The following is a 115,343-nucleotide window of genomic DNA, read 5'->3' as shown; positions in this document are numbered from 1 at the left end:
GGTCGACTACGAGGAGGTCCGCGACCTGTTCCTGTCCATGGCCGACGAGCTCGCCGGCGGCGGCGAGGAGCCCGACGTGGTGCTGCTGGAGATCGCCGACGGGGTCTACCAGGGCGAGACCGCCCGCCTGCTGGCCGACGACGAGTTCGGGGCGGTCGTCGACGCCGTCGCCTTCGCCGCGGGTGACGCCCTGGGCGCCGTCGGCGGGGTCGGGGCCCTCGGTGCACTCGGTCGCACCCCGGCGTTCGTCTCCGGGGTCGTCACCAGCTCCCCGCTGGCCACCGACGAGGCGCGCCGCGCCCTCGAGGTGCCGGTCGTGCCGACCTTCGACCTGGGCACCGCCACGGTGGCCGGGAAGCTGCTCGCCGGGCTGATCACGGAGCGCACCGCCGATGCCGCGTGAGCGTGAACCGGTGCAGCTGGCCAACGGCCTGCTGAAGAACGCGCCGCCGCTGCCCCCGCTGCTGCGGGGCGCGAGGAGGCGCTGGATCGGCATCCTGGTCGCCCTGGGCCTGGGCCAGGCCGCACTGGCCGCGCTGTCCGCCTGGGCGCTGGTGATGCTGCAGGATGCCCCGACGGGGCACTCCGCCCTGCTGCTGCGTGCACTGGTGCTGCTGGTGCTGACCGCGCTCGCCGTCGGTGCGCTGAAGGTCCACGAACGGGTGGTGGCCGAGAAGCTCGGACAGGACTACGTCCACCAGCTGCGGCTGACCCTGCTGGGCGACGCACTGACGCCGGGGCACGCCACCTCCCTCGGCGTGACCGTCGCCCGCACCACGAACGACCTCTCCGGGGTGCGCAACTGGGTCTCGCAGGGCATCGCCCCGCTGGTGGTCGCCGTTCCGCTGATCGGCGGCAGCCTCATCACCCTCGCCGTGCTCCACCCGTACCTGGCCGTGGTGATGGTCGCCCCGCTCGTGGTCCTCGCCCTCTGCCTGGCGTTCTGGGCGCGCGCGGCCCTGATCAAGACCCGCCGCATGCGTCGCACGCGCGGGAAGCTCGCCTCGCGCATCGCCGACACCGTCACCGCCTCGGACGGCATCCTCGCCTCGGGCGGGACCACGCGCGAGCTGCGGAACATCCGCCGGGACTCCGACAGCCTCGTCGAGATCGCAGTGGACCGGGCCGAGACCGTCGGCACCATCCGGGCCGGTGGCATCGTCGCCTCGACGCTGACCACCCTGCTGGTCGCCGCGGCCGGCACCTACCTGGGGCTCGCGCCAGGGGTCACGATGGCCGCGATGGCGGTCGCCGGGATCGCCGCGACCCCCGTGCTGGAGATCGGCCGGATCGTCGAGTACCGGCAGACGTACTCCTCGGCGCGCATGGTGCTGGGGCCCGCGCTCGCGGGCGCCGAGGACCGTCGTGCCCGCGCGAGGTCGCGTCGCGAGGCGGCCGCCGCCGTCCCCGCCCCTGGCGCCGGGACCGAGGGCGAGGCCCTCGTGCACCTCGACCTGCCGGGGCCGGACGGCGGTGACGGACCGCTGCAGGGCCGGCCGCGGGAGCTGGTGCGTCTGGTCTCGGAGGACCCGGCCGCGCCGCGCGAGTTCGTCCGTCGCCTGCTCGAGCTCTCCCCCGGCCCCGGGACCGGGCAGCCGGACTCGGTGTGGGTGGCCGGGGAGAACCTGCGCGCGGTCTCGGCCTCCCGCGGTCGGGTCCTGGTCGGGTACGCCGCCGCGGGCACCGTCTTCGAGCGCGGCACCGTCGCCCGGGCCCTGCACTACCGGCGACCGGACCTGGACGCCGCCGATGATCAGGAGATCCTCGATCTCGTCGGGCTGGACCTCTCGAGCCTCCCCCGGGGCGCACGGACCACCCTGCGCCGCGTCGGCGACGGGCTGGACCGCTCGGACCGGGCGCGCCTGGCCCTGGCCCGCGCGCTCTACGGGGCCCCTCCCCTGCTGCTCCTGGACGGTCTCGAGGGCGACCTCGACGATGCGGGCCGCGCGATGCTCGAGCGCGTGCTGTCCGACTACCGCGGGGTGGTGGTGATGATCAGCTCCGACGCCCTCGCCGCCCGCCTCGGGGCCCGCGAGCACCGACTGGCGCGGCTGGGCGTTCCCGGGCACGACCGTCCCGTGACGATCGGGGGCCGGCACGATGCCGACGAGGGCGGCGGGGACGAATGACGGGCGAGGGATGACGCGCGGCGGGGCGACCGGCGAGGGGTGACGGGCGAGCTGACGCTCAGTCGTCCTCGTCGTCCTCGTTGCTGTCGTCGTCTCCGTCGTCATCGTCGTCGCAGTCCCAGTCGCCGTCGTCCCATTCACAGGTGCTCGAGGGGGCCTCCGGCGCGGCGGGCTTCTGTGGGGCCGCGGGCTTCTCCGGGGCGGCGGGCTTCTTCGCAGCCGAGCTGCCCCCTCCGGAGGAGGGCCCCGCCGTGGCCGTCGGCTCGGGCGCCTTCGAGGTCTCGTACTCCACGGCACCCGCACCGTCGTCGGCCGGCTGCTCGGTGACGTCGGACCGCGGCAGATCGACCGGTCCACTCGCGGCACCGGACGGCTCGGGCACGTCCCCGGGCAGCGCGGAGGACTCCCCGCCGGCATCCGAGGCGCGGTCCTCCTCGCCCACCACGATCCCCGGCTGCTTCCCCGGCGTCTCCTCGAGCGAAGGCAGCAGGGCGAGACCCGTGGCGGACAGGGCGACGGCGAGCAGGATCCCGGCGGTGCGCAGAGTCTTCATGTCCGGCATCCTCACCGGCAGCGATGAGACCCCCGTGAGTCCGTCATGAGAGACCTCTCATGGTCACCTCTGACCAGGGCGGATCATGAGCGCGACGGGTCGCGGTCAGGCCGTCGGGTCGACCGCCTTGTAGCCGGCGCCGCGAACGGTCACCAGGCGCTTCGCGCCGAGCTTGCCACGCAGGTACCCCACGTACACGTCCACGACGTTCGAGGCACCGTCGTAGTCGTACCCCCACACCTTCGACAGCAGCAGGTCGCGGGTGAGCACCTGGTTCGGGTTCTCGAGGAAGACCCGCGCCATGGTGAACTCCCGGGAGGACAGCTCCACCGAGCGCTCCGGGGACTCGACCTCCTCGGGCGCGAAGGTCGCGATCCGGGTGCGCAGATCGAGCCGGAGGTCGCCGAGCTCGAGGACGTCGCTGCTCACGGAGCCCGACCCGGCGGTCGTCTCCCGGGCGCGCAGCTTCACCCGGGCCAGCAGCTCCTCGAAGCGGAAAGGCTTGGCGATGTAGTCGTTGGCCCCGCCCTCGAGGCCCTGCACGGTGTCGTCGACACCGGTGCGTGCGGTGACCATGAGGATCGGGATGTCCACGTCCATCTCGCGCAGCGCCTTGAGGACCTGGAAGCCGTCCATGCGCGGCAGACCCACGTCGAGGATGAGCAGGTCGAAGTCGCCGCTGGAGGCGAGGTCGAGAGCGCTGATGCCGTTCTCGACCACGGTGGAGGCGAAGCCGTTGGCCTTCAGCCCCCGCTCCACGAACCGGGCGATGCGCGCCTCGTCCTCGGCGATCAGGATCCTCATGAACTTCTCCTCGTCCTCGTGCGCGGGGCGTCGGCGGGGCCCCGTCGGTTCTCGGCCCCGCCTGCGTCGTCGGGCTCGTCGTCCTCGCCCTCACCGGCTTCGTCGGCGCCGTCGTTCGTGCTCCCCGCGAACTGGGGGAACACGAGGGTGAAGGTGGAGCCGCGCCCGGGCGTCGACAGCAGCCGCACCACCCCGCCGTGCCCCGCGGCGATCGCCCGCACGATCGGCAGCCCGAGGCCGGATCCGGAACCGCGGGCGCCGTCGACGCGGGTGAAGCGTTCGAAGATGCGGCGCTGGTCGTCCTCGGCGATGCCGTCGCCCTCGTCCTGCACGCCGAGATGGATCTCGGGGCCGTCGGGGCCGAGCACCTGGTCCACCGCGAAGCGGATCCGGCTTCCCTCGTCGCTGTAGCGCACGGCATTGGCGGCCAGCTGCACCACCGCCTGGGTCAGCCTCTGCTCATCGGCGTCGGCGACGACGTCGGCCGTCCGCGCCAGCTCCCACTCGCGCTCGGCGATGCGCTCGATCCGGGCGAAGGTGGAGCGGGCGAAGGACTGCATCCGAAGCGGTTTGGGCCGCACGTAGTCGGGGCGCGCCGAGGCGGCCAGCTCGGAGAGGTCGCCGACGACGCGGCCCATCCGGTCCAGCTCGTCGGTCGCGATCTCGTGGGCCTCGCGCACATCGGCGGGATCCCCGACGTCGGTCATCTCCAGGGTCCCGCGCACGATCGTCAGCGGGGTGCGCAGCTCGTGGCCGACATCGCTCATGAAGCGCCGCTGCTCGGCGAAGCCCACCTGGATCCGCTCCAGCATCCGGTTGAAGTTGGTGGCCAGTGCGGCGATGTCGTCGTTGCCCGAGGGCACGGGGATGCGGTGCTCGAGGTCGTCGACGGTGATCTGCTCGGTGGCCGAGCGCAGTGCTCCCAGCGGTTTCAGCAGCCGCCCCGTGACCACGTAGCCGACCCAGCCGGCGACCAGCAGGGTGATGACGGAGAGGCCGGCGAAGGTGAGGACGGACTGCCACAGGTCCTGCTTCTGCACGCCGATGTCATTGGCGACGACATACACACCCTCGGCATCATCACCGGTGACCTGCACCGACGCGACGAGCACCCGCAGCTCCCGGTCTCCGAGGGACAGGGTGGTGGTCACCGTGCGCCCCGGCTCGTGCACCGCCAGGATCTGCTGCAGGACGCGCTGGGACTGCGCCGAGTCGTCCGGGATCAGCTCGAAGTCCTGGGTGCGCGGCTTGTGCGCCGGCCGCCCGTCGAGCAGCGCGATCACGGATTCGTTGTCCGACGGGGCGGCGGAGTCGGTCGCGGTCTTGAGCACCTCGTCGACCGTGGAGTGGGTGAAGCTGCCGTCGTCCGTCGTCGACTCGGCGATCAGCCTGAGCTCGCTGTACTCCTGCAGCAGCTCGGAGTGCACCCGCTCGTCGAGCGACCGGAACTGCGCCGCATAGGTGAGGACACCGGTGACGGCCAGGCCCACCACCATGAAGGCGAGCATGGTCGTCAGCACCTGCGTGCGGACCGTCCAGCTGCGCCCGGCGGCGCGCTCGCCCTCCCGCCTGCTCTTCCGTGCTCCCATGAGGGCATCGTAAGCGGCCAGAGGCCGTAAACCCGATCCAGGTCCGGCCGGGACCCGGCGCCATCAGGTCAGTGGCGACCCAGACCGCGCCGGATGATGCCGACGAGCCCGCCGCGCTCCTTGAGCGAACGGGGCGATCCCTGGTGCTGACGCTCGCCGGCCACCGGACCGCGGGCCGACGGGCTCTGCGTGCCCTGTGCGCTCTGCGTTCCCTGCGCGCTCTGCGCCTCGGCGCTCCTGGTCTCCTCCTGCGCGGACCGGTGGGCGGCGCGCTGCTCGGCGAGCGCCTGCTCACGAAGGTCGCGCCGCTCGGCCTCGCGGGCCTCGGCCCGCAGTCGGCGCCGCTCTCCCGGCCCCTCGGCGATGCGGTAGAGCACCGGCACGATGAGCAGGGTCAACAGGGTCGAGGAGACCAGACCGCCGATGACGACGACCGCGAGCGGCTGGGCGATGAACCCGCCGCTGCCGGTGAGGCCCAGCGCCATCGGGATCAACGCGAAGATCGTCGCGGCGGCGGTCATCAGGATCGGGCGCAGACGTTTGGCCGCGCCGGCGTGGATCGCCTCGTCGAGCCCCATCCCGCGCCGTCGATACTGGTTGACCAGGTCGATCAGCACGATCGCATTGGTGACCACGATGCCCACCAGCATCAGCAGGCCGATCATCGAGGGCAGACCCAGCGGCACCCCGGTGAGGATCAGCAGCCCCAGCGCACCGGTGGCGGCGAAGGGGATCGAGACCAGCAGGATCAGCGGCTGGATCAGGGACTTGAAGATCCACACCAGCAGCACGTACACCAGCAGGATCGCTGCCAGCATGGCCAGGCCGAGCTGGCCGAAGGTCTCGTCGATGTCCGCGGCGGTGCCCCCGACGGTCGCCTCGACACCCTCGGGCAGGTCCGCGGACTCGACCGCGGCGTTCGCGGCCTCGGTCACGGGCGAGATGTCGTCGCCCTCGGGGGTGATCGAGACGGTCACGGTCTCCAGCCCGTCCTGGGTGGAGATCGACGGGCGGGAGGCGACCTCGTCGATCGAGGCGACGTCGGTCAGCGGGACGCCGCCGGCCAGCTGGATGTCCGTGAGCTGGTCGAAGGTCTCGATGCTCTCGCCGCGCTCGACGTAGATGTCCAGCTCGGTGTCCTCGAGCGTGACCGAGCCGATCGCGCCGGGATACATCTGCTGCGCGACCATGCCGATCACGGTCTCCTCGGTCAGCCCGAGCTGCGCGGCGGCCTCACGGTCCACGGTGACGACGGCGGTGGGCTCCTCGGCCGCCAGGTCACTGGTGACCTCGGTGGCGCCGTCCGGGATCGGGTCGAGCTCGGCGAGGATCGCGTCGTTCGCCTCCTGGCGGGAGTCGGCGGTGGGGCCGGTGACGAGGATGTCCACGGAGCTGGAGCCGGTGGGCGAGGCGATGTCGGCCGCTTCGATCATGCCGGACTCCGGCAGCGCCTCGAGGGCCTCGACCATCTCGTCCTGCAGGGCCTCCTGATCCGCGTCGGGGTCGGTGGTGATCGAGAAGCTGATCTCGTTCTCGGCGCCGCCGCCGCCCATGCCGAACTGGCTGCCGCCGATCGTGGTCTGCACGATGTCGACGCCGTCGACGTCCATCAGCGCCTGCTCGCTCTCCTCGGCCTTGTCGGTGGACTGCTCGAGGCTGGTGCCGGCGGGCAGGGACTGGGTGAGGGAGGCGATGTTCTGCCCGGTGTCCCCCAGGAAGTTGACGTTCACCAGCGGGTACAGGAAGGCGGTGCCCACCAGCACGAGGATCGAGGCTGCCACCGTGATCAGGCGACGTGGCAGTGAATCGGTGACCAGGTGCAGCAGGGGCGCGTAGATCCGGTGCAGCCAGCTGCGCTCCTCCTTCGCCTCGGCCTCCTCGCGGATCACGGCCACCTGCTGGGCGTCGTCGGGATCCACGTCCCGCTGCGCCTTGGGGGCGCGCAGGAACCAGTACGCGAGCACGGGGACGATGGTCAGCGCCACCAGCAGGGAGCTGAGCATCGCGATGCCCACGGTCAGGGCGAAGGGCCGGAACAGCTCCCCCGCCATGCCGGAGACGATCGCGATCGGCAGGAACACCACCACGGTGGCGAGCGTCGAGGCGGTGATGGCGCCGGCGACCTCCCCGACGGCGTCGAGGATGGCGCGCATCCTGGCCTTGCCGTAGCTGAGGTGGCGCATGATGTTCTCGATGACGACGATGGAGTCGTCGACCACGCGGCCGATGGAGATCGTCAGCGCCGCCAGGGTCAGCATGTTCAGCGTGTACCCGGTGACCAGCATGCCGATGAAGGCGATCAGCAGCGAGGTGGGGATCGAGATCGCGGTGACGACCGTCGGCCGCACGCGACGCAGGAACAGCAGGATCACGCCGACGGCGAAGACCAGGCCCAGCAGGCCCTCCTCGGCGAGAGCGACGATCGACTCCTGGATGAACGGCGCCTGGTCGAAGACGACGGCGCTCTCGGCGTTCCCGCCCACGCCCGGCAGGGTGTCCGCGAGGACCTCCTCGACGCCCTCGGAGATGTCCACGACATTGCCGTCGGCGGTGGCCGTGACCATCATGACCAGCGAATCGCGGCCGTCGGTGCGGGAGATCGAGGTGAGGTCCTGGGTGGTGCGCTCGACGGTGGCGACCTCGGAGAGGGCGACCGGCTGCGGCTGCTGGCCCTGCTGACCCTCGCCGCCACCCTCGGGCATCAGCATGATGCCCTCGAGGCTCTCGATGCTGTCGATGCTCTGTCCGAGGACCACGTCGAGGGTGCGGTCCTCGTCGGTGACGGAGCCGCCCGGCAGGGACAGGCCGTTGGCGTCCAGCGCGGTGGAGATGTCGTTCTCGGTCAGGCCGTTCTCGGCCATCGCCTGCTCGTCCGGGGTGATCTGGACGATCTCCTCCGGGGCGCCGATCAGAGCGACGGAGGAGACCCCCTCGACCCGCTCGAGCTCGGAGGTGACGGACTCGTCCAGGCGCGCACCGAGGTCGGAGGGATCCAGATCGGAGGAGACGGACAGCACGACGGCCGGCAGGTCGCTGGTCCCGCCGGAGATCACCTGCGGGTCCGCGTCCTCGGGCAGCTGGTCCTCGATGCCGGTCAGCGCCGCATCGACCTGATTGGCCGAGCGCGCGGTGTCGGTGCCGTAGGTCAGCTCGACGGTGACCATCGAGACCCCGGCCTCCGAGGTCGAGGAGGTGGCCTCGACGTTCTCCAGCCCGCTGAGGGACTGCTCGATCGGCCGGGTCAACCGGTCCTGCACCTGCTCGGAGGAGGAGCCCGGCGAGGAGGTCACCACCTGGATCTGCGGCAGCGACACCGAGGGGATGAGCTCCTGGCGCATGGTCGTCATCGCGAAGGCACCGATGATCGACACCGCGATGCAGACCAGCGCGATGAAGGACCTGTTGTTCAGGCTGAGTCGGGCGAGGCGGTTCATCCTGCTCCTGAGGGGTGCTGGCGAGGGACCGACACGGTGGATCCCGCGTCCGGAGGGCAGTGCTCCGAACCCTCGGGAGGAACTGTTCCATACGGACCTGTATCGAGACATTCGACCTCCGTAGGAGATTCGCCCCGGGGCGAGACGCCCGGAGTGCCCGGGGGCCGGGGTGAGACGCCCGGAGTGCCCGGGGGCGTGCCCGACGCCGGGGCGTGCCCGACAGCTGGACCCTCCCCTGTCGTCGCCGGGCTTCGGCGTCGAGAACTGGCGCCATAGCGTGCGCAGTGGCCATATCGCCAGTGCACATGCCATAGCGCCAGTACCCGACACAGAGACCGACAGAACCGGGCCCCGCCTGCCCGAGGCCGGGGGCGCGCTCGACGCCGGGGCGTGCCCGACGCCGGGGCGTGCTCGACAATGGAGCTGTGCCCGACCCCGCCTCGCCCGCCTCCCCCGACTCGCCCGATGCCCCCACGCCCGGCTCCGCCCGGCGGGCCCGTCGCACCGTGGACCGGGACATCCTGCGCCTGGCGGTCCCCAGCCTCGGCGCCCTGATCGCCGAGCCGCTGTTCCTCATGGCGGACTCGGCCTTCATCGCCCGGGTCGGCACCGTCTCCCTGGCCGGCCTCGGCCTGGCCTCCGCGATCCTGACCACCGTGATCGGGCTGTCGGTCTTCCTGGCGTACTCGACCACGGCGTCGGTCGCCCGCGCCTTCGGGGCCGGCCGACGCCGGGAGGCGATCGCGCGCGGGGTCGACGCCTGCTGGCTCGCGTTGATGATCGGCATCGGCGCCGTGGTGGTCCTGCTGCTCGGCGGCGACGCGATCCTGTCCCTGTTCGGCCCCTCCCCCGAGGTGCTCGCCGAGGCCACCACCTATCTGCACCTCAGCGCCCTCGGGGTGCCCGCGATGCTCGCGGTGCAGTCCGCGACCGGGTTGATCCGCGGCCTGCAGGACGCTCGGCTGCCCCTGGTCGTCGCCGTCTCGGGGGCCGTGGTGAACATCCCGCTGAACTGGGTGCTCATCTTCGGGCTCGACCTCGGCATCGCCGGCAGCGCCTTGGGCACGAGCATCGCCCAGTGGGGCATGGCGATCGTGCTGCTGGCGATCGTGGTGCGCGCCGCCCGCCGCCACCAGGTGCCCCTGCGGCCCCATCCGGGCCAGGTGGCCTCCGCGGGCCGCGAGTCGGTGCCGATGTTCGTGCGCACCGTGTCCCTGCGGGTGGTGCTGCTGGCCGGGACGCTCGTGGCCACCCAGCTCGGTGCCGTGCAGCTGGCCGCGCACCAGATCGCCCTGACCGTGTTCACCCTCCTCTCCCTCGCACTCGATGCGCTGGCGATCGCCGGGCAGGCCCTGACCGGCCGCTTCCTGGGGGCGGACGATGCCGCGTCCGTGCGCGCCGTGACCCGTCGGCTGATGGTGTGGGGCGTGGGCGGCGGCGTGGTCACCGGGGTGCTGCTGCTCGCGGCGAGCTACGTGATCCCGGGCCTGTTCACCCCTGACGTCGCCGTGCAGGAGAACCTGCGGGCCGCGCTGTGGGTGCTGATGATCGCCCAGCCCGTGGCCGGATACGTGTTCGTGCTCGACGGGGTGCTGATGGGGGCGGGCGACGCCCCGTACCTGGCGAAGGTCGGGATCATCAACGCCCTGGTGACGCTGCCGTTCGCGGTGCTCGTGTACTACTCCGGCTGGGCGGGGCCGTGGGCGCTGGCCGCACTGTGGGTGGCGTGCACCCTGATCTTCCTCATCGCCCGCGCGGTCTCGCTCGGGGTGCGCGTGCGCGGGGATGCGTGGATGCGGCTGGGGACCTGAGCGACAGTCCCGTCCCGACCGCTGCGGCCGCCTCCGGGCCGGCCGCGCCCCTCAGCGCCGCCAGAGGTCCTCGGGCCGGCGACCGGGGCGGAAGCCGTAGGCCTCGACCATCGCCACCGCCTCGGGGAACCCGTGGGCAAGGGTGTTCGGGGCGTGCGAGTCGCTGCCGAAGCTGATCGCCCGGCCGCCCGCCTCGGCCCACCACTGCGGCATCCAGGGCCACAGGCGGCGGGTGTTCATCTCCAGCGCCCTCCCGCTCTCGGCGATCGCCTGCATCGCGGTGCGGAACTCCCGCTCGAAGGCGCGGGGGTCGAAGGGGCCGATTTCCTCCTCCGGCCAGTACCGCGCCGCGTAGTCGAGGTGGGTGACGACCTCGAAGGGCTCATCGCCCGCCACCAGGGCCGGGATCTCGGCGAGGTACCGGCGGATCACCTCCTCGGGCGCCAGGCGGCGGAACAGGGTGGGCGGCTCGGCCCGCGTCCCCTCGAACTCGAGCGTGTGCAGGGAGCCGTTGATGCGGTCGAAGCGGCTCAGGTCGAACTGCCCCGCGGCGGCTTCGAACCGCAGGTGGGGCTGGCCGAACTCGAGTCCGGTGCCGATCCGCAGCGCGGGGAAGGCGGCGCGGCAGCGCTCGATGCTCTCGAGATATCCGTCGACGTCGAAGCGCGGCACGTCGACGATGCCGTCCTCACCCAGCACATGCGCCTCGTGGTCCTCGAAGTCCTCGGCGTCGCTGAACCAGGCGTCCTCGAGATCGAGGTGCTCGGTGAAGAACAGCGCCGGCAGACCGATGCGGACGGCGCGGGCGCAGGTCGCCTCCATGGTGCCGCGGGCGGCGGAGGTGGGGCCGCCCGTGTCCCAGGAGAACTCGCTGTGCACATGGCTGTCGGCAGGGAGGTTCATGGAGCCAGCGTCCCACAGCGCCTGCAGGTATCCCGCCGGAGCTCGGCACCGGCAGGTCAGCGGATCACTGGTACTCGATCTCGATGTCGCCGTCAGTCGTGAACACCACCATGGCGTTCACCGAGATCGACAGCTCCGCCCTCAGACCCCTCGGCGCAGGGTGCGGTGTGCGATGACCGCGGCGATCACCATCAGGAGCGCTCCGATGCCGCTGGTCAGCAGCACGCCGGAGTCGAAGGCATGACGGGCCGACCCCAGCAGCTGCTCGGCGCCCGCGGGCGGGAGGTCCCGCGCGACGGCGGTGGCACCGCCGAGGGTCTCGGAGGCGGAGGCGCGCTGGGCGTCCGTGAGCCCTGCCGGCAGCAGGACATGACGGCTGTAGGCGACGTTCAGCAGGCTGCCCAGCACGGCGGTGCCGAGCACGGCGCCGGTCTCGTAGGCGGTCTCGGAGATGGCGGAGGCCGCACCGGCCTTCCTCGCGGGCACGGCCGCGAGGATGAGGTCGTTGCTGAGGGTCTCGGCCGCCCCCAACCCGGCCCCGAGCAGGGCGAAGGCGATCAGCAGCAGGAGGTCGGAGCCCCAGGTGCCGGTGATCGCCACCAGGGTGAAGGCGAGGGCGTTCAGCAGCAGCCCTGCGGTGACGAGGGTGGCCGCCGAGACGTAGCGGACCAGGCGCACCACCAACAGGCCCGCGATGATCGTGACCACGAGGCCGGGCACCAGCACCAGCCCGGCCTGCATCGGTGAGCGGCCGCTGACCAGCTGCAGGTGCTGGGAGACGAAGTACAGGAAACCGACCAGCGAGAACACGCTGAGCAGGTTCGCGAGCACGGCGCCGGTGAACACGGGTCGGGCGAACAGGGTGACGTCGAGCATCGGCTGCGCTCTGGCGAGCTGCCGACGCACGAAGGCGATTCCCGAGACCGCGGCGACCAGGGCACTGAGCACGGCGACAGGGCCGAGGCCGCTGTCCGTGAGGGTCTTGATCGCGTAGACCAGCGGCGCCATCGTGGCCAGCACCAGCACCACGCTGATCGGGTCGACCGGGCCCGGCTCCGGGTCCTTCGATTCGGGGATCAGCACGGGGCCGAGGATCAGCAGCGGCAGCATCACCGGGACGGCGAGCAGGAACACCGAACCCCAGGCGAAGTGCTCGAGCAGGAATCCGCCGACGATCGGGCCCAATGCGGCGCCACCGGAGAAGGCTGCCGCCCAGATCGCGATGGCGGTGCGGCGCTGCGCGGGATCGGTGAAGATGTTCCGGATCAGCGAGAGCGTGGCCGGCATGAGCATCGCCCCGAAGAAGCCCATCAGGGCGCGGGCCGCGATCAGCGTGGCGGCATCGGGGGAGAACGCGGCCAGCGCGGAGACGACGGCGAAGCCCGTGGCGCCGATCAGCAGCAGTCGGCGGCGGCCCAGGCGGTCGCCCAGCGAGCCCATGGGCACCAGCAGACCGGCCAGGACCAGCGAGTAGATGTCGACGATCCACAGCAGCTGCTGCCCGCTGGGCGAGAGGGCCTCGGAGATCGCCGGCAGCGCGAAGGAGAGCACCGTGTTGTCGATCGCGATGAGCAGCACCGGGAGCGTCAGCACGGCCAGTGCCCACCAGCGGGAGCGGGTGCCGGAGGGGCTGGTCGCAGTGGTCGCAGGAGCGGGGAGCACGGGCACCTCCAGGTGTGGATCGACATCAGGGGATCGGGGCCGGAGCGGGAGGTGACGAGATGCCTCTCGAACCGACAGGACCAAACTAAACCGTCCAGACGGTACACTTCAAGCAGTGGGGCGGCCCCGCCCCAGTAAGGTCGGTCTCATGTCCGCACGCGATGCTCTGCTCGACGCCTACCGCGCGATCCTCCTCGCGGACGGCCAGCGCGCCACGACGCTCAGCGCCGTCGCCGCGCGAGCCGGCGTCTCCAAGGGTGGACTCCTGTACCACTTCGCCTCGAAGGAGGCCCTGGCCGAGGGGCTGATCGAGCGGCTCGACGAGCTGATCGCCGAGGACGCCGCGGCCATGAGCGCCGCCGAAGACGGCCCGTCGCGCTACTACATCCGCACCTCGGTGTGGACCGACTGCGACCTGGACCGCACGCTGGTGGCGGTCGCCCAGCTCGCCCAGGAGTCCCATCGTGGGGCGCGGGAGGCGATGGAACGAGCCCGCAGGCAATGGCTGGAGCTGATCCGCGACGAGGTCGCCGAGGAGGCGACCGCGCAGGCCATCCTGCTGATCGGGGACGGTCTCTACTTCGACGCCGCACTCAGCGGCGACCCCGGGGCAGCGCGCGAGGGGGCGGTCACCGCGGCGGGGCTGCTGCCGATCGTCGACCGCCTGCTGGCGGCGGCACGGGGCTGAGGGACGCCCCGACGCCCGCCCCACGTCACGACCGCCCAATCCGCACGGAGCGCTCGGGCTCCTGAGGACGGGTGACCATGAGCCAGAAGACGTGCACGACGCGCCGACCCCGTCAGGGGCCGACGCGTCGGTGAGGAGGAGGCGGAGGCGACCGGTGGGACGCCGCAGGATCAGTGGGCGTTGAGGTACTGCTGCAGCGCCTTGACCGTGCTGTACGAGGTGCGGAAGTCCCACACGCCGTTGCTGCTGTGACCGATGGCCTCGCGCAGCTTGGCGGTGGTCTCGGAGCCGATCTTGCCGTCGGGCTCGGCCCCGATCTTCTTCTGCAGGGCCTTGATGTCGTTCGTGGACAGCGAGCCGTTCGGGGTCACTCCGACCCAGGACTCGAGGGCCGCGGTGGTCTTCGGACCGAACTTGCCGTCGACCACCAGGTCGCCGGAGCTCTCGCCGGAGTTCGAGCTGCCGCCGCCGCTGCCACCACCGGGCCGGGCGTCGGCATCGGCGCCGCCGTTGGCCTTGGTCAGGCCGGCGCTCGGGCCGCAGTTGGGCCAGGCGCCGGGCCCCTGCTGCTCCAGGGTGCGCTGGGCGACCGCGATCTGCTCGGCCTTGGTGGCCTGGTGCGCGTTCGAGGCGAACTCGCCGCCGCCGAAGGCGCCCCAGGTGCCGGAGGAGAACTGGAGCCCGCCGTAGTAGCCGTTGCCGGTGTTGATGGACCAGTTGCCGCCGGACTCGCACTGGGCGACGCGATCCCAGACGGAGTCGGCGCCGGCGACGCCGGCTCCGGCGACGCTCAGTCCGGCAGCGACGACCGCCCCGCCGGTGGCCGCGGCCACCTTCGGTGCGACGTCGACCGACCGGAAGTAGACGGCCGAGCCGTCGGCGCGATGAGTGGGAGTGCGGAGTGCGGACATCTCTGGCTCCTGGGGAAGGAATGGTCACAATGCGGAAGCCACGACGGGACCTCATCCGACGCGTGCGACGGTGACGCTCCCGTTACAGGTCGTGACCTGCGCTTCCGCTCTGGGCAGGACTCACTGTGCCCCGCAGCCACCCCCAGGAGGAGGCGAGGAGACCACATCCGGCCCTGAATTTTGTCAACCTTTTACCGAATTCCCTCGGAATGTGAATGACATCCACGGAATTACTGCGTACAAAGCGTATTCGCCGTCCGCCCGACGCGTGGGTGGGCCCGGCGGTCGCGGGGTCCGCGGGCCGGGCCGCTCATATCACCGAACGCCCGCCGTCGACCCGGACGTTCTCGCCGGTGATCATCGCGGACTCCTCGCTCGCGAGGAAGGCGACGAGAGAGGCGACCTCGTCCGGGGAGGCGAAGCGGCCGGCAGGGATCTCGCGGCGGGCCTTCTCCCCCTTCTCCCCCACCCAGATCTCCCGGGCCAGCGCGGTGTCGACGATGGTCGGGGAGACGGCGTTGATCGTGACACCGCGGCTCGCCCACTCGACGGCGAGCACGCGCGTGAAGCCGAGCACCCCGGCCTTGCCGGCGGAGTAGGCCGCATGCTCCGGGAGACCGATCTCCGCCGCCTGGGAGGCGATGTTGACGATCCGCCCGTAGCCCGCCTCCAGCATGACCCTGCCGACGGCCTGGGCCATGAAGAAGCTCCCGGAGAGGTTCACGGCGAGCGTCGCGTTCCAGTCTCCTTCGGGGACGTCCTCCCCGGGGGCGAAGCGGCCGATGCCGGCGGAGCTGACGAGGATCCTCGGCGTGCCGAGCTCGGCGACGACGCGGGAGACCGCGGCGGAGGCCTCGGCGGCGTCGGCGATGTTCGCGCGCACGGCCAGGTGCCCCTCGCCGGGCAGGCCGACGAGCGCCTCCTCGAGGGTCGGGGCGATGTCGACCCCGGCGATACGGGCGCCCCGCTCGGCGAGGTGGGTGGCGATGGCGTGGCCGATCCCGGCGGCCGCACCGGTGATGACGGCGGTCTGACCCGTGAAATCCGTGCTCATGGAGAGCTCTCCTGTCTCGTGCTCGCGACCCGGCCTGCATCCGGAGGGGTGGGGCCGAGGGCGAAGTGGTTGCCTGGGTGCCCAGTCTCTCCAGTCGTGGCCTCGCGCCGGTGGCCGGACGGAGGCTCTGCGCCCTCGGTGAACGGCGGGTGAGGCGGCCGGGAAAACTCTGGCCACCTGTCACCCCCGATGTTTACTCTTCTCCGGTGCACCACAACACCCCCGACTCCGAGCACATCGGTACCCCGTCCGAGACCGCCCCGCACGCTGCCGCCTACGCGCAGGGCGCCCACGCACCGGCCCATGCTGCCGGTGCCGTCGCCCCGCGCGATCGCAGCGTCATCATCCTGCTGCTGGTCAGCGCGTTCGTGGTGATCCTCAACGAGACGATCCTGTCGGTCGCGCTGCCGCCGATCATGGACGACCTGGATCTGTCCGAGACCACCGCGCAGTGGCTGACCACCGGGTTCATGCTCACGATGGCCGTGGTCATCCCGACCACGGGCTATCTGATGGGACGGTTCTCCACCCGTCAGGTGTTCACGATCGCGATGACGACGTTCACCGTCGGCACGCTGATCTGCGCCGTCTCCCCCACCTTCCTGCCGCTGCTGCTGGGGCGCGTCGTGCAGGCCTCCGGCACGGCGATCATGATGCCGCTGCTGATGACCACGGTCATGAACCTGGTCCCGCCCTCGCGGCACGGTCTGGTGATGGGCAACATCTCCATCGTCATCTCGGTCGCCCCGGCACTGGGGCCGACGATCTCCGGGCTGATCCTGTCCTTCGCTCCGTGGCGCGCCCTGTTCCTGCTGGTGCTGCCGATCGCGGTGATCGCGCTGCTCTTCGGGCTGCGCCGCATCGAGAACGTCGACGAAGGGACCGCCCAGCCCGCCGATCCGCTGTCCGTGGTGCTCTCCGGCGTCGGCTTCGGCACGCTGGTGTACGGCCTGACCGGCATCTCCGGCGGCGGTGGCCACGGCGGCTCCGGCGCGGCCGACGCAGCTTCCGGCTCCGCACCCACCGCCGCGATCGTGTGCCTGGTGATCGGCGTGGTTTCGCTGGCGCTGTTCGTGCGGCGTCAGCTGACGCTGCAGAAGGCCGACCGTCCCCTGCTCGACCTGCGCACCTTCTCCACCCGGAACTTCACGGTCGCGGTGGCGCTGATGGTGGTGATGATGGGGGCGATGTTCGGCGTCGTCGTGCTGCTGCCGATCTTCCTCCAGCGCGTGCTGGAGCTGTCCACCCTCTCCGTGGGCCTGATGATGCTGCCGGGTGGTCTCGCCATGGGCCTGCTCGCCCCGCTGGTCGGCCGTCTGTTCGACCGGGTCGGGCCGCGCCCGCTGCTGGTGCCGGGCCTGTCCGCCGTGGTGATCGGCATCGGGATCATGTCCCGGGTGCCGGACCAGGCGTGGCTGATCGTCGCCGGCCACGTGGTCATGTCCCTGGGCCTCGCCTTCGTGTTCACGCCGCTGATGACCACCGCGATGGGTTCGCTGCCCAAGCGGCTGTACCCGCACGGCTCGGCGATCGTCGGCACCGTGCAGCAGGTGGCCGGTGCCGCCGGCGCCGCGCTGCTGGTCTCGATCATGTCGCGCGTGTCCGGCCTGACCACGGCCGGCGGCGGCAGCGAGCTCGAGGGCATCGCCGACGGCACCTCGGTGGCGTTCACGATCTCGGCCGCGCTCGGCGTGGTGACCGTGGTGATCGCGCTGTTCCTCCGCCGCAACCCGGCCGACGCCGGGGATGCCCCGGTGACCAGGCCCGACGAGACCGAGGACGCCGACCTCACGGCCTGAGGCCTGGTCGGGGCCCTCTCCCCTCTCCGGGGCTACAGCACCCCCGGATTCGCCCTCTCGCGGGCACGGTCCGCGAAGCTCACGGCCATCGCCGCGAGGGTCAGCGCCATGATGATCGCCACGGCGATGACGAACGCCTCGAACCAGGCGTGCCCGCCTTCGGTGAGGGAGAAGATGATACCGGGGATCATCGCCGTGCCGACAGCCGCACCGGTGCGCTGGCCGAGCTGCAGGATGCCGCCGGCGACGCCGCCGAAGCGGGGATCGACGGAGTTCAGGGTGAGGGTCTGGTTCGGGGAGATGGTCATGCCCTGGCTGAGACCCATCAGCGTCAGCGGCGCGGCCAGCCACCAGAACGCGACCGCGCCGTTCTCCACGAAGCCGGCCAGCACCGCGGTGCTGCCCAGGCCGCAGAAGGCCACGGCGAAGCCGATGATCACCATGCGCCGGCCCAGCGTGAGCACATAGCGTCCGGCGATCTGCGAGGAGATCGCCGCCGCGGTCGCCGAGGGCAAGCCCATCAGGGAGGCCTCGAAGGCCGAGTGCTGCAGGTGCATCTGCAGGTACAGCGGCACGATGATCCACACGCTGGTGGCGCCCAGGAAGTACACCGAGACGATGAGGATGCCGTTGCGGAACGCCTTGTTGGCGAAGATCGCGGTGTCCACCATCGGGGGCCGGCCGGACCGCTTGTAGTGCTGCTCCCACATCCACCACAGGCCCAGCACGGCGAGGCCGGCGGGGAAGGACAGCCACACCAGCGCGGTGGTGCCGCGCTCGAGGAAGGGGAGCATGATGCCGAGGATCGCGAGGCACAGCAGGATCGTGCCGATCGGGTCGAGGTCGGGTCTGGCCCGGCCGCGGGCCTTGTCGTCCGGGATGAACTTGAACGCGCCGAGGATGGCGATCACACCGATCGGGATGTTCATCAGGAACATCCAGCGCCAGCCCTGGTCCGGCCCGAGGATCTCGATCAGCGCCCCGCCGAAGACGGGGCCGATCGCGGTCGCGACGGCGACCGTCGTGGCCAACAGGGCGAAGGCGCGGGCACGGTCGTGACCGCGGAAGTGCTGCTGGATCAGGGCGACGGTCTGGGGGTTCAGCAGACCGGAGCCGAGGCCCTGCAGGATGCGGGCGAGGTTGAGCATCTCCACCGAGGGGGCGAGACCGCTGAGCAGCGAGCCCAGGGTGAACACGCCGACGCCGAGGACGAACATGCGACGGCGCCCGGTGGCGTCGCCCGCACGCCCCGCGGGGACCAGCAGCATGCCGAAGGCCAGCGCGTACCCGGAGATCACCCACTGCAGCCCGCCGGAGTCAGCATCCAGGCTCTCCCCGATCGCGGTCAGCGCGACGTTGATGACGCTCACGGCGATCAGGGCCATGAACAGGGGCGCGAGGAGAACGGCGAGCAAGGGCTTGCGACGCACCGCAGGAGGCGGCGCGCTGGGGTCGGGGATCACACGGTCAGGATATGCACTCGGTGCCCTTCTGTCGGCTCCCGGGTGACCGGTGGGACACCGGGGCACGGACCTCGCGGAGGTCAGCGGGTCAGGATGCGGGGCCTTCTCGCGGCGGCTCCTGGCCCTGCCGCCCGAAGGGATTCATCCTCGGGTCCGTGAGCAGACCACGGGCGTCGTCCCGGTACGGTCCCGACGGGATCTCGTACGTGGTGCGGCCGGAGAGCTGGGGAACTGCCAGCTGGACGGCGCGGGTGGCCGGACGCCCGGAGTAGTCCGCCCCCGGGAAGCGGCCGAACTGCTTGCTGGTGCCGGCGGGGCGACTGCGGTCCGCCGCCTCCAGCAACGCGCGGGCATCGCCGGGGGTCGGGAACTGCGAGGACCACACGTGGCCCGGGGGCAGCGGGGACCGGAACACGGCGCCGGAGGGACGGATCCACAGCGCCCCGGGCTTGGAGCGGTCACGCAGCGCGTGCGCCCGCCACGTGGTCACCGGATGCGAGGACATCAGGTTCACCCAGTGCACGAAGAGGCTCGGGTCGGTGGCGGCACGATCCGCCAGCTCGTGCACGTTGACCTCGGCGCCCAGGTACTTGCCTCCGGAGAGCACCCCCATCATGCCGGGCGAACCGGCCGGCGCGAAGGAGTGGCCGAAGTTGTCCGCCGTGTATTCCTGGGAGCGGGAGAGCGCTGGGCCCAGGATCGGGATCATGTTGATCACCGTGGAGAACACGAGGCGGAAGTAGGCGACGTGGCCGGCGGCGAGGTGACCCACCTCGTGGCCGATCACGAAGCGCAGTGCCTGGGGGTCACGCACCTCCCCGCCGATCTCGAACAGGTCGGAGTAGACCACCACGAAGCGGCGGAACCCGTGACCGGCGGCGAAGGCGTTGATGGTGCCGTTGCCCAGCTGCACGTACGCATCGGGCACGCGGCGCATCCCGTACTGCTGAGCGGCCTCGACCACGATCCGGTAGCCCTCGGGGAACTGGGTGGGGCTCATCCGCACCGCACTGGTGCGCAGCTGCGCGTACATCGTGGCGCGGATCCACCAGTAGATGATCGGAGCGAGCGGCAGCAGGACCGCGAGCTGCACGAAGATCGGCAGGACACCCACGTACTGCCACAGGGTGTCGACGGTCTGCCGTCCCTCGGCGACGTAGAGGTACACGGTGCCGATGATCAGAGCGGTCCAGGCGAGGTAGCCGAGGATCGTGAGCACCACACCGGTGATCAGCAGGCGCATCTCCCACGGATGCCGGATCCCCCGCTTCCCGGTGAACCCGTGGACGGTGGAGCCGTTGAACAGCGTCGGGTCTCCCGGCCGGGCAGGATCGCCTGGTGAGGCGCCGTACCGGTCGTGCTCGGCGCCTGGGTGCTGCGGGGTCCCTGGGGGTGGCGTCGTCATGAGGGGGTCCTTCCGTCCGTCGGCCCACGGTGGGTCACGGGGACGACGCTAGTTCCGAACCCTGAGCACTATCGAGCGCGACGGTCTCAGGGAGCGAGGGCCGGGGCGGCCGCCTCCTCCATGGTCCGCCCTTCGGCGAGCGCCTGCCGCCAGCGACGCAGGGCCTTGAACATCCCGGCGCCGACGACGCCGACGATCCGGTCCGCGTCGTCCGCGCACACAGCCACGAACCGTCGGTCCTCGACGGCTCCGTCAACCACCTCGAAGCGGTGCTGCCGGGCGGGCAGGCCGAAGCTCTGGAGCTTGAGGTCGAACTGGTCGGACCAGAAGTACGGGACCGCGGGGGTGTGCTCGACCGGGAGACCGAGGATGTCCTGTGCGCTCCGCAGAGCGTGCTCGTTGGCGGTCAGGCGATGCTCCACGCGAAGATGCCGGCGCAGGCCCGGCTCCCACCAGGCGGCGACGTCCCCGATCGCCCAGACGTCGTCCGCGGCGCGCCCGGTGGCATCGCAGCGCACGCCCCCGGCGCCGTCCTCATCGGCCGCGGTCAGCGGCACCGCACTGCCCCGCAGCCAGTCCACGGCCGGCTCCGAGCCCACCGCCACGACGACCAGATCCGCCGGGATCGTCCGGCCGTCGGCGAGCGTCACCCCGGTGACGTGGCGGTCGGCCTCGGTGCACGAGACGGCGGGGACGCCGAGCTCGAGGTGCACGCCGTGGTCGTGATGCATTTCGGCGATCATCGCGCCGATCCGGTCCCCGACCTGTTCCTGCATCGGCAGAGCGCGCGACCCGATGAGGGTGACGTCCCTGCCGTGGGTCCGGCACACCGCCGCCACCTCGGCGCCGAGGAAGCCGGAGCCGACGACGGCGACCCGCTGCGCGCCGGCCAGGGCGGTGCGCAGCGCAAGGGCGTCGTCGAGCCCGCGCAGCAGGTGCACCCCGGTCAGCCCCTGCGCCGCGGGCAGCGTGCGGGCGCGGACCCCGCTCGCGATGAGCAGGGCGTCATAGGGCAGGCTGCGCCCGGAGTCGAGCTCGAGCCGGTGCGCCTCGACGTCCAGGGAGACCGCTCGCGTGGACAGCTGCAGGTCGGTCCCGGCGGCGGCGAGCTCGTCCCGGGTGCGCAGCCGCGCCTTCTCCAGCGGCCAGGTGCCGGCGAGGACCTGCTTCGACAGCGGCGGCCGGTCGTAGGGCGCATGGGCCTCCTCGCCGACGATCACGATCTCCCCGTCGTGCCCGGCGGCGCGGAGGGCGTCGGCCGCGGCGATCCCTGCCGGTCCCGTCCCGACGATCGCGATGCGCGCGGGCGTGGTCCCCGCCGTCACTGCTCGCGCAGTTCGATGGCGGCTGCCGGGCACAGGGCGGCGGCGGACCGTGCCGACTGCTCATGGTCGGCGCTCGGGTGCTCCTCGAGGACCACGACGACACCGTCCTCGTCCCGCTGATCGAACACCTCCGGCGCGGCGAATACACACTGCCCTGCGGCGATGCACTTGTCCTCGTCAACCTCGACCTTCAACGACATCTCCTCTGCTGCACACTTCTCCGCTGCCCGCCCTTCATTCGTCAGGCAACTGACTTAGCGATAACGTAGCACCGACGACGCAATGCCGCGGTCAGCGCGGCAGTGGAAAGGAAGACCAGATGTCGACGACGAAGACCTGCCCGATCACCGGTGCCACCGCAGAGGACCCCCTGCCCTTCCCCTTCGAACCGCCCACCGCCGTCGCTCCGCCGACCGAGTGGGCCGAGCTGCGCGCGCAGTGCCCCGTGGCGCACGTGCGCACCCCGCAGGAGGATGCGCTCCTGCTGACCCGCTACGAGGACGTCAAGACCCTGCTGTCCGACCCCCGGTTCACCCGCTCCCCCGATGACGAAGAGACCGCGAAGGCCGGCAGCAGCCCCGGCTCGGGCTCCTCGCTCAACATGGTCGGCGAGGACCACAAGCGCTGGCGGCGACTGCTCAGCAGGTCGTTCACGGCCAAGCGCATGCAGGCGATGCGCCCGCACATCCGCCACCTCACCGACGAGCTGATCGACGACATGGTCGCCGGCGGCAGCACGGCTGACCTGCGCACCGCGCTGGGTTTCCCGCTGCCTGTGTACGTCATCTGCGACCTGCTCGGGGTGCCCGCCGAGGACCGTGACCGCTTCGCCCACTGGTCGGATCACTTCCTGAACCTGACGCGATACGAGCAGGCCGACGTCGAGCAGGCGATGCGTGAGCTCGACGAGTACCTCACCGCCCACGTCCAGCACAAGCGCGAGCAGCCCGGTGAGGATCTGCTGTCCGAGCTGACGGTCATCGCGGACGAGGACGACGGCCGGCTGTCCCAGCAGGAGCTGGTCGACACCGGCAAGGGACTCCTCATCGCCGGGCACGAGACCACCGCGAACATGATCGGTAAGATGGCCGCCATGCTGCTCACTCGTCGGGAACGATGGGAACAGCTGGTCTCCGATCCCGGCCTGGTGCCCGCGGCGGTCGAGGAGACGCTCCGCTTCGACGCCAACCTCGGGTTCGCCATGCACCGGTGGGTCTCGCAGGAGGTCCGGGTCGGCGAGACCACGATCGAGCCGGACACGATGGTGCTCTCGGCGATCCCGGCCGCGAACCGCGACGAGAGCTTCTTCGAGCATGCCGACGAGATGGACTTCTCGAGGTCCCCGAACCCGCACCTGACCTTCGGTGCCGGTCCGCACTCCTGCCTCGGCCAGAGCCTGGCCCGGGTGGAGCTGGCCACGGTGCTGTCCGCCCTCCTCGAGCGCCTGCCGACCCTCGAGCTCGCCGTCGGCGAGGACGAGCTCGAGCGGCGCGAGGGCCTGCTGGTGGGCGGTCTGGAAGAAGTTCCGGTGCGCTGGTGAACACCGACGCCTCGGAGGTCCCGCCGGCCGGGCCGCCCGCCGCCCGGCGGCACGAGCCCTCGCGTCGTCAGGCCCAGGCCGACACCACGCGATCGCAGCTGCTGCTCGCCGCGGAACGCCTCTACGCCACCCACGGGATCTCCGAGGTGTCCAACCGGCAGGTCGCCGAGGCGGCAGGTTCGGCCAACAACTCCGCCGTCGGCTACTACCTCGGCACGAAGTCCGACCTGCTCGAGGCGATGCTGAGCGCGCACAACGACCCGATCGCCCAGGACATGAAGCGGATGGTCGAGCGCACCGCGGGGTCGCCGCACCTGCACGACTACGTCCAGTGCCTGGTGCGGCCCTACACCGATCACCTCGCCCGGCTCGGCACCCCCAGCTGGTTCGCACGGGTCATCGCCCAGGTGGTCACCGACCCGACGCTGGTACGCACCAGGCTGTTCGAGACGACGCTGGGACCGACGATGCGCCAGGCGTTCTCCGCCATGTGGCCGCAGATCGCCGCCGCCCCCGAGGGCACCGTCGAGATGCGACAGCACGTGCTGCGGAACATGGTCATCCACACCTGCGCCGAGCAGGAGCGCCTCGCGCACCACTCCGGGACGCCCGCCGACTGGGAACTAGTCAGCGAGGTCCTCATCCACTCCGTCACCGCGATCCTCACGCACGTCCCGGAGTGCGCGGCGGACCCCTCGGACTCAGCGCCCTCCGAGCACTCGGGAGACCCGGACCCCACCGTGTGATCTCCCGAGGCGGCGGCAGCTCCGACCGCTCAGCGGAACAGGCGCTTCACCAGGGCCCGTTTCGCCCGCGTGTACGGCGGGTAGACGATCCGCAGGGTGTCGGGCGTGAGGGCCTTGCGGGCGACGGGCTTGGCGTGGGTGAACGCCTCGAGTCCTGCCCGCCCGTGGTAGGCGCCGCTCCCCGACTCCCCCACCCCGCCGAACGGCAGGGTCGGGGTGCCGATGTGGGCGAGGGCCATCCCCACGGCGAGCGAGCCCGAAGAGGTCTCGGTCGCGAAGCGCTCCTGGATCGCCGCACGGTCGGTGAACACGTACGCGGTCAGGGGCTTGTCCCGCTCGCGGATGCGGGCGATCGCCTCGTCCGGCCCGTCGACGGCGAGCAGGGGCAGGACGGGCCCGAAGATCTCCTCACCCATGACCGGGTCGTCCCAGTCCACGCCCGTCATGAGCGTGGGCGCGAGATAACGGTCGGCGCGGTCGGCCTGGCCCGTGCCGCCGAGGACGGCCCGCTCGTCGTCGATCAGCGAGAGCACCCGGTCGAAGTGCTTCTCGCTGACCAGGCGCCCGTAGTCCCGGCTGCGGCGCGGGTCCCTGCCGTACATCTCGCGCACGGCCCGGCGCAGGTGCGGCAGGAGCTTCTCGAGGGTGCGCGGGGTGGCCATCAGGTAGTCCGGCGCCACGCAGGTCTGCCCGGTGTTGGTGAACTTCCCCCACACGATGCGGCGCGCCGTGACGGCGAGGTCGACGCCCTCGTCGACGAACACGGGCGACTTCCCGCCCAGTTCGAGCACCGTCGGGGTCAGGTGCTCGGCGGCGGCGCGCGCCACGACCCGGCCGACGGTCCCGTTGCCCGTGTAGAAGATGAGGTCGAAGCGCTGCTGCAGCAGCGCCGTGGTCTCCTCCACCGCCCCCTCGGTCACCCGTACCCAGGCAGGGTCGAGGTAGGTGCGCAGCAGATGGGCGAGCGCCGCCGAGGTCGCCGGGGCGACTTCGCTGGGCTTGATAATCGCGGTGTTGCCGCCGGCGAGCGCGGCGACCAGCGGGGAGAGGGTGAGGTTCAGCGGATAGTTCCAGGGCGCGATGATCAGGGTGAGCCCGAGCGGTTCGCGGCGCACCTCCCCGGAGGCGGGAGCCAGCAGGGCGCCGAGGGAGAGCTTCTCGGGGCGCAGCCAGCTCCTCAAGTGCTTGGTCACGTGGGAGATCTCCTGCATGACCGCGCCGATCTCGGTGATCGCGGCCTCGGTGCGGTTCTTGCCGAGGTCCTGCGCGAGGGCCTGGGTCAGGCGCCGGTTCTCCCGGCGCAGACCCCGACGCAGGGCGTCGAGCTGCGCCAGGCGCGCGCTGATGTCGCGGGTGGTGCCGGCGTCGAAGGAGACCCTCAGCGCGGCGACGTCAGCGGTGATGCCCGTGTGCGCCGCAGGGTCCGCACCGTCGCCGGGCTCGGAGGCGGGATGCACAGGGGCGTTCGTGTCGGTCGGCATGCTCCCAGGGTAGGCGCCGCACCGGAGCTGCGGATCCCGGACAATGGTGGGAACGACGGCCCCTCGGCCGGGCCGACGAGGAAGGACTTCGACGATGAGCGTGCTGATCGCGGCACCGATCCTGCTGACCCTGACACTGCTGGTCTCCGGGCTGACGAAGCTCGGGGCGCGGCAGGGCACCGTGGACGCGATGACGTCCCTGCGGCTGCCCCTGCGCACGTTCCATCGCTCGGTCGCCTCCCTGCTGCCGGCGCTGGAGATCGTGCTGGCGCTGGTGGTGTGGGTGCCGTCGGTCCCGCTGCAGCTGATGGTGTCGGTGGTCATCGCGCTGCTGATGCTCAGCTATCTCGCGATCATCGCGCGCGCTCTGACCTGGGAGGGGACGGTGGAGTGCTCCTGCTTCGGCACGCTCGCCTCGCCGACGGTCTCGCGCGCCACCCTCGCCCGCAACATCCTGCTGTCGATCCTGGGCGTGCTCGGCGTCATCGCCGCCGGGTCCGGGCAGATGACCCTCGCCCTCGTGCAGCAGCCGCTGACGCTGCTGACGCTGGGCGGCGTGCTGCTGCTGACCGTGGCGCTGACCGCACTCGCGCTCGGCGGGACGACAGCCTCGGAGCCGGAGCCGGGGGCCTCCTCCACCGCCGCCACCCGGGAGCACTCCGCGGACGTCGAAGGGCTCGAGGACGAGCAGGAGATGCTCGACTACGAGCGCACCGCCATCCCCGCGGGGGTGCTGCAGCGCCCGGACGGGCAGCTGGTCACCCTGCGACAGCTCACCGCCCAGCAGGCGGCGCTGCTGGTGTTCGTCAGCGAGGGCTGCGGGCCTTGCGAGCGCGTGCTCGACGAGGTGCCGGCCTGGATCGAGGAGCTCTCGCCCTTCCTCCAGGTGCGGACCGTGCTCTCCCGCCCCCCGGACCAGCTGCGCGAGCGGACTCTCGAACGGGTCGGCGAGCATGCTCTGCACGACCCGCAGTTCAGCGCGCGCGAAGCCCTCGGCGGTCGCGGTGCGCCCGGCGCCGTGCTGCTCGGGGCCGACGGCCTCCTCGCGGGCGGGCCGGTCAGCGGCGGCAGCGCGGTCATCGAGTTCGTCGAGGACATCCGCACCCAGCTGCGCAGCGCGCAGGACGAGGGCGAGCTGTCGGCACCCGCGGAGTGAGGGAACGGCTCAGGGCACGCTGGCCTGGGCGAACCGACCCTGGCCGTGGGCGCGCAGGGTCCCGTCGGCCGCCGGGACGAACACTGCCTGCCCGGCGGCCAGGGGGTGGGCCCCGGCGTCCGTCTCGAGGGTCATCCTCCCCTCGAGGCCCAGCACGATCCGCGGCCCGGAGCCCGGGACCCGCAGCGGCTCGTGCGCCGGGACCTCCGGCCCCGTGAGCTCGGTCAGCGCCAGTTCGAAGTCGTCGACCGGTGCGTAGTAGGCGATCGATGTCGGGGTCTGCCGCTCGGGGGCGACCCGCAGCGGCGGCGCGGCGGTGACGCTGACGCACTGGAGCACCTCGTCGGCGTCGACCTTCTTCGGTGTCAGGCCCGCGCGCAGCACGTTGTCGCTGGCGGCCATCACCTCCAGCCCCATCCCGTGGATGTAGGCGTGCAGCGCACCGGCGGGCACGTACATCGCCTCCCCGGGCTGCAGCGTGACCGGGTTCAGCAGCAGCGCGGCAACCACGCCGGGGTCTCCCGGATGGTGCTCGGCGAGCAGGGTGACGAAGCCGTCGATGCGGGGCGAGGGCGAGGCGCCTCCGTCGGCGCGGGCCCGGCAGGCCTCGACCACCTCCCCCACCGCCTGCGCACTCGGGCGCATCGGGGCCGAGACCAGGGTGCGGAAGGCGGCCCGCATCCCGTGCGCGGTGGGGTTGTCGACCAGCAGACCGTGGAGACGGTCGGTGAGATCGGTGCCCAGGCCCTGAAGGATCACGGCGGCCCGGCGCGGGGTGCGGAAGCCGCACAGCGCGGTGAAGCGGGTCAGGGCGACCAGCATCTCCGGCTTGTGGTTGGCGTCGCGTGAGGTGCGCAGCGGCGAGTCCAGGGCCAGGCCGGCGGCGTTCTCCGCGGCGAAGGACTCCGCGGCGTGCTCCCGGGTGGGGTGGACCTGCAGGGACAGCGGGCGCTCCGGGGCGATCACCTTCAGCAGGTAGGGCAGGCGGTCGCAGAAGGCGCGACCCACGTCGGTGCCCAGCGTCCCCGCGGGATCGTCGGCGATCACGTCATCGAGGCGGCGGCCGTCGGGAACGGAGGCGGGCGCGAGCGGATGGGCGCCGAACCACACCTCGGCCCAGGGTGTGCCGTCGCCCTCGCGGCCCAGGAACTGCGGAAGCGCCGTGGCCGAGCCCCACGAGTAGTGCTCCAGGTGGCCGTCGAGCGCGAGCATGCTCACGCAGTGCCCTCGAGGATCTGGGCGATCAGGCGGGCGGGCTCGTCCGCGTCCTGCGGCGGGGCGGGGGTGGGCTCACCGCCGCTGCGGCGCATTCCGTAGCGCTCCCACTGCTCGTGGACCCAGGAGGGCATCCGTGGACCGTGCACCCAGGCGGGCAGGCCGCGCACCGCAGCCTCGAGGACGTCGGCGGAGTACACCGCCACCACGGGCCGTTCCAGACGCGCGACCGGGAGCGGGGGGAGCTGCAGCTCGACCCCGCGGCGTCGCAGCAGGGCATGGGCGGCGCGGGAGAGGCGGTCGGTCTCCTCGGGGCCCGGCTGATAGAGCGCGTCGAGGGAGCGGCAGTAGGCGTGGGCGGCACCGAGGGTGAGCCGGCGCGGCAGCTCGATCGAGGCCAGCTGGCCCAGGAACACGGGGCGGTCCTCGAGCACTTCGGGACCCTCCGAATTGGCGTGGGCGGCCTGCCACAGGCGCTGGGATCCGACCACCCGCACCTCGACGTCATCGCGCCCGGCGCGCTGGAAGTCCCCGTCAGCCTCTGACCAGGCGAGGAAGGTGGTGCGTGGTGGGAGCGGCGGCGCGAACGGGGAGAGCACGTCGTGCTGGACGACCGCGCTCGGGACGTCGGAGGCGAGGGTCCACTCGTGGATCAGGCGGCCGACGTCGAGGTGCCAGCCGAGCGTGAGCGCGGAGGAGATGCCGAGCTGGTCGAGAGTGGCACGGGGGTCCTCGAGATGCTCGTGCTCCCAGTCGGGGCCGGACAGCTCGGGCAGGTCCAGACCGGCGGGCGTGAGCACCAGGGCGGTGCCGTGCAGGTAGGACAGGGCCACCAGCAGCCCGCCACGGGTGGTGTCCGAGGAGGTGTCGACGCCGAGCAGGACGCGCTCGGAGCCGTCCCCCTCACGGGTGTGCAGCAGGTAGCCGGGAGGGGACCCCGGCTCGGTCCCGCCGGCGACGCGGCGCAGCGGTGCGGGAACGGCGCGATGGATGCCCCGGGCACGGCGCCGCGAGCTGCGCCACTCCTGCCAGCGCTCCAGGCTGCGCGGATGGATCAAGGCCATGGAACGGCAACCTCCTTCGACGATGGTCGGCTCCGAGCCAGCATTCCACACCGCGTCCCGGGATCCGTGCGGATCCCGGGACCGCTCCGCGCGTCGGCCGGCGGCGGTCGACCGTGGCTCAGCGCGGCATGTTGCGGAGGTTCGAGGCCGCCATGTCGAGCATCTTGCCCACCCCGCCGCCGAGCACGATCTTGGTCGAGGCGGTGGCGAAGCCGCGGATCTGCTGCGCGGAGATCTTCGGGGGCATCGACAGCGCGTCGGGATCGGTGACCACGTCGATCAGCATCGGCCCCGGGGTGGCGAGCGCCTCGGCCAGCTGCTTCTTCAGCTTCTTGGGGTCGGTGATGCGCACGGCGCGGATCCCCACGCCCTTCGCGATCGCCGCGTAGTCGACGTCCTCGTGGTCGGTGCCGTGGTCCGGCAGTCCCTCGACCAGCATCTCGAGCTTGACCATGCCGAGGCTGGAATTGTTGAACACCATGATCTTGGTGTTGAGGTCGTGCAGCTTCACGGTCAGCAGCTCGCCCATCAGCATGCCGAGCCCGCCGTCGCCGCTCATCGAGATCACCTGCCGGTCGGGGAACGCCAGGGAGGCGCCGATGGCCTGCGGCAGGGCGTTGGCCATGGAGCCGTGGTGCCAGGAGCCGAACACGCGGCGCTTCCCGTTGGGGGTGATGTAGCGGGCGCCCCACACATTGCACATCCCGGTGTCCACGGTGAACACGGCGTCGTCGTCGGCGAGGTCGTCGAGCACGTCGGCGGCGAACTCCGGGTGGATCGGCGTCATCCGCTGGACGTTCTTGGTGTATGCGGAGACCGCCCCGGTGAGGGCCTTGTGATGGGCCTTGAGCATGCGGTGCAGGAATCGGGCGCTCTTGGAGCTGGTCAGCAGGGGGAGCACGGCCTGCAGGGTGAGGGCGATGTCGCCGTGGACCGCGAGGTCCAGGGGGATGCGACGGCCCAGCCGGGAGGCCTCGGCGTCGATCTGGACCACCTTCGGCGGGTTCTTCGCCCCGGGACGCCCGGGCAGGAACTCGGTGTAGGGGAAGTCGGTGCCGAGCAGGATCACCAGATCGGCCTCGTGCATGGCGTCGTAGCAGGCGCCGTAGCCCAGCAGGCCGCTCATGCCGACGTCGTAGGGGTTGTCGTACTGCATCCACTCCTTGCCGCCGAAGGCGTGGCCGATGGGTGACTTGACCGCCTCGGCGAGCTCGAGCACCTCCTCACGGGCCCCGCGCACCCCGGCGCCGGTGAACAGCGTGACGGTGCCGGCGGCGTCGATCATCTCGGCGAGGCGGCCGACGGGGGCCGGCGCGGGCTGGACGCGACCGAACTCGGTGGCGAGCTCGCGGGTCAGCGGGCCGTCGACCTCTTCGTCGGCGACGTCACCGGGCAGGACGAGCACGGACACGCCGCTCTTGGCGATCGCGGTCTGCACGGCGACGTGGAGCATGGTGGCGCCGTGCTCACCGGAGTTGACCATCTCGCAGAAGTGGGAGCACTCGCGGAAGAGCATCTCCGGGTGGGTCTCCTGGAAGAAGCCGGTGCCGATCTTCTCCGACGGGATGTGGGAGGCGATGGCGAGCACCGGAGCACCGTCGCGATGGGCGTCGAACAGACCCTGGATCAGGTGGGTGTTGCCGGGCCCGCAGGAGCCGGCACAGACGGCGAGCTTGCCGGTCAGCCGCGCTTCGGCGCCGGCGGCGAAGGCCCCTGCCTCCTCATTGCGCACGTGCACCCACTCGATTCCCTCGGTGGTGCGCACGGCATCCACCACCGGGTTCAGGGAGTCGCCGACCACCCCGAAGATGCGCTCGACGCCGAGATCGCGGAGCTGGGTGACGAGGAGCTGGGCGAACGACGAGCGGGCCATGGGGTGCCTCCTGGGTGGTGCGTTCGGGTGGGCCCCGGCCGCAGGCACGGCGCCCGTCACCGTCAGCCTAGCCGGATGGGCGCGCTGCGGTGCAGGAGCACGAGCCGATCGGTCAGTTCGGGCCCGAGGGATCCTCGACCTGCTGCTGATCGGCCGAAGGGGCGGGCACGAAGCGCACGGTCTGGACCCGGCGCTCGTCGACGTCGACCACCTCGAGGCGGCCGTCCTCGACGTCGACCACGTCGCCGACCTCGGGGATCCGGCCCAGCCGGGCCATGACGAAGCCGCCGACGGTCTCGTAGCCGCCGGTGTCCGGCAGCTCGACGCCGGTGGCGGCCTCGAACTCCTGCAGGATCAGGCCGCCGTCGATCGTGCCGTCGGCCTCGACGATCCGGTCGAGCCCGCCGGGCGCGGGCCAGGACTCGCGGTCGAACTCGTCGTAGATCTCCCCGACCAGCTCCTCCAGCAGGTCCTCGAGGGTGACGATGCCGTCGGTGCCGCCGTACTCGTCGACCACCACGGCGATCTGGTTGGCGTGGGCGCGCATCCGGTTCAGTGCCTGCAGCACCTCCACGGTGCCGGGGATGTGCTCGATGGGGCGGGCGAGATCCGCCATGCGGGTGGAGGCGGGGTCATCGACCAGCAGCAGGTCGCGCACGTGCGCGAAGCCGAGCACGTCGTCGACGTCCTCCCCGGTGACGGGGTACCTCGAGTAGCCGGTGTCGCGGATCTCCTCGCGGACGTCGGCCACGGTGTCACTGCCGTCCAGGAAGTGCACCTGGTGGCGGGGCCGCATCACCTCGACGACGGTGCGCTCGGAGGCGTCGAAGACGTCGGCCAGCACCCGGGACTCGGCCTGGTCGAGGGCCTCGGAGTTGCGCACCATCGATCGGATCTCCTCGGCGGAGACGGACTCGCGGTTCGCGTGCGGGTCCCCGCCCAGCAGGCGCACCACGACGTTGGTGGAGGCCGACAGCAGCCAGATCACCGGGCGCATCAGCTGCCCGAACACGCTCAGGGGCGGGCCGACGACCCTCGCCATTCCCAGGGCGTTCTGCATGGCGAGCCGCTTGGGGACGAGTTCGCCGAGGACGAGGGAGAGATAGGCGATGACCAGCGTCATCCCGATCAGTGCGGCGGTGTCGGCGGTCCCCTCCGGGATCCCCAGGGCCACCAGGGCCGGAGCCAGGGACGGGGCGATGGTGGAGGCTCCGTAGGCGGAGGAGAAGAAGCCGGCGACGGTCACGCCGATCTGCACCGCGGAGAGGAACTGGTTGGGGTCTCGCACCAGGGTGGCGGTGCGCTCCCCGCGGGGGCCGGAGTCCTCGAGCTGCTTGATCTGCGATTCGCGCAGGTTGACGATCGCCATCTCCGTACCGGCGAACAGGCCGCCGATGAGCACGAAGACCAGCACGAGGGCGAGGTTCAGGAGGACGGTGGGATCCATGGGGCAACGCTACCGGGAGGGCCTTCACGGATCCCTGAAACGACCGGGTCCTCATGAGCCAATGCGTCACCCGTGCCGACAAGAGATCGGCGTGTCATGCGGCCGGGTTGACGTGAACCACACAACTCGATACCTTCACCGCGGACAACCGGAGCACCCCGCGAGAGGTAATTAGTGCTGCTATTCAGTGTGCCGCCGAGGAGGCCGCGAGCGTCGGCGGCAGTGATGTTCTGGCTGCCATTCTCGACGTCCTGTCAGCTACTGGCGTTGGGGAGCAATGCTTCGGGGCTGATCTCTGAGCAATGAATAGAGATGGCAGTTCACGCGACGACTCTCCCCTGACGACCAGCGGGGGTGAAGGCTCGTACACATGGGGTCTGGTATTTGTCGCCCTAGCCCTGCTCTCAAACTTTGTTTTTGAAGAACCCCCCGCGGTGTACATCGGGGCCGTATTCGCAGTGATTGCCCTGATCCTCGGAGTCATCCACATTGTGCGAGTGCATGCCAGGACTCGACCATAGTTGATTATCCTCGAGATTGTAGCCGTCTAGCTCACGAGTAGAGGCTGGACCAGATTTCCATGTCGAGAGCAAGGGCCGGTTCCCAGACAAAGTCGTGACTGGTGGTGTCGGCATGTCGGCGCATTGAGCGAGGCCAAAGTTCCAGGGGAAGCAACCGAGATCGTCCAGGCGCCCGAGTCATCGACCTGGTCCGCTTCCTCAGTACCACCGCGGGCCGCGACTGGCTGAACCGGGGATCCGAAGGCAATCAGACAGACGCTGAGAGTCCCCTGCCCTTCGCAGTGCCCGACCGTCACAGGAGTGGCAGCAGCTCCTCCCACACCGCACGGAGGATCTCGGCGCCGCCGCGGCCCTCGAGGTGCGAGGTGATCGTGACGACCGTGTCCTGCTGGGGCAGCACGATGATCAGCTGGCCGTAGGCCCCGTCGGCCCGCCAGGCGCCCTCCGGTGAGCACTGCCAGACCCCATAGCCGTAATGGAGGCTCTCAGGTTCTGCGTCACCGGTGGCCACCCAGGCTTCCGCGCCGTGCATCGCGTCGATCCAGGCGGCGGGGATCAGCTGCGTGCCCTCGTGCTCGCCGCGCTGCAGCAGGAGGCGGCCGATGCGCGCCAGCTGCCAGGACTTCAGGTGCAGGGCGGTGGCGCCCCAGCTGTGACCGTCGCGCGTGGTGTGCCACTGCGGGTTCAGGATGCCCAGCGGCTCGAACAGGCGGGGCATCAGCCAGTCCCGCATGCTCTGCCCGGTGCGCTCGGTGATCACCCGCGAGAGCAGGTAGATCGAGCCGTTGGAGTACTCCCACCGCTGGCCCGGGGCGGCGATCAGCTCGGTGCCGAGGATCAGCGCCGCGAGGTCCTCGTGGTCGCGCTGTTCCTCGAGGAACCCCAGGACGGGCGAGCCCGAGGTCATGGTCAGCAGGTGGCGCAGCCGCACGTGGTCGATGCCGCGGCCGTACCCGCCGGCCGGTGCGGGCAGGTGGTCCACGAGGCGATCCTCGACGTCGAGCAGACCCTCGGCCCCGGCGATGCCCACGGCGAGCGCGGTGACCGTCTTGGAGCAGGAGTAGATGTTCTCGGCCGTGTCCTCGACGACACGGTGGGAGACGTCCTCGCGGCCGCGGCGGTGCACGTGGATCGCCCGCACGCCCAGGGCACGTTCGGAGATCCGCTGGCGCAGCGGGAGCAGCAGCAGGTGATCGGGAAGGGCGCTGACGGCTTCGGCAGAGGTCATGGGAAGACCCTACGGCGGGCACTCACGCTCCGAAGCCTTCCGCTCCTTTGACGTTCGCCCCCGGTGGAGCGGGCACCGGTCCGCGCAGCAGCGGATCGTCGGTCTCGCGCATCCACGAGTCCATGCGGGCCCGCATGTCCGTCACCGTGTCCGAATGCCCGGGGTCGGCGAGGAGATTGTGCGCCTCGTGCGGGTCGAGCAAGACGTCGAACAGCATCTCCGCTTCCTGCTCCTGGTCACCCCACCCGCGGGCGGTGAGGTACTGCTTGCTGGCGCCGGCATCGGTGTGCTCGAGGATCCGGTGGTCGAGCTCCCGGAACGAACGGATGTACTTGTACCGATCGGTGCGGACGCAGCGCTGCGGCTGGTAGTCCACGTGGTAGGTGAGCTCGGCATGGACGGCGTCGTGCAGCGTCTCCTCGCTGCCACCCATCAGCGGCAGCAGCGACCGCCCACGCAGACCGTCCGACGGGACGGCGCCCGTGATCTCGCAGACCGTGGGGAACAGGTCGAGCTGGGTGACCAGAGCATCGCTGACCACGCCGCCGGTGAAGCCGCCCGGGCCGCGCATCATCAGCATCACGCCGATGCCGTCGTCAAAGAGCGTGCACTTCATGGACGGGAAGGCCAGGCCGTGATCGGTGGTGCAGATGACGAGCGTGTGCTCCGCGATGCCCGCCTCCTCCACCGCGTCGAGCACCTGGCCGACCGCGTCGTCGAATCGGCGGGCGCTGGCCGAGTATCCCGCCATGTCCTCGCGGGTCTCCGGCGCATCCGGCACGGGGGACGGCGGCTGGAGATACCGGGAGTCGTCCTGCGGTCCCGGAGCCGGATAGGGGCGATGGGTCTCGAAGAATCCGACCTCGAGATAGAACGGCTGCTCGTGCTCCCCCGCCACGAAGTCCGCGGCCGCCGGTGCGACGTCGGCTGCCGCGTGACTCGAGACGGGAAGGACTTCGTCATAGCCGAGTTCCTCCGGGTCCTCGGCGACGTGCTGCAATCCCGCGAGCACGGTGCGGTAGCCGGCCGACTGCAGGACGTGACCGAGATGCTGGTGGGGATCGGTCAGCGAGAAGCCGCGATGGCTCAGTCCCAGCATCCCGACCTCGTGCGGGTACCGGCCGGTCAACAGCGCCGCTCGGCTCGGCGAACAGGTCGGCGACGCGGAGAAGGCACGCCGGAAGACCACGCCCTCCTCCGCGAACTGCTGCAGGCGCGGCGTTGCCACCGGATACCCGTAGGGCCTCACGTAGCGCCCCGTGTCGTGGGAGTTCAGGTAGATGATGTGCGGTCGCAAGCGGTCCTCCTCGTTCAGGTGCGGGATGCGGCGAGTGCGGTGGGTATTCGGTCGTGGGTCTCGTGATGACCGATGGGGCATGCTCCTCCGCCGCTCGCGGGATCGGTCAGCCGTCGGCCTTCTCGGCGAGCGCCTGCTGGTACTCGTCGCGCATGGCGTCGCCACCACCCTTCTTCCAGGTCGCCACGCCGTCCGCCCAGGAGCTCACCGGTTCGCGGCCCTGGAGGATGTCCGTCTCGAGGTCTGCGAGGGCGGTGCCGATCTGCTTGCCCTTGCGGCTCTGGGTCTCGCTGTAGAGACCCTCGACGGGATTGTGCGTGATCGTCGGGGCCAGCTCCTGCGTGACGTCGTACATCGCCTGGGTGACCTCGGAATCGCTCGGGTTGAAATGGACCCAAGGGCCCTGCGCGATGTACTTCTGCCCCAGTTGCAGCTCGCGGCGGCCCTTCTCCGTGAGGATCGGGTTCGTGCCGTCGAGCTCGTGGTGGACACCCTCCAGGCCGTACGAGTTAAACAGGTACTCGGCGGATCCGAAGGGTGCCGCGAAATAGTTCAGCACCTCGAGCAGAGCAGCCGCACGATCCTCGGACTTCTTGCTGATCGAGGTGATGCTGTGGGTCGCCGCCCCCATGTGCACGGGCGCCGCCCCGCCCCCCTCCGCCAGCGGCGGCCGGAGCACCCGCAGCCGGAAACCGTCCGGGAGCGGGAAGTTGCCGAAGTCGGGCCACCCCGAGAGGGTCCCCCAGAAGAGGGCGCAGGTGCCACCGACCACCCACGTCTTCCGCTGCGGGATGTTCGCGGTGAAGGCGTCCGGATGGACGAGACCGTCCTCGACCAGCTTCCTGCCTGCCTCCAGCGCATCCTCCTGGCGTTCGTGCTCGAATGCGCTGACCAGAGCGTCGGCGTCCCCGGACCACACATTGGGGATCTCGAACATCTGGCGCAGGAATCCGGTCGGCACCAGCGGGAGTGCCCAGCGGTTCCCACCGGTCAGCTCCCTGCATGACTCGTGGAAATCCTCCAGGGAGGTCACGTCGACCTCGAGCCCTTCGCCCTTCACCAGGTCCTGGCGGGCGTACAGCACCGTGCTCTGCACGATCCCGCGCGGGATCGGGACCGAATAGATCCGCCCGCCGTAGATGCTCGAGTCCCAGCACCTCGGGGGCACATTCGCCAGGAACGGGTACTCCGCGACCGCGCCACCCGAGAGCAGGTCGGTCAGGTCCGCCGCGCGCTCGGACAGCATCGACGGCAGACCAGGGACGTCACCGGGGAAGAACGAGAACACGTCGGGCAGTCGATCGCCCGCCACCGTAGTGGTGAAGCGGTCGGCGAAGTCGCCGGTCGGCACCACGGAGATCGCGGTGGAGGCTCCCAGGCGGTCCTCGAGCTCCTGCCAGAACACGTTCGAGCTGCGCCCCGGGGGTGCCGGCGTATTGGTCATCACGAAGAATCCGACGTCCTCGCCGTCACCGGGCGGGCCGTCGACGACCGACTCGGGATCGGCGGGATAGTCCAGCATCGCCCCGCTGATGCCCGCCTCGTCATCCCCCTCGAGGTCGAGGGTGACCCCCTCGAAGGGAAGGTGGTCGGGTCGGGTGACGTCCGCGTTGTCGCCGAGCTCTGCGCCTCCACGGCCCTCGTTGCTGCAGGCTGCGAGGCCCAGGGGACCGAGGCCCGCGGCGGCCGTTAGCCCGACTCCCCCGTGGACGACGCGCCGTCGGGAGATTCCTGATGTGGTGGTGGACGAGGTCATGACGACTGCTCCTTCGCTCTTCCGTGGGGTGGCGGAACGGCATCATCGAGACGGGAGAGCACTCCCCCGTGGGCGCGGAGTCCGCTCCCTTCTCCGCGCCGTCGGTCAGCCGCCGGCCTTCTCGGCGAGCGCCTGCTGGTACTCGTCGCGGATGTCGTCCCCACCACCCTTCTTCCAGGTCTCCACGCCTTTCGCCCAGTCGCTGACCGGCTTGCGGCCCTGGAGGATGTCCGTCTCCAGGTCACTGAGGGTGGTGCCGATCTGTCTGCCTCGACGGCTCTGGGTCTCGCTGAAGAGGCCCTCGACGGGATCGTGCGTGGCAGTCGGGCCCAGTTCCATCGAGGCGTCGTACTGCGCCTGGGAGACCGCGGAGTCCTTCGCATTGAAGTGGACCCACGGACCCTGCGCCATGTACTTCTGACTCAGCTGCAGCTCGCTGCGTCCCTTCTCGGTCACCACCGGGTTCGTGCCGTCGAGCTCGTGGTGCACTCCCTCCACGCCGTACGACAGGAACAGATGCTCGGCGGTCCCGAAGGGTGCCGCGATGTAGTTGAGGACCTCGAGGAGGGCGGCCGCGCGGTCCTCGGACTTCTTGCTGATCGAGGTGATGTTGTGGGTCGACGGCCCCATGTGCACCGGGGCGACTCCGCCTCCCTCTGCCAGCGGCGGCTGGAGCACTTCGAGACGGAAGCCGTCCGGGAGGGCGAAGTTCCCGAAGTCCGGCCAGGCGGACATCGTGTCGAAGATCAAGGGGGTGGTGCCGGCCGCGACCCAGGTCTTCCGCTTGGGCTGATCGACGGAGAAGGAGTCGGGGTGGGCCAGTCCCTCCTTGACGATCCGTCGGCCCGCCTCCAGGGCGTCCTCCTGGCGTTCGTGCTCGTTGGCGCTGGTGAGACCGTCCGCGTCCCCGGACCATCCGTTCGGGATCTCGAACATCTGACGAAGGAATCCGAGCGGGACGTGCGGGAGCGCCCACCTGTTCCCGCCGGTCAACTCCCTGCACGAGTCGAGGAAGGTCTCCAGGGAGCTCACGTCGACCTCGAGGCCCTCCGACTCCAGGAGATCCTGGCGCGCGAACAGCACAGAGGTCTGCACGACGCCGCGGGGCACCGGGATGCTGTAGATCTTCCCGCCGTAGATGCAGGCGTCCCAGGACTTCGGCGGCACGTTCGCGAGGAAGGGATAGTCCGCGACCGCGCTCCCGGAGAGCAGGTCGGTGAGATCCGCGGCTCGCTCGGCGAGCATCGAGGGGAGGCTCGGCACGTCGCCGGGGAAGAACGAGAAGATGTCGGGAAGACGATCGCCTGCGATGGTGGTGTTGAAGCGGTCGGCGAAGTCGCCGGTCGGCACCACGGAGATCGCGGTCCGGGATCCGAGGCGTTCGTCGAATTCCTGCCAGTAGGCGTTGCTGTCATGCCCCGGGGGCGCAGGGGTGTTGGTGGGGACGAAGAATCCGATGTCCTCCCCGTCCCCGGGCGTGCCCTCATGGACCGGCTGCGGGTCCTCCGGGTAGTTGAGCATCGCGCCGCTGATGCCCATCTCGTCGTCCCCCTCGAGGTCGAGGGTGACGCCCTCGAAGGGGACGTAATCCGGTCGCGTGACGTTCGAGTTGTCGCCGAGCTCGGCACCGCCTCGCCCTTCGTTGCTGCAGGAGGAAAGGCCCAGCGAGCCGAGCCCGGCGGCCGCGCCGAGGCCGAGGCCGCCCTTGACGAGACCGCGCCGGGTGGTGGTGGTCCAGGAATTCATGAGAACTGCTCCTTCGCTCGTCGTCGAGTAGGTGAACAGGGATCGTCGGCGTGGGTGCCGTGATCCGTGACGGGTGGCGGCGTCAGCCCTTGACGGCACCGGTGAGCATTCCCTTGGCGAAATGTCGCTGCAGGAACGGGTAGACGATCAGCACGGGGACGACGGAGATGACGAGAATGGCCATCTGCAAGGAGGTCTGCGGGGGCAGGGACGACGTGTCGATGCCGAGGTCCTGACCACCGAGCTGCGTGCCCTGCACCACGTACGTGCGCAGCACCATCTGCAGGGGCCACTTGCTCGCGTCGCTCAGATAGAGCAGCGCGTTGAAGAAGGCGTTCCAGTAGCCCACGCCGTAGAACAGGCCCACGACCGCGAAGACCGGTTTGGACAGAGGCAGCCCGATGCGCAGGAAGAGCTGGAGCTCGCCGGCACCGTCGACCTTGGCCGAGTCGAGGATCTCCTGCGGAAGCTGCACGAAGAAGGCCCGCACCACCACCACGTTGAAAGCCGATACGGAGGTCGGGATGATCAGCGCCCACAGGCTGTCGAGCAGTCCGAGCCGCTCGACGACCAGGTAGCTGGGGATGATGCCGGGGCCGAACAGCAAGCTGATCAGGACCAGCAGCAGCAGCGGCCGGTTCCCGAAGGCTCCCTTGCGGCTCAGCGCCCAGCCCAGGGTCGCCGTCAGGAACAGGCTCAAGGACGTCCCGACCACGGTGACCAGCAGGCTGACGCCGAGAGCACGGGTGACCACGCCGCCGGAGAAGATCATCTGGTATGCGGTGAAGTCGATGCCGGTGGGGAACAGGACGAACCCGCCGGCCCTGGTGACCTGGTCCGGCGTGGCGATGCTCGTGGAGAAGACGCCCACGAAGGGCAGGATCACCGCGGCGCAGGCGATCGTGAGGATGACGCCCTTGATCACCGACTCGGTGGGGCCCGGTGTCGCGATGCCGTCGATCATCCGGGGCTTCTTGCGCCGGGAGGTGCCGCGGCGGCCCTTGTCGGTCCCGCGCGCATCCGTCGATGTCTTGGTCGCGGTCATGCCTTGTACACCCCTTCCTCACCGAACGCGTGCGCGATCTTGTTGGCCATCAGCACGAGGATCAGCCCGACGACGCCCTTGACCAGCCCGACCGCGGCGGAGACGCCCCAGTAGCCGCCGACCACGCCGTTGTTGTAGACGTAGGTGTCGAGCACTTGGGCGACGCCCGCCCCGACCGCGTCCTGCTGCAGGATCAGCTGCTCGAAGCCGACGGAGAGGGAGTCACCGAGCTTCAGGATGAAGAGCATGATGATGATCGGCCGCATGCCCGGGAGCGTCACGTGCCACGTCTGGTGCCAGCGGGTCGCACCGTCCACGGCCGCGGCTTCGTAGAGCGATTTGTCGATCCCCGCGAGGACGGCGAGGAAGAGGATCGTCGCCCACCCCGTGTCCTTCCAGATCACCTGGGAGGTGATGAGCGCGTAGAAGACGTCGGCATTGCCGATGATGTCGATGGGCTCCCACCCGTTGGCGCGCAGGAAGTTGTTGAGCAGCCCGGCACCGCCGAGCATCTGCTGGAAGACCGCCACGACGATCACCCAGGACAGGAAGTGGGGCAGGTACAGCACGGACTGGACCAGCTGACGAACCTTGTTGGAGACCAGGCTGTGCAGGATGAGCGCCAGGATGATCGGCGCCGGGAAGACGATGACCGTCTGCAGCGCAGTGATGATCAGCGTGTTGCGCAGCGCGTTCAGGAACTCGGGGTCTCCGTTGACCAGGATCTGGAAGTTCTCGAAACCGACCCAGAGGCTCTCGGAGATCCCCAGGTACGGCTGGAAGTCCTGGAAGGCGATCACGTTGCCGCCCAGCGCCAGATACTGGAAGACGATGATCACCGCCATGCCGGGCAGTGCCAGCAGCAGCACGGTGCGGTCGCGCCACATCCGTCGCCACCACCGCATCTGCGCTCGCGGCCTTCCGGCTCGGGAGCCGCGCGCCCTGCGGGACTCCTTCTCCTTCCGGGGCGGGGAGGAGTTCTCGACGTCTGCTGTCATCGCGGCGCCCCCTTCGTGAGGAGTCGGGATCCTGCTGAGAATCTGTATGCGCTTTCCCGAGGTTGCTGGGAACGCCCGCACTGCCATCGGCCCACAATCTGCTCCATCGCATAGTGATCGATCACTCTGGGATTCTCACGTTAGATGCAGTGGGTCGAGCGCGCAACCCCCTGGCCCGATCGCTCGCCCCTCGGCCCCTGTGCGAAGCCCCCGTCCCAGGCACCCGCAAGGTTCGGGCCAGGAATACTGGGAATCATGGAGGATCTGCCGCAGCACTCACGACCACGATCCGACCCGAGGGGCGACCAGATGCAGCGAGACTCGACGAAAAGCACCTCGCGGGCGACGATCTGGCAGGTCGCGGCGGCAGCCGGAGTCTCCCACCAGACGGTCTCGCGGTACCTTCGCGCGGACACGGGGATGAAACCCCAGACCCAGGAGAAGGTGCGCCTGGCCATCGCGGAGCTCGGGTACCGGCCCAACCTGTCGGCGCGGACCATGCGCACGCGTCGCACCCAGCGCATCGGGGTGCTGCTGCCCGCGGTCAGCGGCTTCCAGGCGCCCGCGCTGAGCGGTGCCATCGACATCGCCACCGCCGAGGGGTACGCCCTCGAGGTGCTGAGCGTGGAGGGCGACGCGCATGCGGCCTTCGAACGTGTCCTGCAGATCGCCGACTCCGGACAGGTGGACGGAGTCCTCGCGCTCGCACCCCTGCCTCCGGAGACCGAGCACAGCTACCCGGGCCGCGCGGCGATCGTCGCCTCGGCGGACTACGACGAGAACACCCGCAGCATGGGCGCCATGGCGGACGGCGCTCCGATCGCCGAGCTGATGGACGGTCTCCACCGCCTGGGACACCGACGGTTCCTCCATGTGACCGGCGATCTGACCTACGCCTCGGCCCGCAATCGCCGTGAGGTGTTCCTCGGGTCCGTCGACCGGCTGCACGTCGGGCCACCGCGGGTGCACACGGGCATCTGGTCCGCGAGATCGGGGCAGGAGGCGATCATGTCCCTGGCGGAGCAGGACCGCCCCACCGCGGTGATCGCCGGGAGCGACACGATCGCCGCCGGGGTGATCAACGGCGCCCGCGAACGCGGATGGAGCGTTCCGGAGGACCTCAGCGTGACCGGCTGGGACAACCAGTTCCTCGGCGCTCACCTGTGGCCCACGCTCACGACCGTCAAGGACGACCGGCGTCAGCTGGGTCGCAACGCCATGAGCCGCCTCATCGCGGCCCTCCGCGAGCAGCCGCTCCCCGAGGAGGAAGCCCTGTCGACGGTGATCTGGCGAGGGTCGACCGGGCCCGCCCCGGACTGACAGCGGTCGCGGGCCGCCGCGACGACGCCCCACGGAATCCCCCCCTGCGCGCCGCCCGGACGGCTCAGAAGGCAATGGGCTCCGGGGCGGGGTCGGAGGCGGGGCGACCGACGGGTTCGAGCACTCCGATCCTCTCGCGCCTGCTCACCACGACCACGATCACGACGGTGAGCGCCACGAGGGCGACCGCGGCGGCCACGCCGCCGGCGAGAGCGGCATCGGCGCCCTGGAACGGGCCGCCGGCCTCGTGCGCCGCGAGCGCCGCGGCGGAGGTGCCCGGGGCGGCGGTGGCGGCGCTCAGGGCGGAGGCCCCCATGCCGGCGCCCGTGCCCGCACCGAGGGCGGAGACGAGGAGCGACACCGTGGTGAGGGTGAGCGTGAGCGCGATCGGCAGCTCGAGGCCACCGGTCTTCCACGCGAGCACCGCCGCGGCGAACGCCAGGGCCAGCGTCGGGATCACCACGGCGCCGGTGAGCTCGCGGCCGATGAGCACGACCGCGGTGACCACGAGGATCGGGACGACCGGGCTGCGCACCCAGGTGCCGACGGCCTGGAGGAGCACGCCGCGCAGCGTCAGCTCGAGGCCGATCGCCTGGAGCGGCGCCAGGACCAGCACGATCACTACCAGCAGCACGAGCTGGAGGGCCGAGGCGCCGGCGGGGGCCGTGCCACCGGTTCCGGCATCGACGGCATCTCCGGATCCCGCGAGCATTCCCGCGAGTGCAGCGACCGCGACCACGAGCAGCGCGCCGGCCGCCGCCCAGGCACCCGTTCGGCTCAGCAGCTCACGGCGGAAGCGCGCCGCGACCGACCAGCTCAGGCCGAGCGGACGCCACCCGCCGACGCGCACCCCGACCATCCCGGCGGGCAGCCACATCGCTCCCATGGCCAGCGCGAGGCCCACGTCGAGCGGACTGGTGGGGTCCCCGCTGGTGACACCGATCGCGACGTTCACCCCGGGAGCGACGGCGAGCACGAGGATCGTGAGCACCAGCAGCACGGAGGCCAGCACGACATACGCGACGAAGGCAGCGGCCACCGTCAGCAGGGGTTTGGCGCGGCCCGACCAGGCAGGACGCAGCGTGGCCAGGCGGTGGTACGGGGTGAGCCGGCCCGCCGGGGCGGCGCTCATGCGGTGCCCTCCGCACCCTCGTGGCGGCCCGCGGTCGCACGGCCGGCGGGGCCGGGGCGGCACCGCGTCGTCAGCGAGCAGGGGGCATGGAGCGGCCGAGGAGCTACCGGCACGGGCCGGTCGGTGGGGAGCGCGAGGAGTCGAGACATGGCCCGACCACTGTAGGTCCGCCGCATGGGGGCCGGCCTGAGAGCGACCGCCTCGGCGCCCCGCCCGTCCTGGGGACCAACCGCGGGAGGTCTTGACCTCACCGCTCTACAGCGCTGTAGAGTCGGCGGACGGCATCGGATCCGCCAGGACCGGCCCGTCGCGACGAGGAGGCAGTGCATGCCGGAGACCCCCGCCCCGGACGTCATCGTGCTGATGACCGACCAGCAGCGCGTCGGCTGCACGGCCGCCCAGGGCGGTCCCGACACCATGCCCCGCACCGACGCCCTGCTCGCCGCGGGCACCCGTTTCGAGCGGGCCTACACCACCTCCCCCGTGTGCGTACCGGCCCGGACCAGCCTGCTGACCGGCCGCTTCCCCACCGCGCACCGGGTGCGACAGAACAGCACCGCCGCCCACGCGCACTACGGGACCGACCTGCTGGAGGTGCTGCGCGGGGCCGGGTACTCCCTGCACTTCAGCGGGAAGCCGCACATGCACCCCGGCCCGCAGGACTTCGACACCTACACCGGCCCGTACTTCCACGACAGCGGACCGGACCCGACGCGCTCGGGGCCTTCGGCCGGCGACGACGAGGATCATGCGGGCTTCGAGAGCTGGCAGCGCGACCTCGACCACGGCGTCGCGAACACCCCGACCCCCTTCCCGCTGGCGGACCAGTTCCCCACCCGCATCGTCGACGGGGCCCTGGACGCGCTCGAGGCAGCCCCGAGGGACCACCCGCGCTTCCTGTGGGTCTCCTTCCCCGAGCCCCACAACCCGTACCAGGCGCCCGAGCCGTACTTCAGCATGTTCGAGGACGAGGTCCCCGAGCGCGCGACCGACGCGAGCGTGCTGGACGGCATGGACTGGCGCTTCCGCTGGCTGCACCGGCTGCTCGAGGACAAGCGCCCCGGCTCCGACCGCGACTGGCGGCGCTATCGCGCGAACTACCTGGGCATGCTGCGGCTGATCGACGACCAGATCGGCCGTCTGCTCGACGCCGTCGCCGCCGGCGGCCGGGAGACCCTCGTGGTGGTGCTGTCCGACCACGGCGACTTCACCGGCGAGTACGGACTGCAGCGCAAGGGGGCGGCGATGCCCGACGTGCTGATGCGCATCCCGCTGGGCTTCGCCGGTCCCGGGATCGCGTCGCAGGTGCGCGACGAGCCCGTTTCGATCATCGACGTCCTGCCCACCCTGGCCGAGCGCCTGACCGGGCAGATCCCCGCCGGGGTCCAGGGCCGCTCCCTGGACCCGCTGCTGCGCGGCGAGGACGCCCCGGCCGCGGAGTTCGGCTCGATCCTGGGCGAGCTCGGATACGGGGGCGTGTCCTACACCGAGACCGACCGGCCTCCCCTGCATTTCCCCTACGAGGGCGCCTCCTTCGACGAGCTGAACTCGGTGACCCTGGGAGGGGAGATGCGCATGCTCGTGCGCGGACGCCACAAGCTCGTGGTCGACGACCGCGGCCACGACACGCTCCATGACCTGGAAGCCGATCCCTTCGAGATCCACGACCTCGCCGCCGACCCCGGCCATCAGCAGGTCCGCGCGGAACTGCACCGTGACCTGGTGCGCTGGATGATGCGAGCGGCCGACGACCTGCCCACCGGCGCCTACACACCGCGCACCCGTCCCCACAACTGGCGCTGGGCCTGACCCGGGTCCGCGTCGCTCCGTCCGAAGCCCGGGAGGTCCTGCCATGACCCGCTTCACCCGACGATCCCTCCTGGCCGCCGGCGGCGCCGCCGCGGCCCTCCCCCTGGGGGCCTGCGGCCCCGGCGCGCGGAACGCCTCGGCAGACCTGCTCGTCGCCTGGTACGGCGGCCAGCCCGTCCATGACGGCGTGGGAGGCGCTCTCGAGAAGTACCAGCAGGAGCATCCCGACGTCCCGGTCACCCCTCAGAAGGCCGCCTTCGACGACTACTGGGACAAGCTCGCCACCCAGGTCGCCGGTGGGCAGGGACCCGACCTGGTGCGCATGTCGATGACCTGGCTGACCGAGTACGCCGATCGCGGTGCGCTGCTGGACCTCAGCGACCTCACGGGCCAGGCGATCGACATCTCGGGTTTCGACGAGGACGCCGCGACGGCCGGCACCACCGACGACGGGAGGTTCGGGATCGGCCAGTCCTCGATCACCCAGACCACCTTCCGCAATCCTCACCTGGCCCAGGAGCACGGGCTCGAGCTGCCCGGGGCATGGAGCTGGCAGGAGTTCACCGAGTTCGCCACGGCCCTCGCCGAGCAGGCCGGACCGGGAACCTACGGCACCGCCGATGCCGGCGCCGACCTCCAGCTGTTCGAGGTCTTCGCCCGCCAGCACGGCACCGAGCTGTTCGACGGCCAGTCCCTCGCCGTCGGGACCGACGTGATCGAGCAGTGGCTGGTGATGTGGCAGGACCTGCGCGACGCGGGTGCCGCTCCCCCGCCCGAGATCACCGCCGAGGCCACCGGTTTCGAGAACTCCCCGTTCGCGACGCTGAATGCCGCGGTCACCTTCGGCTGGGTCCAGCAGGTCACGTTCTTCCAGCCCGTGATGCCGGAGCACCCGCTCGAGGTCGGTGACATCCCGGGGGCAACGGCCGGGGACCGCTCGGGCCAGTTCGTCACGGCCCTCGACTTCTGGTCGATCCTCTCGACCAGCGCACGGCCCGAGGATGCCGCCGCCGTGGTCGACTTCCTCGTCAGCGAGCCCGCGGCGATCACGTCGATCGGGCTGAGCCTCGGGGTGCCGCCCTCGGCCACCACCCGTGATCTGCTGGGGGAGTCGGCCGATTCCGCCGCGGGGAAGGCGATGGCGTACGTCGAGGAGGTCACCGGGACCACGGGCGCCCCGCCGGGCCCGTGGCCCCGGGGTTACGGCGCGCTGCAGGGCACCGAGTTCGGCCGGCTCAACGAGGACGTCGCCTTCGGCAGGACCACCGCGTCGGCCGCGGCGGCTTCGTTCGTCGAGACCGCCGCGAGCGCACTGAGCGGCTGAGCACCGGCCACCTCGCTGCCCATGGTCCGTCGCTGCCCGCTCTAAGCTGGGGCGATGACGACGGACCGACGCTCTCCCCGGCCGCGCCTGACCGACGTCGCCGCGGTCGCCGGCGTGTCGATGAAGACGGTCTCGAATGTCATGGGCGGATACGCCCCGGTGTCCGAGGCGACCCGCGCCAAGGTGCTCGCCGCGGTCGACCAGGTCCGCTACCGGCCCAATCTCTCCGCCCGCAATCTCGCCCGGGGGCGCTCCGGCGTGATCGCGCTGACCGTGCCCCGGCTGGACCTGCCCTACTTCGCCTCCCTGGCGGGGAGCGTGGTCGAGGCCGCCGGGGAGCACGGATGGTTCGTGCTGATGCACCAGACGGGCGGCGACCTCGACGGCGAGCGCCGTGCCCTGCTCGGCGACCATCCGCAGCGCCTCGACGGGATGATCCTCAGCACCCAGTGGCTGGAGGCCGAGGAGATCGCTGCCCGCCCCGATCCCACCCCGCTGGTCGTCCTCGGCGATCACCCTGTGCCCGGGCCCGTCCCCCACGTCGGGATCGACAACCACGCCGCAGGCCTCGCCGCCGCCCAGCACCTCCTCGCCACCGGCCGCCGACGCATCGCCCTGATCGGTGCCCCGTCCCCGGGTGCGGAACCGGGACGCGCCCAGGGGCTGATCGACGGGGTCCGCGCGGCCGGGCTCCCGGTGCTGCCCGAGCTGACGCGCCCGATCACCGCGAACACCGGCGACGCCGGGGAGAGCGCCACCGCCCGGATGCTGGCGGAGGTCGACGAGGTGCCGGACGCGCTGTTCGCCGTCACCGACTGGGTCGCGATGGGGGCGATCCGTGCCCTGCATGCCCGTGGGCTCGCGGTCCCCCGCGACGTCGCGGTGATGGGCTTCGACGACATCCCCTACGCCCGCTCCGTCTCCCCGTCGCTGACCACGATCGCCCCGGACCGCGAGGCCGTCGCCCGGTCGGCGGTCGAGGCGCTCGAGGCGCAGGTCGGTGGCGTGCTGCCAGGGGACGACGCGGGCCCCGCCGCGCCCGACGGCGAGCACTTCGCCCCGTTCGAGCTGGTCGTCCGCGAATCCACCGGAACCGGGATCTGATCGACCGCGGAGACCGCGCCTGCCTGCCGATCGGTGGATGGCGCGTCCCGGTCCATCAGCCGCGCGGCCGATCCCTCGACCTCCCTGCCCTCCCTACGCTGGGCTCATGACCGTCACCGCGCCGACCACCACGGCGCCGCCCTCCGTGCGCAGCGTGCGCGAATGGATGATCGCGCTCGCCCAGTCCCTCGCCTGCACCGCCCTGGGCGTGCTGATGGTGCTCGTCGCCTTCGGGAGCCTGCTCACGGAGTTCGACGAGGATCCGCCGGGGGCGCTGGTGGCCATGCACGGGCTCGATGCCGTGCTGGGCGTCGTCGTCACGCTCGCGATCGGCCCGCTGCGGTTCCTGCGACCCGGCCGACTGCACAGCGTGCTGCACCTGATCGCGGCGTCGGTCGCGGGCCTGAGCACCACAGCCCTGGCGGCCTCGGCGATCGCGCTGTACCGGCTCGGGCTGCGGCGCCGGCCCGGGCTGGATGCGCTCGCGGTCCTGCTGGTCGCCGTCACCTCGATCCTGACCATGGCGCTCGATGCGTCCATCCGTGCCCAGCCCGTCGGGGTGTTCTTCACGACCACGATCGCGGTCATGGTCGTCGGCGCCCTGGTCCCGCTGCTGATCGGCCATGTGGTGGGCACCCGCCACGAGCTCGTCGCCTCCCTGCGCGACCGCGCCGCCTCCGCGGACCGGGAGCGGGAGACGGCCCAGCGGGAACGGGCCGCCGCCGAGCGGGAGGCCGCTGCTCTGGTGCGTGAGCGCGACGCCGACGCCGCCCGGGTGCGCGCCGAGGAGCGGGCGGCGCTGGCCCGCGACATGCACGACAGCATCTCCCACCACCTCGCGACCATCGCCATGCATTCAGGCGCCATGTCCTACCGCGAGGACCTCCCGCGCGAGGAGCTGCGCCGCACCGCCGGCACCGTGCGGGACGCCGCCCAGCAGGCCAATCGCGAGCTGCGCACCGTGCTGATGACCCTGCGCACCACCGATGGCGAGACCCCGCTGGCCACGGCCCCGACGCTCGTCGAGATCGTCGAGCGCGCCCGTGCCGACGGGCAGGACGTCGAGCTGAGCTGGGAGGGGTTGGGACCGCACGAGCTGGAGACCCGCGACCGCAGCACGGTCGTGGCTCTCGCCCGCATCCTCACCGAGGTCACCGTGAACGCCGCCAAGCACTCCCCGGGCGCCCCGTTGCGCCTCACGCTCGCGCGGGAAGCGGATCGCGTCGTGCTGCACGCCCGCAACCCCTGTTCTGCGAGTCCGGCGACTGCGCCGACCTCCACCGGGCACGGACTGCTCGGCGTGCAGGAGCGGGCCCGGCTGCTGGGCGGCGATGCCCGGCACGGGGTGCGCGGCGAGGACTTCGAGGTGCAAGCATGGATGCCATGGTGAACGGGACGGAGGCCGGGAGCGGCACGGTGCGGGTGCTGCTGGTCGATGACGAGGCGCTGATGCGCGCCGGTCTGCGGCTGATGATCGACGGCGCGCACGGGATCGAGGTGATCGGGGAAGCGGCCGACGGGCACGAGGCGCTCGACCGGGTCCGTGAGCTCGACCCCGACGTGGTGCTCATGGACATCCGGATGCCGAGCATGACCGGCCTGGAGGCGCTGCGCACGCTGGGGGACGAAGGGCACGCGGCCCGCGCCGTCATGCTGACCGCCTTCGACACCGACGAGTTCCTGCTGCGGGCACTGCGGGCGGGCGCCGTCTCGTTCCTGCTCAAGGACTCCCCGCCCCAGGAGGTCGTCCGCGCGGTGCTCGAGGCGGCCGAGGACCGTCCCCGCTTCTCCCCCGAGGTCCTCAGCCGCCTGGTGCGGCTCGCCGCCGAGGACGGCACGGCTCCGACTCCGGCCGAGGAGGCGACGGGAGGGGCGGACACCGCGGGGAAGGCCGAAGAGGCCCCGGCGGAGATCCCCGCCCCGGAGGGGATCACCGAGCGCGAGTGGGAGGTGGGCCGACTGGTGGCGCAGGGGCTGGCGAACCCGGAGATCGGCGGCCAGCTGTTCATGAGCGTCGCGACGGTGAAGACCCACCTGGGCAGGCTCTATCACAAGCTGCAGGTCACCAACCGGGTCCAGCTCGCGATCCGGGTGCTCGAGCTCGGCGGGTGAAACCCGTGACCACTCCCCGTGCCCTCACCCCGCTCGTGCTCATCGGCGGCCCCATCGCCGCCGGCAAGAGTGCCGTCTCCCGCCTCCTGGCCGATGCTCTGCGCGCCGACGGACGGCAGCTCGCCCTGGTGGAGCTCGACGCGATCGCCGACATGGCGCGGCCGACGCTCCCCGACTGGACGGTGGCGCATCGGATCTTCGCGTCGGTCACGGGCCAGTGGCTCGAAGCCGGGGCGGAGGTGGTGATCGCGGAGTCGGTCAGCGACCGGGAGGAGCTCGCGCGGGTCCTCCGGAACGTTCCCGCGGGAACGCCTGTCCTCACCGTGGTGGTCACCTGCCCGTTCGGGACCGCGCTCGAGCGGGCGCTCGCCGATCCCACGCGCGGCATCTCCCGTGATCCGGAGTTCCTGTACGAGGTGCACGCGCAGTGGGCTGGAGAAATGCCCCTGATCAGCGCCGATCTCGTGCTCGACACCTCGACCCTGAGCCTCGAGGAGAGCGTGCGCCGGATCCGTGCCGCGCTGGAGTCTCTGCCCCAGAATGCGGTGGCACCTGCGAACATTCACCGCCACCCTGGACGCATGCGCCCTGCGGACGAGCTGATCACCGAAGCCGCGACCGCGGACGTCGACGGGTGGGGCTTCGCCTTCCTGGACGACCGCGCCTTCGAGGAACGTCCTCCCTGGGGGTACTCGGGGCAGCTCGCCGAGGCCGTGGCCACTGCCGACGTGGCGATCGACCTCGACACCGGCGGCGGCGAGGTGCTCGCCGAATGCCCTCGCCTCGCCGCCCAGCAGCACGTCACGGAAGGGTGGGCGCCCAACGCAGAACGGGCACGGCTGCTGCTGGGCCCACGCGGGGTGCAGGTCCACGAGACCCCGGCCGGGGCCCCGCTCCCCCTGCCCGGCGGCGCCGCCGACCTGGTCACCGCTCGGCATCCCGTGAGCCCGGACTGGGCGGAGATCGTGCGGGTGCTGGCGCCCGGCGGGGAGTACCTCGCCCAGCACGTCGGCCCCGCCTCGGCCTTCGAGCTGATCGAGCACTTCATCGGCCCCACCACCGAGCAGCAGCGGCGGGGCCGGCATCCGGACGACGAAGTGGCCGCTGCGGAGGCCGCCGGGCTCGAGGTCACCGAACTGCGCACGGCGCGTTTGCGGATGGAGTTCCTCGACGTCGGCGCCGTGGTGTGGATCCTGCGCAAGTGCGTGTGGTGGGTCCCGGACTTCGAGGTCGACCGCTATCACGAGCGACTGCTGGCGATGGACGCGATCATCCGCCGGGACGGGCGGTTCGTCGCGCACTCGACGCGGCACCTGATCCGGGCACGTCACTGAGCACGGCCCGGGCCCCGCCGACGAGCCGCCCGTCTCCTCAGCGGCGAGTGCCCGAGGCGTTCGCCCCGTGGGTCGACTCCCCCGGCTCGAGGGCGCCGACCACGCGGTGGGGGACGTACGGGGCCTCGAGCGCCGCGAGCTCCTCGTCGGTCAACTCGAGCTCGAGGGCGCCGAGGGCCGCGTCGACATGGCCGGTCCTGGTCGCCCCGACGATCGGAGCGACCACCGGATCCTTCGCCAGCAGCCAGGCCAGGGCGACGTGCACGCGCTCGAGCCCGCGCTGCTCGGCGATGCGGGCGACCTGCTGGACGATCTCCCGGTCGGTGTCCTGCGTGGAGTCGTACTTCGTCTGTGCGGTCCGGTCGGTGCGTGCCCGCTCGGTGTCGGCGTCCCAGTCCCTCGTCAGTCGTCCGGCAGCCAGCGGGCTGTACGGAGTGGAGGCGACGCCGAGCTCACGCAGCAGCGGCATCATCTCCCGCTCCTCCTCGCGGTACAGGAGGTTGTAGTGGTTCTGCATCGAGACGAACTTCGTCCACCCGTTGACCTCGGCGACGTGCTGGGCCTGCAGGAACTGCCAGGCGAACATGGCCGAGGCGCCGATGTAGCGGACCTTCCCCGAGCGCACCACGTCGTCCAGAGCACGCATCGTCTCCTCGATCGGGACGGAGTAGTCCCAGCGATGGATGAGGTAGAGGTCGATGTACTCGGTCCCCAGCCGGCGCAGGCTGGCATCGACCTCCGCCAGGATGGCCTTGCGGGACAGGCCCCCGCCGTTCGGGCCCTCGTGCATCCGGCCGTGCACCTTGGTGGCCAGCACGATCTCCTCACGCCGGGCGTAGTCGACCAAGGCCTTGCCGACGATCTCCTCGCTGCGCCCCAGCGAGTACACGTTCGCGGTGTCGAAGAAGGTGATGCCCGCGTCGAGCGCATGCTTGATCACTGGGCGGGCATCGTCCTCCTCGAGCACCCACGGGTGGATCCACCGCTCACGGTCACCGAAACCCATCGTGCCCAGGCACAGGCGCGAGACGTCCAGTCCGGTGCTGCCGAGCTTCACGTACTCCATGGGGGCTCCTCCTCGATCGGGTGCACGGGCGGTCATCGCCCGTCGCGAGCATCCTCGCACCGGCTCTGAGCACCGAGGGAGTCCCTGTCAGGGTCCCTGTCGACACGTCCCCGATTGCCCGGGCTCAGCGCCGTCGGCCACCCCGGCCGGTGGAGCGCAGGAGCCGCGAGATCATCGGGAACGCGACGAAGAAGATGACCCACCAGACGTCGAAGCCCATCCGGTAGGCGACGATCGCGAAGATGCCGAGGCCGACGAGTGTGGCCAGCGCGCCGAAGACTTTGGCGCCGCTTCCCTTGCCGGTTCCTTCATCGCCCGATGCGTCGTCCTGCCCCGTGAAGCTCTCCGCCCAGCCGGGTTCCTGCTCGCCCCCGCGACCTGCGGCCTCGCCACCGAACTCGGGCCCCTGAGGGCGCGGCGCCTCCGATGCGACGTCCCCGCCGAAGTCCGAGTCCGCCCGGGACTCCGAGCCGAAGCCGGAGGACCATCCGGTCCCGCTGGTGCCGTCGCGGTCCTTGCCGCCCAGCCAGGACGGGTCCCCACCCGGCCCGTGGGCGTCACCGTTCCCCCGTGAAGAGCTCATGTGCCCACGATAGTCGCGGGCCCCACCCCAGCATCGCTCCCCTGTCCCGAGTCGGCAACGCCGTGCTCAGGCCACGCGGACCCCCTGACGTCGCTCATGGAGCTCCTCGCGGGTGCTCCACCCGGCGAACAGCCCCGCGCCGGGCTCGAAGTGGCGGCCGTCCGCGAGGGAGCCGACCACCTCCCCGTCGTAGCCGAGTCGGTTCAGCAGGGCACCGACGGCGTCCGCCGCCCGGGGGTCGTCCGAGGCCACCGCGATGGCCCGGCGGCCGGGATCCCCGCCGTCACGGCCCTGGTCCTCGACGTCGTGGTATCCGATGTGGTTGAGGGTCTTGACCACGCGGGAGGTGCTCAGATGCGCGGCGAGCAGCTCGCTCGTGGACAGGACGCCGTCCCCGTCGCCCAGGGCGTTCCGGGCCACGGCGACCGCCGCCGCGTCGTCCCCGCCCCATGGGTTGGTGGCGTCGACGACGATCGCGCCGCGGAGGGCCTGCGGGTCGAGGTGGAGCGCGACGTGCAGCGGCACCGTCAGCAGGATGATGTCGCAGGCCGTCGCGAGATCCTCCGGGGCGACCGGCGCGGCGCCGGGCAGCTTCGCCGCGAGTACGGGGGCCGCGGAGCGTCCGGCGACCCGGACCTCGATCCCGGCGCGCAGGGCGGTGCGGGCGAGCGCACTGCCGATCTTCCCGGGTCCGAGAACGCCCAGGCGCGGTGCGCGGGTCCCCGGACGGAGGACCGGCTCACCGGCGTCGGACCGCTGACCGGTGGCCACCGGGCCCGCGGGGGTGGACGGCGACGTGGAGGCCTGCCAAGGCCGCTGAGCTCCGTGATGCGGCGGGGCCGACGTGCCGGCAGCGGCCTCGCCGTGGTCGAGAGCTGCCTCGAGCACCCGACGCGCGAGGGCGTCGTTGCGCCGGTGGCAGGGGGCGTTGGTGCCGGGACGGGCGAAGGCGCCGATCGGCAGCTCGGAGGTCCAGGGGCCGACGGCCCACAGGTTCTCGCGCGCGGTGCCGTCGGGGGCGATCACGCGGTACCGGTCATCGACCTCGAGCTTGCCCGCCGCCGCGGCCGATTCGCGACCGATGGCCGCCCGGCCGCCGGCGACCAGATCGCGGAGGAGGGGGTTGGTGGAATCCGCCAGCGAAGGTTCGGGCAGGAAGGCGTCGATCAGCGCGGTCGCCTCGACCTGCACACCCGCACCCCCGCGGGCCACGAACCGCCCGGTGGAGTCATCAGTGGTCACGGCCGTGCGCGGCCCGAGGAAGGAGACCACCCCGGCGCGTTCGAGCGCGAGCAGCTGGTGCAGACGATGCGGAGGCGGCCCGGAATCCACGAAGCTGAACAGCGAGTGCCACCAGTGCGGGTACTCGCCCCGGGAGCTCTCGCGCAGCCGGGTCGCGGGCAGCTGGTCGACCAGGACCCCGTGCAGGCGCAGCAGCAGCTGGAACAGGATCCGGGAGGAGGTGACGTCTCCCCGCGTGCGGGCGTGGAGATCGTGCTCGATGTGACGCACCACGGCATCGCGGGTCACCCGCGGCTCGGCATCGCCGTCGAGCCAGGCCAGCGGGTCGTCCAGCCAGGCCAAGGGCTCCTCCCCCGGCTCGGCGGGCGGTGCGTCCGGGACCCAGTGCGCGATCTCGGCGGCGATCAGGGGCAGGACGTCGGCGCGGAAGTCGAGACGACCGTCTGAGTCCTCGCGCTCCCGGAGGGCAGACGCGGTGACGTGGACCAGCTCCCCCAGGCCGGTGGGCTCCCCCTCCCCGTGCACCTTCGAGTGATAGGGCACGCCGCGGCGGGAACCGACTCGCAGCAGGGGCTCGCGGCCGGACGCGCGGTAGCGCAGGCGGCCGGGGTCGCCGGGCAGCGGTTCCGGTTCGAAGGAGCCGCCGCGGCCTTCGGTGAGCAGCGCCAGGAGGTCGATGAAGCCCAGCCCCATGCCGCGCACGATCGTCTCCTGGCCCGCACCGAGCTGGCCGAGGTGGGCGTCCGAGGCCTGGGAGGGCGGGAGGTAGGCACCGCCGTGCCGGCGCGCGAAGGCGGCCAGCTCGTAGCGCGCGGACGAGGGACGGGAGTCGGTGTGCCCAGCGGCCAGGACCAGCAGATCGGCCCGCAGCGGGGCACGGTCCTCGAGCTCGATCCGCCAGGGGGCGGCTCCCGTGCCTTCCTCCGCGCGCACCGCGGTCGCGGTGGTGCGGTGCACGGTGACGGTGACCGTGCCGGGCAGCGCCGCGAGGACCTGGCCGAAGAACCACTCGAGGTACAGCGCCTGGACGCGGCGGCTGGCGAAGCTGGTGGCTTCGAGGGCCTCGATCTCCGCCAGGCGCGAGGTGCCGGCGGTGGGGGCGGCGAGGGTGCCCTCCCGGATCCCCGCGGCCCACTCGGCGAGCGAGGGGCCGGCGACGACGGGCCCGTCCACCTCGGTGGTGTCGTCGGTGAAGATCGACACGTCGGCGGCCCGCGAGTTCATCAGCAGCAGGGGGCTCTCGGCGGCGCGCCAGATCCTTCCGGCGCCCGGCATGTGCGGGTCGATGATGTCCACGCGCACGGGGGCGCGCTCGAGGCGCGCAGCCTGCTCGGGCAGGGCGGCGCTGGCACCGAGGCGTTCGAGAACGCCGATCGCGCGCGGCCCGCCGCCGATGAGGGCGAGGCGCGTGGGCGTGGTCCTGACCCGGGAGTTCATCGGGCGGATCCCTTCTGACGAGGTTCTGTGTCGCACTGTGACCACTCATAGTTGCCACCTTGCACGTCCATTAGGTTCGCTTATACCGTCGGGCAGTGCAAGCCATGACCGCCCTGCGTTCATGCATCGTCACGAAAGGCACCGCCCATGACCCCCTCAGCTGTCTCCACCGAGACCGCACGCCACGCGCCCGCGGCCGATCCGGCCGCAGGTCGCGACTCGGCGACGGGAGCCGTCGTGATGCCGTGCCCACCCCCCGAGCACGAGGACCTCTCCCGGCTGCGCGTGGTGCCTGTCCGGCATCCCGGTCGCGTGGTGCTCGCCGTCGTCGTCGGCCTGCTGGTCGCCGCCGTGCTCTACTCCTTCGTGACCAACCCGCGCTGGGAATGGGGGGTGGTCGCCCAGTGGTTCTTCGCCGAATCGATCATCCGCGGTCTGCTGGAGACGCTGAAGCTCACCGCGATCTCCGGTGCCCTCGGCTTCGGCCTGGGCCTCGTCCTCGCCCTGATGCGACTGTCCCCTTCCGGGCTGATCTCCGGCGTGGCCTGGACGTTCTCCTGGGTCTTCCGTTCCACGCCGCTGCTGGTGCAGCTGTTGCTCTGGTACAACCTCGGATACCTCTACGAGCGCGTCTCCCTCGGGATCCCGCTGACGGACGTCACCTTCGTCGACGCCCGCACCAGCACGTTGATGACCCCGATGCTCGCGGCGATCCTGGGACTCGGGCTGCACCAGGCGGCCTACGCGGCGGAGCTGATCCGCGGCGGGATCCTGTCGGTGGACCAGGGGCAGGTGGAGGCGGCGAGCGCGCTGGGCATCCCGGCCCGCGACCGCTCGCTGCGCATCGTGATGCCGCAGGCGATGCGCGCCATCCTGCCCACCGCGTTCAACGAGATCATCGGCCTGGTCAAGGGCACCTCGATCGTCTATGTGCTCGCGCACGCCGAGCTGTTCTTCACGGTCCAGCTGATCTACGGACGCACCCAGCAGGTGCTGCCGATGCTGCTGGTCGCGACCGTCTGGTACGTCGTGATCACCTCGCTGCTCTCGATCGGGCAGTACTACATCGAGCGCCACTACTCCAAGGGCGCCGTGCGCACACTGCCGCCGACGCCCCTGCAGAGCCTGCGCGCCCGCCTCACCCGCCATCGCTCCGCCCCGAAGGGAGCCCTCGCATGAGCCTGCTCGACCTCCTGCGCCGCGGCGCCCCTCCGGCCGATGCGCCGCCCGACTCCCCCGACCCGGCACCGGAGAGCTCGCACATCCCGATCGGCGGGCTCGTCGAGATCCGGGACGTGCACAAGTCCTTCGGCGACCTCGAGGTGCTGCGCGGGATCGACCTGACCCTCGCCCCCGGCTCGGTCACCGCGATCCTCGGGCCCTCCGGATCCGGCAAGTCGACGCTCCTGCGCACCGTCAATCACCTCGAACCCGTCAGTCAGGGGCTGATCAGCCTGGACGGCGAGGTGATCGGGTACCGCCGCGACGGGGACCTGCTGCACGAGCTGCCCGAGCGCGAGGTGCTGCGCCAGCGCACGCGGATCGGCATGGTCTTCCAGAGCTTCAACCTGTTCGGCCACATGACGGCGCTGCAGAACGTCGCGGAGGCCCCGCGACGTGCGCTGGGGACTCCCCGGCCGCAGGCCGAGGCCCGGGCCCGGGAGCTGCTCGAGCTGGTGGGGCTGTCGGAGAAGGCACAGGCTTTCCCGCGACAGCTCTCCGGCGGCCAGCAGCAACGCGTGGCGATCGCCCGCGCACTCGCGCTCGATCCGAAGGTGCTGCTGTTCGACGAGCCCACCAGCGCCCTGGACCCCGAGCTGGTCGAGGAGGTGCTCGCCGTGATCCGCTCCCTGGCCCGGGCCGGCACGACGCTCGTGATCGTCACCCACGAGATCACCTTCGCCCGCGACGTCGCCGACACGGTCGTGTTCATGGACCGCGGCGTGATCGTCGAACAGGGCCCTCCCGACCAGGTCATCGATCATCCCGCCCAGGAGCGCACCCGCTCGTTCCTGCAGCGCGTGCGCACCGGCGAGCAGGATCCACCCCCCGAGGACGCGCCCGCCCCCGCCGCCGAGGCCGGCACCGCCCCGTCAGCTGCCCCCGTTCCCTCCCGCACTCGCCCCGAGGACCCCTCATGACCTCCCGCCTGCTCTCCCGACGCGCCCTGACGGCCTCCGGCCTCCTGCTTCCGGTCGGAGTGCTCGCGGCCTGCTCCGACCCGGTCCCTGCCACCGCCGGAGGAGCCGACGCCTCCGACGGCGGCGGTGAGGACGGCGCGGGCCTCGACACCTCCGGCACCCAGGAACTCCTCCGCGCCGAGCCCGACCAGGAGGTCGCCGCCCTGCTACCGCCCGAGATCGCCGGATCCGGGGTGCTGCGGGTGGGCATCAACGGCACCAGCTCCGCGCCGCTGTCGTTCCTGGCCGACGACAACGAGACCTACATCGGCTCCGAGATCGACACCGCCCGGATCGTGGCGGACAAGCTCGGCCTGGAGTTCGAGCTGAAGCTGACCACCTGGGAGAACTGGCCGCTGAAGCTCGAGGCCGGGGACTTCGACGTGGTCCACGCGAATGTCGGCATCAACGCCGAGCGCCTGCAGAAGTTCGACTTCGCCTCCTACCGCGCCGCCTACATGGCGTTCCTCACGCAGAAGGACGCCGACTTCTGGCTCGAGGACGCCGCTTCCCTCAGCGGGCGCCTCATCGCCGTCGGCGCGGCCACCAACCAGGAGCGCATCCTCACCGACTGGAACGCCGAGCTGGAAGCCGCCGGGAAGGAACCTGCCGAGCTGAAGCACTACTCGACCGACGCCGACACCCTGCTCGCCCTCGGCTCCGGGCGGGTGGACGGATACCTCTCCCCCTTCCCGTCGCTGTCGTTCATCACCGCACGCCGCGACGACTTCGAGGTGCAGGGGAGGATCAACGCCGGCTGGCCCGACGAGACCCTGGTCGCCGCCACCTTCCCGGCCGGCAGCGGCCTCGCGGACCCGTACGCCGCAGCCCTCAATGCACTCATCGAGGACGGCACCTACGGCGCAGTGCTCGAGCGGTGGAAACTGACCGAAGAGGCCCTGCCCGAATCCCGCGCCCACACCCAGGAGAACCCGTGAGCACCACGACATCCAGCCCTTCCTCCGTCGCCCACGGGCACGGCGCCCCGGCGCCGGACGCGACCACCGCCGCCACCTCCGACCCGGGGCGAGCCCTGCCGGTGCTCGCGGTCGACCTGGTCGCCGATCCTGAGCTCCTGGAGGGCCTCGCCGACCTCGCCCGCGGGCTCGAGGCCGCCGGCGTCGGCGCCCTGACGATCAGCGACGGCGGTCTCCACCCGATCCACGTGGCCTCCCATCTGGCGCCGCTGACCCGGGACGTCGCCCTGCTGCCCCGCACCGACGCCGTCTACGTCGAGCCGTTCCACCTGGCCACCCAGCTGATGAGCCTCGACCACATCTCCCACGGCCGCGCCGGCTGGCTGCTGACCGCGGAGACCGACCCCGCGGTGGCCGCGGCCGTCGGTCGCACCACGCTGGGCCTCGAGGCCACCGCCCGGGAGGCGGCCGACGTGCTCGAGGCCTCCCGCCTGATCTGGGACTCCTGGGCCCCCGACGCCGTCGTGCGCGACACCGGACGCGGCGTGTACGTCGACGCCTCGCGCCTGCAGTACGCCGACTTCACGGGCGAGACCTTCTCCGTACGGGGGCCGGCGATCACCCCGCGCTCTCCGCAGGGCCTGGTCCCGGTGCTGGTCGCCGACACCGACCGGGCCGCCGCCGGCGAGAGGGCGGCCGTCGAGCTGGCCGACGGCCGTGCCCTCGACCTCGACGTCTCCACCGGCTCCGGCGCCGTCCTCGAGACGGTCGACGCGGCGCGGGCCGACGAGGACGGCCCGCCCGTGCACCTGGTGCGCCTGGTGGGCCTGGACCTCGAGGCGGACCCGCTGGGCACGGTCACCGAGCTGGCCACGGCCCTCCGCGAACAGGGCCTGGTCGCTCCGGCCCCGACCACCGGGCAGAGCCTGCGCGAGCAGCTCGGCCTCCCACTGCCCCCGTACAGCAACGATCCCGCGCGCCGCTCCGACCGCGCCCGCCTCACGAGCAAGGACCCCGCATGACCACCGCGCAGTTCCCCACCCTCGCCGATTCCGGGCTCTCCGCGGAGGCCGCGGCCCTGGCGACCGGCACCGCCGAGCACCCGATCCATTCCGACCACACCCCCACCGGGCAGCTCGCCTTCGGAGCGTTCTTCCAGGGCGTGAACTCCTCCACCATCTGGCGCCTGCCCTCCAGCGGCGACCAGGTGGCCTGGGAGTCCTTCGAGTCGCTGGTGCGCACCGCCGAGCGCGGGAAGTTCGCGGCCTTCTTCCTGGGCGAGGGCCTGCGGCTGCGAGAGCACCGCAAGGTGCCCTTCGAGCTCGACGTGGCCGGCCGCCCCGACGCCCAGACCCTGCTGGCCGCGCTGGCCGCCGCCACCGACAGGATCGGGCTGGTCGCCACGCAGAACACCACCTACAACGACCCGGTGGACCTGGCCCGCCGCCTGCAGACCCTCGATCTGCTCTCCGGGGGCCGCGCCGGCTGGAACATCGTGACCACCGACAACGCCTGGACCGGGGAGAACTTCCGGCGCGGAGGCTACCTCGACCACGCCGACCGGTACCTCCACGCCGAGGCGTTCGTGGAGGTCGCCGAGCAGTACTGGCGGGGCGAGAGCATCTCCCACGACGGCGCCCACTACTCGGTGCGCACCCAGGGCGACCTGCCGGCCTCGGCGCAGGGCCGCCCGGTCCTGTTCCAGGCCGGAGCCTCCCCGGCCGGCCAGGACTTCGCCGCCCGCACGGCCGACGTCATCTTCTCCCCGCACGGCGGCCTCGAGGCGGCGGTCGACTTCCGCCGCAGCATCACCGAGCGCGTCGTGGCCGCGGGCCGCGATCCGGGCAGCGTGAAGATCCTGCCGGGCGCAGAGATCATCCTCGCCCCCACCGAGGCGGAGGCCGAGGAGAAGGTGCGCTGGGTCCGCGACCTGCAGGTCGGCCCTGAGCAGGCCATCGCCCTGCTCGAGCAGTACTGGGGCCGGGACCTGTCTGGTTTCGACCCCGAGGGGCCGCTGCCCGACGTGGCCCCGGAAGTGTCCGAGTCCGGGGTGACCCGCGGCGCCGGATTCCAGTTCGCCAAGGCCGAGGAGCTCACCCGGACCTGGCGCGAGGAGGCCGCGCAGAAGGGGCAGTCGATCCTCGAGTTCGCCCGGGAGAAGTCCGGTGCCCGGCGGGGAACCTTCACCGGCAGCTACGACACGGTCGCCGAGCGCCTGGCCGACTTCGCCCGCCTGGGGGCGATCGACGGCCTGAACATCACCCCCTGGCTGATCCCCTCGGGGCTCGACGACATCGTCGACCACCTCGTCCCGCGCCTGCAGGAACGGGGCGTGTACCCGGCCGAATACGCCGGCGCCACGCTGCGGGAGAACCTCGGGCTGGACCCCCTGTGACCGGAGCGGTCCCGAGCAGGGTGGCCAAACCCATAAGCAGGGCTTGAGGCGGGCGATTACGATGGAGGACATGGATCCCCGTCGCCTTCTCATCTTCCGCACCGTGGTGCGCAACGGCTCGATCGGTGCCGGTGCCCGCGAGCTGGGGTGGACCCAGCCCGCGGTGTCCCAGCACCTCGCCGCGCTGGAGAAGGAGGTCGGCACCCAGCTGCTGCTGCGCTCCTCGGCCGGGATCACCCCGACCGAGGCCGGTGGCCGGCTGGCCGCGCACGCCGAGGCGATCGCCGCCCAGCTGCACGCCGCCGAGGAGGAGCTGGCCGACATCACGGCGATGCGCCGCGGCACCGTGAAGTTCGGGACCTTCCCCTCGGCCGCGGCGGTGCTGCTGCCGCCGGTGCTGGCGCGCCTGGGCGAGACGGCCCCCGACCTCGAGGTCACCTTCTCCGAGCTCGAGCCGCCGGACGCGGTCCCGGCGGTGCGCGAGGGAGAGCTCGACCTCGCCCTCGTCTTCCGCTACCCCTGCAGCGACATCGACGACGAGGGGACCCTCGAGTGGACACCGCTGATGGAGGACCGCGTGATGGCGGTGCTGCCCCGCGACCATCCGCGCGCCCACGATCCCGCGCTGACCCTCGCCGACCTCGCCGAGGACTCGTGGATCGCGGGCTGCGAGCGCTGTCGGGCGAACCTGCTCAGCAGTGCTCGCCGGGCGGGCTTCGTCCCGAAGGTGCGCCACTCGACCGATGACTCGATCGTCGTCCAGCGCCTGATCCTGCACGGCGGCGGCGTCGCCCTGATGCCCGAGACCACGCTCGAGGCCGCACCGCCCGAGGGGGTCGTGGTGCGGGAGCTGCCCGACCTCGACAACCGCATGATCGGGCTCCTGAACCGTCGCGGCGCCCTGTCGATCCCCGCGGTCGGCGCCCTGCGCGACGCCCTGGTGGCCGAGACGAACACCCGCCTGTCCACGGCCGCGATGATCTGAGGGGCGCCCGGCCGACCCCCGTACCCTGGCAGCATGACCAGCCCTGACGCCCCCGGTCCCTCCGGTCCGCGCCGAGGCCGCGCGCCGTGGCGGGCCTGGTCGCGCTCGGCGGTGCTGCTTCTCGGCGGACTGCTCGCCACCGCGCTGTTCGCGCTCGCCGATCAGCTGCTCATCGCGGTGCTCTTCCTCCTGTTCTCCCTGTTCATGGCGTACTGGACGAGTCCTCTGCGCACCGGCCCCCACACACCGCTGGCGACCGCCCTCGCCCGCCGCGGCGACGACGTCGTGATCATCCTGTGGGCACCCGGCAGCACGCTGTCGGCGCGATTGCAGACCGCGGTCCGGCCTCCGCGGGAGGACGTGGCCTGGGTGAACATCTACCAGGACGCCGACGCGCAGCCGTTCCTCGCCGAGCATGGCGGACCGGAGGCGGTGCCGCTGGTGATCGTCGGCGACGAGGTGGCCCCGGCGGCGAGCGTCGTCCAGGTGCTGGAGATGCAGGAGGCCGGGCGCCGACGCGCAGCCGGCGAGGGCTGAGCGAGCTCAGGCGCCGGCGATCTCGCCGATCACGACGGTCCACTCGCGGGCGCTGCGGTCGATGATCACGCCCTCGCGCTTGAAGGGGTCGCCGTCGAGCTTGGCCAGCGCGTCCTCCTCGGACTGCGCCACCACGACCAGCAGCCCGCCGGGGGTGCCGCCGAGGGGACCGGACAGCAGCAGCGTCCCCTCGCGGTGCAGTTCGTCCAGGTGCTCACGGTGCTCGGGGCGGTAGATGGCGACCCGGTCGGCGTCGTCGGTGTAGGTGTACTGGACGGCGAAGAGGGCCACGGTCGCTCCTGGGCTCGAGAGGTGAGGGCCGGGCGACGACGGTCGGCGCCACGGCGGATCCGTGCCCATCGTGCCGTATTCGGGCGGTGTCCCGGCGGGTGTTCCATGGCGTGCGCCGGCGGCGGACTCGGGCGGGCTGTGTTCCGTCGGTCCGGGTCAGGGCCGGATCGGCAGCCAGTCCAGCACGTCCTGGATCCCCTGGTCCCAGAACTCCCAGGTGTGATCCCCCGGGCGCAGGCGCGAGGTGAGGTCGACGCTCGCGGCCTCGGCGGCCTCGATGACGCGGCGGTTCTGCTCGACCAGAGCGTCCTCGGTGCCGCAGTCCAGGAACAGAGCCGGCAGCGAGAGCGGATCCGCGGTGCCGAGCCTGCCCAGGAGGTCATCGGCAGTGCCGGCGAGGTCCCGCCCGCCCCAGACGCGCTCGGCGAGATGGCCGGTGTTGTGCTCGAGCCCTAGCGAGGCCGGATCCAGAGCTCCGGACAGGCTCGCCGCGGCCGCGAAGCGCTCCGGACGGTTCAGCGCCAACTTGAACGCGCCGAACCCGCCCATCGACAGGCCCGCCACGAAGGTGTCCTCGCGGGAGGTGGAGACGTGGAAGGTGCGTGCGATCAGCTGCGGCAGCTCTTCCGCGACGAAGGTCCAGTAGTTCTCCCCCACCGCCTCGTCGCAATAGAAGGAGCGACGCACCTCCGGCATCACCACCGCGATGCCCTTCTCGGTGGCGTAGCGCTCGATCGAGGTGCGGCGCTCCCAGATCGTGCAGTCGTCGCTGAGTCCGTGCAGGAGGTAGAGCACCGGGACGCCGCGGACCGAGGTGCCGCTCCCCTCGGCACCCTCCATCCCGATGCCCGAGGCGGCCTGCGGCATCAGCACCACCATCGAGGTGCCCATCCCGAGGGACTCGGAGAAGATATCGGTGCGCAGACGGATCATCGGTGGATCTCCTGAGGTGGTCGCGGCGCCGGCGGCGCGTCGGAACGGGCGGCAGGACCCAGTGAACACCACGCATACGATGGCGAGATGAACACGACGGAACCGTCCTCACCCCCCTGGATCCGGGACGCGATCTGCTGGCAGGTCTACCCGCTGGGCTTCTGCGGGGCGCCAGGGCATCGCGAGGATCTCGAGGGCGAGGGCTACGGCGGGGCGGCGGGCGAGAACGTCGTCCACCGGCTGCCGCGCCTGCTGGGCTGGCTCGACCATCTCGTCGGTCTCGGCGCGAACGTGATGATCCTGAACCCGGTCTTCGACTCCGTCTCCCACGGCTACGACACCCTCGACCACCGCCGCCCGGACCCGCGGCTCGGCAGCGACCAGGATGTCGACGCCCTGATCGCCGCCTGCCACGAGCGCGGCATCCGGGTCGTGCTCGACGGGGTGTTCAACCACGTCTCGGACCGTCATCCGGTGGCCCGCCGCGCGATCTCCGTCGGCCCGAACTCCCCCGAGGGCGCCCACATCCGTTGGGCGGGCGAGCACCCGTACGCCTTCGAGGGCAACGCCGACCTGGTCGAGCTGGACCTGAGCGATTCCGTCGTGCAGGACGCGATCGTGGACATCATGACCCTGTGGCTCGACCGCGGAGCCGACGGGTGGCGGTTGGATGCGATGTACGCCGCCGGGGCCGAGACCTGGGCGCCGATCCTCGAGCGGGTCCGCACCGCGCACCCGCAGGCCTGGCTGCTCGGCGAGGTCATCCACGGCGACTACTCGGCGTTCGCCGCCGCCTCGGGCGCGGACTCGGTCACCCAGTACGAGCTGTGGAAGGCGATCTGGTCGGCACTGCACGACGAGAACCTCTTCGAGCTGGCCCACGCCCTGGGCCGTCACCAGGAGTTCCTCGACACGGACGGCGGCTCCCGCCCCCTGACGTTCGTGGGCAATCACGACACCACCCGCATCGCCTCGCAGCTGTCCGACGGTCGCGACCTGGCCGTCGCCTACGCTCTGCTGGCGCTGCTGCCCGGCATCCCCGCGGTGTACGCGGGCGATGAGTTCGGAGCGATCGGGGTGAAGGAGGAGCGACCCGGCGGGGACGACGCAATCCGGCCCGCGTTCCCGGAGGCCCCGGCGGGAGTGCGGGAGGGCCCCGAGGGCACGGCCGAGGAACCCGCGGCGACGGACGACGCCGCCGATCCCGGCTCGAGCCCGGCCCCGCGCCCGCTGCAGGTGCTCGATCCGGAGGCGGCCCCACGCATCCTCGAGGTGCATCAGCGGCTGCTCGCCCTGCGCCGTCGCGAGGCGTGGCTGGCCGAGGCGCACGTCGAGGTGCGTGAGGGGACCCTCGAGAACGCCTACGCCGAGATCGTGCTGACCCCGCGCGACGAGGCCGGGACGCGGCCGCTCACGCTCGTGCTGAACCTGGGCGAGGAGGACCGGCCCGCACCCGGCGAGGTCCTCGAGGCGGTCAGCGGCGCCGACATGCTCGACGCCGCCGGCCCCGCCGCGGCCGGCGCGGTGCCCGCCCACGGGGTGGCGGTGGTGCGGTGAGGGGCGCCGTCGCGCCCGTTCTCGGGCGTCGCTGACGCAATCCCCTCGTCGTCCGGCGCAGCCCTCGCCACCGGGATCATGAGCCCGACGTCCAGACAGCCGGACTACCCTCGAGACCATGAGCACAGCGATCAAGCCCGCCGAGTCCGTGAACACCGCCCCCGTCGTCGCCGTCGGACTCATCGGCGGGTGGCTCACCGCCCGGGAGACCGGCATCCGCCCGCTCGGCGGCGTCGTGCTCGCCGCGGCCGGGATCTACGCGGGTCGCACGTGGCTCGCCCGTCGCGGACCCGCCACCACCGCCGTCCTCGGTGCCACCTACGTGCTCGGCTTCGGCCTCTCGCACCCGCTCGCGAAGAAGCTGGGCTCCTGGCCGGCGGTCCTCACGGTGACCGCCGCGAGCGCCGGTGCCGCCGCACTGCTGTCCGACGCCGCGTACGGCGAGTGGACCCCCGTCGACCCCGAGGCCTGAGCACGGCGGGGCCCGGCGGGGCCCCTTCAGCCATCCCCGCCGCACCTCACCCAGCGGCCCACGCGGCCCACGGAAACGGATCGCCGCCTCAGGACCGATGTCGAGCCGAGCATCGGTCCTGAGGCGGCGATCCGAGAGCCGAACCCGCCCCACTCCGGGGCGACGCGGCGGTAATGCGCTGTCCATCGTGGGAATAGTTGACTAGGCTAAGCCTTCGTTCCCGATCGCCGGGACTGCGCAATCCTTGAGGACTCCTTTCCCCATGCTCGGCACCATGAGCCGCCTCTGGCAGACGGTCCGCCCCATCCGATTCCGCCTCTACCTGGGCCTGTTCAGCGCCCTCACCGCCTCCATCGTGGCGCTGATGATCCCTCAGGTCCTCGAATTCGTCGTCAACCGCCTCGAGACCGACGCCGTCGCCACCACCATCTGGACCGGCGGCGCGATCGTGCTCGCCCTCGGCCTGCTCGAGGCCGCCCTGATCTGGCTGCGGCGCACTTTCGCCGTGGCCCCCTCGACCACGGTCGAGAAGCAGATCCGTGTGGACTTCTACGAGAAGCTCCAGCACATGCCGGTCTCCTTCCATGACGGATGGGGCTCCGGCCAGCTGCTCTCCCGCATGCTCTCGGACATCAACCAGATCCGTCGCTGGATCGCCTTCGGCATGATCATGGCGGTGACCAGCTCGGTCACGATCATCGTGGGCATGGCCCTGCTGTGGCGCTCCTCCGGCATCCTCGCGATCATCTTCTTCCTGGCGGCGGTGCCGGTGTCGGTGATCGCCTACCGCTTCAACGTCAGCTTCTCCGTGCTCTCGCGCCGCGCCCAGGACCAGAACGGTGACCTCGCCACCACGATCGAGCAGTCGGTGCAGGGCATCCGCGTGCTCAAGGCCTTCGGGCGCGGCCCGTCGGCCCTGGAGGACTTCACCGAGCAGGCCGAGGAGCTGCGTCGCACCGAGGTGCGCAAGGCCACCGCGATCGCGCGCTTCGACATGTCGATGTTCATGCTCCCCGAGCTCGCCCTCGGCATCTCCCTGCTGGCGGGACTGTTCCTGACCGCGAACGGCTCGATCTCCACCGGTCAGCTGGCCTCCTACTTCGCCACCGCCACCCTGGTGGTGGGTCCGGTGCGGCAGCTCGGCATGCTGCTGGGCCAGGCCGTCAACGCCACCACCGCGCTCGACCGCCACTACGAGGTGATGGACGAGGCCAACACGATCACCTCGCCGCCGGACCCGACCCCGGTCGACCCCGCCCGCGCGGTCGGCGCCGTGCGCCTGGAGGGCGTCCACTTCCGCTATCAGGACGCCCCGGAGCACGTCAGCGACGTGCTCGACGGGGTGACTCTCGAGATCCGCCCCGGCGAGACCATGGCCCTGGTCGGGGTGACCGGCAGCGGCAAGTCCACCCTGCTGCAGCTGGTACCGCGTCTGTACGACGTCACCGGCGGCACGCTGTCCATCGACGGCGTCGACATCCGTGACATGGACCTGATCACGCTGCGCACGCTGACCGCGGTCGCCTTCGAGGACGCCACACTGTTCTCCGACTCGGTGCGGGAGAACGTGCTGCTGGGCGCCGACCCCGAACTGTCCGACGAGGAGCGCGAGCAGCTGCTCGACCTCGCACTGCGCACGGCCGACGCCGCCTTCGCCTTCGATCTGCCCGAAGGGGTGGACACGTCGATCGGCGAGGAGGGGATGAGCCTGTCCGGCGGCCAGCGCCAGCGCCTCGCGCTCGCCCGGTCCATCGCCGCCAAGCCCGCGGTGCTGCTGCTGGACGACCCGCTGTCCGCCCTGGACACCAAGACGGAGGAGATCGTCACCTCGCGTCTGCGCGAGGTGCTCGAGGGGACGACGACGCTGATCGTCGCCCACCGCACCTCGACCGTGGCTCTCGCCGACCGGGTCGCCCTGCTGGACCGCGGCCGCGTGGTCGCCGTCGGCACCCACACCGAGCTGCTGGAGTCCTCGCCCCGCTACCGCTGGGTGATCGCCAACCAGCAGGAGGAGGCCCGCCGCGACCAGGACATCGTGACCCTCACCGGGGAGCTCGAACTGCGGGCGATCCAGGAGGCGGCCGCCGGCGACGGCTCCGGGACCGAGACGTCCGGCGACCCTGCCGACCGCTCGAGCGGCGAGAGCACGGTGACGGCCGGGACCCCCGCTGTCGGGGCCCGACCGCCCGAGCGCGAGGACGGGGAGGAGCAGCGATGACCGCGACGCTCGATCATCAGGACCGCGACGAGCAGCACACTCCCAGCGCCGCGGAGAACAAGGCCTCGCGCCGTCGCTCCTTCGCCCTGCTCGGGGAACTGGTCTCCCCGGTCAAGGGCCAGTTCGTGCTGATGGGGATCATGGTGGTGATCGCGCAGCTGGCGGTCGTCGCCGGCCCCGCGATCATCGGCTGGGGCATCAACACCGGCCTGCCGGAGCTGTTGGCCGGCAACCCGATCCCGGCGATCCAGGCCGCGGCCCTGCACATCGCCGCGGCGATCGTCGGCGGTGTGCTGACCTTCGGGTATGTGCGCCAGTCGGTCGTCGTCGGCCAGCAGATGCTGCTGGCACTGCGGCGTCGCGTCTTCCGCTTCACCCAGCGCCAGGACCTCGAGTTCCACGAGAACTACACCTCGGGGCGGATCGTCTCGCGCCAGACCTCCGACATGGAGGCGCTGCGCCAGCTGCTCGACTCCGGCGTGAACGTCATGGTGGGCGCTTCGCTGTCGATGGTGTTCACGATCGTGCTGATCGTGCGGAGCGACTGGGTCACCGGCGCGGTGATGCTGGTGATGCTGATCCCCTGCGTGGTGCTGACGATGTGGTTCCAGAAGCGCTCCAGCATCGAGTACCGCGCGATCCGCACCCACTCGGCGCGGCTGATCGTCCACTTCGTCGAGGCGATGGCCGGGATCCGCGCCGTGAAGGCCTACCGCAAGGAGGAGCGCAACCAGGAGGAGTTCGACACCCTCGCCCAGGACTACCGCGACGCCTCGCTGCGCTCGGTCAACGTCTTCGGCATCTACCAGCCCGCGCTGCGCATCCTGGCGAACACGACCATCGCGGCCGTGCTGGTCGTGGGCGGCTTCCGCGCTCTCAGCGGGGACCTGGAGGTCGGCACGCTGGTGGCGCTCGTGCTGTACGCGCGGCGCTTCTTCCAGCCGGTCGACGAGATCGCGAACTTCTACAACGCGTTCCAGTCCGCCGTGGCGGCGCTCGAGAAGATCGCGAACCTGCTGGCCGTGCAGCCGCACGTGAAGGAGTCGCCGGAGCCGACGCCGCTGCCCGCCTCCAGCGGGAAGATCGACTTCGAGGACGTCTCCTTCCGCTACACCGCCGACGGCCCCCTCGTGCTGCACCCCATGGACCTGCACATCCCCGCCGGTCAGACCATCGCCCTGGTGGGGCAGACCGGCGCCGGCAAGTCCACCGTCGCCAAGCTCATCTCCCGCTTCTACGACGCCACCGAGGGCAGCGTGCAGCTGGACGGCGTGGACCTGCGCGACATCTCCATGGAGGACCTCACGCGCAACATCGTGATGGTCACCCAGGAGGCGTACCTGTTCTCCGGCACGGTCGCGGACAACATCGCACTCGGCAAGCCCGGCGCGAGCCGCGAGGAGATCGAGCAGGCCGCCCAGGCGATCGGTGCGGACTCCTTCATCGAGTCCCTCCCCTACGGCTACGACACCGACGTGAACAAGCGCGGCGGTCGGGTCTCGGCCGGGCAGCGGCAGCTGATCTCCTTCGCCCGTGCCTTCCTCGCCGATCCGCGGGTGCTGATCCTCGACGAGGCCACCAGCTCGCTGGACATCCCCTCGGAGCGGATGGTGCAGGAAGGGCTGACGAAGCTGCTGGGGCACCGCACCTCGCTGATCATCGCGCACCGTCTGACCACGGTGATGATCGCGGATCGGGTGCTCGTGGTCCACGGTGGGGAGGTCGTCGAGGACGGCTCCCCGCAGGAGCTGGTCGCCGCAGGGGGCCGCTTCGCCGCGCTGTACCAGGCCTGGCAGGATTCCATGTGAGGTGCGGGGCGGGACGGATCCCCCCGTGGCTCACGCGCCGAGCAGCGCCAGCAGCTCGTCCGTGACACCCTCGACCTCGACCGGCACGCTCGGCCGCCGGAACCGCTCCGGGGTGAGCAGGAAGCGCTGCTGGAGCACCGCCGGGCCGGGCTCACTGGACATCTGGGTGCCGTTGTCGGCGTAACCGCACCGGCGCGAGACGGCGAAGGAGGCATCGTTGCCGACCACGGCCGCGGACTCGGCGCGCAATGCCCCGAGGTGATCGAAGGCGAAGGTCAGCATGGTCTGGCGCATGAGGGTGCCGTAGCCCTTCCCGTGCGCGTCCAGCGTGAGCCACGATCCGGAGGCGACGGTACGGCGCTCGGCGAAACGGTGGGCGGTGATGTCCTGGCAGCCGATGAGGCGACCTCCGGCCCAGATCCCCAGGGGCAGGGTCCACGCGTCCGCGCTCAGCTCGGTGCGCAGTCGCCACTGGAAGTGCAGCGCCTCGCGCACTCGGGTCGCGGGCTCGTTGCGAGCCCAGCCGAACACGTGGGCGGAGTCGGGGTCCTCGAAGATCGGCCGACGGATCAGTGCGGCGTATTCCGGCAGGTCCGCGTCGGCGAGCGTGCGCAGGGTGAGATCCCCGGCCCTCAGGACAAGACCGAACGGCGGGTGGAGCGAGTCGAGCGACGGGAAGGCGGTCATCGCCCCAGAGTAGGGGGACGGTGCGGCGCGGGCACCTGGAATTCCGCTTCCGTCGAGAACTGGCGCTCTGGCGTGCACACTGGCCATATAGCCAGTGCGCATGCTCTGGCGCCAGTACTCGACAAGCGTCCAAGCGTGATGGCGGCGCCGCGTCTACAGGCGGCACCGCGTCTACAGGCGGCGCCCCGTCTACAGTGGGCGCCGCGTCTACAGTGGCGGTCATGGCGATCGATGTGCTGCTGACCGGCTTCGAGCCCTTTGCGGGTGCCGCGACGAACGAGTCCTGGGAGGCGGTGCGGCGCGCGGTGCCGGTGCTGCGCGAGCACGGGCTCTCGGTGGCGGCGTTCGAGCTCCCCGTCGAGTTCGGCCGCGCCGGAGACCTGCTCGCCGAGGCGGTGCGAGAGCGCCGGCCACGACTCGCCGTCGCCGTGGGCCTCGCCGCCGGCCGCACCGCCATCACCCCCGAACGGGTCGCGATCAACGTGCGCGATGCCCGGATCCCCGACAACGCCGGCGCCTCCCCGGTCGACGAGCCCGTGGTCGTAGGCGGAGCCGTCGGCCACTTCTCGACGCTGCCGATCAAGGCGATGGTCGCGGCGCTGGGCGCGGAGGGGATCCCGGGCTCGGTGTCGCAGACGGCGGGCACCTATGTGTGCAACGACGTCTTCTACCGCCTGCAGCACCTGCTCGCGACCGACGAGGGCTCGGCCGGCGTCCGCAGTGGCTTCGTCCATGTGCCGTCGGCCGACGTGGTCGACGTCCCGACGGCATCCCGCGCGCTGACCCATATGGTCCTGGCGGCCCGGAGCACCGGGGCCGATCTCGTCGAGGCGAACGGCGCCGAGCACTGAGCACTGAGGACTGAGGACGGCGCGACCGCCGTTATCAGCTCCTCGCGCATCAGTCCACGGCGCCTCCGGTCCTGTGGCAGGAATGTGCACATCGGCCGTGCTCGTGCACAGTCACGCTGCGTCAACAGGGTTCGTACGCCTGGGTCCAGAAGTTATCCACAACGATGTCCACAGACGTGGACGAATGACAGGGTTGTAGTTCCGCAGGTACCGGCCCTGTGGACGGCGTGTCGTACGAGAGGACGATCAGCGACCGCTCGCGGGCTGTCCATGGCCTCTCGCACGAACCATGCGAATCCGCGGTGCCCACCCATCACCCCAGGTCATACGCTCTACGGCGCGTGATGTCGCGTCCGCGGATTATGTCCGAATGCTCCGCCCCGACGAGAGGACCCGCTGGCCAGACACTGGTGCACCGCGGGGTCACGTGCCGTGACGGCGCGGCCCCTCCGTCCACTGTCCCCACCGTCTGTCCACAACGAACCCCCGGTTATCCACAGCAATCCCCCACCGCGCGCTCTTCATCCCCAATTGCGTCCACAACTGGGGATAATCACACCGTTGTCATTCGCCCCTCACGGGCTCGCTGTCATGCGCCTCGCGAGGGCGTCAGGCCGGGACGGTCAGCGTCTTGACGACGATCAGCACCACGCACAGCAGCACCATCGCGGCGACCGCTGCCGCATGCAGCAGGGCCGAACGCTTGGCCAGGGCCTGCCGGTCGGCCCCGGGGGTGGCCTTGGGGCGCAGGGCGAACAGGCTCGCGGTCAGCAGTCCACCGGTCACCAGTCCGCCCAGGTGCCCCTGCCAGGAGATGTTGGGGAAGGTGAAGGTGATGACGAGATTCAGCGCGATCAGCACGACGATCTGCGCGGTCTGCCCACCGAGGCGTCTGTTGACGATGAAGATCGCCGCGAACATGCCGAATACGCCGCCGCTCGCACCGAGGGTGCCGGAATACCAAGACTGTCCGATCGGATCGGAGAACAGGTAGACCGCGGTGTGCCCGCCGAGCACCGAGACGAAGTAGACGGCCGCGAACCGGGCATGGCCCATGGTCGGCTCGAGGTACTGCCCCACGATGTACAGCGCGTACATGTTCAGCAGGAGGTGCATGATCCCGCCGTGCAGGAAGCCTGCGGTCAGGAACGTCCACGGCATGACCAGCGCGTAGCCCGGCACGAACAGGCCCAGCCCGTAGACGATCGCGGGCAGGGCCATCTGCCCGAGGTATGCGAGCACGCACAGCGCCATCACCGAGTAGGTGACGACGGGCTTGCCGCGGCCCATGCCGCCGCCCATCGCATTGCGCGGCCGCGAGGCGGCCTGCTGCTTGGAGATCTCCCGCTCGCAGTCCACGCACAGCACGCCCACCGATGTGGGGCGCTGGCAGTCCGGGCAGGCCGGACGGTCACAGCGCTTGCAGCGCACATAGCTCACCCGGTCGGGGTGCCGGGGGCAGACCGGGGTCGCCTGCTGGTCCGGGTGGTCCTCGGCGCTGTAGCCGTAGCTGGGGCGTTCCATGGGTGCCATTCCACCATGGGGACCTGGAACGGCGCCGGGTCCGCGGCCAGGGGGCGCTGGGGCGGGGACGGGATGGACACGGCGACGCGGCGACACCGGCGTGAGACCGGCGGACGGGCGATCGCCGACGGCCAGGGAGTGGAGGCAGGTACGGAGTCAGGGTGCGGTGTACGGGAAGGCGGCGAAGAGCTTCTCGAAACGACGGTGCTGGGTGGGGCTGATCGGCCGCAGCGCGGTGAGATCCAGCGTCCGTCGCCCGGAGGATCCCTTGCGGGTCCAGGTGCCGACGACCTCGCCGCGGCGGATCGCGGACCGCTTGAAGACGCCGTTGTTGCCGGGAACGAGCGCGTGATGCCGCTCGGCGTCCATCAGGTAGAGCCGGTCGCGGTAGCCGAGCACGAGCTCGTCGAAGCCGGGCAGGAGCAGCTCCGTCATCGTGCTCTTCTCCGCCGTCGCGTACTCCTCGGCCAGTCCCGGGCTCCACCACAGCTGCTCGCCTGTGCCGCCGCGGGCCTCGGCCGCGGTGGTGTGGAGCCGGCCGTCGCGGTCGGCGAACCCGGTCTCGAGCTGGTCGGAGATCAGCGGGAGAGCGGCACGGAGTCTCCCCAGCGGCAGCTTCGACCACCAGGCGAGGTCCCGCTCCCCCGCCGGCCCGTGAGTGGTGAAGTAGCGCCGCGCGAGCTCCGCGACGGCCGCCGTCTCGTCGCCGCCGAAGGTCCCCTCGAGGTCGCTGCCCTCGGGCAGCCAGCTCTTCACGAGCACGACGGCGGTCTCCCCCTCCCGCCACGGACCATAGGCGGCGAGGCCGAAGGTGATCAGCTCGCCGAGCAGATGATAGCCGCGGCCCTGAGCGGTGGAGATCCCGGCGGCCTCCCACGCGGCGAGCAGGTCCTTGCGCAGCACCCCGCGGCCGACGCCAGGTGCCGAATGGGCGCCGGCGATCTCCTCCAGCACCTCCTGCGCCCGGCCCACGTGGTGGTCCTCGAGCTCGAGGTGTCCGCGGCGGCTGATCGCCGCGCGCAGCGGGGCGGCGGCGCAGAGCTCGGTGAGCCAGGCGAGGGTGTCGGCGGCGACGGCGAACACGGTGCCGCGCATCGGATAGCCGCGCACGATCTCGCCGCGGTCGAAGGCGGCGAGCACCGCCTCGAGGTCACCGCCGGTGCGCAGGGCCAGCGAGGCCATCACCCCGGGCAGGTCCTGGCCCTGATGGACACCGAAAGCGCGGGCGGCCCCTGCCGGGTCCGCGAAGCGCGGGGGACCGACGAGGCCCTGGGCGAGGATCCGGAGGCCGGCCAGATGTCGCTGCGTCATGCGCCGAGGGTAATCATCGCCACCCACGGCCGGCCCGCGAATACATCGAACGATTGATCCGGTCCCGACCTGGCGTCCATAGCGTGGGAACCACCCCGACCCGGGGTCGAACCCTCCGCCGCCACCAGCGGCTGCCGTCCGAAGGACCCACCGTGCCCGCACCCTTGCCCACCACCCGACATCGCCGCACCGACGATCTCGCCGCGACCGATCCGGCGACCGCCAATCTCCCTGCAGGTCGCCCAGCTGCCGACGGCACCGACCCCGGCACTGCGCCGGCCGGCCTCGTCGGCCGTCTCGGCGAGGGCCTCGCCGCCGCCCTCACCGGCCGCCGTTCCGCCTGGGTGATGCTCGGGGTGTTCATGGTGCTGCTGGTGGCCGTGGCGGGCGGGATGCGGGGCACCGGACCGGCCGCCGGCATGGACGCCCTGCCTGCCGGCTCCGAGTCCTCCCGCGCCGCGGCGATCGCCGATTCCCTCGAGGGCAGCCGGTACCAGCCCGTCTTCGCCGTGGTCACGCGGGACGACGGCGCAGAGCTCACCGCCGAGGATGCCGCCGCCGTCGAGACCCTGCGCGCTGAGCTCGCCGCGGTCTCCGGCCGCGAGGGCGTCGGCCCCATGCCCGCCGAGGACGGCGAGGCCGACCTCGTGATGACCACCATCGACTCCGAGGCCGACGAGGAGGCGATCGACGCGATGATCGCCGACCTGCGCGCCGCGGCCGACGGCTCCGTCCCCGAGCAGCTGAGCGTGTCGGTCACGGGCGGCCCGGCCGTCGGCTCCGACATCCGCGGCGCCTTCGCCGGCGCGGACTTCACGCTGCTGGCCGTGACGATCGCGGTGGTGGCCCTGCTGCTCCTGGTCACCTACCGCTCCCCGATCCTGTGGCTGGTGCCGCTGAGCATCGTCGCCCTCGCCGACGGAGCGGCCGGCGCCCTGACGTCCAGCCTCGGTGAGCGGTTCTCCCTCGCCTTCGACGCCGGCGTGATCAGCGTGCTCGTCTTCGGTGCGGGCACCAATTACGCCCTGCTGCTGATCTCCCGTTATCGCGAGGAGCTGCACGTGCATCGCGAGCACCGCGCCGCGCTGGCGACCGCCTGGAAGCGCACCGCCCCGGCACTCCTCGCATCCAATGTCACCGTGGTCCTCGCCCTGCTCACCCTGCTGGCCGCCGTCATGCCCGCCACTCGCGGGCTCGGCATCGCCGCAGCGGCCGGGCTGCTCCTCGCCCTGGTCGCGGTCCTGTTCCCGCTCACCGCGCTGCTCGCGGTCGTCGGCCGTCACGTGTTCTGGCCCTTCGTGCCCCGCCCCGGGAACGCCGGCGCCCGGCGGGACGACGCGGAGCACGGACCGTTCGCGGCCGTCGCCCGCATCGTCACCCGGCGTCCTGCCGTCGCGGCCGTGGTCTCGCTCGTGCTCATGGGGGTGCTGGCCACGGGTCTGATCGGCACCCGCGTCGGCCTCTCCCAGGACGAACAGTTCGCCTCCGCCACGGAGTCCTCGACCGGCTTCTCCGCGATGGCCGCGCATTACGGCGCCGGTGAGAGCGCCCCGCACCAGGTGGTGGTGCGCGAGGATCGTGCCGGCACCGTCGAGGCCGCGCTCCGAATCGCCGAGGCCGTGCCCGGCATCGACCGCGCCTCGGTCAGCGGCACCACGGACGGGGGCTGGGCCGTGCTCTCCGCCGTCGGCTCCGCGGAGCCGGAATCCCCGGCGGCCCTCGCCGAGGCCGAGGGCCTGCGCACCGCGCTGCATGCCCGCTCCGGTACGGATGCACTGGTGGGCGGTACGACGGCGAGCGCCATGGACGTACGCGCGGATTCCACGCGCGACCTGCTCGTGGTGGCCCCGATGATCCTCGCGGTGGTTCTGCTGGTGCTGGTCTTCCTGCTGCGGGCAGTGGTCGCGCCCCTGGTGCTGCTCACGATGAACGTGGCCAGCTCCGTCGCGGCGATCGGCCTGGGGCTGTGGGCCGGCCGGCTGCTGTTCGACATCCCCGCGCTCGATGTGACCGTGCCCCTGCTGGCCTTCCTGTTCCTGGTGGCACTCGGCGTGGACTACACGATCTTCCTGGTCCATCGCGCCCGGCACGAGGCGGCCGCGCACGGGACCACCGAGGGGATGGTGCGGGCCGTCGGCTCCACCGGAGTGGTCATCACCAGCGCGGGAGTGGTGCTCGCGGCCGTGTTCGCGGCCCTGGGGGTGCTGCCCCTGGTGGTGCTCGGCCAGCTCGGCCTGATCGTGGGCCTCGGCGTGCTGCTGGACACCCTCGTGGTGCGCACCGTCCTGGTGCCGGCACTGTTCGCCCTGCTCGGCGACCGGATGTGGTGGCCCTCGCGGCCCACCACGGCTCACCTCGCCTGACGCGGAACTGCCCGCCCCCTCGAGGGAGGGGGCGGGCAGCGTCGTCGCGTGGGGCGGACCGACCGCTCAGAGCCGTCGGGTCCAGCGGCGGATCACTTCTCGATGGTGACCTTCTCGATCACGATGTCCTCGAGGGGCCGGTCACGCATGTCGGTCTTGGTGGCGCCGATCTCGTCGACGACCTTCTTGGAGTCCTCGTCGGTGACGGCGCCGAAGACGGTGTGCTTGCCCTGCAGGTGCGGGGTGGGGCCGAGCGTGATGAAGAACTGCGAGCCGTTGGTGCCGGCGGGCTGGCCCGTGATCGCGTTCATGCGCTTGCCGGCATTGGCCATGGCCAGCACGTAGGGCTCGGTGAAGTTCTTCTCGGAGATCTCGTCGTCGAAGCTGTAGCCGGGGCCGCCGGTGCCGGTGCCCAGGGGGTCGCCGCCCTGGATCATGAAGCCGGAGATCACGCGGTGGAAGACCACGCCGTCGTAGAACGGACGGGTGGCCTTCTCGCCGCTCTCGGCGTCGGTGAACTCGCGGGTGCCCTCGGCGAGGCCCACGAAGTTGTCGACGGTCTTGGGGGCGTGGTCCGGGAACAGCTCGAGACGGATGTCCCCGTGGTTGGTGTGAAGAGTTGCGAACATGGCGCAATCCTCGCACAGACGCCCGCGCGCGAGAGCTCCGCCCCTGGCCGGCGGACCTCCCGGACGGTCCGTCGGTTCGGCAGGGAGCGAACCTGACCATTGCCCGAAGAGGTCCCGCGCTCCGTCGCGTTAGAGTTGTGCCACACGGGTCGCGTCATCCTCCGGATGCCCCGGCCCAGGGACCACCGTCGGCCCGACCCGGCGGATTCGACCGAAAGGGGAACCTCATGGCGCTGACCTCCAAGCGTGAAGCCAAGAAGGCCAAGAAGCAGGCCGAGAAGACCGCCGAGGCTGCCGGTTCGACCGCGCAGCGGGCCGAGAAGGCCGTCGAGGAGCTGCAGAAGCTCGCCTCGACCGTCGGCCCGGTCGTGTCCGAGGGTGCCCGCGAGGCCCGCTCCCGGGCCAACGACCTCGTCGATCAGTACGGTCCGGGCGTCGAGGAGCGCTTCCGCCAGCAGAGCGAGAAGCTCTCCGAGCTGTCCTCGTCCTTCGGCCCCCGCGCCGACAAGTTCAAGCAGGACGTGCAGGACGACTACCTGCCGCGCGCCCGCAAGACCGCCGAGACCACCGGCACGGTCCTGAAGGCCGCCGTCGACGCCGCCCGCAAGGAGCTCGACAAGGGCCAGGACGACATCAAGGCCGCCGCCCTGGTGCCCGAGCCGCCGAAGAAGAAGGGGCGCGCCGGGAAGGTGCTGCTCGTCCTCGGGCTGGCCGCCGCCGGCGCCGCTGCGGGCTACATCGCCTGGCAGAAGACCCGCCCGGTCGAGGATCCGTGGGCGCCGCCCGCGGACTTCGCCCGCGCGCACTACCCGGCCTCCGCCTCGTCCGACGCCGACTCCTCCACCGTCTCCGACACCGTCGGCTCGGCCGACGCCGGTGACGTGGCCTCGGCGCTCAAGGGCGAGGACCGCTCCTCGGACACGGAGCCCAAGGAGGTCAAGGTCGACTCCGACGCCGAGGAGTCCGCCGGATCCGACGACGAGAAGCGCGGCTCCCACCGCGGCGACGCCTGAGTCCCGCCTCGGCCCGCTGACCACGGAGAGTTCCGTGCACGGCGCGGCGATCCCGTCCTCGGACGGTGATCGCCGCGCCGTTCCTCTTCGGACGCCCCGGCTGCGCCTGGCCCCGGTCTCCGCGCCGGACCTCGAGGAACTGTTCGCCCTGCACGCGGACCCCCGCGCCTTCGCCGAGGACCTCACCGAGCCGCTCACCGAGCGGGCGCAGATGCGCTGGGTGCTTCGGCAGTGGCTCGAGAGCTGGCGACGCCACGGGACCGGCTATCTCACGGTGCGGGCGCGGGACGAGGCGACGGCCGGGCTCCCGCCCGGCCTGCTGGGCGTCGTCGGCCTCACCCCGCTCGAGCTCGAGGGGAGGCCCGCCCTCAGCGCCTACTGGCGCCTGGCCCCTGAGGTCAGGGGCCACGGCATCGCCACGGAGGCGATGCGGGCCGTGCTCGCGGATCCGCGGCTGGGTGCGAGCGACCGCGAGGTGGTGGCGGTGACCGCCGTCGGCAACGGTGCCTCCCGCGCACTGGCCACCCGACTGGGCTTCACCCCGGCCCCGCCGCAGCGCGAGGTGCCTGGAGGGCGCAGCGGCGACGTGATGCTCATCCGTCAGCGGTGATGGGAGCCGGCCCGCGCTCGCGCAGCTCTCTCAGATGATCTCCCCGTCCGGATGCGCGGCACCGACGGACCCGCCGTTTCCCGGCGCCGGCGCCGACTGGTGGGCCACCTACACTCGGAGGCCATGAGCGCCCCGACCGTCCCCCCGCAGCACCCGCGGGGCGCCGGACGGTACGCCCCCTCCCCCAGCGGCGACCTGCACCTGGGGAACCTGCGCACGGCGATCCTGGCCTGGGCCCTCGCCCGGCGCAGCGACCGCGCCTTCCACCTGCGCCTCGAGGACCTGGACCGGGTCCAGGAGGGCTCCGCCCAGCGGCAGCTGGAGGATCTCGTCGCGATCGGCCTGGACTGGGACGGCGACGTGGTGCGGCAGTCCGCCCGCGGCGCCTCCCATGCCGAGGCCATCGACCATCTGGTCGACCGCGGCCTCGTCTACGAGTGCTACTGCACCAGGCGGGAGATCCTCGAGGCGCCCAGCGCCCCGCACGCCCCGCCGGGCGCCTATCCCGGCACCTGCCGTGATCTCACGGAACCCGAGCGCGCGGCCGGCCGGCAGCGGATGCACGAGCTGCGACGCGAGCCCGCCCTGCGCCTGCGGGCCGGCACGACCACCTGGAGGGTGCACGACCTGTGGGCCGGCGAGGTCACCGGCACCGTCGACGACCTGGTGCTGCGCCGGGGCGACGGCGTCGTCGCCTACAACCTCGCGGTGGTCGTCGACGACGCGGCGGCGGGCGTGGATCAGGTGACCCGGGCCGACGACCTGCTCAGCTCCGCCCCGCGCCAGGCCCATCTCGCCCACCTGCTGGGGCTGCCCGAGCCGGGCTACGCCCACGTGCCGCTCGCGGTGAACGCCGCCGGGGCGCGCCTGGCCAAGCGGGACGGCGCGGTGACCCTGCGCGACCGGCTCGAGCGCGGTGAGAGCGCCGCGGACGTCGTCGGCCACATCGGTGACTCGCTGGGGCTGCCCGGGTGCAGGAGAGCGGCCGACGTGCTGGAGCGCTGGGAGCCCGGGTCCCTGTCGTCGCAGCCCTGGCTCGTGCGACTGGCCGACTGATCCGAGACCGTCGGCGACGTCGCCGGGCCGGGTAGCGTCGGGTCAGCGCCTCACGGCGCGGCAGACCGATGCGCTCCACGTTCCGCGCACCACACTTTTATGACTCACCGGTAACAAACTCAATACACAAATGTATCGTGAGGCTCGTGATGGGAATCCTTCGTGCTCTCCTGACCGCCGTCTCCTCCGCGCTCCACGCCATCCCGGCCGGGCTCGGCATCCTCGCACGCCCTCTGGGCAGGGGGTTCGCAGCGATCGGCCGAGGCCTCGCCGCCGTCGGCTCCGGTGCCGTCGCCCTGCTGCCGGGCGAGTGGAAGAAGCCGATCGCCGCCCTGTTCGTCGTCGGTCTCGCCCTGGTACCCCTGATCTATTCCGGCAACATGACGTGGTCGTTCCTCGACCCCAGCAACAACCTCGATCGGGTCACGGCCGCTGTCGTCAACGAGGACGAGGGCGCCACCGCGACGACTCCCGGCGGGACCGGGAGCGAGGACGGGACCCACCTCGACGTCGGCGCAGAATTCACCGACACGCTGCTGGACCTGGACGAGGAGAACGTCTACGACTTCGTCGAGGTCTCTCCCGCCGAGGCGCAGCGCGGCCTGGAGGACGGCACCTACGGCGCGACGGTGGAGATCCCTTCGGACTTCTCCGCGAACGTGGCCTCCCTCGGCGGCGAGGCCGAGCAGGCCGCCCCGGGACTGCTGACCGTCACCACCAACGACTCGGTCAACTACGTCGGTGGCAACTTCACGAAGTCGGTCGGCACGGCGCTGACCGACTCCCTGCGCGCGAACGTGCTCGAGGAGTACCTCGACAACATCTACATCGGCTTCACCAGCATCCATGACGGGATCGCCGACGCGGCCGACGGCTCCTCCGAGCTGGCCGACGGCTCCTCGGACCTCGCCGACGGCACCGCCGACCTGGTCAGCGGCAGCAGCGAGCTCGCCGACGGGACCGGTGAGCTCGCCGACGGTGCCGAGCAGCTCACCGGGGGTGCCGAGACCCTCCACGACGGCAGCCTCGACCTGGTGGTGGGGCTGGACCAGCTCACCACGGGTGCGGTGCAGCTGCAGGACGGCTCCGCCACGCTCAACGCCGGGGCGCAGCAGCTCAGCTCCGGGCTGGTCACACTCGACGAGAAGGGCCGCCCCCTGCAGACCGGGGCCGATGACCTGGCCGCCGGCACCGGTGAGATCGCCACCGGAGCCACCGACCTCGCGGGCGGTGCGAGCCAGGTCGCCGGCGGCACCCAGCAGCTCGACGACACCGTCGGCGCCGCCCAGCAGCGCCTCGACGAGCTCGGGGTGACCGAGGACAGCGTGCAGCGCACCAGCGACGACCTGGTCACGGCGCTCGACACCCTCGAGGACGCCGCGACCGCGGCCTCCGAGGGACTCGAGCAGCCCGCCACCGACGCGGGCGCCCTCTCCACGTCGGCCGGCACCCTCGACCAGACCGCGACCGAGGTGGACGAGACCGCGCAGACCCTCGCCTCGGACACCGCCGACCGCAGCGAGGATGCCCGCACCCTGCAGGACGGCGCCGCCGGCATCGACCAGGAGGTCACCTCCCTCGAGGACACGGTCCAGGGGACGAGCACCGCCACCGGGACCGCCGCCGACAGCGCCGCGACCTCGGCGGACAGCACCCGGGACTACACCGGGTCGGTCGACGACCTGGCCGCCCGCTGCGAGGAGTCGGGGGCCGAGGCCTCCTTCTGCGAGGAGCTCACGGGGGTCGCGGACACCTCGCAGCAGACTCGCGAGGAGGCCGATCAGGCCGCGACCGACTCGACCACCGCAGAGGAGTCCGCCACCGAGGCCTCCGAGCAGTCGGCCACCGTCGCCGACACCGCCGAAGACATGACCGGGTCCGCCGACCGCGTCACCACCTACCTCGACGACCTCTCCACCACCACCTCCACGCTCGCCGACGGCACCACCCGGATGGCCGACGCCACCGGCCCGCTCGCCGAGGACGCCGAGAGCCTCGAGACCGACCTGACGACGCTGCGCGAGGACACCGCCGCAGCCGCCCCGGATGCTTCGCAGGACGCCTCCGCAGGGGACCTGGCCGCCGACCTCGCCGACCAGGCGAGCACCGCGGCCGCCGCCGTGCCCGAGGCCTACGCGACCCTGGAGCAGGGCGCCGAGGACATCCACCGCCTGAACACCGGTGCCCAGGACGTCTCCACCGGTGCGGAGAAGCTCGCCGCCGCCACCGGGACCGCGAGCAGCGGTGCCGACGACCTGGCCTCCGGCGTCGGGCAGTACACCGACGGCGTGGGCACCGCCAGCACCGGCGCCGAGCGACTCGCCGACGGCTCCTCCGACCTCGCCTCCGGTGCGGATCAGCTGGCCGACGGCACCACCGAGGCCCGCACCGGTGCCAGCCAGCTCGCCGACGGCGCGGGTCGGCTCGCCGACGGCAGCAGCGAGCTCGCCGATGGGGCGCACCAGGTCGACGACGGGGCCGAGCAGCTGGCCGACGGCGCGGTCGACCTCGACGACGGCGCCGGGCAGCTGGCCGACGGCTCAGCCGAACTGCGCGACGGGCTCGAGGACGCCGAGGACGAGGTGCCCTCCTACACCGACGCCGAGAGCGAGGAGCTCGCCGGGACCGCCTCGGATCCGGTGCAGATGAGCTTCGAGCGCGACCACGAGCTGAGCCGCTTCGGCGAGGGCCTGGCCCCGCTGTTCCTCGCGATCAGCCTGTGGGTCGGCGGCATGGCGATCTTCCTGATGATGCCGCCGTTCTCCGCGCAGGCCGCCTCCCGCGGGGTGGGGGCGCTGCGGCTGCTGGCCGGCGGCGTCGTCCCGGCGTTCCTGCTGGGCCTGGTGCAGTCCGTGATCGCGGTCGCCGCCCTGCACTGGGGCGTCGGCATCACGATGGACGACCTGCCGCTGATGCTGGGGCTGGCCGGGGTGACGTCCCTGGTGTTCGTGGCGCTGAACCACGGGTTCGGGGCCCTGTTCGGCCCGATCGGGAAGTTCGTGGCCCTGGTGCTCGTGGCGCTGCAGATCTCGGGCGCCGGAGGCACCTATCCGACCGCGACGCTGCCACCGTTCTTCCAGGCCATCCACCCGTTCCTGCCGATGACGCACGCCGTGGACGCCTTCCGGGGTGCGATCGGCGGGGGCTGGATCGATCCTCGCGGCGATCTGCTGTGGCTCGGCGGCTGGCTCGCCGTCGGAATCGCGCTGGGACTGCTCGGGGCGATCGTGCAGCGGCGGCGCGCGCTGCGCGAGGCAGCAGCGCCCCCGCAGGACGAGGGTCTCGAGGCGGCCACGGCCTGACAGCCTGCGGGCTGGGGGCTGGGGGCTGCGGGCTGCGGGCCAGCCAGCTGAGGGCTGGGGGCTGGGCCAGCGGCCAGCAGGCTGGGGGCTGCGGACTGGATGGTGCCCGCGGGCTGCTAGCTGCTGAGCGACGACCTGGTGAGCTCCGCCATCACGCCTGGGTCCCTGTCGAGTACTGGCGCCAGAGCATGCGCAGTGGCCATATGACCAGTGCACATGCCAGAGCGCCAGTACTCGACCCCAGCCACCCCCTCCGCACCAGCCCAGGTTCCCCGGGCGCTCCGCCACCATCCCGCCGGACGCCAGGGCCGTTCCTCCCCCGAGGTGCCTCGTCCACAGCTGCCGCGCTCATCCCCCGCCGCCTTCTGAGATCCGGCTGTACTGCGGGGATGAGGATCCGAGGAATCGTCCATCGGCGCGATCTGCCCCTCCGCGGCATCTCCGAGACGGAGCGCCGGCGGCTTCTCCGACAGGGCCGCGTCCGGCGTGTCGCCACGTGGTATGTCACGCCCGAGGCCCCCGAGGACCTCCTGCCGATCCTGCAGCGCGGAGCTCGCGCCACCTGCCTGACGGCCGCCGAGCACCACGGCCTGTGGACCCCGCTGCACTCGGGGGCACATGTGTATCGGCCGCGCGGCCTGAGCCCTGATCAGCTCGGGGAAGAGGAGGTCGGTCACGGCCGGGGGCTGCGCTGCTGGCCCGACACCGACCCTGTCGCCGCCCTGCCGCTCGCCCTCGACCATGCGGCGCGATGCCTGTCGGCACCGGAGGCCGCGATCCTGTTCGAGTCCGCACTCCATCGCAGGAAGCTGTCCATGGATGCCGTGGCTCGCTGCGTGGCCGGGCTCCCCCGGACGCTGCGCACCCCGTTCAGCCGTCTCTCCTCCCGTGCGGAGTCCGGTACCGAGACCGCTGTGCGCTGGTGGCTGGAGTCCCTGCGGGTCACAGTCGTCCCTCAGGTGTGGATCCCGGCAGTGGGCCGAGTGGACCTGAAGCTCGGCACGAACTGGATCATCGAGTGCGACAGCGTCCGCTATCACGACAATCTCGAACAGTTCCACCGAGATCGCGCCCGTGACCTGCGACTTCGCGCGTTGGGTTTCGTGGTGACCAGGTTGACCTGGGAGCAGGTCTTCCTCGAGTGGGAAGCCACGTCGGAGCATCTGCTGACCGCTCTCCGCCGGCGCGACCATCGCAAGAAGCTCCCCCGCTGAGGCCGGTCAGTCGCGCACTCGTGGACGCCGCCCTCGAGGTGCTGCCCTGTGCTCGGCGCGCCAGTCTGGAGCTGGCAGGCACCCCGACGGAGGGTAAGTGGTCGAGTACTGGCGCCAGAGCATGCGCAGTGGCCATATGACCAGTGCACATGCCAGAGCGCCAGTACTCGTCAGAACAGCACCCGCCAACCAGGGACGGCACCCCCGCACGGGGAGCACCGGTACTCGACCGGGAACGCCGCCACTGGGCGCGGCGCGCTCTGGCCGGCGTGCGCCTCAGGCCCGAGCGAGCTGCCGAGCTGCTGCCAGGGCAATGTCCTGCCGGGACGGCGTGGTGCCGGCGAGGACCCGCTGCCCGGAGGGCAGCGGGGTCGGCCTCGGGGCGGGGCGGGGCGTGGGTGCGCGCCCCAGGGAGCGGATCTCCCAGCCCGCCTCGGCCCAGTCCCGGGGATCCAGCACGTTGCGGCCGTCGATCATCCGCGGTGCCTCGACCAGCTCGGAGGTTGCGGCCGGATCGAGGTCGCGGTACTCGCGCCATTCGGTCAGCAGCACCACCAGCTCCGCCCCGTGCAGCGCCGCGGTCGTCCCGGCGACCACCCGCTCCGGGCCCAGGCGCCGGGTGGCCCCGGCCAGGGCCTCCGGATCGGTGACGCGCACATCGGCCCCGGCCTCCAGTAACCGGGCAGCGACGTCCAGGGCCGGGGAGTCGCGCACGTCGTCGCTGTCGGGTTTGAAGGCCGCCCCGAGCACGGTGATACGTCGTCCGGCCAGCTCGCCCAGCATCTCCTCGGCGAGGGTGACCACGCGGGTGCGGCGCCGCTCGTTGACGGCGTCGACCTCGCGGAGGAACCCGAGGGCCTCACCGACCCCGTGCTCCTCGGCACTGGCCAGGAAGGCGCGGAGGTCCTTGGGCAGGCAACCGCCGCCGTAGCCCACCCCGGCGCGCAGGAACTTGCTGCCGATCCGGTCGTCCATGCCCAGGGCCCGCGCCACGTCGGTGACGTCCGCGCCGGTGGCCTCGCACATCTCGGAGACCGCATTGATGAAGGAGATCTTGGTGGCCAGGAAGGCATTGGCGGAGACCTTCACCAGCTCGGCCGCCTCGTACCCCATGACCAAGCGGGTCACTCCGGCCTCGAGCAAGGGGGCGTAGATCGCGTCGAGCATCTCCACCCGCTGGTCACGGACCCCCGGATCCGGGATGCCGTAGACGAGGCGGTCCGGGGTCAGGGTGTCCTGGACGGCGAAGCCCTCGCGCAGGAACTCGGGGTTCCACATCAGGCGCACGCCCGCGACCTGCTCCAGCGTCTCGGCGAGCTCGCGGCTGGTGCCGACCGGGACGGTGGACTTGCCGACCACGAGGGTGTCGGCCCCGTCGCGGGCGGGCAGCACGGCGGCGAGCGCGGCGACGGCGGTGCGGAGGTGGCTGAGGTCGGCGCCCATCCCGTCGGCCCGCTGCGGGGTGCCGAGCCCCAGGAAGTGCACCTCGGCCCCGGCCAGGTCGGCGTAGTCGGTGGTGAAGCGCAGACGCCCGCTGGCAAGACCGCGTCGGAGCAGCTCGTCGAAGCCGGGCTCGTGGAAGGGGGCCCGCCCGGCCTGCAGGGCGGCGACCCGCTCGGGGTCGACGTCCAGGCCGATCACGTCGTGGCCGAGCTCGGCCATACTGGCGGCGTGGACGGCTCCGAGGTAGCCGATCCCGATCACGGAGATCTTCGGGGTCATGACGTCACTGTCCTCTCATCGGGGGTGGTTCTCAGATCGGCGGCGAGGGATCGCGCGAGGTTGCGCCACCGGGGCCGGAAGGCGTAGACGCAGGCCAGACGCGCCAGGGTGCCGCCCTCGTAGGCAGCGAGGGTCGCGGCCGGGATCCGGTTGCGCACGGCGGCGGCATCGATCTCCTCCCGCGCGATCCGGGCGTGCTCGGGACTCCAGATCCCCTGCAGCTCCCTCCAGCTCGCATGGGCGCGCAGGTTCGCGAGGTCGAGGGCGGGATCGCCGAACGCGACGGTGTCCACGTCGAGCAGACCGGGGGCGAGCCCGGGGGCGTGGAGGATCTGCTTGTCATGGAGGTCGCGATGGATAAGCGACGGCCGCCGCGAAGCGTCGACCCTGGCCAGCTCGTTCCGGACCGAGTCGAGTGCCCGCTCGCGCACGGTGATCCCCGCCGGGTCGACGAGTGCGGCCCGCTCATGCCAGGTGGTCAGCACGGCGATCTCCTCGGCGGGGCCGTGGACCGTGCCGCCCTCGGGGCACCGGGGGGCGGCGGCGAGGGCGGCGGCCCAGGCGTCGACGGTGCCGCGCCAGGCTCGGCGCCAGGTGCCGTCCGCGAGGGGAAGCCCTTCGTGGAGGGTGCGCCCGGCCAGGGCGGCAGTGGTGCTGGACTCCTCGTCGGCCGCGACCTCGTGCTGGAGGCGGAACGGGCCGTCGAAGGAGCCGGCGCGGGTCAGGGCCACGTGGATCCGGCCGGCGCGCCCGGGGCGGACGATCTTCACGTACCGCTCGCCGCCCGGATCGTCCCCGCTCCCGATCCGGACCACGGCACGCTTGCCCGGTCGGTGGGAGACGACCTGACCCTCCGGACGCTCGGCGAGGCAGCGGGAGAGTCCGGGCAGGCGGGGGTCGGTGCCCGGTTCGAGCACGGTGACGCTGCCGGTGGTGGGGTCCAGACGCGCGCCGCGCAGCTCGCCCTCACCGCGCAGCTCGCCCTCACCATGCAGCTCGAGCGGGAGACCGCGGCCGTCGTCGGGCCAGGCCCGAGCGACCTCCCACGAGGTGGCGCCGAGCAGGACCCGCGCGGGGATGACGGGGGCCGAACCGGACGCGGCGGCGACGGGTGCCGGGCCACCTGCAGGCACGACGGGGGCCGAACCGGACGCGGAGACGACGGATGCAGCGCCGACGGACGCGGGAAGGATCGGCGTGGGACGCCCCGGGAGCGGGAGCGTCTCCGGTGCGGCGAGAACCTCCTCGGCCAGCTCCAGCCGGCGCGCGACAGCGGCGGGCCAGCCCGGCTGGAAGCGCCGGATCGGATCGGCCGCGGCGGCCATCAGGGCCCGGGCGGTCCAGACCGCCAGCTCCTCGGCGGCGGGAAGGTGACCCTCGCGGGCATACCCGTCCAGGAGCGCGGTGGCCAGATCGTCGTCGCCGGCGACCAAGCAGGAGGCCTGCCAGGCACCGAGATCGGCGCCGAGCGGGCCGCTCCCGGAACGGTCGAGATCGATGAGACGGATCTGCGGGGCCGACGGATCGAGGTCGACGAGCACCTGGTCCGGGGAGAGGTCACCGTGGATCAGGCCGTGCCGGGGGCGCGCGGGGAGCCGGTCGCGCAGCTGCAGCGCGAGCCGGTGCACTGTGCCGGCACTGCCCGGCAGCATCTGCGCGACCGCGTCCAGGACCTCGGGCACCGGGGCGCCGAGGCGCGCCGGAGGCAGGTCGTCACCGGCGAGCGCGGCGCCGTGGAGCCGGGCGAGGGCCTCCCCGGTCGCGGCCGCTGCGGGGACGGCCTGCGGGTGGTCGGCGTGCCGGGCGAGGTCCCCGTCGCCCCAGTGCTCGCCGACCAGGACCGACGGCTCCTCCTGCCAGGGGCGCTGCGCGAGGGTGGGCACGCCGAGGGCGAGCCAGGACCGCGTAAGGCGGGCGATGTCCTCCAGCGGACGGGCCGCGAGGCGCAGCACCTGCCCGGTCGTCGGCAGGTGCAGGACGGCGTGGCGGGCGGGGTTGAAGCTCAGCACGCGCGGCAGGTCGTCCCGGACGGAGCGCAGCACCCGGTGTGCCGCGCGGCCGATGCGCGGATCCGCCTCGATCCCGCCGCTGAGCAGGTAGGGACCACCGGCGGGTCCCGCGTGCTCGGTGAGCGGCACCCCGGACCGCGCTGCTCGCCGCAGCGCCCCGTCCCGTTTGTCGCGGGAGGCGACCAGCAGCGTCCAGCCGACGTCGGCCAGCGCGTCCCCGGGGGCGGCCGACGTCTCGGAGCCGGTCACGGTCTCCGCCCCTCCGGGGCCGTTCCCGGCGTGGCCGACGGATCCGCCGTTCGTCGCGACAGGGTCTGACCCGAGCGCGGTCCGGCGGTGGGAGACCAGAACGCTCGCGTCGGGCTTGAGGCGACCGCGGGTGAGCGTGAGCTCCTGGTGATGCAGGTCCGAGAGGGCGCCGGACGCCAGCAGACGCTCGGCCCCGGGCAGGTCGGCGTAGGCCGTCAGCAGCGCGGTCGGCTCCAGGACGGTGCGGGCGGTGGCGGTCATGACCGGACCTCCCCGGGGAGGACCGGGGCGCCGAGGCCCCACACGTCCTCGTCGTCCGCTCCCCCGCCGGACTCCGCGCCGGCGTCGCCCCCGGAGCTCGGGGCGTTCTGCACCGCCACGTCATCCTGCGCAGCGGGCTCCCCCTGCTCGTCCCGCTCGGCGGCGCGCTGCTCGAGCAGCCAGCGCGCGAAGCGCGAGCCGGGATCGGCGGCGAGCCGCTGGGGGCTGCCGTCCTCGAGGATCGCGCCGTCCTCGAGCCACAGCACCCGGTCCAGACCCTCGACGGCACTGGCGTCGTGCGTGATCGAGATCGTCGTCCTCGAGCGCGCGAGCTCCCGCAGGGACTCGCCCACCTGGGCCTTCGAAGCGGGGTCGAGGCCGGTGGTGGCCTCGTCGAGCACCACCACGGGCGAGCGGCGGATGAGCGCCCGGGCGATCGCGATGCGCTGGCGCTGGCCGCCGGAGAGGGTGTCGCCGCGGTTGCCGAGCACGGTGTCGTAGCCCTGCGGCAGTCCGGCGATGAACTCGTGCGCCCCGGCGCGTCGGGCGACCTCCTCGATCTCCGCGTCGGTCGCGTCCTGGCGGCCGTAGCGGATGTTCTCGCGCACGGAGACGGAGAACAGCACGGACTCCTGCGGGAGGACGCAGAGGTGGCGGCGCAGGTCCTCGAGGGCCACGCTGCGGATGTCGTGCCCGCCCACCAGGATCGTCCCGTCCTCGGGCTCAGAGAGGCGGATCAGGTAGGACACGAGCGTGGACTTCCCGCCGCCGGAGGGGCCGACGACGCCCACGTGCTGACCGGCGGGGATGCTCAGGTCGAGACCCTCGAACAGGGGCCGGCCGTGGCCGTCGCGGGAGCGGATCCCGCGGAGCGCGACCGAGCCCGGGGCGCCGCGCAGCGGCACGGGGTGGGTCGGGTCCTCGATCTCGATCTGCTCGTCGAGCAGGTCCGCGATCCGCTCGCCCGAGGCGGTGGCACGGGCGATGCGCCCGGTGTACTTGGCCATGTCGCGCAGAGGTTTCATCGCGATCTTGAGGTACATCATGAACAGCACCAGGTCGCCGGGGGTCATGGAGCCGCGCAGCACCTGCAACGAACCCGAGACCAGCACCGCGGCCTGGGCGATCCCCACCAGGATGTCGGTGGAGCGTTCGAGCGCGGCGGCCAGGCGCTTGGCCTTCACGCCCGCCTTCATCGCCTTCTCGTTGCCGCCGGCGAACTCGTGGGCGACGGTCTTCTCGAGCCCGTAGGACTGGACCACGCGGATCGCCGAGAGCGCCTCGGCAGCGGCGCCCACCAGCGACCCCTCGCCCTTGCGGGTGCTGCGGGAGGCGGTGACGATGTCCGGGGAGGAGCTGCGGGAGAGCAGCAGGTACCCGATCGCGGCGACCACGACGATCGCGGCCAGCGTCGGCTCCAGGATCGTCATCACCGCCAGCAGCACCACCAGGGTGATCACGTTTCCCACCAGCGGCAGCCCGGCGGTGACGGCGACGTCCTGCAGGCGGCCCATGTCCCCCACCAGGCGCTGGGAGGTGTCGCCGATGGAGGCTTTCTGGTGGTAACGCAGCGAGAGGGCCTGGACGTGGTCGAAGACCCGGGTGCGCAGCTCGGTGGCGATCCGCGCACCGACCTTCGCGAAGGCGACGGTGGAGAGGTAGTTGGTGACCGCGCGGCCCGCGACGATCACCACCAGTCCCAGCGACGCGGCGATCACCGTCCCGGTGAGGTCGAGACCGAAGGGGGTGGCGTCGGGCATCGAGGTGCCGAGGGAGGCGGTCACGGCGTCGATCGCGTACTTCAGGGGCCAGGGCTCGAGCACGCGGAACACGACGTCCGCGAGCAGCGCGACCAGACCCAGCAGGCACAGCAGCAGGTGGCGCGGGAGGTGGGGCCGGACGATCTGCAGGGTGCGGCGCAGGGCCGACGGGTCGATGCGGTCCTTCGAGGAGCGGGCAGGGGCGCTCATGCGACCGGCACCTCCACCCGTTCCAGCAGCGCGCGGCAGCGGTTGCGCCAGTCGTGCTCGGTGAGCGCGGCCTCGCGGGCGGCGCGTCCCAGACGGGCGCGGCGGGCGGGGTCCGCGGCCAGCTCGTCGAGGGCGGCGGCCAGGGCGTCCACGTCCCCGGGCTCCACGAGGACGCCGAGCTCCCCGTGGCGCAGCACCTCGGGGAGGGTTCCGATCGCCGAGGCGATAACGGGCAGGCCCGCGGCGAGGTACTCGTAGACCTTCAGCGGGGAGAAGTAGTGCTCGGCGGCCGGGTAGGGGGCCACGGCCAGATCGAGCCCGTGCAGCACCGCGGGCACCCGCTCGGGGGCGACGGCGCCGCGCAGCAGCACCCGATCGGCGAGGCCGAGCTCGGTGGCGAGCTCGGCGAGCTCCTCCTGCTGAGGGCCGGTGCCGCAGATGTCCAGGCGCAGGTCGCCGCGGGTGCGGGCCAGGGCATGCAGCAGCAGCTCGGTGCCGTGCCAGGGCTTGAGGGTGCCCACGAAGCCGACGGTCACGGGTGCGGACGGGTCGGCGAGCTCTGTCCCGCCGGCCAGATCGTGCGCGCGCGGGGTGATGCGGGAGGTGTTCACGCCGTTGGGGGTGACGACCAGGCGCTCGGCCGGGGCACCCTGCCCGCGGGCCCACTCGGCGACGGCCGGGGACACGCAGGAGACCACCTGGGCTGCGTGCAGCTGGGCACGGGTCGCACCGAGCGCCGCCACGTCGTCGTGCAGGTGGCGGTGCCGCCGCTGCTCCTCGATCAGCGGGGCATTGACCTCCAGGATCCCGGGCACCGGGGCGCCGGCTGCGGGATCCGCGAGACGGGCGAGAGCGTCGGAGAACAGCGAGTAGCGCTCGTAGGCGAGGTCGAAGCCGCCCGTGGCGACCTCGGCGGCGATGTCGGCGGCGGCCGCGGCGACGGCCTGCTCGCGCTCGGCGCCCGTGCCCCGGGGCAGGCGGTGGCGTCGCACCTCGAGATCGGAGAGATCGGCGGGCATGTGCTCGTCGACGCGGGTGCAGTGCACGGTGACCTCGTGGCCATCGGAGCGCAGGGCGCGGATGACCTCCTGGACGTGCACGGAGGCGCCCTTGGTGCCGAACACCCCGATGCCGGGGTCGAGCAGAATGTAGGCGATGCGCATGGTCAGCTCCTCGGGGTGGGGACGGCGCCGTCGGCGGTGAGGACCGATCGGGGCGTCGGGACGGCGGTGGGCGCGGAGGAGGTGGGATGATCCGCCTCGACCAGCGCGCGCAGGCGGGCTGCCTGCCCTTCGGAGGCGTACTCGGTCTCGATGAGCTCGCGGGCCGCATCGGTCAGGCGGCGCAGTTCGGACCCCGCGGCGATCGCGTCGCGGATCGCGGTGGCGAGCGGGGCGGTCTCACCGCTGCGGATCAGCCAGCCGGTCTCCCCGGTGCGGACCACCTCGCCCACCGCGGTGACGTCCGCCGCGATGCAGGGGATGCCGCTGGCCATGGCCTCCAGCAGCACGGTGGGCAGGCCGTCGGCGTTGCCGTCCTCCGCGATCACGAAGGGGGCGACGAAGAGGTCGGCCTCCTGCAGCAGGGTGCGCACCTCCTCCTGGGTGCGCGGGCCCAGCAGCCGGACGGATTGCCCGAGGCCGTGGTGCGCGATGCGCGCGGCGAGGTCCTCGTGCAGCGGTCCGTCGCCGACGATCTCCGCCCGGACCGGGGTCCCCGCCTCCCGCAGCGCGGCGACGGCGTCGATCAGGTGGGCGAAGCCCTTCTTCTCGACCAGCCGGCCGACGGCGAGGAGGCGCGGCACCTCCCGCATCCCGGGGCGCGGGAGGTACGGGAAGCGCTCGAGCTCGAGACCATTGCGCACCAGTGCCAGGTGCCCGACATCAGCGTCGCCGAAGCGTTCGCGCAGGTGATCGAGGTTGTACCGGCTGATGGTGACGGCGTGGTGGGCGTCGCGCAGCTTGCGGGAGAGGTCCGCGTCCTCGACGTCGCGGTGGAAGACGTCCTTGGCGTGCGCCGTGAAGGAGTAGGGCAGGCCTGCCAGCTGCCCGGCGAGGCGGGCGACGGTGGTGGCCATCGAGGCGAAGTGGGCGTGCAGGTGGGTGACGCCGTGCTGGCGGGCGAGGCGGGCCACGGTGATGGCCTGCTCGGCCTCGTCGGCCTCCCCCGCGACCAGGTCGTCCAGGCTCGCGGCGAGGCCGGCGGCGATCCGCGGGTCGGCCAGGCCCTCGCGCCAGGTCTCCCAGAACCGGCGGGGGCTCGAGGACCGGCCGACGGGGATCACCGGCGCCTGGACCCGGGCGAGCTCGGGGTGGAAGCGGGCGTCGGTCGGGGGCCGCAGGGAGAAGATGACGATCTGCTCCCCGGCTGCCTCGCGGGCGAGGATCTCGGAGACGATAAAGGTCTCGGAGAAGCGGGGGTACATCTTCAGGACGTAGCCGATGCGGCGGGGCGTCTCAGACTGCATGGATGCTCACCTCTGCGGGGGTCGGGGCGGCGGCCTCGAGCAGGGCCGCGGCCAGCTGGGGGACGACGGTCAGGCCGTCGAGGTCGATGCCGTCGCGTGGGGTGACAGTGGTGACGGCCCGGTGCCACCAGCCGGTCAGGTCCGGCGCGGTCAGCGCAGCGATCTCGCGGGTCTCGAGAGCACCGACGGCGGCGAGGGCGAGGGCCCTACGGGGCTGCTCCAGGCGGCGACGGCTCCGGGGCACCACGAGGGCGGGGGTGTCGGTGACCAGCAGCTCGGCCACCGTGTTGTAGCCGCCCATGCACGCCACGGCGGCGGCCCCGGCGATCAGCTCCGGCACGTCGGGGGCGCTGCGGACCACGGTGGTGCGCTCATCCGCGAGCTGCTGCAGCTCGGCGATCTCCTCGGAGGCCATCTGGGGGCCGGTGATCAGCAGGTGGCGGTGGCCCGCGGGCAGCTCGGCGGTCACGGCGAGGTGGGCGAGATCGGCGCCGTCGGAACCTCCCCCGAGCACCGTCAGCACGTACGGGGGCGCCGGGGTGACCGGGGGACGGCCGGCAGCGGAGGGGCGTGCGGCGGGCCGGCCGCGGCCCAGGTAGCCGGTGGCGGTGGCCCGTTCGGCGAGCGGGCGCGGCAGCTCACCGGTACGGCGGGGATCGTAGACGTGCTCGTCGCCGTAGATCCACACGGCATCGAGGTGGCGGGCCACGTGCGCGGCGCCGCCCAGACGCTCCCACTCCTGGGCCGCGACGCGCGGGGCGTCGAGGACCTCGCGCAGACCGAGCACGACGGCGCCGCCGCGGGAGCGCTGGTTGTGCAGCACGGGCAGCAGCTCGCCGTCGATGCCGAAGGGGTGCCGGTCGATGAGAAGCAGGTCCGGGCGGAGCGCGGCGAGGGCGGCGTCGATGGTGGCGCTGCGCAGGTCCCGCAGTGCAGCGGCGTCGGTGCCGAGGCGGCGCGGGGCGTAGCCCTCCCCGCGTCGGGTCAGTCCCGGCAGGATCATCCAGTCCCAGCCGGGCGGGAGGGGGTCGCGCCCGGCGTCGGGGTGGCCGGCGATCAGCAACCCTCGTACCGCGGTGCCGGTCAGCGCGGGGAGATGCTCGGCCAGCGCATAGGCGATCGCCCGATTGCGCCGGGCGTGGCCGAGTCCCACCGAATCGTGGGAGTACAGCGCGATCGTGGTCTCCGCCATGGCTGGCCCTCCTGCCTCGTGGATGAACACCAGGAGAATCGCAACCAGCCATGAGGTGACGATGAGCCGCCGATGAGGACTTTCTCAGACGAGCGGGCCCGGCCTGTGCTGGCGGGGCCGGGGTGGCCGAGGCGGCGGGGCCAAGCTGGCGGGGCAGATCCGGCGGGGCTGAGCTGACGGGGCAAGCCCGGCGGGGCAGATCCGGCAGGGCAGATTCGGCGGGGCTACGGCCCGATGTGGTCGAGTACTGGCGCTATGGAGACCGCTCTGGCGATATGACCAGAGCGCACGCTATAACGCCAGTACCCGCACGAGGGCCACTCAAGTCCCGGCGAGCAACCGGACGGGCAGCCGGACGGGCACGAATGACGAGACCGAGCTGACGGGGCAAGTCCGGCGAGGCAGAACCGGCGAGGCAAAACCGGCGGGGCTACGGCCCGATGTGGTCGAGTACTGGCGCTATGGAGACCGCTCTGGCGATATGACCAGAGCGCACGCTATAACGCCAGTACCCGCACGAGGGCCACTCAAGTCCCGGCGAGCAACCGGACGGGCGCGACCGGCGAGGCCGCCGGGTCACCCGGCCGGCCCAGTGCGCGCAGGTCCCATCCGGCCTCGCGCCAGGCGCGCGGGTCGAGCACGGTGCGCCCGTCGATGATCCGGGGGGCGGCGACCAGGGCGGCGGCCTCGGCCGGGTGGAGGTCGCGGTACCGTCGCCATTCGGTCAGCAGCATCACCAGCTCCGCGCCGCGCAGGGCCTCGGCGGTGTCGGCCACGGTGACCAGGCCCTCGACGTGGTGCCGGGCGTTCTCCAGTGCCTCGGGATCGGTGACGGTCACCTGCGCACCGGCGGCCATCAGCCGGGAGGCGATCTCGAGCGCCGGGGAGTCGCGCACGTCGTCGCTGTCGGGCTTGAAGGCGGCGCCGAGCACGGTGATGCGCCGACCCCGCAGGGGGCCGAGCATCTCGCGGGCCATCTCCACCACGCGCACCCGTCGACGCTGGTTGATCGCATCGACCTCACGGAGGAACCCGACGGACTGCCCCAGGCCGAGGTCCTCGGCGCCGGCGATGAGGGCCCGGATGTCCTTGGGCAGGCAACCGCCGCCGAAGCCCACCCCGGCGCGCAGGAACTTGCCGCCGATCCGGTCGTCCATGCCCAGGGCCCCCGCCACGTCGGTGACATCGGCGCCGGTGGCCTCGCACAGCTCGGCGATCGCATTGATGAAGGAGATCTTGGTGGCCAGGAAGGCGTTGGCGGAGACCTTCACCAGCTCGGCCGCCTCGAAGCCCATGACCAGGCGGGTCACTCCGGCCTCCAGCAACGGGGCGTAGATCGCGTCGAGCATCCCGACCTCGAGCTCGCTGCTCCCGGACGCATCGCCCTCGGCGCCGGCCCTCTGCCCGTCTCCGGCCTGGCCGTCGGCCCCGGAGCTCTCGGGGTGGCGTACCCCGTAGACGAGCCGGTCAGGGCTCAGGGTGTCGCGCACGGCATAGCCCTCGCGCAGGAACTCGGGGTTCCACAGCAGGCGCACACCGGGGACCTGCTCGAGCCGGACGGCGAGGTCGCGGGCGGTGCCGGCGGGCACGGTGGACTTCCCGACCACGATCGTGGGGGTGCCGCCGCGCCGCGACAGCACGGTGGCCAGCGCGTCGACGGCGGCATGCAGGGCGGAGAGGTCAGCGCCGAAGCCGTCGGCCCGCTGCGGGGTCCCCAGCCCCAGGAAGTGCGCGTCGGCGTCGGCCAGCTCGTCGTGATCGGTGGTGAAGCGCAGCCGGCCGGAGTCCAGGCCGCGGCGCAGGAGCGCGGCGAAGCCGGGCTCGTGGAACGGGGCCTCCCCGGCTGTGAGCCGCTGGACGCGCGGGGCGTCGATGTCCAGACCGATCACGTCATGACCGAGCTCGGCCATGCTCGCGGCGTGCACGGCGCCGAGGTACCCCACGCCGATGACGGAGATCTTCATCGCGAACCCGCTTTCTCGCACTGCCCCGGAGGAACACCGGCCCGGCGGGCGGACCCTGCGGAGCTCGGACAGCGCGGCCAGTCTCCCCAGTGCGGGTGACGGGGAGGTGGCCGTGGGGTGGAGTGCTGTGAAGGGTCCTGCGACGCCTCGGGTCAGACGCTCTCGTCCTGGCTGCGCAGCCAGCGCGCGAGGCGGGAGGCGGGGTCCGCGGTGAGGACCGAGGGGGCGCCGTCCTCGCGGACCTCCCCGTCCTCGAACCACAGCACGCGATCCATGGCGGTGATGGTCTCCGGGTCGCGGCTGCTGACGATCGCGGTGCGGGAGTCCACGAGCGTCTCCAGGGCCTGCATCACCGGGCGGCGTTCGGCGGCGGAGAGGTCCGCGTCGGCAGCCTCGAGCACGACGATCGGGGCGTCGCGCAGCAGGGCCCGGGCGATGGCGATCCGTCGGCGCTGCCCGTCGGTCAGCACGTCCCCGCGCCGCATCAAGACGGTCTCGAACCCGTTCTCCAGCTGGGCGATGACGTCGTCGACCCCGGCGTCGCGCGCCGCCTTCTCGACCTCGGCGTCGGTCGCGTCGGGGCGGCCGACGCGGATGTTCTCGCGCACCGTGTCGGTGAACAGCACGGGCTCGCGCTGGACGACGGCGATCTGGCGGCGCAGGTCGCTCAGGGACAGGGTGCGGGTGTCGTAGCGGTCCAGCAGCACACGGCCGGTGTCGGGTTGGTCGAAGCGCAGCAGGTAGGAGATCAGGGCCGCGGCCTCCCGGCCGGTGCCGTCCAGCAGGGCGACGTGCTGGCCGCTCGGCACCACCAGCGAGACCGTGTCGAACAGGGCCCGGTCGGCCCCGCCCGCGGTGTCGACGGCGGAGAACACGATCTCCCCGGCGACGCGGCCGACGCCCTGGGTGCGCTCCGGCTCGGAGATTCCGCCGCGGCGCTCGAGCAGGTCGGCGATGCGGCGGCCGGCGGCCGGCGCGGAGCGCAGCGACCCGGTGTGCTGGAGCAGCTCTCGCAGCACCAGGATCATGATCAGCAGCTCGGCGAGGACGAGCACCACGTCGCCGGGGGTCATGGCGCCGGCCGCGACCCTCGAGGCGCCGAGGAGCAGGGTCGCGACGACGCCACCACCGGCGATGACCTGGGTGACCAGGTCCAGCAGGGCGTCGATGCGGCGGGCGCCGGTCAGGGCGCGGCCGTCCCGGGAACCCGCCTCGGTCAGCCCGCGCTCGGCTCGGGACTCCAGGCCGTAGGACTGGATGGTGCCGGTGGCCGCGACCAGCTCGTCGGCGGTCTCGGCGAGGAGGCGGGCCTCGGCCGCGGCGGTCCGACGGGCGGCGTGGCTGCGACGCAGCACGAGCGTGGCGACCAGCGCCTGCACGGCCCCGGTCACCAGCAGCACCAGCGTCGCCAGCGGAGCGGCGATCAGGGTGACTATCAGCAGCGACAGCAGCGTCAGCGCACCGGCCGCGGCCCGGGGACCGGAGTGCGAGAGCAGGTCGCGCAGGGCGGCGACGTCGTCGATCAGCGGCCGAACCTCCTCCGGCTCGGCCGGACCGTCGCGACGGGACGGGACGGCGGAGGGCTCCCCGGCCTGCGGGGTCAGGGAGTGGAGGTGCCCGAGCAGCCGGGTGCGCAGGGTCGTGGCGATGCGGGCACCGACCCGGCCGAGAGCGGAGATCGCGGTGAATCGGGTCGCGACCTGCGCGATCAGCAGCACGCACAGGACGATGACACTGATGGCCAGGGTCCGGCCGGGCGCGGTGATGCCGGCGAGCGCCGGCAGGTCGGCTCCGGCGGAGGCGATCGCGGCGTCGAGGGCGTACTTCACCGGGAAGGGCAGGGCGATCAGCATCCACACGCTCAGCAGCAGCGCGATCCCGCCGGTGAGCAGGGCGGCGCGATGGGTCCGCAGCGAGGGGCCGAGAACCTGCAGGACCGGCTGCAGCGGACCACCGGACTCGGCCTCTCCCGTGGGGCTCTCGGGCTCGGTGGCGGCGTCGGATCCTGCGGTGCCGCCGGAGGAGACCCCGTCGGTCGCGGCGACGCTCGCGGCCGGGCCGACGGGGGCTGCGCCCACGCCCCCGGTCTCCGGAGCGGCGACCGGGTCATTGCCGTCGGCGACCTGCCCCAAGGCCGTGGCGTGATCGGCGTCGTACCCGGCCTCCCCGGGCGGGAGCGGGTGCTCGGAGGCAGCTGGCCCGGAGGGGCTCGGTGCGCCGGGCGTGCCGGCGGAGCTCGGCGTCGTCCCCTCCGGGGCCCGGCCCGTGAGCAGCGATTCCCGTGCCCAGCCGAACTTCTTGGCCCGCGGCGACATGGTCACGGGCACCGGGAAGGCCGGCAGGCGCTCGTCGTCGACGTCCACCGGCTCCGAGGCGGTTGCGGGCTCCGGCGCAAGCGCGGGCTGGACGTCGTCCGCCTCCGGTGCAGGCGCGGGCTGGACGTCGTCCGTCTCCGGTGCGGGCGCGGGTGTCGGGGCTGAATCGGGGGTCGGGGCTGACCCTGGGGTCGGGGCTGACCCGGCCGTCGGCCCGGAATCGGCGGTGGGCGCCGAATCGGCGCGGGTGACGCGATCAGCGGGGGCGACGGGACCGGGATCCGCGATGGGCTCCGCATCGGGTTCGGCCTTCGCGTCCGGAGCGGCGTCGTCGTCCGGCGCTGCGACGCCGTCCGACGCAGCGTCCTCAGGCACGACGCCGCCCTCGTCCGGGGCGAGCTCGGCACTCGACGCGGACGCGACATCCGACGCAGGCTCGCCGCCCGACGCAGGCTCATCGCCCGGCGCGGGCTCGTCGTCGCCGGCGTCCTCGGGCTCCACCATGATGTCCTCCTCGACAGCGGAGTCGGCGTCGTCATCGACGACGCTCCAGCGGTCCTCGGGATCGGGATCGGGCACGGGGCTCGTGGAGAAGGCGGGGGCGTCCTGGACCCAGGAGTGCTCCAGCGGTGCCGGCTGGCCGGTATCGGACTGCGGCGAGCGGAGGTCAGCGGCCGAGGACTCGTCCGGGGTGGGGGCGGACCTCATGAGCGAGCCACCTCCGAGCCGGACGCAGGGCGCTCGGGGAAGGGCGTGACGGGGGTCGCGGACGCGGGGAGGGTGAGCTCGGATGGCATGGGGTTCCTGGTCGGCGGCGAGTGGCCCCTCAGGGGCGGGACGGGACGATACGGCCAGTGTGTCACCACCGGGCCGTCGCCGAGGCGTCGCCCGCCCCTCATCCCTTGCGCGCGCCCTGCGACCAGCCCGTGCACTGGGCCTCTTCCGGGCTCGTCGATCGCCGGGCGGTCAGCGCGCGAGCAGCTCCTCGGTGCTGGTGCCGGGCAGACTGGCGCTCACGGGGGTGCCCCACGGGTCCTCGATGCGCACGGAGCGGCCCTCGTCGGCGAACTGACTGCCGGCCGCTCGCAGGCGGGCGGTCAGCGCCTCGAGGTCCTCGCGGCCGGGAACGGTGATCGCCACGTCGGCCAGGCCGAGGGCGGTGGCGCGCGGTCCGGCGCCGCGACTGTTCCAGGTGTTCATGGCGACGTGGTGGTGGTAGCCGCCGGCCGCCGCGAACAGGGCGCCCGGATGGGAGCCCACGGTGGTCTCGAAGCCGAGGGTGTCGACGTAGAACCTCCGGGCGGACTCGACGTCACCGACCTGCAGGTGCACGTGGCCCACGATGCCGGGACGCAGGCCGGGGCTGGTGGCCACGTCCTCTGTCAGGTGCGTGCGCAGGTAGGCGTCGGGGTCGAGGTACAGGGTGTCCATGGCCACCTGGCCACCGGCCCAGGTCCACGCATCGCGCGGGCGGTCCCGGTACAGCTCGATGCCGTTGCCCTCGGGGTCGGTGAAGTAGAAGGCCTCGGAGACCAGGTGGTCGCTGCTGCCGACGAAGCGGGAACGGGGATCCTGGGCGGCGCGCAGCACGGTGCCGGCGAGCGAGGCCTGGTCCTCGAAGAGGAAGGCGGTGTGGAACAAGCCGGCCTGGCGCGGATCGACGGCGGGCAGGCCCGGGGTGGAGATCAGGCGCACGAAGGGCACGGTGCCGCGGCCGAGGACGCGGTGGACCTCGCCGCCGGCGCGGGTCCTCTCCTCGATCGGGGTCAGCGCCAGGGCGCTGGCGTAGTAGGAGCTCATCAGCTCGAGGTCGCCGACGTGGAGGGTCACAGCGTCCATGGCGAGGTCGGCCGAGAGGTGCTGCTCGCCCGTCGCGGTCGCGGCGACGGGCACGGCGTGAGGGGTGGAGGTCATGGGGTGCGTTCCTTCCGATCGAACGGGCTCACCCTCAGTCTGACCTCTTGTCGTCCAATATTCAATCACTTGTGGGGGTGTCTCCGCCCATAGGTCACCCTCAGGCGCTGTACGCGCGCAGCGCCACCACCCGGGCCTCCGGCGATCCGTTCGTGTCCTCGACCACCAGCCGCAGCGCGGTGGTCCTCAGCCCCTCCCCCAGGTCGAGGGAGCGATGCCGCCTCCGGTTCTCCGTGATCCGTCCGACCTCGTGCCACTGGTCGCCGACGAGGGCCTCGACGCGGGCGTTGCGCACCAGCGTCGCCATCGCGTCCCCCGGGGTCCGGTGGTGATGGAGGTTGATGAGGTCCTCGTTGACGTCGTCGTCCAGGACGAGATCCACCGTCCCGATCTGCTGCGGCGCCGTCCAACGCAGCTCGATCCAGGGCTGAGGGTCCTCGGCGACGGCCCCGGAGACCCACATGTTCGGCCCGCCGTACGGGCGGGCGTACCCGCCGACGGCCTGTTCGGGACCGAAGGCGGAGGTCGGAGCGGTCGCCCGGAAGCAGATGCCTTCGCCGTGCAGGGTCTCCTTCCAGTGCCGCCACTGCTGAGGACTGACCTCCTCCACGGGCATCTCCCGGTGCCGCAGGGTGACGGTCCCCGGCTCCACCCGTGATCCGCGGTGCACGCTGACCAGCGGGTTCCTCCGCAGGACGACCACGGCGTTCTGCGGCGCCTCGGGCCTCCACCCGAGGTCGGCCCGTGCCCACGACCTGCCGCGGGCGATCGGCACCGTGACGCCGCGCCGGAGGGTGTCGGGGAGATAGTTCTGTGGCCTGCTCACGCTGTGCAGCTCTAGCGTGAGGTCCGTGTCCTGCTCGGCGTCGACGAGGATCTCCACCTCGTCCAGGCTCGGATCGATCGGCAGCACCAGCCCCAGGTCGTGGTCCAGCGGGTGGTTGCCGGCGCTCTCGGTCGAGGCGAGAGCGCTCTTGCGCGAGGACGCCGTCGCGTCGGCGACGAGGGCGAGGTTCGCCGGGTCGTCGTCGACCACACCGAGCAGCGAGGCGTCCGCACGGACCATCGCCCGGTGCAGCTCCGGCAGGTGGTCGGCGGCGAGCCGGGGAGGGGTGACCGCGAGGTGGCCGGCGAGGGAGGCGGCGATGCCCGCCGCTTCGCCGAGGACGGCGCAGGTCGCCATCACGCGCGTGCTCCCGAACGCGACGTGGCTCGCGCTGATGTCCCGGCCGGCCATCCACAGGTTGGTGACATTGTGCGAGTACAGCGCACGCAGCGGTATGTGGTAGTTCCCGTCCGGGTGCCAGTGCCGCGATCCCTTCTCGCTCGCGTAGACGCCGCCCACCGGATGGAGGTCGATGGACCAGCCGCCGAAGCCGATGCGGTCCGCGAACTCGGTCTGTCCCAGGACGTCGTGCTGGGTGAGGACATGATCGCCGACGAACCGCCGGTACTCCCGCTTGCCGGGCACCGCGCCCACCCACTCGAGGCTGAGGGTGTCCGCGTCGTAGAGCCCGGAGTTCTTGATGTAGTCCCACAAGCCGTAACAGACGGCCTGGAGCTCGTCCCGGATCCGCTCGTTGTCGTGGACGACGTCGAGGTCCCCGCCCCATTCGATCCACCAGTAGTCGCAGCCGTTCATGGTCTCCCGGACCACCCTGTTCTCCGGGATCGAGGTCGCCGCGACGTCGACCGCGAACGAGGGGGCGACGAACTTCTGCGGGTGGCCGACGTCCTTGGTGTAGAAGAGGATCGTCGAGCCGAGCATGTCCTCTCCCGGCTCGTCCGGCGCCCAGGATTCGTCGTAGGTCTCGCGGGGCTCGCTCCCGCGCATGCTGCGGGCGCCGGCGAGATGGCCGACCAGCCCGTCCCCGCTGCAGTCGATGAACGTCGGCGCGGTGAAGGTGACCCGGCGTTCGGATCCGCTCATCCAGCCGGTGGCGGAGCGCACCACCCGGGCGTCCTGCGCCCCCTCGGCCTCGACCTCCGTGACGTCGGTGTTCAGGAAGAGCTCGATGCCCGGCTCCGCGCGGACCTTCTCCAGGAGCAGGAGATCCCAGTAGTACGGATTGCCGTCGGGATTGCGGAACTGGTTCTCGACGAACAGCTCGCCCATGATGCCCGTCTCGCGGGCGAACAGGTGGATCCCGTGCGCCGTGGCACCGCAGACCCAGACCCGCACCTCGCTCGACGAGTTGCCGCCGAGGACCGGGCGGTTCTGCACCAGGGCGACGCGGCTGCCCTGGCGGGCAGCTCCGATCGCTGCGCAGATGCCGGCGAGGCCTCCTCCCACCACGACGATGTCGGTAGTGACGGATTCGGTGAGCATGGGGGTCCTTCCTGCAGGGGTGGTCGTGCGGAGCGGGTGGTCGTGCCGGTGAGGAGGTCACCGACCGTCGTCGGGCGCTGCGTCGTCGCCGAGGTCCCCGAGGGTCCCGTCGTCCACGAAGCGCAGGGTGGGATCGGCGGAGCGTCGTTGGGCGACGAGCAGCCAGAGCATGCTCGTCACGAGGGTGTCGCTGGCGCGGCCGGCGAAGTGCTGGGTCCACACCGTCCCGTTCCGGATCCCCGTGTACACCGGCACGTCGACCGACTCCTCCAGGACGGAGCCCGGCACACCGTGCACGGCGATCGTGGTGGAACCGGCGCGCTGGGCGGCCTGCACCAGGTGGAGGGCGGTGTCGTCGTCGCCGGAGCGGTTGAGCACGAGGACGGCGTCGCGCTCGGTGAAGGTGCCCGCGACCAGGTCGAGGGTGCGCGGACCGGTCTCGTGGCACCAGACCGCGACGCCGATGCGCAGCAGCCGCAGGTACAGCTCGCGCACGGCCACCGAATCCCCCCATTCCCCGTGCAGGTGCACCCGCTCGGCGCGAGTGATCGCCTCGGCCGCGCGCTCGATCTGGCGCAGGTCGACCACGGCGGCGGCATCACGGAGCGCACGGGCCGCGGTGCCGGCGAGGATGTCCAGCACGTCGCGCGGGGCATCGGAGGGTGTGATGGCGGTGCCGATGTCGCGCTCCCACCCGGACTGTGCGGCGCGGCCGTTGTCGAGGGCGATCGCGGAGCGGAGAGCGGGGAACCCGGTGTAGCCCACCCGCCGCGAGAACCGGGAGACCGCCGCGGGGGACGTCTCGGCCGTCGCGGCGAGCGCCGTGATCGAGGCGTCTCCGGCCCCGAGGGGGTCCGCGAGGATCGCCTCGGCGATCCTCCGGGCGGTCGGGTTCAGCTGGGGGATCGCCTCGCGGATGCGCTGCAGCGCCGAGGCCGGCGAGGCGGTGGGAGATGTGCTCATCTGTGAATACTCGTCCATGGTCGGTCGCGGTGGTCGGGGGCCGGCGCGGACTACTTCAGGGCGCTCTCGGTCATCGCCCGGACGAACCGGCGCTGGAAGACCAGGAAGACCAGCAGGATCGGGATGATCGAGATGACCGCCGCCGCCATCGAGAGACCGGCGGCCATGGCCCCGTTCTCATCGGTGAAGTTGGTCAGGCCCATGGGCAGCGTGAAGGTCTCCGGGCTGGAGAGGAAGACCAAGGGAGTCTCGTAGTCGTTCCAGGACCAGACGAAGGTCAGGATGGCCAGCGCACTGATCATCGACGTCGCGTTCGGCAGGTAGATCCGGGAGAAGATCTGGAACTCGCCCGCCCCGTCCAGCCGCGCCGCCTCGGCGAACTCGTCCGGCTGGGAGACGAAGTACTGGCGCATGAGGAAGGTGCCGAGCACGGTGAACATCCCCGGCAGGATGAGGGCCCACAGCGTGTCGTACAGGCCGAGCTCCTGGAAGTACACGAAGCGCGGGACCAGCAGCAGCTGCGCCGGGATCAGGGACGTGGCCAGGTAGGCGATGAAGACCTTTCCCCGGCCCGGGAAGCGGAGCTTGGCGAAGGCGTATCCGGCCAGGGTGGCCGTGGTCAGCTCCCCGAGCACCCGCAGCAGGGCCACGAACACCGAGTTCCAGAACGCGACGAGGATCGAGTTCTCGCCGAACAGGACCTCGGTGTAGTTCTCCCAGCGAGGTTCGTCCGGGATCCACTGCATGGGGATCCTGAACGCCTCCAGGTCCGGTTTCAGGGAGGTGGAGATCATCCAGGCGAACGGCAGCAGGAACACCAGGGCCAGGATCCACAGCGGAACGCCCCAGGACCAGCGGCGGATGCGGTCCCGGCGACGGCGACGGGCCTGCCGCTCGGCGATGCCGGTGCCGGCGCCCGACCTGCTCGGGCCGGTCGCGAGGCCGCCGGTGACGGCTGTCGACTCAGTCATGCAGTGCCCTCCCTCGCTGGGCCCGCCACATCAGGAGCATGATGGCGAAGATGCCGACGAAGGTCACCAGACCCACGGCCGAGGCATATCCGAAGCGGTAGAACTGGAAGCTCGTCTGATACATGTAAAAGGACAGCGTGGTCGTGGACGCGCCGGGGCCGCCGTTCGTGATCAGGGCGATCATGCCGAAGGTCTGCGAGATCCCCACGAAGAGCGTGATCAGCAGGAACACCGTGGTGGGGAGCAGCGAGGGCCACGTGATCGCGCGGAACGAGGCCCAGCGGCCGGCCCCGTCGATACGTGCCGCCTCGTACAGCTGCGTGGGAGCGTCCTGCAGCGCCGAGAGGTAGATGAGGTTCGCGTACCCCGCCTGGGACCAGATCGTCACCAGGATGAGTGCGGGCAGCGCCCAGTACGAGGAGGCGAACCACTGCGGCAGATGCTCGAGGCCGAAGACCCCGAGGAACTGGTTCACGAGCCCCGCCGAGGGATCCAGCAGCATCTGCCAGGTCATGCCGATGGCGACGATGTTGACGATGTAGGGCACGAAGAACGCGGCGCGCAGCAGCCCCCGGGCCGGGATGTCACGGTTCAGCGCGAGGGCGAGGGCGAGGCCCACCACGAGGGTCAGCGGCACGGCGACGCCGGCGTAGAGGATCGTGATCACGAGACTGCGCCAGAACGTCGGATCCTGGAACACCGCGAGGAAGTTGTCGAGGCCGACGAAGTCGATGCCCCCGAACCCGGAGACCAGGTTCCACTCCGTGAACGACAGCAGGATGACCGACACCAGGGGGATGAAGGTGAAGGCCAGCACCCCCAGCAGGTTCGGGGCGATGAAGAGCCATCCGACGATCGGCTTCGGGTCCGAGGGGGCGCGTCCGCTGCTGCGGCGTCCCCGCGCCGTCGGCCCCCGGGGGTCGGGCGGGGCCCCGAGCCCGTCGGCCCGCGTCTGCGCTGTGGACATGTCAGTCCTCCTCGAAGCGCTCGATCAGCGCCTGGGCGTTGCGGTCGACGGTCTCGATGGCCTTGGTCGGTGAGCGCTCGAGGAGCCAGCACACGTCACGCTGCTGCTCGAACTTCTGGGTGATCTCGGTGTAGGCGGTCAGCTCCGTGTCCAGGTGCATCCGGGGCTCGTCCTCGAAGAGGGTCCGACGGAACGAGTCGACGTCGAAGAACTGCTCTGCGTCCTCGCCGAGGATCCCCGCGAGGAGCTGCTCGTCGTCGACGTCGCCCAGCAGCGAGATGTACCCCGCGCTGATCAGGTCCTGCGCTCCTTCGAGCAGCCAGAACTTGCTGAACTCCCACGCGAGCTCCTGCTTCGGGCTGCGGGAGTTGATCTGGACGAAGGCCCCGTACTCCCCCGTGTTCCAGTCGCCGTTCTCGGTGGTCGGCACCGGGGCGGCGGAGACGGTGAAGTCGTGGGGGTACTCCTCCTGATCGGTCAGGAAGCGCAGGCTGTAGGGCGCCGTGGTCCACAGCCCGAAGTCCTCGGCGATGAAGTTGTTCTGCTGGTACGCCTCCAGCTGGCGGGCCAGGGCCTGCGACCAGGGATAGAGGACACCGTCACGGATCAGCTCCGCGGACAGGTCGAGGTGGCGCTGGAACGCCGGGTGGGAGAAGTTGGAGTCTCCCTCGGGGGTGAACCGGTAGTTCGGGCCGAGCTCGATCCGCGCGAGGTCCGGGATCACGTACGAACCGTACTTCCCGTCGGCCGCAAGAGCGCGGATGACCTCCAGGTATTCCTCGAACGTCCACTGCCGCGGAAGGTCGATCCCGGCGCGCTCGCGCAGGCTCTCGTTGAACAGGACCATCTGAGGGATCCTGGTGGTCGCGAGCGCCGTGATCTCGTCCCCGTCGATGAGCGCCTTGGGATCATCGGTGTCCAGGAACATCGCCAGCTCAGGGGTGCTGCGCACCTGGTCGCCGACGTCCGCCGCCAGCCCCGAGCTCACCCGCATGGTGAGGTTCGGGACGCCGTAGGTGAAGAAGACATCGATGTCGACACCGCCCTGGAGGGCCGTGTTCAGCTTCAGGTTGCCCCGGTCGTCGTTGATGTACCGCGTGTACTCGACGGTGAGGTCCGGATGCTTCTCGTGGAATCTGTCGATCAGTCGCTGCGGACCGCTCTCGGCCGGGATTCCGCCCCACACGTGGAGGGTGTCCATGTCCTTCTCCGGCTCGGAGGAGCAGCCGCTGACCGCGGCACCGCCCGCCACGGCGCCCAGGGCCCCGACGAACTGCCGACGGCTCGGGCGACGACTGCGTGCAGGGAGCATGCCCATCCTTCCGACGCTGCGGTGCGCGGGTCGAGTACCTCGCAAGATGCGCAACTTTTGCACCGAAGAGCCATCACGTCAACCCTTGGTGCAACTTTTGTGCACGGTTCTTCTGAGCGGCCCTGAGGTGTCGGCCGGCGTTTGTCGGGGTGAGGGGCGAGGTGGAGCCCGCGTCGTGGCGGTGGTCAGTGATAGCGACGGATGCGCTCGAGCAGTTCGGCAGTCACCCAGGGGGCCGCCGGGTCCTCGAGGCGAGGCGAGAGGTCGGTGAGCATGGCGGCGCCGGCCCAACGGCGGAAGGCCGGCTCGAGGTCCTCGTGGGCGCCGTACCCGGCCCGCCAGGAGTCCAGGAGATCCTGCCGCAGGCGATCGCGCTGCATCCGCGGGTCCGGGTGCAGAGCCAGTTGGGATTCCGTCCGGGCCCGGTCGTACCGGGGATCGTCCGCGGCGGCATTGGCCCAGTCGAGGACGGCGACGATGCGGCCGCCGCGGACCAGCACGTTGCCGGGGTGGTAATCCAGGTGCAGCAGTCGCGCAGGGGGATCGTCACGCGGGGCGTCCTCCGCGGGTACGCGCCGCGTCCGCAGGATCCGGTCCGTCTCGGCGGCCAGGTCCTCGGCCGGCAGCTCATGGACGGCCGCCTGCATCTCGCCGAAGCGGGCCATCAGGTCACGGCGCCGGCGGGGTGGGGTCCCCGGATCCATCACCCTCTCCGCCAGGGGGCGCCCCTCGACCCATTCCATCAGGTACGCGGGCCGCTCCTCGGCGAGCGCGGTCGCCACGATCCGCGGCACCGGCACGTCCGTCGGCTCCATCCCGCGATGGACGCCGACCTCGCGTCGTGCCTGCTCATGCTGCGAGGGTCGCAGCACGCGCAGCGCGCAGCGGGTTCCGTCGACGCTCACCCGCCACAGCTGGGCGTCGGCCCCGCCGAGCAGGGGCTCGATCGTCCCGTCCCCGCGCAGGCCCATGCTCTCGAGCACTGCTGCCGGCTCGACACCGTCCCGTGCTGCCATGGGCACAGTGTCCCCGACGGCGGCGGCGAGGAGAAGGGCGCCTCAGGGAGTCGTCACTGCCCGGAGCGCAGCAGCGGCGGCACCAGGGTGGTGCCTCCGCCGGCGCTGTACAGGCGGGCGGGGCGGCCGCCGGTGGGGGCGGCGCGCTTCTCCAGCTCGAGGAGGAACCCGTCGGTGCGGGTGGCCTTGCGGTGGAAGTTCCCGGCGTCCAGCGACGTGCCCCACACGCTCTCGTAGACGCCGCGCAGCTGGGAGATCGTGAACTCCTCGGGCAGGAAGGTGACGGCGAGGGTGGTGTACTCGAGCTTGGCGCGGGCGCGCTCGACGGAGCATCCCAGCACGTCGGCATGGTCGAAGGCGAGGTCGATCCCGGTCAGCTCGCCCACGCTCCACCAGCGGGCGTCGGCGACCTCGTCGCCCCGCTCGGGGTCCGGCAGATCCGCGCCCAGGGCCATGAACGCCACCGAGACGACACGGCCGCGCGGATCGCGGTGCGGGGTGCCGAAGGTGCGCACCTGCTCCAGGTGCACGGCACCGCTGCCCAGGGAGGCCTCGTCGGCCAGCACGCGGTAGGCGGCGTCCTCGAGGTCCTCCTCGTACTCGATGAACCCGCCCGGGAGCGCCCAGGCTCCGCGGTGGGGCTCGTCCTCGCGCTGGACCAGCAGGACGTTGAGGGCATCGTGCCGCAGGGTCAGGACGATGAGGTCGACGGCGACGCGGATGTCTTCGACAGGGGAGGCCATGAGGTCACCCTAGGACCGGTTATGGTCACGGTGACTCCTCGTGCAGTGCGGGTCACAGCTGCTGTCCCTGCGTCTTCCCTCACAGCCGTCGTGAGCTGGGCGGACGGCCGCGGGTGAGCGGTCACTCAGCGATCCAGCGGGCCCACTTCTCCGGGCGATGCTCCGCCTCGATCAGCCGTACGGTGCCGGAGGTGGAGCGCATGACGATCGACTCGGTGACGATGCGCCCGCCCCGGTAGCGCACCCCGCGCACCAGATCGCCGTCCGTGATCCCGGTGGCGGTGAAGTAGCAGTTGTCGGAGGTGACCAGGTCGGAGGTCGTGAGCACCCGGTCCAGGTCGTGGCCGGCGTCGAGGGCCTTCTGCCGCTCCTCGTCGTCGATCGGGGTCAGGCGTCCCTGGATCATGCCACCGGTGGCCTTGACCGCGCAGGCGGCGATGATGCCCTCGGGGGTGCCGCCGGTGCCCAGCAGCATGTCCACGCCGGATCCGCGGGCGGCGGCGATCGCCCCAGCCACGTCGCCGTCCATGATGAACTTGACGCGTGCCCCGGACTCCCGGATCTCCTGGACCAGCGGCTCGTGGCGGGGACGCTCGAGCACGCAGACGGTGACCTGGCTGATGGGCTTGCCCAGGGCCTTCGCGACCAGTGCGATGTTCTGGGCGGTCGGCAGGCGCAGGTCGACGAACTCGGCCGCCTCGGGGCCCACCACCATCTTCTCCATGTAGAACACGGCCGAGGGGTCGTACATGCTCCCCTTCTCCGCGACGGCGAAGACCGACAGGGCGTTGTTGTAGCCGAGGGCGGTCAGGCGGGTGCCGTCGATCGGGTCGACGGCGACGTCCACGTGAGGGCCGGTGCCGTCACCGACGCTCTCGCCGTTGAACAGCATGGGCGCCTCGTCCTTCTCGCCCTCGCCGATGACCACGGTGCCGTCCATCCGCACGGTGTCCATGAAGGAACGCATGGCGTCGACGGCGGCACCGTCGGCCGTGTTCTTGTCCCCGGCCCCGACCCAGCGGGCCCCGGCGATGGCGGCCGCCTCGGTGACGCGCACCAGTTCGAGGGCGAGGTTGCGGTCGGGAGCGGTCGAGGTGCTGGCAGCGCTGGTCATGCGGGCCTCCGTCGTCGTCGTCGGGGTCGTGGCGTCGCGTCCGGTCCGGCCCGGGGCCGGGCCGATCTCGGCGATGCCGTACGGGTCCCTGGGACTCTACCCGGCCGGTGCGCGGGCCCGGGAGAACAGCAGGTGAACCCTCACGTGGGGCCGGGTCGGCCCATGACGGGGTACGGGTCAGACCGCGATGGCATCCCGCTCGCGGGCCGCCAGGCGATCGGTGACCCCGGCCCGCAGGGCGAGGAACAGGGCGACCAGACCCACCGTCAGGAGGATGTGGCCGAGGCCCGCGATGCCGGGGATCGCGGCGCTGGTGGCCGTGGGGTCCTGACCGTCGAGGGTGAGGATGCCGCGCACGGCCTGCATCGCCACCGTCACCACGAGACCGACGTTGTAGGTCCAGTAGAAGACGGAGAAGGAGCGCCGGCCGCTGAGGGAGAAGATCGCGTCCAGAGCCAGGACCAGCAAGAACATGACCATGCCGAGGACGAGCAGGTGGGTGTGGAGCGTGCTCAGCTGGGTATCGGCACCGACGGTTCCGGTGGCCTTGGTGTACTCCCGGTAGAAGAGTCCGGAGGCGAGGCCGAGGAGGATGTAGGCGAAGGCGGTGTTCATCAGGCGTCTCATGCCGTCGACTCTAGGAATCGCACGTGACCTGGGGATCAACCGAAAGATGGAGTCGGGTGGTGGCTCATGCCACCCCGTACGCTTCGGCTCCTGCTCGGGTCATGCGCGCTTCGGCTCACGCTCGGGTACTGCGCGCTTCGGCTCATGCTCGGGTCATGCGCGCTTCGGCACCTGCTCGGGTACTGGCGCGTGAGCATGCGCTCTGGCGATATGACCAGTGCTCATGCTGACGCGCCAGTAGTCGACCCTCCGCTGCGAGAGAGCTCAGGCATCCTGCGGGGCGCGGACGGTCCGCACGTGCCACGTCCACAGGATCGCGCCGAGCACCGCGAACCCCAGCGAGGCGAGGGCGAGCGTGCTCAGACTCGCGGTGACCATCGGCGCGACGACTCCGGCGAGCAGGGCGTTGAGCACCAGACCGAAGAAGGTGCCCAGCGAGGCGGCCGCACCCCGCTCGTGCGGGAACAGGTCGAGCACCTCGAGCTGGATCGGGGCGAAGAGGAGTGCGACGGTGAACGCGATGAGCATCGGCCCGGTCACCGCCAGCAGCAGCGACCAGCTCAGCCCGCCCGTAAACGGGGGCGCGAACGAGACCAGCACCAGGTTCAGGACGGTCGCTGCGAGGGTCCCGAGGAATCCGAGGCTGATGAGGCGGCTGCGATCCATCAGGTCCGCGGCCCGGCCCACGACGAAGGCGCCGGACATCATGCCGATGATCAGCGGCACGAACAGCACCCAGAAGTCCTGCTCCCCGAGGCCCAGCAGACGCACCACCAGCAGAGAGGCGCCGGCGATGAACACGAACTGGGAGGCGAACCCGCATGCGGACGCCGCGGCGATCCGCAGCATCACCGGGGAGCGACCCACATGCCACAGCGACCCCAGCAGCGCCCCGACGCGCAAGGGGTTGCGGGCCTCCGGGGGGAGCGTCTCCGGCAGTCGCGTGGCCGCGACCAGCACCAGCAGGGCATAGGCGCCGACCCCGCCAAACACCCAGCGCCAGTCCCCGAGCAGCAGCAGCCAGCCGCCGAAGATCGGCGCGACCGCCGGGGCGACCGAGAAGATCATCATGACCTGCGCCATCAGACGCTGTGCCTCGGAGCCGGAGAACATGTCACGGATGACCACGCGGGAGACGATGGTGGCCGCACCGGCGCTCATCCCCTGCAGCACGCGCATCAGGACGAGGCTGCCGAGGGTGGGGGCGAGCACGCTGCCGAGCATGCCGATCAGGTAGATCACCAGCCCGCCGATCATGACCTTCTTGCGGCCCAGCGCGTCCGAGAGGGGGCCGTGGAAGATCGACATGATCGCGAAGGCGGCCAGGTAGGCGGAGACCAGTTGCTGGAGGGCGACCGCATCGCTGCCGAACTCCGCACCGATGCGCGTGAAGGCCGGGAAGACGGTGTCGATGGTGAACGGCCCGATCATCGCCAGCGAGGCGAGGGTCAGCGTGATCCGGGCTCCCGCCTTCTCACGGCGCGTGGGGACGGACGGGGCGGGCGGGACGTGGGAGGAGGGGTAGGGCGTGGTCACCGGGTCCAGCCTAGGCAGGACGAGGTGCGCAGGGCATCGTCGTCCCGAAGGATGGAAAGCGCTCGCGCAGGGGGTGCGCTCCGTCGGCCGACGGGCATAGGCTCGTCCCCGGCACCGACGCCCCGCGACGGTGCCGCACCCCTGTCCCACGACTCTCCCCTGCGACCTGAGGTCATCCCATGAAGCATTTCGCCCTGCCGCACACCGACATCTCCGCACCGAACGTGGTGCTGGGGCTGATGCGTATCGCCGAGAAGTCCGACGACGAGATCCGCACCCTGGTGCGCACCGCCCGGGACGCCGGCATCGACTTCCTCGACCACGCCGACATCTACGGCGGCTCGAAGCACCGCTGCGAGGAGCGCTTCGCCCAGGCCCTGCAGCTGACGCCCTCCGAGCGCGATCAGGTGACGATCCAGACCAAGGCCGGGATCGTCCCCGAGGGCCCCTACTTCGACTACTCCTACGAGCATCTCATCGAGTCCGTCGAGGGCTCGCTGCGCGCACTGGGGACCGACCGCATCGACATCCTGCTGCTGCACCGTCCCGATGCCCTGGTCGAGCCCGATGAGGTCGCCCGGGCCTTCGACGAGCTGCACGCCAGCGGCAAGGTCCGCAGCTTCGGCGTCTCCAACCACACCCCGCGCCAGATCGACCTGCTGGCCAAGCATCTGAACCAGCCGATCGTCGCCAACCAGCTGCAGCTGTCGATCACGCACTCGACCTTCATCGCGCAGGGCGTGGCCGCGAACATGCAGGGCACCGACCAGGCGATCGTGCGCGACGGCGGCGGGATCCTCGACTACTGCCGCCTGCACGACATCACCGTCCAGGCGTGGTCGCCGTTCCAGGCGCAGTTCTTCGACGGGGTCTTCCTGGGGCACCCGGACTACGCCGAGCTCAACGCGGTCATCGACCGGCTCGCCGCGCAGTACGACGTCGCCCCCGAGGCGATCGCGACCGCGTGGATCACCCGCCACCCGGCGCAGATGCAGGTCGTCCTCGGCACCACGACGCCGCAGCGGGTGGCCGATTCCGCCGAGGGCTCCGATATCCCGCTGACCCGTGCGGAGTGGTACGAGCTGTTCCGGGCCGCCGGGTGGATCGTGCCCTGAGCAGGGCGGAGTAGACCCTCGGCACCGCGCGGCAACTGTTTCCGCTCGTCACGGCCGCGGGCGAGGATGGCGACGGAGCAGATCTCACCCACGTGCCGCAGTGGAGCGGCGAGGAGGCGCAGCACATGGCCCAGCGACGTATCGGCCTGGTCGGCTACGGGGACGTGTCCGTCGTCCACGTCGGAGCGATCGGGGCGATCGACGGCCTCGAGCTGGTCGGACTCGCCGACACCGACCCCGCCGCCCGGGAGCGGGCCGCCGCCGAGACCGGCCTGCCCACCTATTCCTCGGTCGAGGAGCTGATCGACGCCCAGGGCCCGGACGCCGTGCACGTGACCACCCCGCACGACCAGCACGTCGGCCCGTCCCTCGCCGCGCTGGAGCGCGGCGTGCACGTGCTGCAGGAGAAGCCGGTGGCCCACACCCTCGACGAGGGAGCGCGACTGGTCGAGGCCCTGGGATCGGTGACCACACCCCGGGCCGACGGCGGCGCGGGCGCCGCGAAGATCGGGATCTGCTTCCAGAACCGCTACAACCGTGCCAGCCAGGAGCTCGCGAGGCTGCTCGCCGGCGGTGAGCTCGGCGCCGTCCAGGGCGCCTGGGCCTCGGTGGTGTGGAGCCGCACCGCCGACTACTACGCGGCCAAGCCGTGGCGCGGCCGCTGGGAGAGCTCCGGCGGCGGGCTGCTGATCAACCAGGCGATCCACACCCTCGACCTGGTGCAGTGGCTGATCGGCCCCGTCGAGCGCACCGAGGGCCTGGTCTCGCAGAAGAAGTTCGCCGGCGTCACCGAGGTCGAGGACACCGCGGACCTGGTGCTCCACCACGCCTCCGGGATCACCACCACCTTCTACGCCACGCTCACCGCGCCCCTGGCACGTCCCGTCGAGCTCGAGATCGCCACCGACAACGCCTACCTCGAGCTGCGCTCCGGGCGCGGCGGCGGGCTCACAGTGCACTGGGCCGACGGGCGGGTCGACACCTGGTCCGACCGAGTCGCGACCGCGGGCGGCCGCGCCTACTGGGGCGTCTCCCACGAGGAGCTGATCCGCGACTTCCACGCCGCCCTCGACGGCCCCGAGCCGTTCTGGATCGGGCCGGGCGAGGCCATGGCCTCGCTGCAGATCCTCAAGGACGCCTATCGCGCCAGCAGCGTCGGGAGCTGATCGAGGCCGGACCACCGGCTTGCTCCGACTCCGCGCCCGACGACGCCCGCCGCCCCGTCTCGGGAGCGGCGGGCGTCGTCGTGGTGCCCGGGCCGGCTGCGAACGCCGGGCGGGCCTCGTCAGATGACCGTGCGGCCCTCCTGGCGGGCCTCCTTGACGTCCTTGGCGAAGCCGCCGGCAATGGTGATCAGGATGCCGAGCACGAGCACCGGCCACATGAGCACATAGGCGGTCAGCAGAGCAGTCATGGCTCTCCTTTCGAGTGGGGCGACGGAGCGGGGCGCCCGCCGCGGGACAGGGCGGGTCAGCGGTCGGCGGCGTCGGTCGCCTCGGCGGCCGGTGAGGGGCCTTCGGGGACGGAACCGGCGGTCTCGTCCTCCTCGTCGAAGTCACCGGTGATCCTGCTGATCACCGAGAAGTCGAAGTCCTGCTTCGAACGAACGCTCATCAGGTAGCAGACCAGGAACGAGACCGAGTAGGCGACCAGCGAGCCGGACAGTGTCTCGTAGTCGCGCAGGTAGCCAAAGCCGAAGGGCAGCACGGCCGCGGTGGCGATCGCGCCGATAATCACGGCGGGGCGCAGGCCGAAGAAGCCGAAGGACATGATGCCCAGCACCACGCCGACCCCGACGATCGCGAGCAGCTCGACGAACAGCGCCCAGGGGCCGACCAGCGGGATCAGGGCGAAACGCACCGGCAAGAACACCACCAGCGCGGCGATCACGGAGACGGTGAACGCCTTGTTGGTGATCTTTTTCCAGTAGAAGGACGCGATGACCGGGAACACCAGGCAGCCCCAGAGGGCGCCGACGAACACCAGCAGGTCGAGGATGTTGAACCTCGCGGTGGCGAAGTACAGCGCCGCGGCGGTGGCCACGATCATGGTGATCCGGCCGATCAGCAGCATCCTCTTGGGATCGGCCTGGGCACGACCCACGGACTGCCCGTAGATGTCAGTCATCACGATCGAACTGAGCGCCGACAAGTCAGAGTCCGCGGTCGAGGACAGCGAGCCGATGATCATGATGAAAGCGAGAGCTATCAGGGCGGCGGGCAGGTAGGTGCCGACCATCTGCGGCATCAGGTTGTTGACATCGCCGTTCATGGGCTCGATGCCCAGGTACAGCGCCATCACGCCGAGCATGCCGATGCCGATCACCGTCGCGCCGTAGCCGATGGTGGCGGTGATGAAGGTGGGCTTGATGAGGTCCTCACGCACCGCGAACAGGCGCTGGGCGATGGTCTGGTTGCCGATCGCGTAGGCCAGCACCGCAGCGATGTAGGGGGCGCCCTGGTTCATGAAGGCGTCGGAGGAGAAGAAGCTCTCCTGCGCAGGGGTGACGTTGCCGTTCGCAGCGCCCTCGACGAACAGCGAGGGTCCGCCGACGACGAAGAACACCGCCGGGATGATCACGACGGCTGCTCCGAGCATGGCCATGACCTGCGCGAAGTCCGTCAGCAC

Annotated in this window: 89 protein-coding genes (2 of these 89 running past the window's edge); 35 read left to right on the top strand and 54 right to left on the bottom strand. The window is 71.7% G+C overall.

Annotated elements, in window-relative coordinates; genetic code table 11:
• Together JOF43_RS05235 and JOF43_RS05230 are read left to right on the top strand one after the other, a co-directional pair.
• A protein-coding gene (locus tag JOF43_RS05235; protein ID WP_209900008.1) for a DUF1611 domain-containing protein crosses the window boundary here: on the top strand, positions 1 to 403 show its 3' end. Its footprint begins 770 nt before the window's first position; 403 of the gene's 1,173 nt are visible here — the last part of the coding sequence; its start codon lies beyond the left edge, outside the window; the stop codon is at positions 401 to 403.
• The gene (locus JOF43_RS05230) at positions 393 to 2,129 is read left to right on the top strand and encodes an ABC transporter ATP-binding protein (protein WP_209900007.1); all 1,737 of its coding nucleotides are present in this window, start codon (positions 393 to 395) and stop codon (positions 2,127 to 2,129) included. The genes JOF43_RS05235 and JOF43_RS05230 overlap by 11 nt, the downstream gene beginning before the upstream one ends.
• A gap of 58 nt (positions 2,130 to 2,187) precedes the next feature.
• Here JOF43_RS05230 and JOF43_RS05225 read toward each other — a convergent pair whose 3' ends face one another.
• From JOF43_RS05225 to JOF43_RS05210, 4 genes are all read right to left on the bottom strand, one after another.
• Complete coding sequence (locus tag JOF43_RS05225) at positions 2,188 to 2,682, bottom strand: hypothetical protein (protein ID WP_209900005.1); 495 nt, start codon at positions 2,680 to 2,682, stop codon at positions 2,188 to 2,190.
• Between the two features lie 105 nt (positions 2,683 to 2,787).
• A complete protein-coding gene (locus JOF43_RS05220) occupies positions 2,788 to 3,486 on the bottom strand; it encodes a response regulator transcription factor (RefSeq protein ID WP_209900003.1) in 699 nt (232 codons plus the stop codon).
• The gene (locus tag JOF43_RS05215) at positions 3,483 to 5,075 is read right to left on the bottom strand and encodes a sensor histidine kinase (protein WP_209900001.1); all 1,593 of its coding nucleotides are present in this window, start codon (positions 5,073 to 5,075) and stop codon (positions 3,483 to 3,485) included. The genes JOF43_RS05220 and JOF43_RS05215 overlap by 4 nt, the downstream gene beginning before the upstream one ends.
• A gap of 68 nt (positions 5,076 to 5,143) precedes the next feature.
• On the bottom strand, positions 5,144 to 8,509 hold the full coding sequence (locus JOF43_RS05210; protein ID WP_209899999.1) for an efflux RND transporter permease subunit: 3,366 nt from the start codon (positions 8,507 to 8,509) through the stop codon (positions 5,144 to 5,146).
• 425 nt (positions 8,510 to 8,934) lie between these two features.
• Between JOF43_RS05210 and JOF43_RS05205 the strand changes: the two genes are divergently transcribed.
• On the top strand, positions 8,935 to 10,320 hold the full coding sequence (locus JOF43_RS05205; RefSeq protein WP_377784628.1) for an MATE family efflux transporter: 1,386 nt from the start codon (positions 8,935 to 8,937) through the stop codon (positions 10,318 to 10,320).
• Between the two features lie 51 nt (positions 10,321 to 10,371).
• Here the strand turns inward: JOF43_RS05205 and JOF43_RS05200 are convergent, their stop codons facing one another.
• Together JOF43_RS05200 and JOF43_RS05195 are read right to left on the bottom strand one after the other, a co-directional pair.
• Positions 10,372 to 11,223, bottom strand: coding sequence for a PHP domain-containing protein (locus JOF43_RS05200; protein WP_209899997.1), 852 nt, complete (start codon positions 11,221 to 11,223; stop codon positions 10,372 to 10,374).
• Between the two features lie 141 nt (positions 11,224 to 11,364).
• Positions 11,365 to 12,885, bottom strand: a complete 1,521-nt coding sequence (locus tag JOF43_RS05195) for an MFS transporter (protein ID WP_209899995.1) — start codon at positions 12,883 to 12,885, stop codon at positions 11,365 to 11,367.
• A 148-nt stretch (positions 12,886 to 13,033) separates the two neighbouring features.
• Between JOF43_RS05195 and JOF43_RS22925 the strand changes: the two genes are divergently transcribed.
• Positions 13,034 to 13,573, top strand: a complete 540-nt coding sequence (locus JOF43_RS22925) for a TetR/AcrR family transcriptional regulator (RefSeq protein ID WP_209899993.1) — start codon at positions 13,034 to 13,036, stop codon at positions 13,571 to 13,573.
• Between the two features lie 170 nt (positions 13,574 to 13,743).
• Here JOF43_RS22925 and JOF43_RS22920 read toward each other — a convergent pair whose 3' ends face one another.
• Positions 13,744 to 14,484, bottom strand: coding sequence for a transglycosylase family protein (locus JOF43_RS22920; protein ID WP_209899991.1), 741 nt, complete (start codon positions 14,482 to 14,484; stop codon positions 13,744 to 13,746).
• A gap of 310 nt (positions 14,485 to 14,794) precedes the next feature.
• Positions 14,795 to 15,538, bottom strand: a complete 744-nt coding sequence (locus tag JOF43_RS05180; RefSeq protein WP_209899989.1) for a GolD/DthD family dehydrogenase — start codon at positions 15,536 to 15,538, stop codon at positions 14,795 to 14,797.
• 236 nt (positions 15,539 to 15,774) lie between these two features.
• Between JOF43_RS05180 and JOF43_RS05175 the strand changes: the two genes are divergently transcribed.
• Positions 15,775 to 17,337 carry an MDR family MFS transporter gene (locus tag JOF43_RS05175; RefSeq protein WP_209903103.1) on the top strand — a complete coding sequence of 521 codons (1,563 nt, stop codon included), beginning with the start codon at positions 15,775 to 15,777 and terminating at the stop codon, positions 17,335 to 17,337.
• A 32-nt stretch (positions 17,338 to 17,369) separates the two neighbouring features.
• Here the strand turns inward: JOF43_RS05175 and JOF43_RS05170 are convergent, their stop codons facing one another.
• The 4 genes from JOF43_RS05170 to JOF43_RS05155 all read right to left on the bottom strand — a co-directional run bounded on the left by JOF43_RS05170 (position 17,370) and on the right by JOF43_RS05155 (position 21,730).
• On the bottom strand, positions 17,370 to 18,800 hold the full coding sequence (locus tag JOF43_RS05170) for an MFS transporter (RefSeq protein WP_209899988.1): 1,431 nt from the start codon (positions 18,798 to 18,800) through the stop codon (positions 17,370 to 17,372).
• 88 nt (positions 18,801 to 18,888) lie between these two features.
• The gene (locus tag JOF43_RS05165; protein WP_209899986.1) at positions 18,889 to 20,205 is read right to left on the bottom strand and encodes a M48 family metallopeptidase; all 1,317 of its coding nucleotides are present in this window, start codon (positions 20,203 to 20,205) and stop codon (positions 18,889 to 18,891) included.
• Positions 20,206 to 20,291: 86 nt separating this feature from the next.
• On the bottom strand, positions 20,292 to 21,530 hold the full coding sequence (locus JOF43_RS22490; RefSeq protein ID WP_209899983.1) for an NAD(P)/FAD-dependent oxidoreductase: 1,239 nt from the start codon (positions 21,528 to 21,530) through the stop codon (positions 20,292 to 20,294).
• Positions 21,527 to 21,730: a ferredoxin gene (locus JOF43_RS05155; protein ID WP_245354019.1), complete on the bottom strand. Its 204-nt coding sequence runs from the start codon at positions 21,728 to 21,730 to the stop codon at positions 21,527 to 21,529. Before JOF43_RS05155 ends, JOF43_RS22490 begins: the two co-directional genes overlap by 4 nt.
• A gap of 119 nt (positions 21,731 to 21,849) precedes the next feature.
• On the opposite strand from JOF43_RS05155, the gene JOF43_RS05150 reads away from it, so the two are divergent.
• Both JOF43_RS05150 and JOF43_RS23130 read left to right on the top strand, forming a co-directional pair.
• Positions 21,850 to 23,070, top strand: a complete 1,221-nt coding sequence (locus JOF43_RS05150) for a cytochrome P450 (protein ID WP_209899981.1) — start codon at positions 21,850 to 21,852, stop codon at positions 23,068 to 23,070.
• Positions 23,067 to 23,816, top strand: coding sequence for a TetR/AcrR family transcriptional regulator (locus JOF43_RS23130; protein WP_209899979.1), 750 nt, complete (start codon positions 23,067 to 23,069; stop codon positions 23,814 to 23,816). The genes JOF43_RS05150 and JOF43_RS23130 overlap by 4 nt, the downstream gene beginning before the upstream one ends.
• 29 nt (positions 23,817 to 23,845) lie before the next feature.
• On the opposite strand, the gene JOF43_RS05140 is transcribed toward JOF43_RS23130, so the two are convergent.
• Positions 23,846 to 25,297 (bottom strand): aldehyde dehydrogenase family protein, encoded by a 1,452-nt coding sequence (locus JOF43_RS05140; protein WP_209899977.1) that lies wholly within the window; start codon positions 25,295 to 25,297, stop codon positions 23,846 to 23,848.
• 94 nt (positions 25,298 to 25,391) lie between these two features.
• Between JOF43_RS05140 and JOF43_RS05135 the strand changes: the two genes are divergently transcribed.
• Positions 25,392 to 26,453, top strand: coding sequence for a TlpA family protein disulfide reductase (locus tag JOF43_RS05135; protein ID WP_209899976.1), 1,062 nt, complete (start codon positions 25,392 to 25,394; stop codon positions 26,451 to 26,453).
• Between the two features lie 9 nt (positions 26,454 to 26,462).
• Here JOF43_RS05135 and manA read toward each other — a convergent pair whose 3' ends face one another.
• From manA to JOF43_RS05085, 10 genes are all read right to left on the bottom strand, one after another.
• Positions 26,463 to 27,665 (bottom strand): mannose-6-phosphate isomerase, class I, encoded by a 1,203-nt coding sequence (manA, locus tag JOF43_RS05130; RefSeq protein WP_209903100.1) that lies wholly within the window; start codon positions 27,663 to 27,665, stop codon positions 26,463 to 26,465.
• Positions 27,666 to 27,667: 2 nt separating this feature from the next.
• A complete protein-coding gene (locus JOF43_RS05125; RefSeq protein WP_209899975.1) occupies positions 27,668 to 28,732 on the bottom strand; it encodes a hypothetical protein in 1,065 nt (354 codons plus the stop codon).
• 118 nt (positions 28,733 to 28,850) lie between these two features.
• Positions 28,851 to 30,605, bottom strand: a complete 1,755-nt coding sequence (locus JOF43_RS05120; RefSeq protein ID WP_209899973.1) for a pyruvate dehydrogenase — start codon at positions 30,603 to 30,605, stop codon at positions 28,851 to 28,853.
• 112 nt (positions 30,606 to 30,717) lie between these two features.
• Complete coding sequence (locus JOF43_RS05115) at positions 30,718 to 32,052, bottom strand: hemolysin family protein (protein ID WP_209899971.1); 1,335 nt, start codon at positions 32,050 to 32,052, stop codon at positions 30,718 to 30,720.
• An 813-nt stretch (positions 32,053 to 32,865) separates the two neighbouring features.
• A complete protein-coding gene (locus JOF43_RS05110; RefSeq protein ID WP_209899969.1) occupies positions 32,866 to 33,801 on the bottom strand; it encodes a serine hydrolase domain-containing protein in 936 nt (311 codons plus the stop codon).
• A gap of 22 nt (positions 33,802 to 33,823) precedes the next feature.
• Positions 33,824 to 35,098, bottom strand: coding sequence for a sulfatase family protein (locus JOF43_RS05105; protein WP_209899968.1), 1,275 nt, complete (start codon positions 35,096 to 35,098; stop codon positions 33,824 to 33,826).
• A 106-nt stretch (positions 35,099 to 35,204) separates the two neighbouring features.
• Positions 35,205 to 36,854 carry a type 2 periplasmic-binding domain-containing protein gene (locus JOF43_RS05100; RefSeq protein WP_209899966.1) on the bottom strand — a complete coding sequence of 550 codons (1,650 nt, stop codon included), beginning with the start codon at positions 36,852 to 36,854 and terminating at the stop codon, positions 35,205 to 35,207.
• Positions 36,855 to 36,959: 105 nt separating this feature from the next.
• The gene (locus JOF43_RS05095; RefSeq protein WP_209899964.1) at positions 36,960 to 38,600 is read right to left on the bottom strand and encodes a type 2 periplasmic-binding domain-containing protein; all 1,641 of its coding nucleotides are present in this window, start codon (positions 38,598 to 38,600) and stop codon (positions 36,960 to 36,962) included.
• Positions 38,601 to 38,682: 82 nt separating this feature from the next.
• Complete coding sequence (locus JOF43_RS05090) at positions 38,683 to 39,645, bottom strand: carbohydrate ABC transporter permease (RefSeq protein ID WP_245354018.1); 963 nt, start codon at positions 39,643 to 39,645, stop codon at positions 38,683 to 38,685.
• Positions 39,642 to 40,643 carry an ABC transporter permease gene (locus JOF43_RS05085; RefSeq protein ID WP_209899962.1) on the bottom strand — a complete coding sequence of 334 codons (1,002 nt, stop codon included), beginning with the start codon at positions 40,641 to 40,643 and terminating at the stop codon, positions 39,642 to 39,644. The genes JOF43_RS05090 and JOF43_RS05085 overlap by 4 nt, the downstream gene beginning before the upstream one ends.
• 255 nt (positions 40,644 to 40,898) lie before the next feature.
• Between JOF43_RS05085 and JOF43_RS05080 the strand changes: the two genes are divergently transcribed.
• Positions 40,899 to 41,963: a LacI family DNA-binding transcriptional regulator gene (locus JOF43_RS05080; protein ID WP_425351486.1), complete on the top strand. Its 1,065-nt coding sequence runs from the start codon at positions 40,899 to 40,901 to the stop codon at positions 41,961 to 41,963.
• A gap of 64 nt (positions 41,964 to 42,027) precedes the next feature.
• Here JOF43_RS05080 and JOF43_RS05075 read toward each other — a convergent pair whose 3' ends face one another.
• Positions 42,028 to 43,095, bottom strand: coding sequence for a CAAX protease (locus JOF43_RS05075; protein WP_209899959.1), 1,068 nt, complete (start codon positions 43,093 to 43,095; stop codon positions 42,028 to 42,030).
• 327 nt (positions 43,096 to 43,422) lie between these two features.
• On the opposite strand from JOF43_RS05075, the gene JOF43_RS05070 reads away from it, so the two are divergent.
• The 6 genes from JOF43_RS05070 to JOF43_RS23125 all read left to right on the top strand — a co-directional run bounded on the left by JOF43_RS05070 (position 43,423) and on the right by JOF43_RS23125 (position 50,778).
• Positions 43,423 to 44,904 carry a sulfatase-like hydrolase/transferase gene (locus tag JOF43_RS05070; protein ID WP_209899957.1) on the top strand — a complete coding sequence of 494 codons (1,482 nt, stop codon included), beginning with the start codon at positions 43,423 to 43,425 and terminating at the stop codon, positions 44,902 to 44,904.
• Positions 44,905 to 44,947: 43 nt separating this feature from the next.
• On the top strand, positions 44,948 to 46,228 hold the full coding sequence (locus JOF43_RS05065) for an ABC transporter substrate-binding protein (RefSeq protein WP_209899955.1): 1,281 nt from the start codon (positions 44,948 to 44,950) through the stop codon (positions 46,226 to 46,228).
• Positions 46,229 to 46,282: 54 nt separating this feature from the next.
• The gene (locus tag JOF43_RS05060; protein WP_209899953.1) at positions 46,283 to 47,332 is read left to right on the top strand and encodes a LacI family DNA-binding transcriptional regulator; all 1,050 of its coding nucleotides are present in this window, start codon (positions 46,283 to 46,285) and stop codon (positions 47,330 to 47,332) included.
• Positions 47,333 to 47,438: 106 nt separating this feature from the next.
• Complete coding sequence (locus JOF43_RS05055; RefSeq protein WP_209899951.1) at positions 47,439 to 48,722, top strand: sensor histidine kinase; 1,284 nt, start codon at positions 47,439 to 47,441, stop codon at positions 48,720 to 48,722.
• Entirely contained in the window at positions 48,707 to 49,444 is a 738-nt protein-coding gene (locus JOF43_RS05050) for a response regulator transcription factor (protein ID WP_245354017.1), read from the top strand. Before JOF43_RS05055 ends, JOF43_RS05050 begins: the two co-directional genes overlap by 16 nt.
• Positions 49,445 to 49,449: 5 nt before the next feature.
• On the top strand, positions 49,450 to 50,778 hold the full coding sequence (locus JOF43_RS23125; RefSeq protein WP_342592087.1) for a phosphotransferase-like protein: 1,329 nt from the start codon (positions 49,450 to 49,452) through the stop codon (positions 50,776 to 50,778).
• A gap of 37 nt (positions 50,779 to 50,815) precedes the next feature.
• Here JOF43_RS23125 and JOF43_RS05035 read toward each other — a convergent pair whose 3' ends face one another.
• The 3 genes from JOF43_RS05035 to JOF43_RS05025 form a co-directional block, all read right to left on the bottom strand.
• Positions 50,816 to 51,844, bottom strand: a complete 1,029-nt coding sequence (locus tag JOF43_RS05035) for an aldo/keto reductase (protein ID WP_209899949.1) — start codon at positions 51,842 to 51,844, stop codon at positions 50,816 to 50,818.
• A 124-nt stretch (positions 51,845 to 51,968) separates the two neighbouring features.
• The gene (locus JOF43_RS05030) at positions 51,969 to 52,427 is read right to left on the bottom strand and encodes a hypothetical protein (RefSeq protein WP_209899947.1); all 459 of its coding nucleotides are present in this window, start codon (positions 52,425 to 52,427) and stop codon (positions 51,969 to 51,971) included.
• Between the two features lie 66 nt (positions 52,428 to 52,493).
• Positions 52,494 to 55,106: an FAD/NAD(P)-binding protein gene (locus JOF43_RS05025; protein ID WP_209899945.1), complete on the bottom strand. Its 2,613-nt coding sequence runs from the start codon at positions 55,104 to 55,106 to the stop codon at positions 52,494 to 52,496.
• Positions 55,107 to 55,253: 147 nt separating this feature from the next.
• On the opposite strand from JOF43_RS05025, the gene JOF43_RS05020 reads away from it, so the two are divergent.
• The 7 genes from JOF43_RS05020 to JOF43_RS04990 all read left to right on the top strand — a co-directional run bounded on the left by JOF43_RS05020 (position 55,254) and on the right by JOF43_RS04990 (position 62,120).
• Positions 55,254 to 56,285 (top strand): amino acid ABC transporter permease, encoded by a 1,032-nt coding sequence (locus tag JOF43_RS05020; protein WP_209899944.1) that lies wholly within the window; start codon positions 55,254 to 55,256, stop codon positions 56,283 to 56,285.
• Positions 56,282 to 57,247 (top strand): amino acid ABC transporter ATP-binding protein, encoded by a 966-nt coding sequence (locus JOF43_RS05015; protein WP_209899942.1) that lies wholly within the window; start codon positions 56,282 to 56,284, stop codon positions 57,245 to 57,247. Before JOF43_RS05020 ends, JOF43_RS05015 begins: the two co-directional genes overlap by 4 nt.
• Positions 57,244 to 58,224, top strand: a complete 981-nt coding sequence (locus JOF43_RS05010) for a transporter substrate-binding domain-containing protein (RefSeq protein ID WP_209899940.1) — start codon at positions 57,244 to 57,246, stop codon at positions 58,222 to 58,224. Before JOF43_RS05015 ends, JOF43_RS05010 begins: the two co-directional genes overlap by 4 nt.
• On the top strand, positions 58,221 to 59,225 hold the full coding sequence (locus JOF43_RS05005) for an LLM class flavin-dependent oxidoreductase (protein ID WP_209899938.1): 1,005 nt from the start codon (positions 58,221 to 58,223) through the stop codon (positions 59,223 to 59,225). Before JOF43_RS05010 ends, JOF43_RS05005 begins: the two co-directional genes overlap by 4 nt.
• Positions 59,222 to 60,598, top strand: coding sequence for an LLM class flavin-dependent oxidoreductase (locus tag JOF43_RS05000; RefSeq protein WP_209899936.1), 1,377 nt, complete (start codon positions 59,222 to 59,224; stop codon positions 60,596 to 60,598). The genes JOF43_RS05005 and JOF43_RS05000 overlap by 4 nt, the downstream gene beginning before the upstream one ends.
• Before the next feature lie 70 nt (positions 60,599 to 60,668).
• Complete coding sequence (locus JOF43_RS04995) at positions 60,669 to 61,583, top strand: LysR family transcriptional regulator (RefSeq protein ID WP_209899934.1); 915 nt, start codon at positions 60,669 to 60,671, stop codon at positions 61,581 to 61,583.
• Positions 61,584 to 61,616: 33 nt separating this feature from the next.
• The gene (locus JOF43_RS04990; protein WP_245354016.1) at positions 61,617 to 62,120 is read left to right on the top strand and encodes a hypothetical protein; all 504 of its coding nucleotides are present in this window, start codon (positions 61,617 to 61,619) and stop codon (positions 62,118 to 62,120) included.
• A 6-nt stretch (positions 62,121 to 62,126) separates the two neighbouring features.
• On the opposite strand, the gene JOF43_RS04985 is transcribed toward JOF43_RS04990, so the two are convergent.
• Positions 62,127 to 62,411 carry a YciI family protein gene (locus JOF43_RS04985; RefSeq protein WP_209899932.1) on the bottom strand — a complete coding sequence of 95 codons (285 nt, stop codon included), beginning with the start codon at positions 62,409 to 62,411 and terminating at the stop codon, positions 62,127 to 62,129.
• A 156-nt stretch (positions 62,412 to 62,567) separates the two neighbouring features.
• Complete coding sequence (locus JOF43_RS04980) at positions 62,568 to 63,344, bottom strand: alpha/beta hydrolase (RefSeq protein ID WP_209899930.1); 777 nt, start codon at positions 63,342 to 63,344, stop codon at positions 62,568 to 62,570.
• 87 nt (positions 63,345 to 63,431) lie between these two features.
• On the opposite strand from JOF43_RS04980, the gene JOF43_RS04975 reads away from it, so the two are divergent.
• From JOF43_RS04975 to JOF43_RS04960, 4 genes are all read left to right on the top strand, one after another.
• A complete protein-coding gene (locus JOF43_RS04975; protein WP_209899928.1) occupies positions 63,432 to 64,901 on the top strand; it encodes an alpha-amylase family glycosyl hydrolase in 1,470 nt (489 codons plus the stop codon).
• Positions 64,902 to 65,019: 118 nt separating this feature from the next.
• Positions 65,020 to 65,373, top strand: a complete 354-nt coding sequence (locus JOF43_RS04970; RefSeq protein WP_209899926.1) for a hypothetical protein — start codon at positions 65,020 to 65,022, stop codon at positions 65,371 to 65,373.
• A 262-nt stretch (positions 65,374 to 65,635) separates the two neighbouring features.
• Positions 65,636 to 67,591, top strand: coding sequence for an ABC transporter ATP-binding protein (locus JOF43_RS04965; RefSeq protein WP_209899924.1), 1,956 nt, complete (start codon positions 65,636 to 65,638; stop codon positions 67,589 to 67,591).
• Positions 67,588 to 69,399, top strand: a complete 1,812-nt coding sequence (locus tag JOF43_RS04960) for an ABC transporter ATP-binding protein (RefSeq protein WP_209899922.1) — start codon at positions 67,588 to 67,590, stop codon at positions 69,397 to 69,399. The genes JOF43_RS04965 and JOF43_RS04960 overlap by 4 nt, the downstream gene beginning before the upstream one ends.
• Before the next feature lie 30 nt (positions 69,400 to 69,429).
• Here JOF43_RS04960 and JOF43_RS04955 read toward each other — a convergent pair whose 3' ends face one another.
• Positions 69,430 to 70,086, bottom strand: a complete 657-nt coding sequence (locus JOF43_RS04955) for a GNAT family N-acetyltransferase (RefSeq protein WP_209899920.1) — start codon at positions 70,084 to 70,086, stop codon at positions 69,430 to 69,432.
• Positions 70,087 to 70,307: 221 nt separating this feature from the next.
• Between JOF43_RS04955 and JOF43_RS04950 the strand changes: the two genes are divergently transcribed.
• Positions 70,308 to 70,937, top strand: a complete 630-nt coding sequence (locus JOF43_RS04950; protein WP_209899919.1) for a pyroglutamyl-peptidase I — start codon at positions 70,308 to 70,310, stop codon at positions 70,935 to 70,937.
• 609 nt (positions 70,938 to 71,546) lie between these two features.
• Here JOF43_RS04950 and JOF43_RS04945 read toward each other — a convergent pair.
• Both JOF43_RS04945 and JOF43_RS04940 read right to left on the bottom strand, forming a co-directional pair.
• Positions 71,547 to 72,461 (bottom strand): rhomboid family intramembrane serine protease, encoded by a 915-nt coding sequence (locus tag JOF43_RS04945; RefSeq protein ID WP_209899917.1) that lies wholly within the window; start codon positions 72,459 to 72,461, stop codon positions 71,547 to 71,549.
• A gap of 156 nt (positions 72,462 to 72,617) precedes the next feature.
• The gene (locus JOF43_RS04940) at positions 72,618 to 73,772 is read right to left on the bottom strand and encodes a winged helix DNA-binding domain-containing protein (protein ID WP_209899915.1); all 1,155 of its coding nucleotides are present in this window, start codon (positions 73,770 to 73,772) and stop codon (positions 72,618 to 72,620) included.
• Positions 73,773 to 73,924: 152 nt separating this feature from the next.
• Here JOF43_RS04940 and JOF43_RS04935 point away from each other — a divergent pair, with 152 nt between their 5' ends.
• A complete protein-coding gene (locus tag JOF43_RS04935; protein WP_342592086.1) occupies positions 73,925 to 76,135 on the top strand; it encodes an MMPL family transporter in 2,211 nt (736 codons plus the stop codon).
• Positions 76,136 to 76,227: 92 nt separating this feature from the next.
• On the opposite strand, the gene JOF43_RS04930 is transcribed toward JOF43_RS04935, so the two are convergent.
• Positions 76,228 to 76,764 carry a peptidylprolyl isomerase gene (locus JOF43_RS04930; protein WP_209899913.1) on the bottom strand — a complete coding sequence of 179 codons (537 nt, stop codon included), beginning with the start codon at positions 76,762 to 76,764 and terminating at the stop codon, positions 76,228 to 76,230.
• A 227-nt stretch (positions 76,765 to 76,991) separates the two neighbouring features.
• On the opposite strand from JOF43_RS04930, the gene JOF43_RS04925 reads away from it, so the two are divergent.
• From JOF43_RS04925 to JOF43_RS04905, 5 genes are all read left to right on the top strand, one after another.
• On the top strand, positions 76,992 to 77,777 hold the full coding sequence (locus JOF43_RS04925; protein ID WP_209899912.1) for a hypothetical protein: 786 nt from the start codon (positions 76,992 to 76,994) through the stop codon (positions 77,775 to 77,777).
• 34 nt (positions 77,778 to 77,811) lie between these two features.
• The gene (locus tag JOF43_RS04920) at positions 77,812 to 78,387 is read left to right on the top strand and encodes a GNAT family N-acetyltransferase (protein WP_209899910.1); all 576 of its coding nucleotides are present in this window, start codon (positions 77,812 to 77,814) and stop codon (positions 78,385 to 78,387) included.
• A 123-nt stretch (positions 78,388 to 78,510) separates the two neighbouring features.
• Entirely contained in the window at positions 78,511 to 79,443 is a 933-nt protein-coding gene (gene gluQRS / locus JOF43_RS04915) for a tRNA glutamyl-Q(34) synthetase GluQRS (RefSeq protein WP_209899908.1), read from the top strand.
• A gap of 149 nt (positions 79,444 to 79,592) precedes the next feature.
• Entirely contained in the window at positions 79,593 to 82,745 is a 3,153-nt protein-coding gene (locus JOF43_RS22915; protein ID WP_209903088.1) for a YhgE/Pip domain-containing protein, read from the top strand.
• A gap of 389 nt (positions 82,746 to 83,134) precedes the next feature.
• Positions 83,135 to 83,959 carry a hypothetical protein gene (locus JOF43_RS04905; RefSeq protein ID WP_245354014.1) on the top strand — a complete coding sequence of 275 codons (825 nt, stop codon included), beginning with the start codon at positions 83,135 to 83,137 and terminating at the stop codon, positions 83,957 to 83,959.
• Positions 83,960 to 84,235: 276 nt separating this feature from the next.
• On the opposite strand, the gene JOF43_RS04900 is transcribed toward JOF43_RS04905, so the two are convergent.
• The 19 genes from JOF43_RS04900 to JOF43_RS04810 form a co-directional block, all read right to left on the bottom strand.
• The gene (locus JOF43_RS04900; RefSeq protein WP_209899906.1) at positions 84,236 to 85,681 is read right to left on the bottom strand and encodes a UDP-glucose dehydrogenase family protein; all 1,446 of its coding nucleotides are present in this window, start codon (positions 85,679 to 85,681) and stop codon (positions 84,236 to 84,238) included.
• Complete coding sequence (locus tag JOF43_RS04895; protein ID WP_209899904.1) at positions 85,678 to 88,200, bottom strand: phosphotransferase; 2,523 nt, start codon at positions 88,198 to 88,200, stop codon at positions 85,678 to 85,680. The genes JOF43_RS04900 and JOF43_RS04895 overlap by 4 nt, the downstream gene beginning before the upstream one ends.
• Positions 88,197 to 90,170, bottom strand: a complete 1,974-nt coding sequence (locus JOF43_RS04890; protein WP_209899903.1) for an ABC transporter ATP-binding protein — start codon at positions 90,168 to 90,170, stop codon at positions 88,197 to 88,199. Before JOF43_RS04890 ends, JOF43_RS04895 begins: the two co-directional genes overlap by 4 nt.
• The gene (locus JOF43_RS04885; protein ID WP_209899900.1) at positions 90,167 to 91,333 is read right to left on the bottom strand and encodes a glycosyltransferase family 4 protein; all 1,167 of its coding nucleotides are present in this window, start codon (positions 91,331 to 91,333) and stop codon (positions 90,167 to 90,169) included. Before JOF43_RS04885 ends, JOF43_RS04890 begins: the two co-directional genes overlap by 4 nt.
• Positions 91,334 to 91,335: 2 nt before the next feature.
• On the bottom strand, positions 91,336 to 92,637 hold the full coding sequence (locus JOF43_RS04880) for a glycosyltransferase family 4 protein (protein ID WP_209899897.1): 1,302 nt from the start codon (positions 92,635 to 92,637) through the stop codon (positions 91,336 to 91,338).
• Positions 92,627 to 93,829, bottom strand: a complete 1,203-nt coding sequence (locus JOF43_RS04875; RefSeq protein WP_209899894.1) for a glycosyltransferase family protein — start codon at positions 93,827 to 93,829, stop codon at positions 92,627 to 92,629. The genes JOF43_RS04880 and JOF43_RS04875 overlap by 11 nt, the downstream gene beginning before the upstream one ends.
• 527 nt (positions 93,830 to 94,356) lie before the next feature.
• Positions 94,357 to 95,793 (bottom strand): UDP-glucose dehydrogenase family protein, encoded by a 1,437-nt coding sequence (locus JOF43_RS04870; protein WP_209899891.1) that lies wholly within the window; start codon positions 95,791 to 95,793, stop codon positions 94,357 to 94,359.
• 152 nt (positions 95,794 to 95,945) lie between these two features.
• A complete protein-coding gene (locus JOF43_RS04865; protein ID WP_209899887.1) occupies positions 95,946 to 98,816 on the bottom strand; it encodes an ABC transporter transmembrane domain-containing protein in 2,871 nt (956 codons plus the stop codon).
• 258 nt (positions 98,817 to 99,074) lie between these two features.
• A complete protein-coding gene (locus JOF43_RS04860; RefSeq protein WP_209899884.1) occupies positions 99,075 to 100,022 on the bottom strand; it encodes a VOC family protein in 948 nt (315 codons plus the stop codon).
• Positions 100,023 to 100,122: 100 nt separating this feature from the next.
• Positions 100,123 to 102,351: an FAD-dependent oxidoreductase gene (locus tag JOF43_RS04855; protein ID WP_209899880.1), complete on the bottom strand. Its 2,229-nt coding sequence runs from the start codon at positions 102,349 to 102,351 to the stop codon at positions 100,123 to 100,125.
• Positions 102,352 to 102,408: 57 nt separating this feature from the next.
• Positions 102,409 to 103,314: a MurR/RpiR family transcriptional regulator gene (locus JOF43_RS04850; RefSeq protein WP_209899878.1), complete on the bottom strand. Its 906-nt coding sequence runs from the start codon at positions 103,312 to 103,314 to the stop codon at positions 102,409 to 102,411.
• Positions 103,315 to 103,364: 50 nt separating this feature from the next.
• On the bottom strand, positions 103,365 to 104,285 hold the full coding sequence (locus JOF43_RS04845; protein WP_209899874.1) for a carbohydrate ABC transporter permease: 921 nt from the start codon (positions 104,283 to 104,285) through the stop codon (positions 103,365 to 103,367).
• Positions 104,278 to 105,252 carry a carbohydrate ABC transporter permease gene (locus JOF43_RS04840; RefSeq protein ID WP_209899871.1) on the bottom strand — a complete coding sequence of 325 codons (975 nt, stop codon included), beginning with the start codon at positions 105,250 to 105,252 and terminating at the stop codon, positions 104,278 to 104,280. The genes JOF43_RS04845 and JOF43_RS04840 overlap by 8 nt, the downstream gene beginning before the upstream one ends.
• 1 nt (position 105,253) lies before the next feature.
• Positions 105,254 to 106,564 carry an ABC transporter substrate-binding protein gene (locus tag JOF43_RS04835; protein ID WP_245354013.1) on the bottom strand — a complete coding sequence of 437 codons (1,311 nt, stop codon included), beginning with the start codon at positions 106,562 to 106,564 and terminating at the stop codon, positions 105,254 to 105,256.
• A gap of 185 nt (positions 106,565 to 106,749) precedes the next feature.
• Positions 106,750 to 107,580: a phosphotransferase family protein gene (locus tag JOF43_RS04830; RefSeq protein WP_209899865.1), complete on the bottom strand. Its 831-nt coding sequence runs from the start codon at positions 107,578 to 107,580 to the stop codon at positions 106,750 to 106,752.
• A gap of 53 nt (positions 107,581 to 107,633) precedes the next feature.
• The gene (locus tag JOF43_RS04825; protein WP_209899862.1) at positions 107,634 to 108,323 is read right to left on the bottom strand and encodes an NUDIX hydrolase; all 690 of its coding nucleotides are present in this window, start codon (positions 108,321 to 108,323) and stop codon (positions 107,634 to 107,636) included.
• Positions 108,324 to 108,444: 121 nt separating this feature from the next.
• The gene (glpX, locus tag JOF43_RS04820) at positions 108,445 to 109,437 is read right to left on the bottom strand and encodes a class II fructose-bisphosphatase (protein WP_209899859.1); all 993 of its coding nucleotides are present in this window, start codon (positions 109,435 to 109,437) and stop codon (positions 108,445 to 108,447) included.
• Between the two features lie 177 nt (positions 109,438 to 109,614).
• On the bottom strand, positions 109,615 to 110,064 hold the full coding sequence (locus JOF43_RS04815) for a DUF2871 domain-containing protein (protein ID WP_209899856.1): 450 nt from the start codon (positions 110,062 to 110,064) through the stop codon (positions 109,615 to 109,617).
• A gap of 264 nt (positions 110,065 to 110,328) precedes the next feature.
• Positions 110,329 to 111,600, bottom strand: coding sequence for an MFS transporter (locus JOF43_RS04810; protein ID WP_209899853.1), 1,272 nt, complete (start codon positions 111,598 to 111,600; stop codon positions 110,329 to 110,331).
• A 179-nt stretch (positions 111,601 to 111,779) separates the two neighbouring features.
• On the opposite strand from JOF43_RS04810, the gene JOF43_RS04805 reads away from it, so the two are divergent.
• Together JOF43_RS04805 and JOF43_RS04800 are read left to right on the top strand one after the other, a co-directional pair.
• Positions 111,780 to 112,715 carry an aldo/keto reductase gene (locus tag JOF43_RS04805; protein ID WP_209899850.1) on the top strand — a complete coding sequence of 312 codons (936 nt, stop codon included), beginning with the start codon at positions 111,780 to 111,782 and terminating at the stop codon, positions 112,713 to 112,715.
• Between the two features lie 125 nt (positions 112,716 to 112,840).
• Positions 112,841 to 113,881, top strand: a complete 1,041-nt coding sequence (locus tag JOF43_RS04800; protein WP_209899847.1) for a Gfo/Idh/MocA family protein — start codon at positions 112,841 to 112,843, stop codon at positions 113,879 to 113,881.
• Between the two features lie 119 nt (positions 113,882 to 114,000).
• On the opposite strand, the gene JOF43_RS04795 is transcribed toward JOF43_RS04800, so the two are convergent.
• Both JOF43_RS04795 and JOF43_RS04790 read right to left on the bottom strand, forming a co-directional pair.
• On the bottom strand, positions 114,001 to 114,129 hold the full coding sequence (locus tag JOF43_RS04795) for a putative transporter small subunit (protein ID WP_209899844.1): 129 nt from the start codon (positions 114,127 to 114,129) through the stop codon (positions 114,001 to 114,003).
• Between the two features lie 56 nt (positions 114,130 to 114,185).
• Positions 114,186 to 115,343, bottom strand: the 3' portion of a protein-coding gene (locus tag JOF43_RS04790) for a sodium:solute symporter family protein (protein ID WP_245354260.1). 477 nt of this gene lie beyond the right edge of the window; the window shows 1,158 of its 1,635 coding nt (coding positions 478-1,635); its start codon lies beyond the right edge, outside the window — the gene reads right to left on this strand; it ends in the stop codon at positions 114,186 to 114,188.

It is taken from the genome of Brachybacterium sacelli, from assembly GCF_017876545.1.
Classification (GTDB): domain Bacteria; phylum Actinomycetota; class Actinomycetes; order Actinomycetales; family Dermabacteraceae; genus Brachybacterium; species Brachybacterium sacelli.
The sequence above is the reverse complement of the archived record's forward strand: the minus strand, read 5'-3'. Positions and strand labels throughout refer to the sequence as shown.

Excerpts from the sequence above, each read along its gene's own strand:
- JOF43_RS05230 (WP_209900007.1), top strand. The coding sequence starts at position 393 with ATGCCGCGTGAGCGTGAACCGGTGCAGCTGGCCAACGGCCTGCTGAAG.
- JOF43_RS05225 (WP_209900005.1), bottom strand. The coding sequence starts at position 2,682 with ATGAAGACTCTGCGCACCGCCGGGATCCTGCTCGCCGTCGCCCTGTCC.
- JOF43_RS05220 (WP_209900003.1), bottom strand. The coding sequence starts at position 3,486 with ATGAGGATCCTGATCGCCGAGGACGAGGCGCGCATCGCCCGGTTCGTG.
- JOF43_RS05215 (WP_209900001.1), bottom strand. The coding sequence starts at position 5,075 with ATGGGAGCACGGAAGAGCAGGCGGGAGGGCGAGCGCGCCGCCGGGCGC.
- JOF43_RS05210 (WP_209899999.1), bottom strand. The coding sequence starts at position 8,509 with ATGAACCGCCTCGCCCGACTCAGCCTGAACAACAGGTCCTTCATCGCG.
- JOF43_RS05200 (WP_209899997.1), bottom strand. The coding sequence starts at position 11,223 with ATGAACCTCCCTGCCGACAGCCATGTGCACAGCGAGTTCTCCTGGGAC.
- JOF43_RS22925 (WP_209899993.1), top strand. The coding sequence starts at position 13,034 with ATGTCCGCACGCGATGCTCTGCTCGACGCCTACCGCGCGATCCTCCTC.
- JOF43_RS22920 (WP_209899991.1), bottom strand. The coding sequence starts at position 14,484 with ATGTCCGCACTCCGCACTCCCACTCATCGCGCCGACGGCTCGGCCGTC.
- JOF43_RS05180 (WP_209899989.1), bottom strand. The coding sequence starts at position 15,538 with ATGAGCACGGATTTCACGGGTCAGACCGCCGTCATCACCGGTGCGGCC.
- JOF43_RS05165 (WP_209899986.1), bottom strand. The coding sequence starts at position 20,205 with ATGACGACGCCACCCCCAGGGACCCCGCAGCACCCAGGCGCCGAGCAC.
- JOF43_RS05155 (WP_245354019.1), bottom strand. The coding sequence starts at position 21,730 with ATGTCGTTGAAGGTCGAGGTTGACGAGGACAAGTGCATCGCCGCAGGG.
- JOF43_RS05150 (WP_209899981.1), top strand. The coding sequence starts at position 21,850 with ATGTCGACGACGAAGACCTGCCCGATCACCGGTGCCACCGCAGAGGAC.
- JOF43_RS05140 (WP_209899977.1), bottom strand. The coding sequence starts at position 25,297 with ATGCCGACCGACACGAACGCCCCTGTGCATCCCGCCTCCGAGCCCGGC.
- JOF43_RS05135 (WP_209899976.1), top strand. The coding sequence starts at position 25,392 with ATGAGCGTGCTGATCGCGGCACCGATCCTGCTGACCCTGACACTGCTG.
- manA (WP_209903100.1), bottom strand. The coding sequence starts at position 27,665 with ATGCTCGCGCTCGACGGCCACCTGGAGCACTACTCGTGGGGCTCGGCC.
- JOF43_RS05125 (WP_209899975.1), bottom strand. The coding sequence starts at position 28,732 with ATGGCCTTGATCCATCCGCGCAGCCTGGAGCGCTGGCAGGAGTGGCGC.
- JOF43_RS05120 (WP_209899973.1), bottom strand. The coding sequence starts at position 30,605 with ATGGCCCGCTCGTCGTTCGCCCAGCTCCTCGTCACCCAGCTCCGCGAT.
- JOF43_RS05115 (WP_209899971.1), bottom strand. The coding sequence starts at position 32,052 with ATGGATCCCACCGTCCTCCTGAACCTCGCCCTCGTGCTGGTCTTCGTG.
- JOF43_RS05110 (WP_209899969.1), bottom strand. The coding sequence starts at position 33,801 with ATGACCTCTGCCGAAGCCGTCAGCGCCCTTCCCGATCACCTGCTGCTG.
- JOF43_RS05100 (WP_209899966.1), bottom strand. The coding sequence starts at position 36,854 with ATGACCTCGTCCACCACCACATCAGGAATCTCCCGACGGCGCGTCGTC.
- JOF43_RS05095 (WP_209899964.1), bottom strand. The coding sequence starts at position 38,600 with ATGAATTCCTGGACCACCACCACCCGGCGCGGTCTCGTCAAGGGCGGC.
- JOF43_RS05090 (WP_245354018.1), bottom strand. The coding sequence starts at position 39,645 with ATGACCGCGACCAAGACATCGACGGATGCGCGCGGGACCGACAAGGGC.
- JOF43_RS05085 (WP_209899962.1), bottom strand. The coding sequence starts at position 40,643 with ATGACAGCAGACGTCGAGAACTCCTCCCCGCCCCGGAAGGAGAAGGAG.
- JOF43_RS05080 (WP_425351486.1), top strand. The coding sequence starts at position 40,899 with ATGGAGGATCTGCCGCAGCACTCACGACCACGATCCGACCCGAGGGGC.
- JOF43_RS05075 (WP_209899959.1), bottom strand. The coding sequence starts at position 43,095 with ATGAGCGCCGCCCCGGCGGGCCGGCTCACCCCGTACCACCGCCTGGCC.
- JOF43_RS05070 (WP_209899957.1), top strand. The coding sequence starts at position 43,423 with ATGCCGGAGACCCCCGCCCCGGACGTCATCGTGCTGATGACCGACCAG.
- JOF43_RS05065 (WP_209899955.1), top strand. The coding sequence starts at position 44,948 with ATGACCCGCTTCACCCGACGATCCCTCCTGGCCGCCGGCGGCGCCGCC.
- JOF43_RS05060 (WP_209899953.1), top strand. The coding sequence starts at position 46,283 with ATGACGACGGACCGACGCTCTCCCCGGCCGCGCCTGACCGACGTCGCC.
- JOF43_RS05055 (WP_209899951.1), top strand. The coding sequence starts at position 47,439 with ATGACCGTCACCGCGCCGACCACCACGGCGCCGCCCTCCGTGCGCAGC.
- JOF43_RS05050 (WP_245354017.1), top strand. The coding sequence starts at position 48,707 with ATGGATGCCATGGTGAACGGGACGGAGGCCGGGAGCGGCACGGTGCGG.
- JOF43_RS05035 (WP_209899949.1), bottom strand. The coding sequence starts at position 51,844 with ATGGAGTACGTGAAGCTCGGCAGCACCGGACTGGACGTCTCGCGCCTG.
- JOF43_RS05030 (WP_209899947.1), bottom strand. The coding sequence starts at position 52,427 with ATGAGCTCTTCACGGGGGAACGGTGACGCCCACGGGCCGGGTGGGGAC.
- JOF43_RS05025 (WP_209899945.1), bottom strand. The coding sequence starts at position 55,106 with ATGAACTCCCGGGTCAGGACCACGCCCACGCGCCTCGCCCTCATCGGC.
- JOF43_RS05020 (WP_209899944.1), top strand. The coding sequence starts at position 55,254 with ATGACCCCCTCAGCTGTCTCCACCGAGACCGCACGCCACGCGCCCGCG.
- JOF43_RS05015 (WP_209899942.1), top strand. The coding sequence starts at position 56,282 with ATGAGCCTGCTCGACCTCCTGCGCCGCGGCGCCCCTCCGGCCGATGCG.
- JOF43_RS05010 (WP_209899940.1), top strand. The coding sequence starts at position 57,244 with ATGACCTCCCGCCTGCTCTCCCGACGCGCCCTGACGGCCTCCGGCCTC.
- JOF43_RS05000 (WP_209899936.1), top strand. The coding sequence starts at position 59,222 with ATGACCACCGCGCAGTTCCCCACCCTCGCCGATTCCGGGCTCTCCGCG.
- JOF43_RS04995 (WP_209899934.1), top strand. The coding sequence starts at position 60,669 with ATGGATCCCCGTCGCCTTCTCATCTTCCGCACCGTGGTGCGCAACGGC.
- JOF43_RS04990 (WP_245354016.1), top strand. The coding sequence starts at position 61,617 with ATGACCAGCCCTGACGCCCCCGGTCCCTCCGGTCCGCGCCGAGGCCGC.
- JOF43_RS04980 (WP_209899930.1), bottom strand. The coding sequence starts at position 63,344 with ATGATCCGTCTGCGCACCGATATCTTCTCCGAGTCCCTCGGGATGGGC.
- JOF43_RS04975 (WP_209899928.1), top strand. The coding sequence starts at position 63,432 with ATGAACACGACGGAACCGTCCTCACCCCCCTGGATCCGGGACGCGATC.
- JOF43_RS04970 (WP_209899926.1), top strand. The coding sequence starts at position 65,020 with ATGAGCACAGCGATCAAGCCCGCCGAGTCCGTGAACACCGCCCCCGTC.
- JOF43_RS04965 (WP_209899924.1), top strand. The coding sequence starts at position 65,636 with ATGCTCGGCACCATGAGCCGCCTCTGGCAGACGGTCCGCCCCATCCGA.
- JOF43_RS04960 (WP_209899922.1), top strand. The coding sequence starts at position 67,588 with ATGACCGCGACGCTCGATCATCAGGACCGCGACGAGCAGCACACTCCC.
- JOF43_RS04955 (WP_209899920.1), bottom strand. The coding sequence starts at position 70,086 with ATGACCGCCTTCCCGTCGCTCGACTCGCTCCACCCGCCGTTCGGTCTT.
- JOF43_RS04950 (WP_209899919.1), top strand. The coding sequence starts at position 70,308 with ATGGCGATCGATGTGCTGCTGACCGGCTTCGAGCCCTTTGCGGGTGCC.
- JOF43_RS04945 (WP_209899917.1), bottom strand. The coding sequence starts at position 72,461 with ATGGAACGCCCCAGCTACGGCTACAGCGCCGAGGACCACCCGGACCAG.
- JOF43_RS04940 (WP_209899915.1), bottom strand. The coding sequence starts at position 73,772 with ATGACGCAGCGACATCTGGCCGGCCTCCGGATCCTCGCCCAGGGCCTC.
- JOF43_RS04930 (WP_209899913.1), bottom strand. The coding sequence starts at position 76,764 with ATGTTCGCAACTCTTCACACCAACCACGGGGACATCCGTCTCGAGCTG.
- JOF43_RS04925 (WP_209899912.1), top strand. The coding sequence starts at position 76,992 with ATGGCGCTGACCTCCAAGCGTGAAGCCAAGAAGGCCAAGAAGCAGGCC.
- gluQRS (WP_209899908.1), top strand. The coding sequence starts at position 78,511 with ATGAGCGCCCCGACCGTCCCCCCGCAGCACCCGCGGGGCGCCGGACGG.
- JOF43_RS22915 (WP_209903088.1), top strand. The coding sequence starts at position 79,593 with ATGGGAATCCTTCGTGCTCTCCTGACCGCCGTCTCCTCCGCGCTCCAC.
- JOF43_RS04905 (WP_245354014.1), top strand. The coding sequence starts at position 83,135 with ATGAGGATCCGAGGAATCGTCCATCGGCGCGATCTGCCCCTCCGCGGC.
- JOF43_RS04900 (WP_209899906.1), bottom strand. The coding sequence starts at position 85,681 with ATGACCCCGAAGATCTCCGTGATCGGGATCGGCTACCTCGGAGCCGTC.
- JOF43_RS04895 (WP_209899904.1), bottom strand. The coding sequence starts at position 88,200 with ATGACCGCCACCGCCCGCACCGTCCTGGAGCCGACCGCGCTGCTGACG.
- JOF43_RS04890 (WP_209899903.1), bottom strand. The coding sequence starts at position 90,170 with ATGAGCGCCCCTGCCCGCTCCTCGAAGGACCGCATCGACCCGTCGGCC.
- JOF43_RS04885 (WP_209899900.1), bottom strand. The coding sequence starts at position 91,333 with ATGCGCATCGCCTACATTCTGCTCGACCCCGGCATCGGGGTGTTCGGC.
- JOF43_RS04880 (WP_209899897.1), bottom strand. The coding sequence starts at position 92,637 with ATGCAGTCTGAGACGCCCCGCCGCATCGGCTACGTCCTGAAGATGTAC.
- JOF43_RS04875 (WP_209899894.1), bottom strand. The coding sequence starts at position 93,829 with ATGGCGGAGACCACGATCGCGCTGTACTCCCACGATTCGGTGGGACTC.
- JOF43_RS04870 (WP_209899891.1), bottom strand. The coding sequence starts at position 95,793 with ATGAAGATCTCCGTCATCGGCGTGGGGTACCTCGGCGCCGTGCACGCC.
- JOF43_RS04865 (WP_209899887.1), bottom strand. The coding sequence starts at position 98,816 with ATGAGGTCCGCCCCCACCCCGGACGAGTCCTCGGCCGCTGACCTCCGC.
- JOF43_RS04860 (WP_209899884.1), bottom strand. The coding sequence starts at position 100,022 with ATGACCTCCACCCCTCACGCCGTGCCCGTCGCCGCGACCGCGACGGGC.
- JOF43_RS04855 (WP_209899880.1), bottom strand. The coding sequence starts at position 102,351 with ATGCTCACCGAATCCGTCACTACCGACATCGTCGTGGTGGGAGGAGGC.
- JOF43_RS04850 (WP_209899878.1), bottom strand. The coding sequence starts at position 103,314 with ATGAGCACATCTCCCACCGCCTCGCCGGCCTCGGCGCTGCAGCGCATC.
- JOF43_RS04845 (WP_209899874.1), bottom strand. The coding sequence starts at position 104,285 with ATGACTGAGTCGACAGCCGTCACCGGCGGCCTCGCGACCGGCCCGAGC.
- JOF43_RS04840 (WP_209899871.1), bottom strand. The coding sequence starts at position 105,252 with ATGTCCACAGCGCAGACGCGGGCCGACGGGCTCGGGGCCCCGCCCGAC.
- JOF43_RS04835 (WP_245354013.1), bottom strand. The coding sequence starts at position 106,564 with ATGCTCCCTGCACGCAGTCGTCGCCCGAGCCGTCGGCAGTTCGTCGGG.
- JOF43_RS04830 (WP_209899865.1), bottom strand. The coding sequence starts at position 107,580 with ATGGCAGCACGGGACGGTGTCGAGCCGGCAGCAGTGCTCGAGAGCATG.
- JOF43_RS04825 (WP_209899862.1), bottom strand. The coding sequence starts at position 108,323 with ATGGCCTCCCCTGTCGAAGACATCCGCGTCGCCGTCGACCTCATCGTC.
- glpX (WP_209899859.1), bottom strand. The coding sequence starts at position 109,437 with ATGACCAGCGCTGCCAGCACCTCGACCGCTCCCGACCGCAACCTCGCC.
- JOF43_RS04815 (WP_209899856.1), bottom strand. The coding sequence starts at position 110,064 with ATGAGACGCCTGATGAACACCGCCTTCGCCTACATCCTCCTCGGCCTC.
- JOF43_RS04805 (WP_209899850.1), top strand. The coding sequence starts at position 111,780 with ATGAAGCATTTCGCCCTGCCGCACACCGACATCTCCGCACCGAACGTG.
- JOF43_RS04800 (WP_209899847.1), top strand. The coding sequence starts at position 112,841 with ATGGCCCAGCGACGTATCGGCCTGGTCGGCTACGGGGACGTGTCCGTC.
- JOF43_RS04795 (WP_209899844.1), bottom strand. The coding sequence starts at position 114,129 with ATGACTGCTCTGCTGACCGCCTATGTGCTCATGTGGCCGGTGCTCGTG.